The organism is Hymenobacter sp. 5317J-9 (assembly GCF_022921075.1).
GTDB lineage: Bacteria > Bacteroidota > Bacteroidia > Cytophagales > Hymenobacteraceae > Hymenobacter.
Window position 1 is genome coordinate 3,258,582 of record NZ_CP095050.1, and the last position, 115,343, is coordinate 3,373,924.

The following is a 115,343-nucleotide window of genomic DNA, read 5'->3' on the forward strand; positions in this document are numbered from 1 at the left end:
CGGTCATGCTGAGCGCAGTCCAAGCATGACGGGCTACCGCATATAGACAATATTCTCAACCTCACCTTCTTTCTGCAAACAAGCAACGCGGATGCAAAGGCATTGTTTATGATATATCATAAACAATGCCTTACCTTTGCTCCGATGCTGAACTCCATCCTCTTCTACTCACTCGACAAGGCCATCCGGAGCTACCGGCGCATGGCCCAGGCCAACATCGACCGGGCCGGCCTCGACATTACTGTGGACCAGTGGCTGGTGCTGCAAGTGGTACTGGAGCACGACGACTTGACGCAGCAGGAAATTGCCGAGCGGGTGTTTAAGGACCAGGCCTCGGTGGCGCGCATGCTGGCTTTGCTCCTCAAGCGCGGGCTGTTGCTGGGCATTCCGCTGCCGAACGATGGCCGCCGCACCCGGCTCCGCGTGAGCGAAACCGGCCACCGCATCTTGGATGCCGTGGAGCCCATCATCCTCGCCAACCGAACTGTGGCTCTGGCCGGCATCGATGAAGCAGAGCTCACGGCGCTGCGGCAGGTGCTGGAGCGCATAGCATTGAACTGCGTTCCATTACCCAACTAGGTTCTAACCCCAACGGTAGCTCTGCCTGGTGAAATATTTCCGTTTCCACGCAACCTTGATGATACATCATAATCTTTTGCTCGATTGAGCAAATCTGCATTCCACTGCCATACTCACCTTTTTTCTGCAAATCCTTTTCTGCTTTTCTGTATGAAATCCTCCCTCTTTCCTGCCGCCCCGCTTTTGCTGGCAACCAGTGTACTGTTCAGCGCTGCTCAGGCCCAGGCGCAGGGGCCCAGCAACGTGCGCGGCCAGGTGCAAAGTGCCGGCAACAGCCCCGTTGAGTTTGCGACCGTGACCCTGCACCGCGCCAAGGATTCTACGGTGGTGAAAACCGAGTTTAGCGACGCCAAAGGGCTTTTTCAGTTTGAGCGCGCGGCGGCGGGGCGCTACCTCGTGTCGGCGGCGCAGGTGGGCTTTGAGCGGCGGTGGTCGGCGCCGTTTGAGGCCAATGGGCAGCCGGTGGAGTTGCCCGCCATGACCCTGGCCACCAGCGCCGCCACCCAGCTCACGGAGGTGAAAGTGGTGGGCCAGAAGCCGCTGTACGAACGCGAGGCCGACCGCACCATCGTGAACGTGGAAGGCTCGACGCTGGCGGCCGGCAACACCTCGCTGGACGTGCTGCGCCGCTCGCCGGGCGTGACCGTGGACGGCAACGACAACCTGGCCCTGCGCGGCCGTCAGGGCGTGCTGGTCGTCATCGATGGCAAGCGCCAGCCCATGACGGGCACCGAATTGGCCGAGTACCTGCGCGCCCTGCCCGCCGAACAGCTCAAAAGCATCGAGCTGATAACCAACCCGCCGGCCAAGTACGACGCGCAGGGCGGGGCCGGCATCATCGCCATCAACCTCAAGAAAGACCAAAAGCTCGGCACCAATGGCAGCGTGAACCTGACTTATGGCCGCGGCGAATACAACCGCTACACCGGTGGCCTGAGCCTGAACCACCGCGAGAAGAACCTCAATTTGTTTGGCTCCTACAATTACTCCGACCGGTCGTTTTTGAACATCCTGACCATTCATCGGGACTTTTATGGGCCTGCTACTGCAACGGGTCGGGCGCTCATTAGCACTTCCGACCAGGACAACCGCCAGCCCGTCACGGCGCGGTCGCACAGCTGGCGCGGCGGGCTGGACTACAATCTGTCGGACAACACGACGATTGGGGCCGTGGTGAGCGGCCTCAACAACCGCAACACCCCCGCCGGCACCAACCAATCGGAGGTGTATGACTTGCTGCGCAACCAGGAGCTGCGCTACAACGCCACCAACACCGGCGAGAACCGCCTCGACAATGTTGCCGGCAACCTCAACTTCCGGCGCACCTTCGCCAACGCCTTTGGCCCGCAGGAGCTGACCGCCGATGCCGACTACGCCCGCTACCACAGCCAGCGCGACCAACTGCTGCAAACCTTTTTTGTGAGCGAGCCCGCCCTGGCCAACAGCCTGGACCAGGACGGCCGGCTGACCATTCAGTCGGTGAAGGCCGACTACACACAGGCGCTCAGCAAGGAACTGCGACTGGATTTGGGCGCCAAATCGAGCCTGGTGACGGCCGATAACGACCTCCAAAACTTCACCAACGGGCTATTGGATTTGACCCGCTCGAACCGCTTTCGCTACGACGAGAACATCAACGCGGGCTACGTGAACCTGAACTACAGCCAGCCCAAGCTGACGCTGCAGGTGGGCCTGCGCGGCGAGCAAACCAACGCCACCGGCCAGCAGGACCGCGAGGTGGAGTACAAAGACTTCCAGCGCAATTACTTCCAGCTGTTTCCGAGCGCGGCCATCAAGCGGCAGCTTACGGAAAACCACGAGCTGGCCGTGTCGCTGAGCCGGCGCATCGACCGGCCGGGCTACCAGCAACTCAACCCCTTCCGGCAGCTCATCGACCGCACCACTTCGGGCAGCGGCAACCCCAACCTGCTGCCCCAAACCAGCTACAACGTGGAGCTGACGCACACCTTTAAGCAGAAGTACAGCCTGGGCCTGAGCTACAGCCGCACCAGCGACCCCATCGTGAGTACGGTGGAACCCGAGGCCGGCAGCACGGTGGTTTCCACCTTCCGCAACCTCGACTTGCAGCATTACTACGCCATGACGCTAACCGCGCCGGTGGACATCACGAAGTGGTGGAAAAGCTACAACAACGCCGTGCTCTACTACAACCGCTTCGAGGGCGCCGTGGCCGGCACCAACCTCGACCGCGGCGGCGTCAGCCTGAACCTGACCTCGAACCACACCTTCACCTTCGGCAAAGGCTGGGGCGCTGAACTGAGCGCCAGCTACGAATCGCGGCAGGTAGACGGTTTCTTCGTGTCGCGCCCCAACGGGCAGGTAGACGCCGCCGTGCAAAAGACCTTGTGGGAGCGCAAAGCCACCCTGAAACTGGCCGTGAATGACATTTTCTTTTCCCGCGTGGGCCGCGTCACGTCTACCTATGACAACTACGTGGAACGCTTCGTCATGCGCCGCGACTCCCGCTTCGTCAACCTGACCTTTGGCTACCGCTTCGGCAACGACAAGCTGGCGCCCACGCGCCGCCGCAGCGGCGGGGCCGAGGACGAGAAGCGCCGCGCGGGGTAAAATAGAACGTCATGCTGAGCGCAGCCGAAGCATCTCTACCGCGCAACGCAATCCATATACTGCTGCGGTAGAGATGCTTCGGCTGCGCTCAGCATGACGACCTGACCTACTCGTTAAACAGCTAATTAGGCCGGACGTACCTTTGCCGTTCCTTATGCTGAAAAACGACCTTTTCCTCCGCGCTGCCCGTGGCGAAGCCACCGAGCGCACTCCCGTTTGGCTGATGCGCCAGGCCGGCCGCATCCTGCCCGAATACCGTGCCCTGCGCGGCCGCCTCTCCGGTTTCAAAGAGCTGGTGGAAACGCCCGCGCTGGCCGCCGAAGTCACCATTCAGCCCATCGACGCGCTGGACGTGGACGCTGCCATCATCTTCTCCGACATTCTGGTGGTGCCCGACGCCATGGGCCTGCCCTACGAAATGGTGGAAGCCCGCGGCCCCTTGTTTCCGGAAACCATCAAGACGGCCGCCGACGTCGACAAGCTCCGCATCCCCGACCCGGAGGAAGGCCTCGGCTACGTGCTCGAAGCCCTGCGCATCACCAAGAAAGCCCTCAACGGCCGCGTGCCCCTCATCGGCTTCGCCGGCGCCCCCTGGACGCTGCTGGCCTACATGGTGGAAGGCCACGGCTCCAAAACCTTCTCGAAAGCCCGGGGCATGCTCTACCGCGAGCCCGCCCTGGCCCACCAGCTGCTGGCCAAAATAACGGCCACCACCATTGCTTACCTTAAGGCCCAGGTGGCCGCCGGCGCTCAGGTGGTGCAGGTGTTTGATTCGTGGGCCGGCACCCTGCCCCCCGACCACTACACGGAGTTTTCGGCCCGCTACATTGCCGAAATCACGGAGGCCCTGGCGCCGCTGGTGCCCGTCACGGTGTTTGCCAAGGGCGCTTGGTGGGCCGTGCCTGAGTTTGCCGCCACCTCCTGCCGCACCATCGGTCTCGACTGGAACCAGGACCCCATGCAGGTACGCCGCGAAGCCGGTAACAAAACCTTGCAAGGCAACCTCGACCCCTGCGCCCTCTACGGCACCCGTGAGCAGGTGAAAGCCGCCACCGAAACCATGCTCCGCAAGTTTGCCGGCGGCCCCCACATCGCCAACCTCGGCCACGGCGTGTACCCGGATACCGACCCGGACAACGTGCGCGTTTTTGTGGACACGGTGAAGGCCTGGCGGGGGTAATTTGATTTATGATTTGGAACGGTCATGCTGAGCGCAGCCGAAGTATCTCTACCGCAGGCATACGTTCGTTGCGCGGCAGAGATGCTTCGGCTGCGCTCAGCATGACCGTTCTTTGGATTTTTTGTCAACTCGCACCCTTACCATGGCCACGACCTTCGGCACGCCCTTCTACATCACCCTGGCCCTGCTCTTGGGCCTGCTTTTCTTCATGTGGCGGTGGTACCTGCGCAAGTCCGAGCGCTCCGGCATCGAGACTTTCATGGTGGTGCTTATTTCGATTGGCAGCCTCTCGCCCGTGTTTTTCCTGCTCTACCTGCTGTTCTTCCGCCGCTAGATATATGGTACGCTCAGCGAAGTAGAGACGCATATTTGCGTCTTGTCGCTGAACGATAATTGTCCAACAACGCCCAAACGGCGCGGCCGACCAGACGCAAATATGCGTCTCTACAAACCCCAATCCCCTCCCCCAATGGACGTAAAAGACAGCAACGGCTCTCTGCTGGCCGAAGGCGACTCGGTCACCCTTATCAAAGACCTCAAAGTGAAGGGCTCCTCCCTCACCCTCAAGCGTGGCACGCTGGTTAAAAACATCCGTCTCACCAACAGCGCCGGCGAGATTGAAGGCCGCGCCGGCGGCAGCACCATGGTGCTGAAAACCGAGTTTTTAAAGAAAGCGTAAGGCAACCCGCATGGGCACGAATGGCCGCTCCAGGTTCTCCTCTCATCTGCTGCAGTGGTTGAGCGTGCTCCTGCTGGCGGTGCCCCTGCTCCTACTCGGCTTATTTGCCCCCGAGGGGCTTGACCTCTTTGGTACTGCCGCCGGCTCATCCAAACGGCGCAAGCCCTGGTCTGCCGAGGCAAAATTCGTCCTGGCCATCTTTGTGTTGCTGCTGGTTACCGGCACTGCCGGCTGGCTGCTTTGGCACTTTGCATTGAGCCGTTAGCAGTCGCTGCTACCGCAGCCCCGCCTCGGCCGCTTCTTCCAGCAGCCGCTGCTTTTCCACGGGCACCACGCCCACCTGCTCGCACACCAGCCCGCCGCCCAAGTTGGCCAGCGCGGCCGTGAACGCGGCTGGCTGGCCCAGTGCCACGCACAGCGCCGCGATGCTGATGACGGTATCGCCCGCGCCCGATACGTCAGAAATGGTGCGCAGATGCGCCGGCAGGTACGTTTTCTGCGCGTTTTGCTGGGCAAACACCCCGTATTCCGACAGCGTTACCAGCACGGTTTCGGGCGTGAGCACCTCTTGCAGCCGGGCCACGGCCGCCTCAAAGCCCGCCCGGTCGGTCACCGGGTCACCAAACTCCAGCTTCAACCCCTCGCGCAACTCTTTCAGATTGGGCTTGAAAAGCGTGCAGTGGCGGTAGGCCAGAAAGTTCTTCTTCTTCGGGTCGACGACCGTGGGGATGCCGCGCTGCCGGGCCCGCGCAATGCACTCCGTGATGATGGCCTCGTTGAGCACGCCTTTGTCGTAATCCTCAAACACCACCACATCGGTGCGGTCCAGCAGGTCGTCGTAGGCGGCCAGCAGCTGTGCGCTTTCGGCGGCATCAATGTCCGTTTCCACTTCCGAGTCGATGCGCAGCAGCTGCTGGCCGTGGGCCAGAATGCGCTGCTTCACGGTGGTGGGCCGGTTGGCGCTGCGGATGATGCCATCGGCGGGCAGGCCGCTTTCGTGCAGCAGCTGCAGGAGCTGGTCGCCGCCCGCGTCGGTGCCGATGACGGCGCACAGCAGCGGCGTAGCGCCCAGGGCCTGCACGTTGAGGGCCACGTTGGCAGCCCCGCCGAGGCGCTGCTCGGTGCGGGCCACGTGCACGATGGGCACCGGCGCTTCCGGCGACAGCCGCGTCGAGCGGCCCCACACGTAGGCATCCACCATTACGTCGCCGATGATGAGGACGCGGAGGTTGTTAAAGTCGTTGAAAAGGTCGGTTAACGAGGTTGTAGGCAAGGTTTCGCTTGATTTATGCCGCTCCAAAAAAACGTCATGCAGAGCGCAGCGAAGCATCTCGCGTGCTGAAGGAACCTCAATCGTGCAGGTGGGTTTCGAGCGAGATGCTTCGCTGCGCTCTGCATGACGTGCTTTATCGGGATAATTTAGGCCAGCTTCGCCAGGCTTGCCTTCACGCGCCGGAAAGCTTCCACCAGCTTGTCATCGGCGGCGGCGGTGCTGAAGCGCATGCACTCCGGCGCCCCAAATGCCTCGCCCGACACGGCCGAAACTAGCGCATCGTTCAGCAGGTACATGGCCAAATCCATGGAGGTGCTGATTGTGCTGCCATCGGGCGCGGTGCGGCCAAAATAAGCCGACACTTCCGGGAAGATGTAGAAGGCCCCGCTGGGCGTAGGGGTTTGGAAGCCGGGGATGTCCTTCACGATGTCCAGCACCAAGTCGCGCCGACGGCGGTACGCGGCCACCATTTCATCGGCCGAGCTACGGCCGCCGCGCAGGGCAGCCAGGCCGGCGCGCTGCGTGATGGAGCAGGTGCCCGAGGTAATCTGGCTCTGCATCTTCTCGCAGGCGTAGGCGATGTCGGGGCGGGCGGCCAAGTAGCCCAGGCGCCAGCCCGTCATGGCGTAGCCCTTCGAGAAACCGTTGACGGTGATGACCCGGTCGTGCACTTCCGGAAACTGGGCCAGGCTCACGTGCTCGCCCACAAAATTGATGTATTCGTAAATCTCATCGGCCAGGGCGTACACCTGCGGATGGCGGGCCAGCACTTCGGCAATGGCGCCGAGCTCCTCGCGGCTGAACACGGCGCCCGTGGGGTTGCAGGGCGACGAATACATCACCAGCTTGGTGCGGGGCGTGATGGCGGCTTCCAGCTGGGCGGCCGTCACCTTATACTCGTTTTCGAGCGTGCCGCGCAGCGCAATGGCGGTGCCGCCGGCCAGCTTCACCATCTCCTCGTAGCTCACCCAGTAAGGCGAAAACACGATGACCTCGTCGCCGGGATTTACCAGGCTCATCACCGCGTTGGCCAGGGCCTGCTTGGCGCCGGTGCCCACCACTATCTGGTTGGGCTGATAGTCGAGGTTGTTGTCGCGCTTGAATTTGTCGCAGATGGCCTGCCGCAGTTCCGGAATGCCGGGCACGGGCGTGTAAAAGGTATAGCCGTCATCGAGCGCCTGCTTGGCGGCGTCCTTTATGTACTGCGGGGTTTGAAAATCGGGCTCGCCAAAGCTGAGGTTGATGACGTCGAAGCCTTTGGCAATGAGCTCCCGGGACTTCTTGGCCATGGCAATGGTGGCCGACTCCTGCATGTTCTGCGCACGGGCAGACAGCGGCGAAACAAGGGCAAGCGTAGCGTTTTCAGACATAAGGGCAACCCATTGGCGGGCCCACAAAGCTACGGCAACCCTCGCAGAAGCGGGCCGAAGCCGGACGCGGCGGCTACTTGCCGCCCAGGTGGCGCCAGCAGCGCCACAGCACCCGCAGGTCGGTGCTGGTTTCGTAGTCTTTGGCGTAGAGCAGCTCCAGGCGGCGCTTGGTGGTGTCGTTGAGCGGGGCGGCCGCCACGGCCGCATCGGCCGGCGACACCACGGCGGGCACCGTGCGGGCCGGGCCGGCGGTGTAGCGCAGGCCCACCCAGGTGCGACGGCCCAGCAGCACGGCCACGCAGTTGCCCAGAAACCGGGACTTGTGCGGCTGTGCCCACACGTGCAGCGGCGACGTGGCCAGCAGACCCAGGCTCAGCAGCACGTCGAGCAGGCGCTTGGCGCGGGCCTGCCGGGGCTGGTACAGGTTGAGGGCAATGTCGAGGGTGTAGTAGTCGCCGGGCGAGTCTTTGCTACTGCTTCCGATGATGTATTGGCTGTCTTCGGGCAGGATTTTGTAGGCCACCGGCGGGTCGGCCGGCAGGCTGAGCATGAGCGTGATGATGCGGCTGGCGGGCAGGTCCTTGCCGCAGAAAATCAACTCGTTCAGCTCGTACAGGCGAATGATATCGGCCAGTTGGCGAAGTTCGCCCAGGGGCTCCTCCGGGGCTTCGGGCTGGGTGGCGTGGCTGGCGGAGTAATACGCGTCGGCCCCCACCGGCACCAAGTTTTCGACCGGCGCCAGGGCCACGTAGCCAATCACGCGGGCCTGCACGCTGGCCGCTTCGAGCAGCTTGCGCACCCGCCGGCTTTCGGGTCCCGAACCCACGATGGCGATGTTTTTCTGGCGCCGCTCGCTCATGCGCAGGTCGCGGTACTTGATGAAGTGCGTCAGCAGTTGCCGACCCACCAGCGCCGCCACGGCCCACACCCCGCCCAGAATAATCAGGGCTTTGGAAAAGCGCCAGGCATCCAGAAAATTCGACGCCGCCGAAATCAGCAGCGTGCCCACAAACACGCCGCGTGCCATGCGCGAGGTGCGCACCGGCGGGTCGTAGCCCCCGCTGAGGTAGGCCGACGTGAGCCACACCAGGATGTAGGCGGGCACGGCCACGGCCATGTACTGCGGCGGGTAGTCGCCGGGCACAAACTTGTGGTTTCGCTCCCAATAGGTCTTCAGGAAGTACATGCCCACCCATATCAGGCCCGCGTCGAGCAGCAGCGGGGCCAGGCGCACGGCCAGGCGCTCCAGCACCGCCGCGCCGGCCCGCAGCCAGATGGCCGCGTTTATCAGCAGCGAAAACAGGCCCGCCCGGCCCGGCGCGAAGTGCTTGCGGGCAAAAATGACCATGGCCCGGTAGAACACAAACACGTAGTTCACGCTGGTGCGCTTCGTGCTTTCGCCCTTATAATGAATGATGCGGGTGCCGGGGAAATAATAGTTCTTCCAGCCGCCCTGGGTGAGACGGTACGAAAGGTCGATGTCCTCGCCGTACATGAAGTAGTCTTCGTCGAGCAGCCCCACCTGGTCCAGGGCTTCCTTGCGCAGCAGCATGAAGGCCCCGCTGAGGACTTCAATCTCGTGGGTTTCCTCGGGACTGAGGAAGCCCAGGTGGTAGCGTCCGAACGTGCGCGACCGGGGCATGAGCTTGGCCAGGCCAAACATCTTGTAGAACGCCACGGCCGGCGTGGGCAGCGCGCGCTTGCTTTCGGGCAGAAAGTGGCCCTGGCCGTCGAGCATTTTCACGCCCAGGCCCCCGCATTCGGGGTGCGCGTCCATGAACTCGCAGCAGGCCCGGAAGGTGTTTTCCTCTACCACGGTGTCGGGATTCAGCAGGAGCTGGTACTGGCCGGCGGCCTGGCGCAGGGCCTGGTTGTTGCCCCTGGAAAAGCCGGGATTGTGGCGGTTGGCAATAATGTGCACTTCCGGAAACCGCTCGCGCACCATGGCCACCGAGCCATCCACCGAGTTGTTATCAACCACGAACACCTCCACGGGCTGGCCCAGCTTCTCCACGGCGCGGCGCACCGAGAGCAGGGCCTGCTCCAGGAAATAGCAGACGTTATAGTTGACAATGACGACCGAGAGCTTCACCACAAGGGCCGAAATTACGCATTTCCCGTGGGCTTGAAGATATAAAAGCGCATTTTGTCAAGTTCAGCTTCGGGCAGCAAAAAGCCCCGGTTCCGCACGGAACCGGGGCTGTAGAACTTGCAATGCTGGCCGCGGCGAGTCGCGACTACCGCGCCTGGCGCAGGCGCTCCACAATGCTGCGGCCGAGCGTGATTTCGTCGGCGTATTCCAGCTCACCGCCCACCGGAATGCCGCGGGCAATGGTGCTGATGTGCACGTTGGGCAGGTCGCGCAGGCGGCGCGAGAGGTAAAAGGCGGTGGTATCGCCCTCCATGGTGGGCGAAATGGCCAGGATGACTTCCCGGATTTCGGAGCCTTCGGTCGCGGCCCGCTCCACCAGCGAGTCGATGTGCAAATCGGAAGGCCCGATGCCTTCGATGGGCGAGATGACGCCGCCCAGCACGTGGTACACGCCCTTGTACTGGCCGGTATTTTCGATGGCGATGACGTCGCGCACGTCCGACACCACGCACACCAGGCTGTGGTCGCGCAGCTTGTTGGCACAGATGCCGCACTCCTCGCTGTCGGAAATGCTGTGGCAGGTCTTGCAGTAGGTAATTTCGAAACGCATCTTGGCCAACGCCTCGGCCAGTGTGGCGGTGGTGTCCATTTCGGCCTTGAGCAGGTGCAGCGCCAGGCGCAGGGCCGTTTTGCGACCAATACCGGGCAGGCGGGCCAGCTCCCCGACCGCGTTTTCAATCAGTTTAGAAGGAAATTCCATTCAGGCTAATGTCATGCTGAGCGCAGCCGAAGCATCTCGCTCGCATCGTTGAACGATTCATTTACTCTTGCACGCGAGATGCTTCGGCTACGCTCAGCATGACGTTCTAACAACAAGCAACTACACGACGTCGGCAGAAATGCCGCGGTCGTGAATGGCGGTGCACTGCGGCTCCAGTTCTTCGTAGGTGCCCACTTTCACGGTGCACTGACCTTTATAGTGGATGAGCAGGGTGCATTGCTCGGCCTGCTCGGGCTGGTGGCCGCACACGTCCATCAGGGTCTTGATGACGTGGTCGAACGTGTTCACGTCGTCGTTGTACACAACGAGGTTGCGCAACTCAACTTCTTCTTCGAGCAGCAGGACGTCCTCATCGTGCTCAATTTGCGGGCGGGTGTTCATAAGGGCAAATTTACGCAGGAAAGCCCGCGTGGGGCAGCTGGTAATAACTGAAAACGGCGCAGATTCGTTTCGTGAGAATGGCGTGATTTGCCTGCTGCGGCCGCTATTTTGCGCCGCCCTCCCCTCCTACTTCCATGCCCGTCCCTTCCGCCGATTTCAAAAAAGCCCTCAAGCGCCTCAGCGAGGCCGAAAAAGAAGCCCTGCTGCTGCGCGCCGTGCGCCGCGACGCCGAGCTTTACGAAACGTTTCGCTTCGAACTGCTGGCCGACGTGACCCTGGCCCAGGTGCAGGAAGAAACCGCCGACCGCATCCACGAGCTGTTCAACATGGCCGTAACCGGGCGCCTGCTCAACCGCAGCCTCGTGAAAGCCGTGCGCGCCAGCGTGCAGGAAGCCGCCCGCGCCCGCCGCATCACCAAAAACAAGCAGCTCGAAATTGACCTGCTCCTCTACATCCTGCGGCAGTGCATCGACAACTACTCCGGACAGTTCGACAGCGTGTACGACGGATTCTACAACGCCACGGCCCGCTTGGCCGCCCGCGTACCGGCCTTGGTGCTCAAGAGCCTGCACGAGGATTTGTGGGTGGAATACAAGTCCGACCTCGACGAGATACTGCGCGACCTCCACAGCCGCAAAAAGAGCCACCAACTCAAGTTCGAGCTGCCCCGAAAATTCGAGATTCCGGAGTAGCGCCCCAATCCCTCAGCACGCAAAAAGCCCCACCGATTCCTCGGTGGGGCTTTTTAGTTGAATGCCTAGAAGCAATTAAGCCTTCTTGGCAATGACGTTGAAGGTCAGGTCGAAGGTGTCGTAGATGGCTTTGTCGCCGATGCTCTCGAAGAAGGACTTCGAGCCGTATTTCAGGCCGAACTTGGTGCGGTCGATGGTCACTTTGCCGGTAGCCGAGGCCAGGTCGCCTTTCACGCCCACTTTGGCGGGGAAGCTGATGCGCTGCGTCACGCCCTTGATGGTCATGTCGCCGGTGATGGTGGCGTTGTCAGCGTCTTTGGCGGCGCCTTTGATGGGGGCCACGCTCACGATTTTGAAGGTGGAAGTGGGGTACGTGGCCACGCCGAAGAAGTCGTCGCTGCTCATGTGGCCCACAAATTTGCCGTGGCTTTCGGCGTCCTTGATGTCGGTGGCTTTCATCGACTTCATGTCGACGGTGACGGTGCCACCCACCACGGCGTTGCCTTTCACCAGCAGCTCGCCGCTGCTGAAGTTCATGGTGCCGTTGTGGCCGTGCGTTACGGCTTTGCCTTCCCAGCCCAGGGTGCTCAGCTGCGGCTGCAGAGCGTAGGCGGGGGCGTTGGTGGCCATTTTGGCGCTGTTATTCTTTTGGGCCGAAGCAACGGGGGCGGCGCCCAGTACGGCAACAGCAAACAGGGCGGGCAACAGGAATTTTTTCATTTTGAAGAAAAAAGTAAAAAAGGGTTGATTTCGAAATGGTGTGGCTGGTGGGCCACTAACTAAAAAATGTGCCAAAGGCTACTCGCAGGAAGGCACGGCGGGGGTTGCCCCGTCTTCGGTCCTGATTTTATCGAGCAGCGCGTTGAGCTGGCGGGCTTCGGCTTCGCTGAAACCCTTGGGAATAGCGTTATCGAGCAGGCCGGAATCTTCGATTTGCTGGAGCAAGTCGAGGCCGGCCGGGGTGATGCGGATGTCGACGGCGCGGCGGTTGGCCGGGCACACGGTGCGGGTCACAAGCTTTTTCTCTTCCAGCCGGTCCACGATGCGGGAGGCGTTGCTGGTCTTGTCCAGCATGCGGTCGATGAGCAGCGCTACCGTGGCGGGCAACGGGTGCTGGCCGCGCAAAATGCGCAGAATATTGAACTGCGGCAGCGTGAGGCCAAACGACTTGAACGCCGTGGCCTGGCGCAGCTGCAGCCAGCCGGTGGTGTACACCAGATTGATGATGGCCTTCTGGTACTCGTCGCGGAAAATGGGCTGCTTGATTTCGTCTTCGATGCGCATGGGAGGCAGTGGAATCGAGTGCAAATATAATGTACATACATTAAATGTCACAACATCGTTCAGGCAAATAGTAGAAAAATAATCGTCCTTGTATTGGTGTGCTACCCTTATGGCGCCAAATCCCGTATTCAGGGCCATTACCTACTTTCATACGCCATGAAACGCATCCTCACGCTTTTACTAGTTGCCAGCAGTCTGGCCGCGGCGCCCCGCTTTGCGGCTGCTCAGGACGGCGGCTTTCCCGTGCAAACCACGCCGCGCACCCAGTTTGTGTTCCTCAACGGCGAGGTAGTGCGACGCGAAGGCAGCCAAACCACGCCCCTCACCCAAAACGTAAAGCTGCGCAACGGCACCAAAATCAACTACAAAAGCGGCATCGTGGAAATGCCCGCCGACAAAGTAAACCCCAAGGGCAAAAAGCTGACCCTGCACGAGGGCGACTACGTGCGCGCCGACGGCGGGCTGGTGTTTGCCACGCCCAGCAGCGCGGCGGCGGCCCGCGGCGAGGCGCCCGCCGGCGGCCCCAACAAATTCGACACCTACACCCAGCGCGGCCCCGGCTATTCGGACCCGGCCACGCAGGTATCGTTGCTTCGCAAGAAAGTAGAGCTGCTGAACCAGAAGGTGCAGCTCCTCAGCCAGGGCCGCACCGATATGCCCGACACCAAGGCCATCGACGACCAGCTAACGCAGCTCGACACCCAGCTTGGCTCGCCGAAATAACCCGGCGCAGTGGTCAGTCGCGTAGCGACAGCCGCCCCCCGCTTTCGCTCACCAATCCAAACGGCTCGTCCTTTATAATGAGGATGCCGTCGAGGTCGTGCACGTCGGCCAGAGCACTGATTTGTAGGGCGGCCGCAATGGCCACGCTGGTTTCCACCATGCAGCCTATCATGGGCACCAAGCCGTGGGCGCGGGTTCGGCGTAGCAGCTCAATGCCCCGCCGGAAACCGCCGGCCTTCATCAGCTTCATGTTCACGCCGTGAAACTGGCGGGCGATGTCGGCAAAGTCGGCCGTGTCGGTTACCGACTCGTCGGCCAACAGGGGCACCGTGCTGCGGGGCTGCAGGTAGCGGTAGTCATCGGCCAGGGCCGCCGGCAGCGGCTGTTCCAGGTAGCGCATGTTCAGGCCGGGCAGTGCGGCGGCCTGCTCCAGAAAGGCGAGCACGGCGTCGGCGTCGGTCCAGGCCTCGTTGCCGTCCACCAGCAGCGGGTGGCCGGGTAGCACGCGGGCCACCTCACGCAGCAGGTCCAGCCCTCCATCCTGGTTTACCTTGATTTTCAGAAGCTCGAACCGGGCCGCCTGCTGCTCCTGCACAAATGCTGCTACCGCGCCCGGCTCCATAATGGGCAGCGTGAAGGCCGTGGGCACTGCCGCGGCGGGCGGTGGCACGCCCAACCACTGCCACACGGGCTGCCCGGCTTGGGCGGCCAGCCATTGCACCAGCGCCGCCTCGAGGGCAAAGCTGAGGGCGTGGGCCACGGGCTGCGACGCCAGGAGTTGGTCCAGCTCTTCTAAAGTACTCACCTCAGCAAGACCGGCGGACTGTAAGCTTTCAAACTGCTGGGCAAGCAGCTCCGGCGTTTCGCCGTAGCGCACGTTGGGGGCAGCCTCGCCTGTGCCGTGGTGGCCCTGCCCGGCCAGGCGCACCAGCAGGTTGGTTTTGGCAGCCGAGGCGTTGCGGGAAATTTTCCACACGAAGCGCAGGGGCAGCTCGTGGGCGGTGAGGGTCCAGGTGGGCATGGAAGAGAAAGCAGGGGCGCCGAAGCAGGCCCGAAGATGCGGCGAAAACACCACAGCTACGGACGCCGGGCAAAAAAGGTCATTTTGGCGAGTGTTTTAGGCAGCTGGCCTAAAATAGGCAAAAGGGCGCAATGCTACTGTTCAGCTTTGCACGCTGCCAAGCTTTGGCTGCACTTCAATACCCATTTTCTCATTTTTATATGAAAAACACCTTACTCCAACTGCGGACACTGATACTCGGCGGCCTGTTGCTGGCCAGTGGCGCCCACTGGGTGCAGGCCCAGAGCAGTTCTGAGTACGCCAGTGGCCAGTTGCCGTGGTTCGCGATGCACAACAACACCCTGGTGGTGCAAACGGGCAATAAAGCCAAACCGCTGACCAAGGACGTGACCTTGCCCAACGGCACCCGTGTGGAGTACGCGACCCAATCGGTGGTGCTCACCGACGGCAAGCGCGTGCCCATGCAGGAAGGCGACATGCTGAGCCTGAACGGAGAATTCATCCGCAACCAAACGGCCGCCCCGGTGGCCAAGGCCATTGCTAGCGCGCCCGCCACAGCCCCGGCCTCCATCCCTGCCCCGGCGCCTGCCGAAGCCCCCAAGCCGGCTCCGGCCGCGCCGCCCACGTTCGCATACCGCCCGGCGGCGCCCGTCAACGGCAAGCTGCGGGGCGTGGTGGAGCTGGGCGCCAGCGGCTTCAACCTCTTCATCATCCGGATGGATGAAAAGCGCAACTGGAAACTCGAAAAATCGGAGTTTGGCAACAGCCTGGTGCTGGAAAACATGGCCACCGAAGCCGATATCAGCAAGGGACTCAAGGCCTACATCGGCCAGATGCTGGACTACGGGGTGGCCGGCCGCGACATCCACTTTGTGGTGAGTTCGGGGGCGGCCATGGGCGAAGGCACCCAGAAAATCATCAAGGGCCTGCAGGCCATGAAGTACGTGGTGACGCCCGTGACGCCCAAACGCGAGGGCGAGCTGGGCCTGCTGGCCGCCATGCCCGCCGGCTACGCCGGCCGCGCCTTTGTGGTCGACATGGGCTCGGGCAACACCAAAATTGCCTGGCAGGACAAGGGCCAGCCCCGCGTGCTCGACAGCTACGGCGCCAAATACTACGAGATGAACGTGGACGCCGCCACTGCCGCCGCCGACGTGCAAGCCAAAGCCGCCCAGGTGCCGGCTCAGTTGCGCCAAACCTGCTTCATCATCGGCGGGGTGCCCTACGAGCTGGCCAAGGCCGGACGCCAGGGCAAGGAGCCCTACACCGTGCTGCGCGCCCCCGAGGCCTACCCCGAGCCCGCGGCCGCCAAAGCCAAAGCCGGCCTGAACATCTACCAGGCCGTGGCGGCCGCCACCGGCTGCCGGGAATTTGTGTTCGGCTACGACGCCAACTTCACCATCGGCTACCTGCTGGCGCTGCCGTAGCTGTCGCCATTTCGTTGGCCGCCAAAAGCCGCCGTGCCCAGTGGGCGCGGCGGCTTTTTTGGTCAGGGGCGGCCAGCCTTGGGCCCTGCTTCAGGCGCGCTGGCTGGATAATGCCGTTCTTTAGGGCCTCATTCCCAACCCCGGCCTTTTTTTATTGCATGCCAAAATCCCGTTTACTTCCTCTTGCCATGGTCTGCCTGCTGGTGGCGGGCCTGCTTACCGCCCTCAGCGCCAACCACCTGCTGGCCCTGCCCGAAGCCGCGCTGATGGCCATCCGCTGGGTGGCGCTGCTGGTGCTGGCCGTGGCCGTGGCCCCGCGTCGCTCCCTCACCCTCTGGATAGTGCTGGCCATGTTGGTGGGCGCCGAAGTTGGTGCCGATTTTCCGGAGCAGGCCCAGAACCTGAAAGTGCTCAGCGACGTCTTTCTACGCCTGGTTAAAACCATCATCGCGCCGCTCGTATTCGCCACGCTGGTGGTGGGCATTGCAGGCCACGCCGACCTGAAAAAGGTGGGCCGGATGGGCGTCAAGGCGCTGGTGTATTTTGAGGTAGTGACCACCTTCGCGCTGTTCATTGGTCTGGCCGCCATCAATCTCACCAAAGCTGGCCGCCTCGACCCGGCCGTGCTGGCCGCCGCCCAGCGCACCAACAACGTGAACGAAACCATTGCGGCCGCGCCCAAGCAGACGGCGGCTGACATCATCACGCACATCTTCCCCGAAAACATCGCCAAATCGATAGCCGAAGGCCAGGTGCTGCAGGTGGTGGTGTTCGCCATCATCTTCGCCATTGGCCTGGCCATGGTGTCGGAGAAACACCGCCGGTCCATGCTGGACTGGTCGGAAAGCCTGTCGGAGGTGATGTTCAAGTTCACCAACGTGGTGATGTTCTTCGCGCCGCTGGGCGTAGGTGGCGCCATTGCCTACACAGTCGGCAAAATGGGCTTCGGTCCGCTGGTCAACGCTGTGCAGCTGCTGCTGACGCTGTATGCGGCGCTCATTGCCTTTGTGCTCCTGGTTTTGCTGCCGGTGGCCCTCATCGCCCGCATTCCGCTGAAGCGCTTCATTAAGGCCGTAGCCGAACCCGTCAGCATCGCGTTTGCCACCACCAGCTCCGAAGCGGCCCTGCCCCGCGCCATGGAAGCCATGGAAAGCATTGGGGTGCCGCGGCGCGTGGTGGCCTTTGTCATGCCCACTGGCTACTCGTTTAACCTCGACGGCACCACCCTTTACCTGTCGCTGGCGGCCATCTTCGTGGCGCAGGCCGCTGGGGTCGACCTCACCTTTGGCCAGCAGCTGGTCATGGTGTTCACCCTCATGCTCACCAGCAAAGGCGTGGCCGGCGTGCCGCGCGCCTCGCTCGTGATTTTGCTGGCCACGGTGGCCTCGTTCAGCCTGCCGACCTGGCCCGTGTTCATCATCCTGGGCATTGATGCGCTGATGGACATGGCCCGCACGGCCGTGAACGTGCTCGGCAACTGCCTGGCGTCGGCGGTAGTTGCCCGTTGGGAGGGAGAATTCGTAGACGACTATCAGGGCCCCGACCTGACGGCGGCCGTGGAGGCCCCGCAGCCCTACTCCCATCACTAAAGAAATTGAACTAAAACTGACCGGAAGCTTTTCAACCAGTCACGGGCTTTTTTCTTTCATTCGCCGAGAAATGTCCGTTTGGCCTTCTGAATTACCTAATTTAGCTTTTGGAACCGGCCTTCGGCCTCTGCCCTGCTGCCGACCGGTACTTTAGGCTTTTTTCCTTTCCTTTTTTTGGCATTTTCTTATTTTACGTCTATGAAAGCTACTCGTCATCTCGCGCTGCTTGCCATGGTGCCGGCTATGCTGGCGGCCCCGGCCTGTGTTTCGGTCAAAAACCAAATGCGGAGCACGCCCTCGGCCGCCATCGCCAAGCGCTTGCCGGCCCTGGAAGTGCTGGCCGACCAAGGCCCGCTCGCGATGAATGACGGGGCGCTGCCCGAAGACCCGCTCAAGCTGTTCCAGCAGGAGTGCCATACCAACCTGACCGAGCCCACCGACTCGGCCACCTACGGCTACGCCAAGCTGGTGGTGAAAAAGGTGAAAACCCTGCGCACCGGCCGCGCCGTGCAGGGCCTGCAGGTGCTCACCTTCATGGTGCCCGCCGTGCTGGGCATTCCATTGGAATGGTACAAGACCACGCTGCAGGCCGAAGTGCAGGTGAGCGACGCTGCCGGCAACCTGCTGGGCTCCTACGTGGGCACCGGCTCTTCCGAAGTGAAGGTGGCCATGTACCACGGCTATTCGCAAACCACCGCCCCGCGCCTGGCCGATATTATTGCCCTGCGCGGCGCCATGGCCCAGATTCGGCCCCAGCTCGATACGGCCGTCGTGCGCCTGCGGCCCCTGCTGCTGGCCGGCGGCACCGTGGAGAACCCCACGCTGCCGTCTTCTTCGGTGGTCACGGGCAGCCGCTAGCCCCGGTTTTGGTAGCGCCCGCGGCGCTGCTGTTCGATGTATTTCTGGCCCGCAGCGCCTCGGCCCGCCCCTTCGGCGAGCCGAGGCGCTGCGGGCCTTATCTTTGGGCCCGTGATGGCCTTTTCGCTCCCGTTTCGATTTTCTATCCGCGTCACCCTGCCGCTGCTGAGCGTGGCCCTGCTGGCCGGCTGCTGTGCCAACGACGTGTGCCAGGCCGACGACCCGCTCGCCGATGCCGTGCGGCTAAGCTTTGCCCCGGCCTATGCCGCCGCCGACCTTGACACGATTATTGTGCTGCGTTACCCCAAAAAGTTCACAAACAGCACCCGCCCCGAAACCGCGACGCTGGTGCGCACCGCCGTGCAGGCCCGCGATGCGGTGCTGTTGAACAACGACGCCCCATTTTCGCGGGTGGGCAATACCAACCTTGGAGCCTACCGCTACGTGGTGCAGTACCTGGCCCATCCGAACGGCGAGAAAAGGCCAACTACTACCACGGCCTTTACCATTGACAGCATTGAAGTGAAAGGCAGCTACTACAAAAGCAGCGGCTGCTGCACCAACTACCGCAACACCAGCAAGACGGCCTTCGTGCAGGGCAGAACCTACGACCTGACCCAGCTTCCCTCCCTGGAAGTGCCGAAGTAGCCGGGCCGGGGGCGGCACACGTATAGGGCGCGCGGGCCTGCAACGATTGCGGGGCGCGCCGTGTTTATTTTCCCATGCCTGCTGACTCCTCCCTGACCCTCGCCCTCGCCGTTCCGGACTCGCGCACCAACGCGGCGCCCACGTCCTTCCCGTTCCGGTCCACGCTCAGCCTCGAGCCGCTCATTGCCTACTGGCAGCGCCGCGAGGAGTCGACCAACGCAGGCGTGCGGCTGCTGGCCGAGGCCATTGGCCAACAGGTAGCCGCTGCCGACTGGTGTCGGGGCCCGCTCACGGACCTGTCGGTGCTGGAATGCAACTGCGACCTCATCGAGACGCTGATGCTGGCCGTGTTTCCGCCGGCGTCGTTTGCCACCGACATCAGCGGCGTGGTGGGGCCGTTTCAGCGGTACTGCTTCTACTCCACCACCCACTTCGAGGAGGTGATGCTGAACAAGGACCGCACCATCAAGCAGCCCCTGAACATCGACATGACCACGATGGAGCGGCACATGGGCCTGATGGCGTACCACTTGGTGCTCAACCGCGTGTACGGGGCCGAGATACCGCCGCTGGGCACCATTGTGTTTACCGTGCCCGATTACAAAATCGGCCTCTACCGCCACTACGGCGTCGATTTCAATTCCGATTTTGTGACCGTGAAGGTGGTGGGCGAACCGCCTTTGCTCACGCCGGAACAGTTGGAAATGCTCATTCACAACCGCCACCGGCCCGAGCTGTGGCGCGAGTTGCTGCCGCCCGAGCATTTTGAGCTGGAAGGGTTCAACCTCATTCAGCTGCTGGATGTGACCGAACAGGAAATCCTGTCGGAGCTGAAATACGACCTCCTGGAACGCGATGTGCTGCAGAACGCGGCCCGCTTCGAGCAGATTCAGGAAAAGCTGCGGGTGCTATTTGCGCAGCCCTCGCTGCAGCTGGGCATTGCGGCCTACGACGAGAAGAAGCGCGCCTTTGTCGATTTCGGCAAAAAAATCAACCACAGCTTCCTCACCAAGCAGGTCCAGACCAACTCGGCCGCCGACGGCAGCTTCCGGCAGATTTACGACCGGTTGCTGCGCGAACGGGAGCCCCTGGTGCTGAAGGACCTGGCCACAGCCGACATTCCCGAGGATTTGCGCGAGCAAATCACGGGGCTGGGCATCAACTCGGCCATTCTGGCTTTGCTACCCTACGGCAACGACACGGTGGGCCTGCTGGAGCTCGGCACGCCCCAGGCGGGCGCCCTCGACGAGTTCGACATGGACAAGGTGTCGCAGTTTGTGCCGCTGTTTGCGGTGGCCGTGAAGCGCAACGCCGAAGACCTTCAAACCCGCGTGCAATCCATTATTCGTGAGAAGTTTACGGCCATTCACCCCACCATGGAATGGCGGTTTATGGACGCGGCCCGCAACCTGCTCAGCAAGCTCGACGCCGGCAACCGGACGGCGGAGATGGAGCCCATCGTGTTTGAGGACGTGTACCCGCTGCACGGCTCCTGCGACATTCGCAGCAGCAGCACGGTGCGCAACGAGGCCATTCAGGGCGACCTGATTGAGCACCTTACCCTGGCCAACAAGGTGTTGAAAAAGGCCTCCGAATGCCAGGAGTTGCCCATTCTCGACGAGCTGAAGTTCTACGTCACCAAAAACCTGAAGCGCCTGCGCGAAGGCATGCTCTCGGGCGACGAGGCCAACATCTACGACTCGCTGAAGCGCGAGGTGGAGCCGCTTTTTGAGTACCTGGCCACCCACACGCCGGAACTGCGGCCCGTTATCACGAAGTACTGGAGCAACATCGACCCCAAGCTGGGCATTCTGTACAAGCGCCGCCAGGACTTTGAGACGAGCGTGACCACGCTCAACGACGCCGTGAGCGACTACCTCGACGAGGAGGAGGAGAAAGCCCAGCAGATGTTTCCGCACTACTTCCAGCGCTACAAAACCGACGGCGTGGAGTTCAACATCTACGTGGGCAGCACCTTGGTTGAGAATAAGTCCTTCGACCTGGTGTTCCTGAAAAACCTGCGCCTGTGGCAGTTGCTGACCATGGTGGAAATCACGCGCCGCACCGCCGCCCTGAAAGCCACCCTGCCCGTGCCGCTCGATACGACCCAGCTCATTCTCATCCACGGGCAGCCGCTGAGCATCCGGTTCCGGCAAGACGAGCGCCAGTTCGACGTGGACGGCGCCTACAACATCCGCTACGAAATCATCAAAAAACGCATCGATAAGGCCACCGTGCTGGGCACCGGCGAACGCCTCACCCAGCCCGGCACCATTGCCCTGGTCTACGCCCAAAGCCGCGAAGCCGTGGAGTACTACGAATACATCGACTACCTGCAGGACCGCGGCCTGCTGGAGCCGGGCGTGGAAGAGCTGGAATTAGAAGAGCTGCAGGGCGTGAAAGGCCTGCTGGCGCTGCGCGTGCGGGTGCAACTCGTGTAAGCAAACATCATCCTGAGCATAGCAAAGGGCCCTCTCACGTAGGAAATCTAACGTGAAAGGGCCCTTTGCTATGCTCAGACGCTTCATTTCAGCACGGCCTGCTCCTCTTTCCAGAACAGCTTGAGTGCGGCGCGGCAGCCTACCAGCCAGGCCGCCCCGCCCGCAAAGCCCGCCAGCACATCGGTGGCGTAGTGGGCGTGCAGGCACACCCGCGTGAGGCCAATGAGGCCGGCCCACAGCAGCAGTGGCACCGCCCAGCCGCGCTGCCCAAAATGCCGGGCCAGCAGCCAAGCCAGGCAGCCGTAGAAGGTGAGCCCCATCATGGCGTGGCCGCTGGGAAAACTCAGGCCATAAGTGTGCAGCAGGGTATTGACGGGCCGGGGCCGGTTGAAATACAGCTTGAGCAGCTGGTTAAGCAGCACGCTGCCGGCCATGGCCAGCAGCCACTCCCAAGCATCGCGCCGGTGCCCCGCCCGGCGCATCAGCAGCGGGCCGATGATGCTGGCGGGCAGCAGAAAATAGAGCGAGGCAAAAAAGGTAACGAAGTGTATGGGCCCCACCAGCCAGGGATTGGCGTGCTGCCAGGCATCAACCACGGCAAATGCCCAGGTGTCGAGGGCCTGGGAATGGTGCACAAACACCACCCGCGCCAGGTAGAAAAACCCGGCAAAGGCCGCCACAAACAACCCCAGCCCCGCGGCCACTTCAACGGTGAGCAAACCGGCCAAGGCCAGTAATCGGGAAGTGAGGCGGTTCATGGACCTACGCGGCGGGAAAGGTGAGAAAAGGAGTACGACGCAACGAATACGACATTAAACGAAAAAAGCCAGCCCCGGGGGCTGGCTTTCTAAACGTGCGCTCGGAGAGACTCGAACTCTCACACCTTGCGGAACTGCCGCCTGAAGACAGCGCGTCTACCAATTTCGCCACAAGCGCAGTTGGGGCTAAAAAGCCGCGCTACCATGAGGGAGAGCGGCCTTTTGATGGCACAAAGATATAGCTCCAATTTGCCCCGGCGCAACTCTTGGCCCATTTTTTTCGGCAGTTGGCCGCTGTGAAACGTACCGCCGATTGTTTTTCAGTTACTTGCCGCATGATATTTTTTTCACTCACCCACGCATTTGCCCATGCCTGAGCCGCCGGCGCACGCTTTTCGGGCCGCCGCAGAGGCCGCCCCCGTCCGCGGATTCGACCGCGTGGCGTGGTGCTACGACGTGCTGGCGGGCGCGGTGTTTGGCCCGGCGCAGCGGCGGGCGCAGCTGGTAGCCTTGGCCGGGCTGCCCGCCACGGCGGGCCCGCACGTGCTCATTCTGGGCGGCGGCACGGGCTGGGTGCTTACCGAAGTGCTGCGCCGCCGGCCGCAGGCCACGGTGCTCTACCTCGAAGCCTCGCCCAACATGCTGGCCCGGGCGCGCCGACGGCTGGCCAGCCACTGCCCGGCTGCGGCGCCCCAGGTAGAGTTTCGGCACGGCACGCAGGCGGCGCTGCTTCCGCCGGAAAGCTTTGACGCAGTAATCACGTTTTTTGTGCTCGACTGCATTGCGGCGCCGGAACTGGACGCGGCCCTGAACCAGCTGCGCCAGGCCCAGCGGCCGGGCGCCCCCTGGCTGGTGGCCGACTTCCGGCCCGCGCGGCGGGGCTGGCGCCACTGGCTGCTGGTGGCCATGTACGCTTTTTTTCGGCTCACCACGGGGCTGCGCGCCCGCCAACTGCCCGACGTGCGGGCCGAGCTGACCCAGCGGGGCCTGCGGCCGGCGCAAGAGCAGCGCTTTTTCGGGCAAGCCATCGAGGCCGGGATTTACGTCGAGCAGGGGTGAGCTTGACCCTTGATTTTTAATAATTGCGAAGGATATAACAAAAACATAATTTTAGCATTATTAATCAGCTTGCGCGGGGTCAAACCACTTATTCTATTGTAAATTTTCCGCAACTTTGTGACGTGCTTTGGCACAGGCCGGCTGGCCCATACCTTGTTTACCTATTATTTCTACTATGAGAAACTTCGCCCCTATGCTATTGGCCCTGCTTGCGCTGGGCCTATCCGAAGCCGCTGCCCAGACGGGTGCCCCCGGGCCGGCCGTGCGCTACACGGTGTCGTTTCCGAACGCGGTGCACCACGAGGCCAAGGTGACGGCCACGTTTGCCGGGCTGCCCGCGGGCCCCTTGCGCGTGCGCATGGCGCGGAGTTCGCCGGGTCGCTACGCACTGCACGACTTCGCCAAAAACGTGTATTACGTGGTGGCCACCGACGGCGCCAACCACCCGCTGCCGCTCAATCGCCCCGACCCTTATAGCTGGGAGGTGACGCCGGCCGCCGACGGCAAGGTAATTTTCAGCTATACCCTCTACGGTGACCTCACCGACGGCACCTTTGCCGGCATCGACCAGCAGCACGCCCACCTCAACATGCCGGCCACGCTGTGCTACGCCTCGGGCCTAGAAGAGCGGGCAGCCGAAGTGAAGTTTGAGCTGCCGGCCAGTTGGAAAGTGGCCACTCAGTTGCGGGCGGGCGAGGACAAAACCGTGTTTACGGCCCCCAATCTGCAGTACCTCATGGACAGTCCTGTGTCGCTGGGCGCCCAGCAGGTGCGCAGCTGGCAGGAGGGTGACCAGACCATTGAGCTGGCGGCCCTGTATTTGGGCACGTCGGCCGAGCTGGATGCATACGCCCGGAAGGTGCAGAAGGTGGTGAAAGAGGAAAAAGCCATTTTCGGCGAGCTGCCGAAGTTCGACTTCGGGCGCTACACTTTTATTGCCGATTACCTGAGCCAGGCCACCTCTGACGGCATGGAGCACCGCAACTCCACCTCGCTCACCAGCCCGCGGGCCCTGCGCGAGGAAGACGGCACCCGCAACCTGGGCACGGTGGCCCACGAATTTTTTCACTCCTGGAACGTGGAGCGCCTGCGCCCCCGCGACCTGGAACCCTTCGACTTCCAGCGCGTGAACATGAGCGACATGCTGTGGCTGGCCGAAGGCTTCACGCAGTACTACGGCCGCCTGGCCCTGCGCCGCGCCAAGCTGATTGAGGACGAGGAGTTTTTCGACGACATCAGCGGCTGGGTGAACCAGCGCCAGAACAGCCCCGGCGCCCGCTACGCTTCGGCCATCGACATGAGCCGACAGGCGGCGTTCACCGACGGCTCGGGCAGCGCCACGCCCATGAATACGGTGAACACCACGCTGTCGTACTACACCCAGGGCGCCGGCATTGCCCTGGTGCTCGACATGCAGCTGCGGCAGTTCCACCGCACCTCGCTCGACAAGGTGATGCAGGCGCTGTGGCAGGAGTTTGGCTCGAAGCAAAGCAACTACGCCCCGGCCAAGCCCTACACCATCCGCGACGTGCAGCGCGTGGTGGGCGAGGTGAGCAAGGACACGGTGTTTGCCGGGCGCTTCTTCCGCCAGTACATCTACGGCCGCGAGATGCCCCGTTTCAGCGAAAACCTGCTGGTGGCCGGCCTGGCCGTGATTCCGACGCGGGTGCTGGGCGCGGCCCTGCCCCGGCAGGTAGACTTCGACGACGAAGGCCGCTGCATTGTGGCCTATAATACCCAGATTGGCTCGGGCCTCTACAAGGCCGGCATCGACCGCGGCGACCAGCTGGTGGTGCTGGACGGCAAGGAGCTGAAAAGCCCCGGCGACCTCGACGGCGTGCTGCGCAAGCACTCGCCCAGCGACGTGGTGTTTGTGAAAGTGAAAACCCGCGGCGGCGTGGAGCGCACCACGCAACTTATTCTCGGCGAAGACCCCAACGTGCAGGTAAAATCCGTAGACGCGGTGGAGAAAATGGTGTACTCACCCGCTCAAAAGGCCCTGCGCGAAGCCTGGCTGGCCAGCCAGGCCTCGAACTAAGCGTTGAAGTTTGGGACAACAAAGACCGTCATGCTGAGCTTGTCGAAGCATCTCTACCGCAATAGTAAACCCATTACTGCGGCGGTAGAGATGCTTCGACAAGCTCAGCATGACGGTCTGCTTTGTAATTAAGTCAGGGTAGTCGGGCAATTTTCGTACTTCCGCAACATGGCCAAGCGCATCTCCTTCCTTCGCAACGACGCCCTGCCCACCGTGCGGCCGGGCTATCCTGGCAATAAGCTGTTTGGCAACGAGTTTGCCAACGGTGAAGAGCTGTTTGAACCCAGCTTTGCCACGGTGCTGAAGTGGCAGCTTGAAGCCAATCCCCAAAAGGCGGAAAAGAAAGCCGACACCTGGGCGCCCGCCGTGGTGGACTGCACGGCCGCGTTTTCCTCCACCGACGACATGCTGGTGTGGCTGGGCCACTCCTGCTTTTTGCTGCGCGCGGCGGGCGTCACGCTGCTCTTCGACCCCGTGCTGTACAGCTCATTGGGCCTGCGGCACCGGCACGCCCTCCCCTGCCCGCCCGAAGCCATTCGCAGCATCGACTACCTGCTGCTCTCGCACGGCCACCGCGACCACCTGGACGAGAAATCCATCAAGCTGCTGGCGGCGCAAAACCCGCAGATGCAGGTGCTGTCGTCGCTGCGCATGGGGCCGCTGCTACGCGGCATGGCCCGCAGCCTCACGGTGCAGGAAGCCGGCTGGTGGCAACAGTACGACTTGGGGCCGAACTCCCCGCTGGAAATCACCTACCTGCCGGCCGCTCACTGGCACCGCCGCGGGCTGGCCGACCTGAACGAGGTGCTGTGGGGCAGCTTCCTGATTCGGGTGGCTGATAAGCTCATCTACTTTGCCGGCGACACGGCCTACGCCGACCATTTCGAGGCCATTGAGGTCCGCTTCGGCCCCGTCGACATTGCCCTGATGCCCATCGGTGCTTACAAGCCCGCCTACATGATGGCCAAAAGCCACGTGAACCCGCACGAGGCCGCCAAAGCCGTGAACGTGCTGCGGGCCGGCCACGTGGTGCCCATGCACCACGGCACCTTCGACCTGTCCGACGAGCCCGCCTCCGAGCCCTTGCGCCAGCTCACGGAAGTGGCGGCGGGCGGCATGTTGCGCGGCGAGCTACACGCGCCCGCAGTGGGCGAGGTGCTGCGCTGGCAGGACTGGGAATGATTTTAGGGCAGGAGGATGCGGGGGTAGGTGGGTAGGAGTTATTCTAACGACCTTTGTCGCTAATTCCCTTTACAAACTCTTTCCCTCCTACCACCATACCCTCCTGCCCTATTCCCACCACATGTCGCCAACTCTCGTCCTAAGCCTCGTAGCGGGCTACTTCGCGGTTCTCATCATCATTGCCATCCTCACGTCGCGGGGGGCTACCAGCGAAAGCTTCTTTGTGGCCAACCGCAACGCCCCGTGGTACATGGTGGCCTTTGCCATGATTGGCACCTCGCTTTCGGGCGTCACCTTTATTTCGGTGCCGGGCAACGTGTACGGCAAAAGCTGGAGCTATTTGGCCGTGGCCCTGGGTTTTGTGGCCGGCTACGTTGTGATTGGGCTGGTGCTGATGCCGCTGTACTACCGGCTGCGGCTGGTGAGCATCTATTCGTATCTGGATGAGCGGTTTGGCTACTGGAGCTACAAGACCGGGGCACTGTTTTTTCTGATTTCGCGCTCCCTAGGCTCGGCCCTGCGGCTGTACCTGGTGGCGGGCGTGCTGCAGCTGGCGGTGTTCGATGCCATGGGCGTGCCCTTCGCCGTGACGGTGGTGGTGAGCATTCTGTTCATCTATCTCTACACCTTTAAGGGCGGCCTCAAAACCATTCTCTGGACCGACACTTTTCAGACGCTGGCCATGCTGAGCTGCGTGGCGCTGAGCATCTATTTCATGGCCGATGCCCTGAATTATTCCTTCGCCAAACTCATCTCGGCGGTGAAGGCCAGCCCGATGTCACAGGTGTATTTCTCCGACGTGCGCGACGACAAGTTCTTCTGGAAGCAGTTCGCCTCGGGCATGTTCATCACCATCGTGATGACCGGCCTCGACCAGGACCTGATGCAGAAGAACCTGAGCTGCCGCAGCCTCGGCGAAGCCCAGAAGAACCTGTTCTGGTTCACGCCCGTCATTGTATGCGTCAACATTCTATTCCTGACCCTGGGCGTGCTGATGTACCAATACGCCACTGCCCGCGGCCTGAAACTGGAGCAGCTGCCCCAGCTGCTCAACCTCAACGGCTCGCTGAACACCGACAAGGTGTTCCCCTACCTGGCCACCACGCAGTTTTCCATCGTTGCGGGCATCATCTTCATTCTGGGCATCATCGCCGTCACCTACGCCTCGGCCGACTCGGCTCTTACTTCCCTCACCACTTCTTTCTGCGTCGATTTTCTCGACATCAAGAAGTACCCGGAAGCCCGCCAGACGCGCCTGCGCCAGCTCACCCACCTGGGCTGGTCGGTGGTCCTGATTATCATCATCCTCATCTTCCGGGCCTACAACAACCAGAGCCTCATTGATGCCGTGTACAAGGCCGCCGGCTTCACCTACGGCCCGCTGCTGGGGCTGTTTGCCTTTGGCATTCTCACCGGCCGCCGCCTGCGCGACCAGCTGGTGCTGCCCGTGTGCGTGGCGGGCGTGGGCCTGACTTGGCTCATCGTGTCGCACTCGGTGGAGTGGCTCAACGGCTACAAGTTCGGCTTTGAAATCCTGCTCCTCAACGGCGCGCTTATCTACCTGGGCCTGCTGGCCATTTCCCGGCCAGCGGCGGTGAACCCCGCCGCCCAAACCGCGGTTTAACTTCCCATGACGAAAACTATTCTTTTGACGATTTTGGCTGTGGGGTCGGCGGCCTCGGCGGCGCGGGCCCAAGCGCCCGCGGCCACGCCCGGCGCTGCGCAGCAGCCCATCATCCTCAAGGCCGACAACATGCAGGTGCAGGCCCATTCGGCCGCCAACCGCCCCGACCGCGCGCCCGTGTACCCCGGCGGCGAGCAGGCCCTGGGCCTGTTTTTTCTCGAAAACATAAAATATCCGGAAGCCGCGCGCGTCAAAGCCCTTAGCGGCATCGTGCTGGTGACGGCCACGGTGAACGCCGACGGCTCCGTGACCAACCCGGTGGTGGCTAAGTCGCTCTCGCCCGAGTGCGACGCCGAGGCTCTGCGCGTGGTGCCCCTGCTCACGGGCTGGCAGCCGGCCATGCGCAAGGGCCGGCCGGTGCCGGTGCTCATTCAGCTGCCGGTGCCCTTCGGCGGCGCGGGCAACATGAAAATTGAAATGAACAACCGGCCCTCGCCCGCCGGTGTGCGGCGCGTGAGATAAGGCGGAATTGCGGCGGTTCTGCAGCGCTTCATCGTGGCCTCACGCCAGGCTGCCGTATTTGCCGTGTTCGATAGTTAGTTAACATTACCCCCGCCTGATGGCCAGAAGTGGATTAAATACCAGTGGCAGCGACGTGACCGCCGACCTGCCCAAACCGAAAGTAAACAAGGAGTCGCTCAAGCGCAGCCTGCGGATTTTCCGCTACATGCTGCCCTACCGCGGCAAGTTTCTGGTCGGCATGCTGATGCTGGTACTCAGCAGCAGCACGTTCATGGTGTTCCCGTGGCTGGCCGGCAAGCTCATTGATGCAGCCAACCACAAGCCGGTGGTCATTCTTGACCGGCTTTCGCTGAGCATCAACGGCATTGCGCTGCTGCTGTTCGCCATCATCACCTGTCAGGGCTTCTTTTCGTTTGGGCGAATCTGGTTTTTCACCCAGGTGAGCGAGTTCACGGTGCGCGACATTCGGCAGGCGCTCTACGGCAAGTTTGTGCAGCTGCCCATCCCCTTTTTCGAGCAAAACCGCGTCGGGGCCATCACCTCGCGCATCACCACCGACGTGGGCCAGATTCAGGACACGTTTTCGCTCACCATTGCCGAGCTGTTTCGGCAGGTGTTCACGCTGATTATCGGCATCACGGCCATTCTCATCGTGTCGCCGAAGCTGTCGCTGTTTATGCTGCTCACGTTTCCGCCCATCATTCTGGCGGCCGGCGTTTTCGGGCGCAAAATCCGGGTGCTGGCCCGCAACACCCAGCAGGAGTTGGCCGCTACCAACACCATTGTGGAGGAAACCCTGCAGGCCATCAACTCGGTGAAAGCTTTCACCAACGAGCGGTTTGAGACGCAGCGCTACGGCACGGCCCTTAACCGCGCCGTGCGCGTGGCCCTGAAGAGCAATTTGTTCCGCGGCGGCTTTGTGTCGTTTGTCATTATCGGCCTTACCGGGGGCATCATCCTCATTCTGTGGCGCGCCGCCACGCTGGTATATTACCCTGGCCCCGACCACCTCGAAGTAAGCCAGCTGCTCACGTTCCTGCTGTTTACGGTCTTCATTGGCGCCTCCATTGCAGGGCTGGGTGAGATGTACGGCAAGATTCAGAGCACGTTGGGCGCGTCCGAGCGCATTCTCGAAATCTTGGACGAAACGCCCGAGCCCACGCACATCGACCCGCCCGTCGGCCTCGTGCCGACCCGCCTGCACGGCGACATTCGCTACGAGCACGTGGCGTTCCGCTACCCCACCCGGCCCGACGTGCCGGTGCTGAAAGACATTGATTTCCACATTGCGGCGGGCGAAAAAATTGCCCTAGTCGGCCCCAGCGGCGCGGGCAAAAGCACCATCGCCGGCCTGCTGATGCAGTTTTACCCGCTCAGCGGCGGCCGCATCATCGTCGATGGGCACGACGTGGCCGAGTACGACCTCACCGCCCTGCGCCGCCACATCGGCATTGTGCCGCAGGAAACGCTGCTGTTCGGCGGCACCATTCGCGAAAACATTGCCTACGGCAAGCCCGATGCTTCCGACGACGAAATCATCGAAGCCGCCGAGCGGGCCAACGCCTGGCAGTTCATCCAGGCTTTCCCCGAGGCGCTGGATACGGTGGTGGGCGACCGGGGCATCAAGCTCTCGGGCGGGCAGCGCCAGCGCGTGGCCATTGCCCGCGCCATCCTGAAAAACCCCGCCATTTTGATTTTGGACGAAGCCACCTCCTCGCTCGACAGCGAAAGCGAAAAATTAGTGCAAGGGGCCCTGGATGAGTTGATGCAGAGCCGCACGAGCCTTATCATCGCGCACCGCCTTTCCACTATTCGGAAGGTGGACAAGATTCTCGTGATTGACGGCGGCCGCATTGTGGAAGCCGGCTCGCACGAGGAATTGAGCGAACGGGAGGGCGGGCTATATGCCAATTTACTGCGGCTGCAGTTTGAGTTGACGTAGCGTCAGGTTAAGTAACACACGATTAAGACCCTTGCTTCGTTAACTTTAGCGAAGCAAGGGCTTTGTTATTTGAGAATATGGCAGCTATAAAATCAAGAGTGACCGCAGCTGACAAACGCGGTATTTCATTGCCCGACATAGCTCCGTTTTCGGGAATTATGCTCTTGACTGTTGGCTTCTTTTTGCTAGGCCGCTTTCAAAACCCAACAGATGAAGCCGTAGCGACGGAACAACTGCCGACCTCGTCTACCTGGTATTGTAAACTCCCCGATGACCCTCGGGCCATTATCAGCCTCAATGGCAAAAAACAGTTGGCATTCGCTGTTACGTCTCAGACCATTCAAACCGCAGCTATTAAAACCGTCGCCTTGCATCACCACGTTAGGCTTACGGCGGCTCAACTGACTGAGCTTGCAACCCTGCCTTACTTAGACACAAATGTGGAGAGCATAGATGCATATCTGGCAATGCCAGTTCGGCAGCGTAATAGAGCATACCAGTCAAACACCTTTACTCCTCTTAGTGAGGCAGAATTGATGGAGTGCATCAGTGCGGCGAAAGATGCTTCCGAAACATTGCTACACCGTCCTGTTTACATCGCGCTTAGGATTACCCCAGAGGTCAAAATGCCCGAAGTTTACCGTTTAACTGATTTGCTGCAAGCCCGTGGTATTAATCGATTCGATTTGGCAACTCAGTTCCAATCGTTGAAAACCGAATAACGTTGGTTCAGAATTCACGAAAACCCGCGCCCCAAGCGCGGGTTTCGTATTTTTGGCCCCACACTCACCCCCTCACGCTTTCCTTACCTGATGAGCAAGCACTTCGCAAGTTTCTCCGTCGCTGTAGTAGCCGCGGCCACCCTGTTGGCCACCCCGGCTGCTCAGGCCCAAATCCGTACGCCCGCCGCCAGCCCCCAGAGCACCATCACGCAGCGCGTGGGTCTCACCGACATCACCATCGTGTACTCGCGCCCCAGCGCCAAGGGCCGCAGCATTTTCGGCAGCGACAACTCGCTGGTACCCAACGGCAAGCGCTGGCGCACGGGTGCCAACGGTACCACCAGCATCAAGTTTTCGGACGATGTGATGATTGAGGGCAAGAAGGTGCCCGCCGGCGAGTACGGCATCTACACCGTGCCGCGCCCCAACGAGTGGACCGTGGTGCTGAACAAAAGCCTCAAGCAAGGCGCCGACGTGGACGGTTTCAAGGACGACCAGGACGTGGCCCGCTTCACCATCAAGCCCTACAAGCTGAGCAGCAAGGTCGAAACCTTCACCATTGAATTCACCGACCTGACGCCCGCCACCGCCAACGTGGCCATGGAGTGGGAAAGCACCGGCGCCAAATTCAAAGTGACCGCCGACGTGGACAGCAAGGTGATGGCCCAAATTGACGAGAAAATCACCAAAAACGCCAGCCCTGCTCCTGCCGACCTCGCCGCGGCCGCCGTGTATTACTACGACAACAACAAAGACCTGAAGCAGGCCTTGGCCTGGATGGAAAAGGCCAACGCCGCCGAGCCCACCAAGTACTGGAACCTGAACACGGAAGCCAAAATCCGCCTGAAAATGAAGGACTACGCCGGCGCCACCAAAGCCGCCGAAGCCTCCAAGAAAGCGGCCCTGGCTGCCACGCCGCCGAACGGCGAGTACGTAAAAATGAACGAGGACCTGATGGCCAAGGCCAAGAAGGGCGGCAAATAAGCCTCTCGACATTGTGAGCGCAGCAGGCGAGGGTCAGCGCAGCTAATCCTTCCGGCAAGACGCAAAACCCATTAGAAGTAGAAAGCCCCGGCTCTGCATTGAGTCGGGGCTTTTTGTTGGCTTCTGGCAGAAGCAGGAACTGCAAAGGAGTGGCCTGTGCTGACTGGCACTCAAGTAGTCAAGTAAAAGTAACCGTAGCAAAAAAGGCGGTCATGCTGAGCGGAGGCGCAGCCGCAGTCGAAGCATCTCTACCGCGCAACGTAATTCAATTGGGAAGAATGCCATTGCGGTAGAGATGCTTCGACTGCGCTCAGCATGACGTTCTGTTTTATTCTTTTACTTATGCATGACTGCTCAAGTAACGGCGAAGCGGGGCGTCCACCAGCACCAGAATCAGGTAGGCCAGTCCGACCAATGCCAGCGTGGCGCCGGGCACCAGCCAGGCCAACGTAGTCGTGGATGGTTTTTGCGTGCCGTCGTAGCTCAGAAATACCCACACAAAGGGGTAGTGCACCATGTACAGCGGATAGGAAAGCTCCCCGAGCCAGCGGCAGGGCCCGGCCAGCCGCGGGGCCAGGTGGGCGCCGGCGCCCAGTGCTACGAGTAGCGGAAAATAGATGAGCACCGTCAGCAAATCCGTGAGGCGGGTTAGCTCATTGTAGTACGGAAACAGAAGGCCCGCCACCAACAGGGCCCCCACGCCCACGAACCCGAGGCGCGTGGGCACAATCCAGCGGGACCGGTACAGCACCATGCCCATCAGGAACGAGTAGCTGACGCGCGCGCCCCCGCCCCAAAACGTATCGAGGCCCCAGCCGATGCTCAGGTTTGGGACCAGATACGCCTGGTAAACCAACGCGGCGGCGGCCAGCAGCGTGAGCAGACGCAAGCCTCCGGGGCGCAACCGCATCAGCAAGAGCGCATAAGCGACGTTGGCCAGGTATTCCCAGAACAGCGACCAGGTGGGCGCGTTGAGCGGAAAGAGGTTGAACGTGCGCTCGGACACCACGGGATAAGGAATCAGCAGGCACGAAGCCACGAACAGCTGCCAGGTCTGGCTGCCATAGGTGGCGTACAGGTTGATGAAGGGGTCGAAGAGAAAGGTCAGCAGGCCAAGTACCGACCCCACCAGCACCAACGGATGCAGGCGAATCAGCCGCCGCCGCAAAAAGCCCAGTACGCCCATGCTGCCCAGGCGGGCGTCGTAGGCGCAGGCAATGACGAAGCCGGAGAGGCAGAAAAAGAAGTCAACGGCCAGGTAGGCATGGGCGATGAACAGCTTTTCGTAATCGGGCACCACAATTTCCATGAAGTGGTATACAACCACCGCGAGCGCGGCGATGCCGCGCAGGCCGTCCAGAACGGCAAAATGCGGCGTGGGCGGGAACGGCGAAGGGGTGTGGCGGTTGGTTTCCTGCACAACAATGAATGGGGTGGGCTTTGCAGTCGCCCTACTTCCGCCGCCCCTGCAAAATGAGCAGCCGCTTGAGGTTGTCGACTTCGATTTCGTTGGGCTGGGTGGCCAGCACCCGCTTGATGTCTTTGGGCGAGCGGCCGCCGAACACCACCACGCCGAGGCCGGCGGCGCGGGCCTGGGCGGTTTGTTCCGGGGTCACGCGGTCGGCGTCGAGCACCACGGTGTGCAGCTTTTGGGTGCGCGCCAGTTTCAGGCCAAAGGCAAACTCATCGGAGGCGATTTCCAGGCCGATGGGGACCTTGGGCATGGCGGCGCGGACTAGCGGGATAGTGCCGCTTTCCTGGGTGATGAGCAGGACTTTTTGTGGCGCCACGCGGTAGCGGGCGAGGCTGCGGGCAATCTGGCGGATGAGCAGCGGCGTGCGGGCGTGCTGCTGGCCGGCGGGCAGGCACTGGTCGTCTTCGTGCAGGTCGAGGTGCAGGCGGGGGAAGGTGGGGCGCCGGTTGAGGCGGGCCAGCAGGGTGTCGAAGGTGATGGGCTTCTCCTTCTGGAACCAGTCGTAGGGCCAGCCGCCGCGGTAGCGCAGCTGCGTCAGCTCGGCGGCGGCGTGCTGGCTGATGCAGCCGGTGCCCATGCCGCTGTTGTCGAGCTTCTGGTCGTGGTAGAGCATCACCACGCTGTCTTTGCTGAGCTGCAGGTCAATTTCGACGCCGTCGGCGCCCCGCAGCAAGGCCCGCCGGATGCCCCGCCAGCTGCTGGGCGGCCGGAAATTGAAGGGGCTGATGGGCGTGAAAAAACCGGAGCCGGCGTGCCCCAGCACCACCAGCTTGGGGTCGGGCGTGATTTTCGTGGTGGCGCAACCAGCCAGCTGCAACGTGATGGCGAAGGCCAGCACGGCCTTGAGGAAGAAAGGGTTTCTCATGAAAAAGCGTAGACCGGCACGTGCCTTGGCCCCGTGAACGGGAAACGGCCCCGCTGGGATGTAGAGACACAATATTTTGCGTCTCCTCGTTGAACGGCTTGCGGCAGGGACGTTGAACGATTTCGTTCAATGAGGAGACGCAACGTGTTGCGTCTCTAGACCCTCACGCGGCTTATCCAAAAGCCCAAACAGGAACGTGCACGTCACCACCAGCCACAGCGAGGCCCATACGTCGCTCAGATAGTGGGCGCCCAGCACCAGGCGGCCCAGCCCGATGAGCCCCGGCAGCACCAGCAGTGGCACCCGCCAACGTGGAAACGCCACCGCCAGCGGCAAAAACAGACTGAAATACACCGCCGTGTGGTACGACGGAAACGAGTCGTTGTGCGGGCCGGGCGACCACAGGCCCGTGCCCACATACGCCTTGGCAAATTGCACCTCGGGCCGCAGGCGCTGCACCGAGCCCTTCAGCGCCCTGGCCAGCACCATGCTGAACTCGTGGGTGAGCAGCAGCACCAAAAACAGGGTGGCGCCCCGGCGCTTCAGCCCGTAGCGGCCCACGGCGAAGGCCAGCCCCAGCGCCAGAAAGATGATGGGCAGGCCGGCTACATGGCTCATCAGCGCCTCGTGCACAGCATCGGCCCCGGTGGTGAGGGCGGCAAAAAAAGGCACCGCTCCGGCAGAGGATGCGTGGATGAAGGCGGCCAGCGGGTGGTCGAAAAACAGGATGAGCAGGGCGCAGGCCGGCAGCGTGACGGCGGTGAAGACGAGGAACTGGCGGAGCGTCATAAATGCAATACGTAGCGCGGACTCTGCGAGTCCGCGCCTTCGTGAACGAAAGCCTGCCCATGCGCGGACTCGCAGAGTCCACGCTACGTGCTTACCCGACGGCTTGGTTCAGCGCCACGATGGCGGGCCGGTATTCCTCGCGGCCTACTATGAACTGGATGTTGACCTTGCGCAGGGCAAAGCCGGCACTGCGGATGTTGATGCCGGCCTCGGCCAGGGCGCCGGCGGCGCGGGCCAGCAGGCCGGGCTCGTCGATGTTGGAGCCGATGAGGCAAACCAGCGCAGCTTCTTCGATGGTGACTTGCTCGTATTTGGCTTGCAGCTCGGCCGTGAGCGCGGGCTTCAAATCCTTGGCCCACACCAGCACCGAGATGCTGTTGGCGCTGGTGGCTTTGAAGATGTAGCTCACGTCGAGGTCGTAGAACACCTGCATCAGGTGCAGGTCGAAGCCGGCGGTGCCCACCATCAGCGGGTCGTGGATGTCAATCATCACCACTTTGTCGGTGCCGGTGATGACTTCGATGTGCTTGTCGGGGCTCACGAAGTCGCGCGTGATGAGCGTGCCGGGGTGCGCGGGCTCGAAGGTGTTTTTGATGCGCAGGTCGATGGCGTTTATCTCCAGCGGCTTCGAGGCTTTGGGGTGAATGGCCTCCATGCCCACGTCGGCCAACTGGTCGGCCACGTCGTAGTTGGTGAAGCCCACGGGGCGGCAGTGGTCCACGCCCACGAGGTTGGGGTCGGCGGAGCAGAGGTGGTACTCCTTGTGAATAATGGCCTCCTGCGGCCGCACGGCCACGGCAATCTTGCTGAAAGTGACTTCCGAATAGCCGCGGTCGAACTCGCGCATGATGCCCTCCGTGCCCTTGGTGTAGCCAGTGGCGATGCAAATGGTGGTGGCGAAATCGATGTTGGCAAAGGCCTGCTTGATGCGCTCATCGATGGTGAGGGCCTGCGCGTCGTCGAAGCCGCTGAGGTCGACGAGGGTGGCGTTCACGCCGAGGTTTTGCAGGATGTTGACGGAGTTGAAGGCCGAGTGCGCCTCCCCTATTGAAGCCAAGATTTCGCGGGCCGCCTGCAGGATGTTGGCACTGTTGACGTAGCCGGAGGCCAGCACGTTCACTAGGCTGTCGAGGTAGGTTTGGGCCTGGTCGATGCGCTGCTGAATGAAGGCGTCGGCCACGGCCAGGTTGAGGCCCAGGGGCTCGTAGTTCTTATTCAGCTCCTGCAGCTTGGCGGCCACGTCCTGCAGCGCCGCCCGAAACTCCTGGTGCTGGCTGATGCGGTGATACACGCCGGGCGCGCCGGTTTTCTTGTTTTCGAGCAGCCAGTTGGTGACGTTGGCGTAGGCCGACACCACGAAAATGCGGTTGTACAGCGCCGCGCCCTGCCGGCCGTGGAAGATGATGTTGTCGAGGACGTCGGCGAAGGCGGTCATCGAGGTGCCGCCGATTTTTTCTACTGTAAGCATGTGCGGACGTTCGCCTCACCCCCCGGCCCCCTCTCCTCAGGGAGAGGGGGAGCCGAGGCGGAGGTAACGTTAAATTTAAAATGGAAAATCATCAGGCTCCCCCTCTCCCTGAGGAGAGGGGGCCGGGGGGTGAGGCGCCCGTAGGAACGAACCTTACTGCGCCACTTCCTTCCCGTAGGAAATCATGTTCGTAATCAGCCGGTAGGCGCCCGGCACGCCGGCCGGCAGTTCCCGGAACAGCGACAAGCCCGTGTAGATGTAGTGCCCTTTGCCGTAATCCGTCACCAGAATGGCGCTTTCCTTCGCCGCTTCGCCGGGGTCGCTGCTCGAAATGACGGTCTGGTATTTCGGGTCCCATTTCGATGGGTAATAGAGGCCCTGCTCCTGCACCCAGCCTTTAAAATCGTCGGCGGTGATTTTGTTGGGGGCGGCCAGCAGCTGGTGCTTCGTGAGGGTCACGGGGGCGTCTTCCACGGTCACGCGGTCGGAGGAAAGCGTCATCGGGTAGGGGCCGATTTCGGGCAGTACGGTGCCGCGGTTCACTACGTATTGTACGACTACGTTGCCGCCGGCTTCGATGTATTGGAGGATTTCGGGATGCTTGGTTTTCAGGGCATCGACGGTGTTGTAGGCGCGGATGCCCACGACCAGGGCATCGAATTCCTTGAGGCGGGCGGCGGTGATTTCCTCGGGCTTGAGCAGGGTGACGGTGTAGCCGATTTGGCGCAGGGCGTCGGGCACTTCGTCGCCGGCGCCCATGAGGTAGGCCACGTTCTGGCCGCGCCGCTTCAGGTCGAGCTTCACCAGTGGGGCCACGGCTTCGGGGAAGAGGAACTGCGTGGGGATGTGCGGGTACTCAATTTTCTGGATGCCGCGGGTGTACGTTTGACCGTCAACCGTTGCCACGGCGCGCAATTCTGCTTTGCCTTCAGTGGTCGTAGTCGGAGAAATTTTAAAGGATACTGTTCGCTCCTCGTCTTTATTCGTCAAACTGAAAGGAATCGTGGCGGGCGTGACCCGCCAACCGGCCGGCACTTGCAAGGCCACGCTCCCGCTTACCCCGGCTCGGCCGGCGCGCAATGTCACTGGCACTGTTTGTCCGAAGCCACCACTTACCTGGGCCTGTAGATTGGTGAAAATATAGGAACGGGCCGGCGGCAGATTCACCAACACGGGCGGCACCACGGCCAGCGGCTGGTATAATTCGCCCAGCACGGGGTCGGTGTGCTTGTATTGGACGGGGACGGTAATAGTTAGTGGTTCACCGTTGACTTGAAATTCGCAGTCCACTGCTACCGCTGGCGGATTCTCTGGCTGTCCAATAATCTGCTGGCGGGTTATTACAATTGGTCCTTTGCATCCGGGATAATAGCGCCTCGTGCTGATAGTGTCTGGCACTTGATACATGCCCACAGTGCCAAGTTTGCGTAGCCAATATGGCTGTGATACTGATACAGTAGTCGCTAGGGGAAGCTCAAGCTTTTCATTCACGGCAATACCCTTCTTGAGTTCCTTATTCAAAGCACCGTTTTTACCGCTATAGTCCTCCGATGAAATGGAACCCAACACAACTTTGGTCCCTGCTCCACGACAAACAATTTCAACATTGACAGGTAGAGTTTGCCCTGACGTGGCAGTAGCTTCAGATGCTGTCGCACCTACATAGATTCCTGACGCTGCCTGAATCAGTGTATTTACTTCTTCAAATTTCTCAGATACATAATCAGCCGACCAGCGTCGGGTATCATCACCTTGCTTGATGGGAACGCGCTGTATTGCCGCCCGCACCTTCAGCAGCCCCGCCACGCTGGCGCTGGGGTTGCTCGGGTCGTACTTGCGAATCACCTCCTCGATGAGCTTGCCCACGGCCGCGCCGCCGGGCACCCGGTTCCAGGTTTGGTCCACGCCTTCGAACAGGTCTTTGGTGGCTTTGTCGCCTTTCACGGGCTGGAAATACTCCAGCGCCTCGCCCCGCTGGGCGGCCGAGCCGAAGCCCTGGCTGCGGTGGTTGCTGCGGCTGCGGGCCGCGATTTCGCCGTAGCTCTGGCCCAGCAGGGGATTGTAGCCGCCGGCATCGAGCCGGAGGTAGCCGTCCATGTTTTCGCCGGGCTTCACAAAGAAGCTGCCGGTGTTCCAGAATAGCCGCTTGGGCTGCCAGGCTTGCACGTACTGGAGCTGTTCGGGGAAGCGCTTGGGGTCGCCGGCGGCGTCGAAGGCTTCGGCGGCGAGGATGGCGCTGGCCTGGTGGTGGCCGTGGCCGGCGCGGGCGTCGGGCGGGAAGCGGGTGATGAGCACGTCGGGCCGGCGCTGGCGGATGACCCACACCATGTCGGCGAGCACCTGCTCCTTGTCCCAGATGCGAAAGGTTTCGTCGGAAGTTTTGGAGAAGCCGAAGTCGTTGGCGCGGGTGAAGAACTGCCGGCCGCCGTCGAGCCGCCGGGCCGCGAGCAGCTCCTGCGTGCGAATCACGCCGAGGCCTTCGCGCAGCTCGGGGCCGATGAGGTTCTGGCCGCCGTCGCCGCGGGTGCAGCTCAGGTAGCTGGTTTCGAGCAGGCGCTCGTTGGCCAGGTAGGCGATGAGGCGGGTGTTTTCGTCGTCGGGGTGGGCGGCGATGTACATCACCGAGCCGAGGACGTTGAGCTTCTTGAGGCCCAGCAGGATTTCGGAGGAGGTGTAGGTTTTGGGCGTTTGGGCCTTCGTTTCAGTTAACAGTGAGCAGTTAACAGTGAGCAGTAGCAGGGCTGCGAGGCGCGGGCGGAAGTGTCGGAGCATGGGCGAGAAACCGGGATTGGGGACGTGAAGTTACCGGACGAGCCGCGTGCTCCGGTCCGACCGCCCTAGGCGGTCCGACCGGTTGAAGGGCGAACGAGATGAAAGGGGCGCTATATTTCGTTTCCTGACTACCCCTCTTCGACCGGTCGGACCGCCTAGGGCGGTCGGACCGGGGCAACGACAGCTTTTTACCGCGCCATGCACTACGAACCGGATTCGCTTTACCACGTCTACAACCGGGGCAATAATGGACAGCAGCTCTTCTTTGAGCCGGCGCATTACCACCATTTCCTGCGGCTGTTTCGGCAACACGTGGCTCCGACCGTTAGGGTAATTGCCTATTGCCTGATGCCCAATCATTTTCACTTCCTACTGCTGACCACTCCGGAAGGGACGCGCTGGGACGACTCGGCCAGCAGCGCCCGCCAACCGATGGTGCGCGGCTTGGCCAAGCTCCTGAGTGCGTATAGCCAGGGGCTGAACGAAGAGCTGGGGCGCAAGGGCGCGTTGTTCCAACCCAAGACCAAAGGCAAATTATTGGATGGGCCTTTCTGCGAAGTGGGCTATCCGCTTCTATGCTTTCAATATATTCATCAGAATCCGCTTCGGGCCGGGCTTTCGGCAGATTTGGCCGATTGGCCCTACTCCTCTTACCGTGACTATGCCGGCTTGCGCAGCGGTACGCTGTGCGACCATGCCAGCGGGCGAAAATTATTGGCCCTGCCCGCTGAGCCCCAGGAATTCATCACCGAGTCGACGCAGATGGTCGACCCAGCGCGGCTGCGCGGACGCTGGCTGTAGCGGCCCGGTCCGACCGCCCCAGGCGGTCCGACCGGTTGAAACCAGGACGGTGCTTACACGCACCCTCGACGCCTCCCGTCGACCGGTCGGACCGCCTGGGGCGGTCGGACCGGGGCAGCCGCTTTCAGCCGTGAAACACATACAGGTTGAAGGCGGCGTAGTTGGCTCCGAAATTCAGCAGGCCGGCTAGCAGCCCCACCAGCAGGGCCCGGCCCCACGCCGCAGACACGGGCAGTCCCAACCCGCGCCGCCCAATCAAAAACAAGTACAGCGCCGTGACGGTGCCTTGCAGCAGGGCCGTGCTCAGGCCCGGCTGGTGCACGCCCAGCAGGCGCACCGTGGGCAGCGCCAGCAGCAGCAACAGCTGGTAGGCGCAGCCCACCACCACCTGCACCAGCACGGCCTCGGCGTAGTTGAGGCCAGCGCGGCGGCGGTAGGCGGCCCACACCAGCAGGGCCTGCACCGGCAGCAGGGCCAGCCAGTACACGTTGAAAAAAGCCCCGATGGTGTGGAAGTATTGTTCGACGCGGTGCAGCTCGGCCGGGCTCAGGGTTTCGGTGCGCTGCATGGCAGCGGCCACGCTGGCGCCCACGCCTTCGTAGTAGTGCAGCTTCACGCCTAGCAGCGTGACAAAGCCGACGAGCAGCAGCAGAAATTGAAAGGGGTTGAAATGGCGCTTGCGGCGCCCGGCCAGGTAGTCGGCCACCAGCGGCCCCGGGCGTAGCAGCACCTGCGGGATGAAGGCGAAAATGCCCTTGTCGGCGTGGGTGAAGACGTGCAGCACCTCGTGGAGCACGTGCGCGGTGCTGAGGCGGTGGGCCGGCGCCTGCCCGCACTGCGGGCAGAAGCAACCGGGCGGCGCCAGGGCGTGGCCGCAGTTCAAACACGCGGGATGGTGGGCGGCGGCGTTTGTCATCATGGCCACAAATAAATGGGCCGGGCTGAGAAATACCGGGCGTGGCAACGCCCGCGGAGTTGGCGGCGGCGCAACATTGGGCCCGGCCGGCACGTCTTTGGCTCGGCTGAACTTCATTTGCCTTGATTTCGGTTTACTTCTCCACAGCGGCCGCCCGGATGCGCGGCCTTTTTCTTGAGTTATGACGTCAACCTTCCCCCGCGTTTCGCTGCCGCTGCTGCTGGCCGTCACGCTGTTTTCTTCCTGCGCCCGCCGGCCGGTGGCTACTACGCCCGCGGCCTCGGCGGCCGTGAGCGTGCCCGTGGCTGCCCCGGTGGCGCCCGAAACGCCCGCCCCGCAGGCGGCCCCCGCCCCCAAAGCCGACCAGAGCGCCGCCCAGTGGTACCTCAAAGACCCCGAGTTGGACAAAGTGCCCGGCGTGGGCGCCACCCGCACGTATTCGGAGCTGCTGAAGTCACTCACTCCTACCCCCGTGGTGGTGGCCGTGATTGACTCGGGCATCGACACGGCCCACGTCGACCTGAAGGCCGTGCTCTGGACCAACCCCAAGGAGATTCCCGGCAACGGCATCGACGACGACAAGAACGGCTACATCGACGACGTGCACGGCTGGAACTTCCTCGGCGGCCCCGACGGCCGCAACGTGAACGCCGAAACCCTGGAGATGACGCGCATTGTGGCCGCCGGCCGCACCCGCTTCAAGGGCAAGACGGCCGCCACCGTGAAGCCCACCGAAAAAGCTGACTTCGCCCTCTACCAGAAGGCCGAAAAAGCCTACAAGGCCCGCCTGACCGAAGAAACCGAGCGCAACCAGCAGGTGGAAAGCATGGCCGGCCCCCTCACCCAGATGGTGGCCGCCATGAAGCAGGCCCTTGGCACCGAGAAGCTGGACACCACCGCCCTCAAAAACGCCAACACCGACGACCCCAACCTGAAGCGCGCCACGGCCGGCATGCTGGAAATGATGCGCCAGACCGGCGCCTCCGACGCCGACGACCTAATCAAGCAGCTGAACGAAGGCGTGAAGCAGGAACGCAGCATGCTGGATAATTCGCTCAACCTGAAGTTCAACCCGCGGGCCGACATCGTGAAGGACAACCCCAACGACCTCACCCAGCGCTACTACGGCAACAACGACCTCCACGGCCCCGACCCCATGCACGGCACTCACGTGTCGGGCATCATCGCGGCCGTGCGCGACAATAATCTCGGCGTGCAGGGCCTGGCCCCCGCCCCGGTGCGCATTATGACGGTGCGCGCCGTGCCCGACGGCGACGAGCGCGACAAGGACATTGCCAATGCCATTCGCTACGCCGTGGACAACGGCGCCAGCATCATCAACATGAGCTTCGGCAAGGAATTCTCGCCCCAGCGCCCGGCCGTGGAAGCGGCCTTCAAGTACGCCGCCGCCAAGAACGTGCTGCTGGTGCACGCCGCCGGCAACGAAAACAACAACCTCGACGTGAGCGACAACTACCCGGCTTCGTTCTACATAAACAAGGCGCCGGTGCCCAACCTGCTCACCGTGGGTGCGTCGGGCCCGAAGGACAACGCCAACCTGGCCGCCGACTTCTCCAACTACAGCAAGAAGGCAGTGGACGTGTTTGCGCCCGGCGTGGGCATTTTCAGCACGCTGCCCGGCAGCTCCTACGGCAACGAAAGCGGCACCAGCATGGCCTCGCCCGTGACGGCCGGCGTGGCCGCCGTGCTCAAGTCCTACTTTCCCAAGCTCACGGCTACGGATTTGAAGCGCATCATCATGCAGTCGGCGCAGGTGCACCACACCCAGGTAGACGTGCCCGGCACCGAGAAAAAGGCCGATTTCAGCACGCTCTCCGTGACCGGCGGCGTGGTGGACATGTACGAGGCCGTGAAGCTGGCGCAGAAGGCCGCGCTGTAATCGTTCTGACGTGGCGCCTCACCCCCGGCCCCCTCTCCCTAGGGAGAGGGGGAGCCAGGCGATAGAAGTACTCGTCGTTTTCTGTGCAAAAAGCCCTGCCTCATGATTGAGGCAGGGCTTTTTGTTGAATTACATCGGGCTCCCCCTCTCCCTGAGGAGCGGGGTCCGGGGGGTGAGGCGTCCGTCAGCCCACGTCCACGCCCTTTTCCTCCTTCCGGAAGTGGTTCAGCACCAGCTTGTCGGTGAGGCCGGGGAAAAGCTTGTTGAGGAAAACCGTGAGCTTGCCCTGGCCGGTGAGCACCAGGGTGCGCTTGCGCTGCTGCACGGCTTTCAGGATTTCGTCGGCTACGGCTTCGCTGGTCATCATGGCGCCCTCGTCGCGCGGGCTCTCGCCCTGCGACGAGCCGTCGGCGGCCAGGGCCGTGTTGCGGATGTTGGAGGCCGTGAAGCCGGGCGCGGCCGTGAGCACGTTCACGCCCTGGTCGAGCAGTTCGGTGCGCAGGGCTTCGAGGAAGCCGTTCATGGCAAACTTGGAAGCCGAGTAGCCGGTGCGGCCCGGCAGCCCGCGGTAGCCCGCAATGCTACTGATGCCCACAATGGTGCCCTTGCTCTGCAGCAAGTGCGGCAGGGCAAACTTGGTGGTGAAAACGGTACCGAAGAAGTTGGTTTGCATGAGCCGCTTGATGACGTCGAGGTCGGCGTCCTGAAAGCGGGCGCGCATGCTGATGCCGGCGTTGTTGATGAGGACGTCCAGCCCTCCGAGGTATGCCACGGTTTCACGCACGGCGCGCTCGGCGGCGGCTTCGTCGCCCACATCGGCAATGAGCGTAAGGTTGGAAGAGACGCCGGCGGCCACCAAGGCCTGCGCCGTATCGGCCAGTTTTAAGGGGTCGCGGCCGGTGACGGCGACCCGGTAGCCGGCGCGGCCGAAAGCCAGGGCGCAGGCCCGGCCAATGCCGGAGGTGCCGCCCGTGATGAGAACCGTGGGAGTAGGCATAAATAGTCAGATTTCGGGGCCCGCGCCGGGGCCGGGACAGCGCAATGGCGCAAGCGCCGGGCAAACTTACGGCCGCGGTTTACGATTTTTCCCGGCCCCGGTTAAACCCGGTTTGCGGAAGGTAGTCAGCAGTGCTGGCGGCCGGGTTTCGGCGGCTGAAAGCACGCATTGGTGGGACCGAGCCGGCACATCGGCGACTTAAATAGAATAATAGCCGATTTTGGCCTTTCTATCCCGGTTTCTTGCTTACATTTATCCACTGAATTCTATTGTTTTCCCCCAAAATACCGTATGCACCCACTCTTACGTTCTTGGTCCCGCGTTGCCCCGGGCGTTGCTGCCGTTTTGTTATCCCTGGGCTTGTCAACGGCGGCGGAAGCCCAGTGCCCGGTGGCGGCGGCCTGCACCCCGGGCACGGCCAGCATCGCCAACCCGGCCCTCTACGGCATGGCCATTCTGGGCGTGACGGTGGGCAACACCGTGCTGGCCAACCGGACGATTTACACTGCGGGCTACCGCGACTTCAGCTGCACCGTGGCCGCCGTGCCGCTGGTGGTGGGCCAGAGCTACCCCATCAGCATCCGCACCACCACCACGGCCGTGCAGAACGTGCGGGTGTACATTGACTACAACAACGACGGGGCCTTTACCGGCAGCGACGAGCTGGTGTACCAGGACATTAACCCCGCCGGCAGCTCCCCGGCCAACCCGCACGTGGGCACGTTCTCGCCGCCCGCCACCGCCACCCTGGGCGCCCGCCTGCGCCTGCGCGTGGCCACCGACTACATCAACAGCCCGCTGCCCACTTCGTGCTCCACGCCGGTGTACTCGCAAGACGAGGACTACAGCGTGACGCTCTCGGCCAACGTGAGCCCGCCGCTGGCGGCCTTCACCACCAACGGCACCACCACCTGCTCGGGATGCGTGCAGTTCACCGACGCCAGCCAGAACATTCCCACCGCCTGGCTCTGGACCTTCGGCGACGGCACCACCAGCACCCTGCAGAACCCCAACCACTGCTACACCGCGGCCGGCACCTACGCCGTGACCCTGCGCGCTACCAACGCCGCCGGCAACAACACCAGCGCCGCCACCACCATCACCTACAACACCACGGTGCCGGTGGCGGCCAGCTGCACGCCCAGCACCACCAACTTCTTCGCCAACTACGGCATCGTGCGGTTCCGGCTGGGCACCATCGACAACGCCTCGGCCGACGGCAGCGCCGGCTACCAGGACTTCACCTGCCCGCAGCGCACCGACCTGCAGGTGGGCCTCAACAACACGATGATAATCACGACGGGCGGCAGCAACGCGCACGACATCCGGGTGTATCTGGACCTGAACAACGACGGCGTGCTGGCCACCAGCGAGCTGGTGTACCAGGGCCTGAACTCGCCCAGCCCCGGCCCCACCGCCACCCTGAACCTGCCCGCCAGCACCGTGCTCAACCAGCCCCTACGCCTGCGCGTGGTAGCCGATGCCGTGGGCAGCAACCCCGGCCCCTGCACCAACCAGGTGAGCGGCCAGGCCGAAGACTACACCGTGGTGGCCCGCCCCAACACCTCGCCGCCCATCGTCAACTTCAGCAGCAACTACGTGGCCGGCGGCTGCGTGAATCCGGTTCAGTTCAACGACCTGAGCACCAACGCCCCCACTGCCTGGCTCTGGACCTTCGGCGACGGCGCCACCAGCACCCTGCAGAACCCCTCGCACCAGTACCTGGCCTCGGGCACCTACACCGTGAGCCTGCAGGCCACCAACGCCAACGGCGCCGCCACCGTGACGCGCGCCAACTACCTCACCATTCAGGTGCCCTGCCTGGTGTACTGCGCCTCCAACGGCACGGGGGGCACCGGGCCCGGCGGCACCCAGCAGGCCAGCCCCTTCTACATCACCTCCGTGAGCGTGCCGGGGGCCGCGCCGGCCTTCACCAACACCTCGCTGAACTCGACGGGCGGCTACGGCAACTTCACCAGCTTGCCCATCACGCTCACCACCCGCTCGATGACCCTCACCGTGAGCACCAACCTGACGGCGGCGCACCGCACCTCGGTGTGGATGGACCTGAACGTGGACGGCGTGTTCGACAACAACACCGAGCTGGTGGCCAACGGGCTGTCGCCCGCCGGCAGTGCCTCCTACACGGCCACCTTTGCCATCAATAGCTCGGTGAGCAACCTCAACACCCGCATGCGCGTGCTGGTGGTGGCCAACACCAACGCGCCCAGCCCCTGCGGCGTGAACATCCTGAACGCCGAAGTGGAGGACTACCAGGTGCGGGTGCAGCCCTTGGCTGCGCGCGACGCCCAGGCCCTGCCAGGCCTGACCGTGTTCCCCAACCCCACCGCCGACGGCCTGCTGCGCCTCAACCTGGCCGAGGCCAGCGCCGCCGGCACCTACGCCGTGGCCGTGCAGAACCTGCTGGGCGCCACCGTGCTGAACACCTCCCTGCGCCTGAGCCCCACCGCCGACGCCCAGCTCGACCTGAGCCGCCTGGCGCCGGGCGTGTACGTGCTGCACCTGCGCGATGCCCAGGGCCAGACGGCCGTGCGCCGCGTGGTGCGCCAGTAGTTTTTGTCACCTTTCACTTTTCATTGACCCCGCTCATAACACCGGCGGCCGGCGGGCCGCCGGCCTGTTTTTCTGCATTCCCTTCTTCATCTTCTTGTATGTTTAAAACCTTACCACGGCGTTTTTTTGGGGCGATTCTGCTGCTGGCCCTGCTGGTGCTGGGGGCGCGGCCGGCACAGGCCACCCACTTGCTGGGCGGCGAAATGAGCTACCGCTACCTCGATGCCAACGGCACCACGGCCAGCCCTTTCCGGTACGAAATCACCGTCACCATCTACAGCAACGGCTACTGGACCAACACCAACCCCAACGGCGTGGCGGCCCCGCCCGTCTCGGCGCCGGTCGACATCTTCAACCGGACCACGGGGCAGCGCATTCTGTCGCTCAACTTTGCCCGTACCGCGCCCACGCCAACCAACGCCAACCTGCCGCCGCCCATCACGCCCCGCGTGCCGCAAGGCTGCTCGGTGCAGGGCCCCAGCCAGCCGTTCTACCTCTGCAAGTACGTGCAGGTGGTGAACCTGCCCGTATCGTTTGATGGCTATTACGCCGTGTATTCGGTGACGGCCCGCAACAACGACCTCACCAACATCGAGAACACGCTGGGCGGCCCCAACGGCGGCAACGTGCCCCTCACCCTCTACGTGAGCATGGCCCCGCCGCTGATTACCAACCGCTCGCCGGTGTTTTCGGACACGGCCGTGGCGGTGGTGTGTCAGAACGACACCACCATCACCCTCAACAACGCCGTGGACCCCGACGGCGACCGCCTGGTGTATTCCTTCGGCACGCCCTACGGCACGCTGAGCGGCACGGGCCTGTTTCCGCCCCTGCCCAACCCCGTGCCCTACAAAACCGGTTACAGCGGCCCCAACCCCTTTGGCACCGGCGCCGGCAACTTTGCCCTGATTAACGCCTCGACGGGCATTTCGAAGTACGGCGGCACCACTTTGGGCAAGTTTGTGGTGGCCGTCGACGTGTCGGAATACCGCACCATCAACGGGCGCGAAGTGCTGCTGGGCACCACGCGACGCGACCTGCAATTGCTGGTTTCGACCTGCCCCGCCACGCCACCGCCCGTGCTGCCCCCGTCCCTCCCCTTGCCCCGCACCTATACCATTGAGGAAGGCCAGAGCCTGAGCATCCCCATTTCGGCCACCCAGGCCAGCAACCACCCGCTGGTGCTCACCGTGAACAGCGCCCTGCTCGACGGCAGCGGTCCATTTAATACCACCTTCGCGGGCAGCACCGGCACCGTGCAGCCGGGCAACCTGACCGGCACGGCTTCGGCCAGCGGCACGGGCTCGGTGGCGGGCACTTTCGTGTTCAACTCCACCTGCGGCAATGCCCGCTCCACGCCCTACGACCTGGGCGTGACGGTGAAAGACAACGGCTGCGGCGGCAAGATTGCCTCCGACGTGTTCCGCATCACGGTGAACCGCGCCGCCGGCCCCACGGCCATCAACGGCCCCACCACGGTATGCGACCCGGCCACCGTACGCACCTACACGGCGGCCGGCCCGGTGCCGGCGTCGTACCGCTGGCGCGTGACGGGCGGCGTCATCACCAGCGGCCAGGGAACTAACTCCGTGAACGTGACTTGGAACAACGCCAACGCCACCGGCACGCTAGTGCTCAAAGGCATTTCCACGTATGGCTGCCCCACCGACTCGGTGACCCAGAACGTGGACATTCGCCCGCTGCCCGCCCTCACCGTGACGGCCAGTGCTTCCAGCATTTGCCTGGGCGGCAACGCCACCCTCACCGTGACCGGCCAGGCTGGCCTGACCTATACCTGGAGCGGCGGCGGCCAAAGCTCGACCACTACCTCCATCACGGTAGCCCCCACCACCACCACCGTCTATACCGTGGTGGGCTCCGATGGTACCTGTACTACTTCGACTTCCTTCACCGTGACCGTGACGGCACCGCCCACGGCTACCGCCGGCCCCAACCGTACCATATGCCCCAACGTGGCTTCGACGCCGCTCGGCGTGGCGCCGGTGACGGGCTATACGTACTTGTGGAGCCCGGCCCTGGGCCTGAGCAGCACCACGGCCGCCCAGCCCACCGTGACGCTGCCCAACACCACCGGCGCCCCCATCCGGCAGGGCTACAAGCTGACCGTGACCGCCGGCGCCGGCTGCACCAGCACCGACTCGGTGTACGTGACGGTGAGCCCCGCCGCCGCCGCCAATGCCGGCGTGGCCCGCGCCACCTGCTCGGGCATTGCCTCGGCCACGTTGGGCTCGGCGGCGCTGCCCGGCTACACCTATAGCTGGAGCCCGGCCACCGGTCTGAGCAGCACCACGGCCGCCCAACCCACCGTGACGCTGCCCAACACCACCGGCGCGGCCATCACCCAGACCTATACGCTGACTGCCACCAGCCCGCAGGGCTGCACGGCCACTTCCACCGTGGTGGTGACCATCAACCCGGCCGCCGTGTCCTCGCCCGGCCCGGCCATCAGCTTCTGCTCGGGCACCACGTCGGCGCCCCTGGGCGGCACGGCCACGCCGGTGGCCGGCACCACCTACAGCTGGAGCCCAACTACTGGCCTGAGCAACCCCAGCATTCTGAACCCGACCGTGACCGGCACCAACACCACCGGCGCGCCCATCGTCACGACCTACACCCTGACGGCCACTACGGCCAGCGGCTGCGTAAGCACCGCCACGGTGGCCGTGACCATCAACCCGGCGGCGGTGGCTAACGTTGGCCCGGCCCGCACCACCTGCTCGAACGTGCCGGTGAGCATCGGCGGCACGGCCGTGACGGGCTACACCTACAGCTGGAGCCCGGCCACGGGCCTGAGCAGCCCCACGGCGGCCAACCCCACCGTGACCCTGCCCAACCTGGGCACCGCCGACATCACCCAGACCTACACGCTGACGGCGACCACCGCCAACGGCTGCGTGGCCACGGCCACGGTGGTTGTCACCGTGAACCCGGCCTCGGTAGCCGACGCGGGCCCGGCCAAGCAAACCTGCTCGAACGTGCCGGTGGCCATTGGTGCTACCGCCGTAACGGGCTACACCTACAGCTGGAGCCCCGTCACGGGCCTGAGCAGCCCCACGGCGGCCAACCCCACCGTGACCCTGCCCAACCTGACCAACGCGCCCATTGTGACCACCTATACGCTCACGGCCACCACGGCCAATGGCTGTGTGGCCACCAACACGGTAGCCGTGACCGTGAACCCCGCCGCCGTAGCGGTGCCGGGTACCAACCAGGCCGTGTGCTCGGATGGCACCATCACGCTGGGGGCCGCTCCGGTGACCGGCTACACGTACTCGTGGAGCCCGGCCCTGGGCCTGAGCAGCACCACGGTGGCTAACCCTACCTTCACGCTGACCAACACCACCAATGCGCCCATCGTCACGACCTACACCCTGACGGCGACCACGGCCAACGGCTGCGTGAGCACCGGCACCGTGACCGTGACCGTGAACCCCGCCGCCGTGGCCAGCCCCGGCCCCGCCGTGGCGGTGTGCGACAAAAGCCGCGTGACGCTGGGCACGCCCGCCTTGCCGGGCTACACCTACCGCTGGACCCCCAGCGCCAACCTCAGCAGCCCCGGCGTGGCGCAGCCCGTGCTCACCGGCGTGAACACGACGGCCGCCCCCATTACCCTAACCTACACCCTGACGGCCACCACGGCCAACGGCTGCGTGAGCACCGGCACCGTGACCGTGACCGTGAACCCGCGCCCGGCCCCCGAGCCCATTGTGGGTCCGGCTTCGGTGTGCCCCACCGTGACGGGCATTGCCTACTCGGTGCCCACCCCGGCGGCCACGGCCTACACCTGGCTGATTCAGGGCGGTACCATTGCCAGCGGCCAGGGCACCCCGGCCGTGACGGTGAACTGGGGCGCCGCTCAAACCGGCGCCTACCTCAAGGTGTTCCGCCTGAACGCGCAGGGCTGCTCTTCCGACACCACCACCCTGCCCATCGTCATCAACCAGCGCCTGCAGACGGTGCGGCCCACTGGCCCCGGCGACATTGCCCAGCTGCCGCTCCCGGTGCGGGGCGTGTGCCAGGCCGACGGTCCCTACACCTACCGCAGCGGCTCGTTTGCGGCCGGCTCCAGCTACTCGTGGTTTATTGTGGGCGGCACGCAGGTGAGCACGTCGCAGAACACGGTGACGGTGAACTGGAACCCGGTGACGGTGCCCACCATCGGCAAGATTGTGGTGACCGAAACCAGCAACCCGGCTGGCGGCGTGTGCCGCGGCGAGTCGGACACGCTGAAAGTGCTCATCAACCCCTCGCCCCGCCCCTCGCTGGCCATCACGGGCCCGGTGCGGGTGTGCCAGGGCAGCGGCCCGGCCACCTTCTCGCTGCCGGGCGGCTTCACGGGCTCGACTTACGTGTTCCAGTTGAGCGGCACCACCCTGGCCGGCACCGGCAATAGCCGCACGCTGGCCACCCTGCCGGCCCCCGGCACCTACACCCTCACGGCACAGGAAACCTCCTCGGCCGGCTGCGTGGGCCCGCTCTACAGCGTGCCCTTCACGGTGAACCCCACGCCGACGGCCCCCACCATTTCGGGTTCGGGCTTTGTGTGCAACACCGCCGTGGCCCAGCAGTACACGGTGGCCAACGCCCCGGCTGGCGCCACTTACCAATGGACCGTGGTAGGCGGCACCATCACCTCCACGCCGGCCACGGCCAGCACCGTCACGGTGCGCTTCAACGCCACCGGTCCCTACTCGGTGAGCGCCGTGGAAGTGAGCGCCAGCCCGGCCTCCTGCCCCAGCGCGGCCACCACGCGCACCATCCTGTTCGATGCGCCGAGCGTGGCCCTCACGCTGGGCTCAGTGGACGTGGCCAGCAACAACCGCATTGTGCTGACGTTGACCGCGCCGGGCAGCGCCAACACCCCCAACCAGGTGCAAGTGCTGCGCCGCGTGGCCGGGGTGGGCAACTTCGCCGTGGTGGGCCAGGCGGCCGTATCGGCCACCACCTACACCGATGCCAGCGGCGTGGACGCCAGCGCCAACTCCTACGAGTACCGCCTCGACCTGACCAACGGCTGCGGCACCCTCGTGTCGAGCACCGTGGTGCAAACCGTGCGCCTCACCGCCGCGGCCACGCCGGGCGCCGGCCGCGACCAGGGCAGCGTGGCCTTCGCCTGGAATGCCTACCAAGGCTTCACGGTGAAGGAATACCGCATCTACCGCCGCTCCGATGCGGGTGCGGCCACGCTGGTGACCACCGTGCCCGCTGCCGTGCTGCAGGCCACCGTTTCGAACACCGACGCCAGCAACGTGGCCTCGGGCTTCGGCTTCCAGCAAAACTTCCGGGTGGTGGCCGTGAGCACCGACGCCACCGAGCGCCTGTCGAACTCGAACGAGGCCCGCGTCGACTTTGCCAACAACACCAAGGTCTACAACATCATCACGCCCAACCGCGACGGGCAGAACGATGTGCTCGTGATTGACAACATCCAGCTCTACCCTGGCAACACCTTCACCGTGTTCAACCGCTGGGGCCGCGAGGTGTACAAGACCACCAACTACCGCAACAACTGGGGCGGCGACGACAACACGCCCGCCGGCAACTACTTCTACCTGCTGACCCTGCCCAACGGCACCAGCATCAAGAACTGGTTTGAGATTGTGAAGTAGCCGCTGCTTACCCATAGCAAAAGGGCCTCCCGGTTTCGGGAGGCCCTTTTTGTTGCGCCCTTGCCCGGGCCTGCAACTCCGACAAATAAGCTTGCAAGTGCAGTACCCGCGTGTGCGAACCCGGCAAACGGGTGTGCGAGTTCGCCAAACGAGCATGCAAGTCGGTCAAACGGGTGTGCGAGTTTGCCAAACGGGTGTGCAAGCTCGATAAACAGGCATGCGAGTGTACAATACCTGCCTGCGACTTCGATGCACAAGCCGGTGGGCATGCTCCCGGCCCGCAAGCGCCCGTCCACAAAACCGTGAAATCCGATATATCCGTCGGAATCCGTGGTTCAGAGAGTAGTTTTGCACCCTTATGAGCCGAATGAAAAACATTCCCGCGGAGCTGCTCCGCAACGTCACCATCCAGGACATGGTGGCCGAGGGCAAATGCCTGGTCCGCATCGAGAAGCTGGTCATCTTCGTGTCGCAGGTCGCCCCCGGCGACGTGGTCGATTTGCGCGTCACCAAAGCCAAGAAGAACTTCCTGGAAGCCGTGCCCACGCACTTCCACGCCTACTCCGAGCTGCGCACCACGCCGTTTTGCCAGCACTTTGGCACCTGCGGCGGCTGCAAGTGGCAGCACCTGGGCTACGACTCGCAACTGCGCTTCAAGCAGCAGCAGGTGGAAGACACCCTGCAGCGAATTGGCAAAGTCGAACTGCCCGACATCCAGCAGATTCTGCCCTCGCCGCAGCGCACCTACTACCGCAACAAGCTTGAGTACACGTTCAGCTTTAATGGCTGGCTGACGCAAGAGCAAATCAACGACGACACCCAGGAGTACGACCGCCGGGTGCTGGGCTTCCACACCCCCGCCCGCTTCGATAAGATTATCGACGTGCAGCACTGCCACCTGCAGCCCGAACCGAGCAACGAAATCCGTCTCTTCATCCGCGACTACGCCCGCGAGCGCGACCTGCGCTTCGGCAACATCGTGAAGCAGACCGGCAACCTGCGCAACCTCATTATCCGCACGGCCCAGACCACTGGCGAAATCATGGTGATTTTGCAGTGCTACCTGCCCCACCACAGCATCGAGCCGCTGCTCGACGCCGTGTACGAAAAATTCCCGCAGATTACCTCGCTCAACTACGTGCTCAACAACAAGGGCAACGAAACCTTCCACGACTTGGAAGTGGTGAACTACCGGGGTAAGCCCTATATCGAGGAAGAAATGGAAGGCCTGCGTTTCCGCATCGGCCCGAAGTCTTTCTACCAAACCAATTCCGAGGGCGCCCACCAGCTCTACAAAGTAGCCCGCGAATTCGCCGACCTCCAAGGCGACGAGTTGGTGTACGACCTCTACACCGGCGCCGGAACCATCGCCAGCTTCGTGGCCAAACAGGCCCGCAAGGTCATCGGCGTTGAGTACGTGGAGCAGGCCGTGGCCGACGCCCACGTGAACGCCGAAATTAACAACATCACCAACATGGAGTTCTTCACCGGCGACATGAAGGACGTGCTCACGGCAGAGTTCACCGCCCACCACGGCCGCCCCGACGTCCTCATCACCGACCCGCCCCGCGCCGGCATGCACGAAGACGTGGTGAAGCGCCTGCTGGAGCTGCGCGCCCCCCGCATCGTGTACATCAGCTGCAACCCCGCCACCCAGGCCCGCGACCTGGAGCTGCTCGATGCCGCCTATAAAGTGACGCGCGTGCAGCCGGTGGATATGTTCCCGCACACCCACCACGTGGAGAATGTGGTGGCGCTGGAGTTGAAGTAAAGAATAGAATCGCCTGTCATGAAAAGCTATTCGTCGGCTTCACTTACTGCTTTATTTTACGGCTGGCTAATTGCGACGGCATTTTATCTATTTTTCTACTATGTAATTTTTAGATTTCAAGAATCGAGCATCTATTCGTCGTCTTACATAGTGATATTATGTGTGTTTTCGCTCATTTTTTCTGCCATTGCTAATGCGCTATTCGTGCTTCCATTCAGAAATTATGTAGATAGAATAGCAGCCCAAACCCCTAAAATAGCTTTTGCGCTGATACTTGCATTCTATAGTCTGCTAATCTTTATTCCCGCACTTAACTGGTTGACTGGCGCGACACTAAATCATCCGCAACACCGCTTGATATTTGCCGACGCAGCCATAAATGGATTTGTTTATGGTATGATATATTATTCGCTCCGCAAGCCTACTAGCCAAGTTGATTAAATAATGGACTACTTCAACGACCCTGAACTCAACGGTAAATACCTCGGCACCATCACCAAGGACTTCGCCACCGTGTCCGATACGCTGAGCGAAGCCTCGGCCCAGATTCGCAAGCGCGACATCAGCCAATACCCCATTTTCGTGTTTGCCAAGCAGGAAGTGCCCCTCGGCGGCCTGCTCGTGAACGCCGACGAATTGCAGCTGGAGTGGCACGTCTTCGCCAGCTACCTCGAGCTGTTCGTGCAGCAGGGCATCGTCAGCGCCGAGGGCGTCGAGGCGTTTCAGGCGACTTATAAGGATGCGAATGAGTTCTGCTGCCTCTTCGTGCTCGATGAGGAGTTCACCAACTTCGTGTTCGTGCCCTATCCGGAGGATTAAACTGGGAAAATAGAATAAAAAAGAACGTCATGCTGAGCGCAGTCGAAGCATCTCTACCGTGGTAGTAATTAGTTACTCTCGCGGTAGAGATGCTTCGACTGCGCTCAGCATGACGTTCTGATTCTCGGGTTATCCCAGTTCCTAATTCCGGCGCTGCACAGGCAAGTCTTCCAGCTGCGCGTAGCTCAGCTTCCAGGTATTGTCGGCGGCTTTTTTCCAGAGGAAAATGTAGTTGCCCTCGCCAAAGCCAGCGGCTTCGCCCGGGGCAGCGGGCGCTACGTCTACCGAGAAGGTACCGGCTTCGTAAGCCATGTTCGCGTCGGTGCCGGTGCTGCTCACGCTGGTCTTGAGGTTGCTGATGGTGGCAACGGTGGCGCTTACCCATTTCTGCGACACTTCGTCTTTGCCTTTCCAATGGGCATTGCCCTGCACAAAGGCTACATCATCGGCCATCATGCCGGTGATTTTGCCGGTATCGCGGCTGTTCCAGGCGCTGATAAAGTCCTGGTCAAGGGTTTGCACGTTCACGGCGTCGCCGGTTTTGGAGCACGAGCTCAGCGCAACGGCTACAAACAAGCTGCAAAGAAAGGATTTCATACATCCAAGGTGTTGGTGAAAGGGAAATGTGGTGGGCGGCATCACCCACGGGCTAAAAGTAGCAAACCCGAGCGTTGGCGCCCGGGGTTTGACATATTACGCAAAGCGCGGGCTTACCAGCTTTTCCGACGAATTTCTTCGGTCGAGTAGGGCTTGGAAGCGTCGCCGTAGTGTGGGTTGGGCAAGTAGGCGGCGCCCGATACGCCCGGCTGGCTCAGGGCGCCCGGCATGGCGGCAGAGGCGGTGAGGCTGTTCACAGGCATGGCCGTGGTTTGGGTGGTGGTGGCTACCAAGGCCGTCTTGCTCTCGTTGCGGGCGTTGGCGCGGCGCAGCTCGGCGCGGTAGGCGGCTTCACGAGCGGCCGCGGCACGGTTGGCGGCCGCAATGCGGGCCTTCTCTTTATTCTTGTTGTCGATGTGCTTGCCCACGCCGTAGCCGATGGCACCACCGGCCACGCCGCCCACTACGCCGCCCACGGCCCGGTTGCGCTTGTTGATGATGGCACCGGCAGCGGCACCGCCCAGGCCGCCAATTACGGCGCCTTTGGCTTGCGGGCTCCACTGGGCTTTAGCAGGCGCCGAGCCAAATACGGTGCTCAGCAGGACAATCAGGGCGAAGAAATACGGAAGCTTTTTCATGGCTGTAAAGCGAAAGTTGGGGTGAAATCCTGGCGGATATCAAACCGGAAAAACAATTAGCGTGCCACTCCAGAACGTGGCGCTTAGCCCCCTAACGATTGGATGCCCCGGAAGGTTGATTTCTCTCCGCCAAAACCGGGCTAAAAGCTGGTCCAGCCCTGGGCCTTAAGCGGCACCGGTTGACCGGCTTTGGTGATGAGATTTGCGCCGTCGGCCTTGTCGGTGAGGTGGCCGAGGATGGTGATGTCGGGGTGGTTTTTAATTTTCTCGTGGTCGGTCACGGGCACTGTAAACAGCAACTCGTAGTCCTCGCCGCCGTTGAGGGCGCAGGTGATGGGGTCGAGGTTGAACTCGGCCGCGGCTTCCAGCGTGGGATTGGCCAAGGGCAGAAATTCGCTGAACACCCGCGCGCCCGTGCCACTGCTGGCGCACAAGTGCAGCACCTCCGAAGCCAGCCCGTCGGAAATATCTATCATGCTGGTGGGCCGGATGCCCAGCTCGCGCAGCTCGTGCACAATGTCGAGCCGCGCTTCGGGCCGCAGTTGGCGCTGCACCACGTATTCGTAGTTGCCCAGTTCGGGCTGGGTTTCGGGGTCGGCGAGGAAGGCCTGCTTTTCGCGCTCTAGCACCTGCAGGCCCAGGAAAGCGCCGCCGAGGTCGCCGCTTACGCAGAGCAGGTCGGTGGGCTTGCCGCCGCTGCGGCGCACGGCCTGGCCGGCGGGAGCCTCGCCCAGCACGGTCACGGCCAGGGTGAGGCCGCCGCGGCTGGCAGTGGTGTCGCCGCCCACCAAGTCCACATTATAGGCCTCGCAGGCCAGTCGCATGCCGGCGTACAGCTCCTCCACGGCCTCCACCGTGAAGCGCGGGCCCACCGAGAGGGCTACCACCAGCTGGGTGGGCAGGGCATTCATGGCCGCCACGTCCGACACGTTCACGGCCACGGCCTTGTAGCCCAGGTGCCGCAGGGGGCAAAACGACAAGTCGAAGTGAATGCCTTCCACCAGCAGGTCGGTGGTCATCACCAGCTCGTGGCCGGCGGTGGGGGCAATGATGGCGGCGTCGTCGCCGATGCCGAGCACCGTGCCGGGCTGGCGCTGGCTGAAACCGGCCTGCAGGCGGTCAATGAGGGCAAATTCGCCAATGGCGTTGAGAGGCGTGAGGTTTTCGGGCATGAGAAAGTAGTTGTCGGTTGCTGGTCGCTAGTTGTCAGTTGTTGGTCACGCATCGTGTGGTTGCTGAACAGCAGACCACCGACAACTCAGCCGCAAAAGTACGCGCACAAAAAAAGGAGGGAATTGCTTCCCTCCTTTTCCTGCTTGCAAGCGGGGCACTTTACTGCACCACCAGCTCTTTGTAGATTTTGGTCTGGCCGTCGGCGCTCCAAATCTGCACGAAGTACAGGCCGGGCTTCAGGCTCGACACGTCCAGTTGCAGCTTCTCCTGGCCGGCGCCTTTGGCCTGGGCCGAGATGCTCTGGCCGAGGTTGTTGAGCACGGTTACGGTGCCCACTTTGGCGTCTTTAATTTCTACCGTGGCCAGGCCGTGGGCCGGGTTGGGGTACACGCTGATGTTGGCGTCGAACTTGGCCAGCGTGCCCGAAATGGTGGTCTGGTAGGCGCCAAACGGACCGGTGTAGCCGATGTGCTGGCCCAGCTGGTCGTAGAGCTGCGCGCCCACCGAGCCGCTGCCCGTGGTGCCGGGAGGGAAAGCGTAGCTATACACCGACCACTCGGTGGCGATGTTGTAGGCATTGGCGGCCGTGCTGCGCACGGGCGGGTTGGAACCGGGCACGTTCTGGGGGCCGGGGTTCACGCGCACGCCGGTCGAAACCGACGGACGGCGCACCAGGCTCTGGTTGGCCGACGAGGGGTACACGGCGTTGGCGCCGGTGCCATCCACGGGGTTGGTGCCGCTCCAGTTGCCGGTGCCGCTGCCGCCCGAAGCCAGCAGGGGCTGCTCGCCAATCACGCCAATCAGGTCCACAATAACGCCTTGGCCGGTGCCAGCCGTGCCGCTGGGGTAGCGCACCAGGGCCATGGCGTCGTCGCCATTGAAGTACGCCACACCGCCGCCGACGAGCACCGTGGGGCCGGTGGTGGGCGCGTGGCCCACGCTGAACTGGTTGGCCGCGGTGCGGATGACCGGCAGCGTCGCCTCGCCGCTCGCCATCACGAAGGTGCTGCGGGGGTTCATCGTGTTCGAACCCACGGCTACCTGGTTGGCATCGCTGCGCAACAGGCGCTCTTCCTCGGTGGGCGTGGTGCTGCCGTTGGAATAGCGGCGGATGGAGTACGGGTTGAGGTTGACCACGCTGGTGGTCGGGTTGTAGATTTCAATGGCCCGCTCGCTGCCCGTGGAGGGGGTGGCGCCGCCATAGTTCACGCCCGATTGGTGTGCTCCTTCGTCGTACTCGGAGAAAAATAGTTCGGTGCCTTGGGCATGGGCAGCCCCGGAGAGCAGCAAGCCAGCCGACAGCAGTAAGTAATGCTTGTTCATAAAAAAGTGAGGTTAGGAAAGTCAGTGCAACGGCAAAGATACGTGTTTCTAACAGTTTAGTTTGCGTGCGGAAACCGAGTTAACAATCAAATAAAAGCGGGCCCGTGGGCGCAACGGACCGTTTAGCGGCGGTAGATGGCTGCAGTGGACTTTTTTAGTCGCGCGGGTGCCCTAACGCCCGTTAGGCGACCTATCTTTACCCTTGCACTCCCATCCCACCCATGTCGACCGCCGCTCCCCTTCGCCCCCGTAAGGCTCAAATCGACCGCACCGCCACGGCCCTGTTCCGGTCGCGCGGCTTTGCGGCCACCAGCATGCGCGAGCTGGCCACGGCCCTTGGGCTGGAGGCCGGCAGCCTGTATTCGCACATTAAGTCGAAGGAAGAAATATTGCACCGGGTGTGCTTCGGGCTGGCCGAAAGCTTCTTTGCGGGCTTTGCCACCGCCACCTTCGACGACGAAAAGCCCGTGGCCACGCGGCTGCGGCAGGCCATCGAGGCCCACGTGCGCGTGCTGACGGACGACAGCGCCGCCTCGGCCGTGTTCCTGCACGAGTGGCGCCACCTCAGCGAGCCGGCCCGGGGCGAGTTTCTGGCCCTGCGCGACCGCTACGAAGCGGCTTTCCGCGAGCTGATTGCCAGGGGCGTGAGCACCGGCGAGCTGCACACGCCCGATGCGGCCTTTGCCGCCCTCACCCTGCTGGCCAGCCTCAACTGGCTGCCCTCCTGGTACCGGCCCGATGGCAAGCTCACGCCCGATGAAATTGCGCACCGCCTGGCCGAGCAGCTGCTCAGCGGCCTGCTCGCCAATCCCGGGCCCGCCGGCATCGCCGCGTAGCCGACCGCGCGACTTTAGTGGCGGCGCCTTGCAATAGTTATCAGGAAACTGCCGTTGGCCCCATGCGGTTGAGTAGACCGTTATGTTTTCAGGCAACCCGGGCCGGGCGTAGCTTTGGCCACTCTTGTTTTTATCGACTTACCCGTATGGCTTTTCCTTTCGTTTCGCGGCTGAAATCGTTTCTTTTTGCTTCGCTGGTGCTTGCCGCCTGCGCCGCCTCCTGCAAGCGCGACGGCGCCAAAACCGTGCTCAATCCGGCGTCAACGGCGGCCGTGAAAGCCCAGTTTGAAGTGCTGCAGGACTCCGTGGACCTGAAATGGCGCAACATGACCGAGAGCGACGACCAGAAAATCGGCGTGACGCGGCTGCTTCTGCGCGAGCTGCGGAACCAGCCCGGCACCACCCCCGCGCAGCTGCAGGGCCTGGAGCGCGCCAACAACCGCCTCAAGGCCATTCGCTACAACCAGGAAACCATGGCCAGCTCGGACCTGATTGACCGCTACGACAATGCCCAGGATTCACTCTTGACGGCCCTCTACCCCGTGGCCGCGCCCAACGGCCAGGCCCCCACCGAAAACGCCCGCAACTTCGTGGAAGGCATTCAGCAGCTCGATGCTGGCGTGGTGGCCTTCCGGGTGCAATACGACCATGCCGTGCACCAGTACAACGACTATTTGCGCTTGCACCTGGCCGAGTTGCAGTCGCTGGGCGGCAAGTACGCCACGCTCAAGCCCCTGCCCTTCTTCACCATCGGAGCAAAGTAGGGCCGCGCGGCCCCGCTACATTCAGAGCCCGTGCAACCCGGCGGCCCCCCGGCCGGTCATGCCCCCGAACCTGCATTATTTGCTCATGGCCCGCTACTTTTCGTTTGCCCGCCGCACCTGGAGTGTGGCCTTACTCGGCGTCGTTTTGCTCACCAGTTGCAAAAAGGCCGACACCGAGCCCGATGATAAAATAGTTATTTGCTACGGCTACCCGGGCGCTTGCGACACCCCCGCCACCGTGCGCGACCTCTCCGGCCTCGACGGCTGCGGCAAGGTGCTGGAGCTGGCCAACGGCAAGCGCCTGGAGCCCCACGGCACCGCCTGGAACTCCTTTCCCTCCGCCAACGGCCAGCACGTCGTTATCGGGTACGTGCCGGCTGGCAGTGTAAGCATCTGCATGGTGGGCCAGCCCGTCGAAATCACCTGCATTCGGGGCGCCGACTGACCAGCCTAGCAAACTCCCTGCTAAGGCCATGGCGTGAAAAAGTGTGATGCCAGGACTTTTTATCACATAGTTTTTCGACTATCTTTAAGTCCGTTTTATTCACCTGTTTCCCAACGCCATCGGTCATGCACAACACCTCTACGCTTCTGCGCCGGCTTTTGCCGGCCCTCCTGCTTGGCAGCCTTGCCCTGGCCGCCTGCGAGCATCGCAAAGACTGCGACCCGCGCCCCAAAAACAAGTGCGGCAGCACGCAGACATCGTCGGGCACCAAGCCCGGCGGCAACTCGTAGGTTTTTGCTCACGGCACGAAAAAAGGGCTGGCACAAGTGCCAGCCCTTTTTTCGTGCTGTTTGTTGCGCAGCTTGCACTTACAGCGCCGCCATTTCCTCGCGCACGAAGTCGGCCAGGGTGCGCAGGTACTCGGTGCTGAAATCGAAGCGAATGCCGGCGGCGGCGTAAATCTGGCCAATGGGCGCGGTGTAGCCCAGGGCCAGGGCCCGCTTATAGGCCGCCAGCCCCTCGGCCGGGTTCTGGCGGAAGTTGCGCCACACGGCAATGGCGCCGAGCTGGGCCATGGCGTACTCAATGTAGTAGAACGGCACTTCGTAGAGGTGCAGCTGTTTCTGCCATAGGTAGGGCTTGAAGGTTTCGAGGCCGGTCCAGTCCACGGTGCGCTGGTTGAACTCGTCGAAAATCTGCACCCAGCGGGCGTGACGCTCCTCTTCGGTGTGGGTGGGATTTTCGTAGGCCCAATGCTGAAACTTGTCGATGGTGGCCACCCACGGGAAGGTTTCGAGCACGCTTTCGAGGTGGGTTTTCTTCGCGCGGCGCAGGTCTTCGGCGTCGGGGAAGAACACGTGCCACTGGTCAATGCTCATCAGTTCCATGCTCATCGAGGCCAGCTCGGCCACTTCGGACGGCGGGTGCTTGTCGGCGCCCAGCGGCAGGCCGCGGGTGAGGAAGCTGTGCACGGCGTGGCCGCCCTCGTGCAGCATGGTCACCACGTCGCGCAGGGAGCTGGTGGCATTCATGAAAATAAAGGGCACGCCGGTTTCATCCAGCGGGTAGTTGTAGCCCCCCGGCGCTTTGCCTTTCCGGCTTTCCAGGTCGAGGTGGCCCATCTGGCGCATGGTGCGCAGGCAGTCGCCGAGGTAGGAATCGAGGTTCTGGAAAACGGTGATGGTTTTTTCCAGCAGCTCCTCGCCCGTGCCGAAGGGGCGCAGTGGCGGCTGGCCGCTGGGGTCCACGTCGAGGTCCCAGGGGCGCAGCGAGGGCAGGCTCAGGTCTTGCCGACGCTCCAGGTCGAAGTCGTCGATGAGCGGCACCACCGTCTCGCGAATGGCCTGGTGGAAGTTGAAGCAGTCCTGCGGCGTGTAATCGAACCGGCCCAGGGCGGCAAACATGTAGTCGCGAAAGTTGGCAAAGCCCGCGTTCAGGGCCACTTGGTTGCGCAGGCCGATGAGCTCGGTGAAAAGCTGGTCGAGCGGCTGGGCGTCCTGCAGGCGGCGGGCCTGAATGGCGCGCCAGGCGGTTTCGCGCACGGCCCGGTTGGGGTTCTTGAGGCGGTCGGCGGCCTGGGGCAGCGTCAGCTCCTGGCCGTCGAGGGTCACGTTCATGGCGCCCACCGTGGCGGCGTACTGCTGCTGCTTGGTGCTGATGTCGGTTTTCAGCGGGATGTTTTCGGCCCGGTAAATCTCCGACGCCCGGCGCACCGAGCGCAAAAACACCCCATAGCGGCGCTCGTCGAGCCCCGACAGGTGCTCCGAGGCCAGCATCTTCTCGTTGAGGGCATGGTCGTAGGGCGCCACCTGCGGCTCCACTTCGTTCACAAAATACTGGAAGGCTTCGGAGCGGGTGGGGTCCTGGGTGTCGCAGGTCATGCGGATGTAGCGCCAGGCCAGGTCTTCGCTCAGCACGGCTTCTAGCTCCGAACGGTCGAGGAGCCAGCGCTCCAACTCGGCGGCCGTGTAGATGGTCCGGTGCTGCAATTCCTGGAAGAACGGCTCAATGGCCGCCCAGTCCGTCACGGCGAAATCTTCGGGCAGGTAGCCCCGCGGGGGCCGGCTGGTATCGGTAGCCGACTCGGCAGTGGGTTCAGTAAGTAGCATCATAAGTAACAAGTATAGAAGAAATGGCGACAACATCACGCCCGAGCCGCAACCTACGCTTTACGCAACAAACACCGCGCCCGGCGATATTATTTGAATTAAAACGAGCTTAAAACCGACTCGGTGAGCTGCCCGGTTTGGCTTGCTACTTATCCGATTTCAATGACCACGCCGTCGGTCATGGGGTGGCCCACGCAGGTGAGGATGTAGCCCTGCTTCAGCTCGGAGTCGGACAGGCCTTCGCGCTCATCCAAATGCACCTTGCCGCTCAGGCACTTGCCACGGCAGGCGGTGCACACGCCCGCCTGGCAGGAGTACGGCAGGTCGATGTCCTGGTCGAGGGCCGTGTCGAGGATGGTCTGGCCGGCGGGCACTTCGATAACGTACTCGCTGCCTTCGTACTGCAGCGTCACGGTGCGGGTGCTCTTGGTATCGTCGGCGGGGTTGGTCGACACATCACCGTGGCCGTTGGGCTGGGCGGCCATTAGCTCGGCCGTGTCGGCACTGGCCTGGAAGCTCTCGCGGCGCACGCGGGCCTCGGGCACGTTCAGCAGGGCCAGGGCGGCTTGGGCTTCGGCCATCAGGCCCTCGGGGCCGCAGAGGAAGTACTCGGCCTGCTCGGCCGGAAACTGGTGCCGCTGCTCCAGAATGCGCAGCAGCATGGTCCGATTGAGGCGACCAGTGTGGCGGTGCGGGCCCATGGGCTGCAGGGGCTGGCTATACACGTGCTCTACCTGCAGGTGGCCGTTGGAGCGGGCTTCCAGGTCGGCCAATTGCTGCTGAAAAATCACCGATTCTTCGTTGCGGTTGCCGTAAATCAGCAGCACGTGGCTCTGAGGCTCGGCCTGCACCACGGCCTTGAGCATGGCCATGAGCGGTGTGATGCCCGAACCCGCCCCGATGAGCACCAGTGAGCGCGCGGCCTTGGGGCTGGGGCTCAGAGTGAAATTGCCGAGGGGCTCCATCACTTCCAGCTGCTGGCCCACGCGCACGGTATCGAGCAGGTAGTTGCTGACGAGGCCGCCCGGCACGCGCTTCACGGTCACGGAAAGGCGGGGGGCTTCCTGCGGGGTGCTGCTGAGGGAATAGGCCCGGCGCTCTTTTTTTCCGCCGGGGCCGCAGGGCACAATCAGGGTCAGGAACTGGCCGGGGCGGCTGGCAATGGGCTGGCGGTCGGGCCGCTCAAGGTGAATGGTGACGGAATCGGCAGTTTCTTGGGTGAGGGCAACAACGGTGAGGGTGTGGTACATTCTACTGGCAACTGAGTAAGGGGCTGACGCCGGAACAATCGGACCGGGCCGAGGTTCGCCGGGCGGCATGGGTACGTACGAAAAAAACCGTCTGCCCGGGGAAACTCCGGGCCGGCTTGCGCCGCAAAGGTAACTTGCCGCCGATGCCGGGCTTCATCCGGCCCGCCCTTCCCTGCCGCTTTCATGCTCACCGCGCTGCTCCAACGCCACCACGCCGATTTCGGCCCCGTCCTGCCCCTCGACCTTAACGGCCCCGCTGTCGCCCGCCTCGACTTCTCGGCCCACAACCCGCGCCTGGCCACCGCCGACCTGCGCGACACCGCCGCCTTCGGCCAGCTCGTCGACGCCGAACTAGCCCTGCACAACGCCACCATTGGCGTAGGCGGCTACCTCGAAAACCGCGTCATTTACCGCCGAAGCCCGCATTTTGGCCCCGGCGCCGTGGAAGAGCCCCGCTCCCTGCACCTGGGCGTGGACGTGTGGACGGCGGCCGGCGTGCCCGTGCTGACGCCCCTGCCCGCCACGGTACACAGCCTGGCCGACAACGACAATTTTGGCGACTACGGCCCCACCGTCATCCTGCAGCACGAGCTCGAAAGCACCGTTTTCTATAGCTTATATGGCCACCTCAGCCGCCAGGAATGGCGGGTATTGCGCGTGGGGCAAACAATTGAAAAAGGGGAAGCATTCGCCACCGTGGGCCCATTTCCCGAAAACGGTGACTGGCCGCCGCACCTGCACTTTCAACTGATAGCCGATATGGATGGCCGCATGGGTGACTTTCCGGGCGTTGCCCGTCCCAGTGAGCGCGCCATTTGGGCCGAATTGTGCCCCGACCCAAATCTGGTGCTGCAAAGCCGCTGGCTGGATTAGCCCACGGATTCTCCAATTGCGTAGCCTGGCTTAGTCGAACTTGATGGCCACCACCGGCTTGATGCGCGCAATCAGATACGTGGGGATGAGCACGGCCAGCAGCGAGGCCACGAATGTGGCCACGTTGAGCAGAATGAGCATGCGCGGGTCCCACGAAATCGGCACCCGGTCCATGTAGTAGTTCTCGGGGTCGAGCGGAATGATGTGGAAGAAATACTGCAATGCGCAGAATCCCACGGCAATGATGTTGCCGATGAGCATGCCGCGCACCGTGAGCGACAGCCCGCGGAAGAAAAACATCCGCCGAATCTGATTATCCGTCGCCCCCAGGGCTTTCAGAATGCCAATCATGTTGGTGCGCTCCAGAATCATGATGAAGATGGTGGCCACCATGTTGAACGTGGCCACGAAAATTATCAGAATCAGAAAGATGATGACGTTGCGGTTCAGCAGCTGCAGCCAGTCGAATAGCTGGGCGTACTGGTCCGTGATTTTGTCGATTTTGAGGTCGTAAGGCAGGCGCTCGTAGAACTTATCGGCCGTGTTGTCCAGGGTGTTGAAGTTCTTGAGCACCACTTCCATGCCGCCCACCAGCGAGTCGGGCCAGGCCGGGGAGTTCAGTTCCCGAATCTGGCGGATGTCGCCGATGACGTACACCTCGTCGAACTCGTCGAGGCCCGTGGAATAGATGCCACTGACGCGAAACTGCCGGATGCGCGGCGGATTCTGGATGAAGTAGAACAGGGCCTTGTCGCCCACGTTGAGGCGCAGCTTATCGGCCACCTTGCGCGAGAGCAGCACGTCCTCGCCGGCCGTGCTGTCAGGGAAGCCGATGAACTTGCCGCCCACCAGGTTCTGGCGCATGGGCGAGAGGCCGTCGGATTCGGAAATGCCTTTCAGCACTACCCCCAGCACTTCGTCCTTGGTTTTGATGATGGCCGTTTTCACGGCGTAGGGCTGCGTCGACTTCACCTCCGGAAACTGGTGCAGCTCCTGCACCAGGCGCGGGCCGGCAATGGGGGCCACTTCGAGGGAGTTGTTGGTGTCGTAGCGCGAAATCTGCAGGTGGGCGCCAAACGAGAATATCTTGTTCTGAATCTCGTTGCGGAAGCCCTGCAGAATGGCAAACGACACCACCATCACCGCCAAGCCCATGGCAATGCTGATGATGGCTATTTTTGTAACCGACGCGGTAAAAGAGCCGGAATCGGCTCCTCCGTCGATTTTGTGCGAAATGTAGCGGGCGACATTCATTATTCGACCGTAAAGCTACGTTTCCGGCGCGTTCCGGCCACGCTCCGGGCTCGCATTGTGTATGCCAGCGCGTTGGACGCTTTTTTTACCTTTCTTTCCCCAGTTTCATGCTCGGCTTTTCCGCAAAATTCCTCTTTACGACGCTGCTGGCTGTGCCCGCATGCGCCACTTCGGCCCCGGCCGGGCAGGCTGCGGCCCCCCAAACCACGCCTCCCGGCACGGCCCCGGCCGCCCCAGCGCCGGCCGTGACCGTGGGCGCGCAGCGGCTGGACAACTACCTGCCGCTGCTGAAAGGCAAGCGCGTCGGCCTCGTCATCAACCAAACTTCACGGGTGGGCAATGCTTTTCTGGTTGATACCCTCAAGGCCCGCGGCGTGAATGTGACGGCCATTTTCGCGCCCGAGCACGGCTTTCGGGGCGAAGAAGCCGATGGCGCCACCATCAAGGACGGGCGCGATGCCCGCAGCGGCGTGGCCGTGCGCTCGGTGTACGGCAAAACCAAGAAGCCCTCGCCCGAAATGCTGGCCGACGTCGACGTGCTGGTGTTTGACATTCAGGACGTGGGCGCCCGCTTCTACACCTTCATCAGCACGCTGCACTACGTGATGGAGGCCGCAGCGGAGCTGAAAAAGCCCGTCATCGTGCTCGACCGCCCCAACCCCAACGGCGACCTCGTGGACGGCCCCATGCGCGAGGCGGCCCACCAATCCTTCGTCGGCCTCGACCCGCTGCCCATTGCCCACGGCCTCACCGTGGGCGAGCTGGCCCAGATGATAAACGGTGAGAAATGGCTGGGCGGCGGCCTACGCTGCCAGCTCACCGTCGTTCCGCTGGCCAGCGGCTACACCCACGTCACGGCCTACCACCTGCCCGTGCGCCCCTCCCCCAACCTGCCCACCGACCACGCCGTGCGGCTCTACCCTAGCATCTGCCTGTTTGAGGGCACCAACGTGAGCGTGGGGCGCGGCACCAGCACGCCGTTTGAGGTCATTGGCAGCCCCTCGCAGCCGGCGTCGCGGCCTTACTCGTTCACGCCCACGCCCAACCCCGGTTCGCCCACGCCACCCATGAAGGGCCAGCTCTGCTACGGCCTTAACCTGGCCGGCGTCCCCACCCGAGAGAATGGCGGCCTGGTGCTGAAATACCTGCTCGACTTCTATCAACAAAGCACCGACAAGGCACATTTCTTCGGCAAGTATTTCGAAGAACTGTCGGGCACCACGGCGCTGCGCGAGCAGATAATAGCGGGCAAGAGCGAGGCCGAAATCCGCGCCTCCTGGAAGCCGGGCCTCGACCAGTTCAAAACATTGCGGAAGAAATACCTGCTCTACCCGGAGCGGTAGCAGCACGGGCTTTCGCGGGCGTGGCGTTTTCTTTGCCCCATGAATGCACCCCTGCGCCTGATTTTCATGGGCACCCCCGATTTTGCCGTGCCCACCCTGGAAAGTCTGCTGGCCTGGCCCGGCGGGCAGGTGGTGGCCGTCGTCACCGCGCCCGACCGGCCCGCCGGGCGCGGCCGGCAGTTGCAGGCTTCGGCGGTGAAGGTGGCCGCCGAAGCGCACGGCTTGCCCGTGTTGCAGCCCACCAACCTGAAGTCGCCGGAATTTCAAGCCGAGTTGAAGAGCTACGCCGCCGATTTGCAGGTGGTGGTGGCTTTTCGCATGCTGCCCGAGGCGGTGTGGAACATGCCCCGGCTGGGGTCCATCAACATCCACGGCTCGCTGCTGCCGCAGTACCGCGGCGCGGCGCCCATCAACTGGGCCCTGATGCACGGCGACCAGGAAACGGGCGTGACGTCCTTTTTCCTGCGCCACGAAATCGATACCGGCGACCTGATTTTGCAGGAGCGGGTGCCCATTGCGCCCGACGACGATTTTGGCAGCCTCTACGACAAAATGAAAACCGTGGGCGCCGCCCTGGCCCGCCGCTCGGTGGAGGCCATTGCGGCCGGCACAGCGCCCAGCACGCCCCAGGAGCAGCGCGACGACCTGCGCCCCGCCCCCAAGCTGCAAAAGGAAACGGGCCGCCTCGATTTTACGCATCCGGCCGCCGAGCTGGTGAACTGGGTGCGGGGCCTCTCCCCTATCCCCACTGCCTTCGCGGCCTTGCCCGACGGGCGCCTGCTGAAAATATTCCGTGCCCAGGCGGTGCCGGCCACCGAGGCCGAAACCGCGCTGCCCGCGCCCGGCACCTGGGCGTCCGACGGCCGCACGTTCCTGCGCGTGGCCGCCGCCGATGCCTGGCTGGACCTGCTCGACGTGCAGCTGGAAGGCAAGAAGCGGATGCCGGTAGCGGAGCTGCTGCGCGGCTTCAAGCTGCCGGCGTAGGTCACGGTTTATTGCCAAAGGCCATGCTGAGCGCAATCGAAGCATCTCGCGTGCAGCACTAATCTCATCGACTCAACGAAGCGGGAGAGATGCTTCGGCTGCGCTCAGCATGACAGTCGGCTTTTTTCATAATTCAACCAAACAACAATGATTTCTTTCGTAGTGGCCGTGGCTGAAAACGGCGTTATCGGCGCCAAAGGCGAATTGCCCTGGGGCCGGCTACCGGCCGATTTGCAGCATTTCAAGCGCCTCACCCTGGGCCACCCCGTGGTGATGGGCCGCCGCACCTACGACAGCCTGGGCCGGGCCCTGCCCAAGCGCCCCAACATCGTCATCACGCGCCAGGCCGGCTGGAGCGCGCCCGGCTGCGAAACCGCGGCCTCCGTGCTGGCCGCGCTGGACCGTGCCCGCGAGCTCGACGAGGAAGTGTGCGTCATCGGCGGCGGCGAAATCTACAAGGAAGCCCTGCCCGCCGCCGACGTCATTTACCTCACCGAAGTACACCATAGCTTCGAGGGCGATGCCTTTTTTCCAAGGCTGAGCCCCACCGAATGGCGCGAAGAAACCCGCGAGCGCCACGAAGCCGACGAGCAGCACGCCTACGCCTTCAGCTTCGTGACGATGCGGCGGCGCTAAACCACGCGGAGGTATCACAACAAAAAAGGCAGCCCGATGGGGCTGCCTTTTTTGCTTGCCGGCGCAGGTGCTACCGCATGAGCACCAGCTTGCCCCAGTCGTTTTTAAAGGCCTGGTCGCCGGCGGTGGCGCGGTGCTTGAAGTCGCCGTTGGGGTCGTCCAGCGCCACGCGGTAGAGGTAGGTGCCGTTGGCGAGGCGGTCGCCGTAGGTATCGGTGCCGTCCCAGGCGTATTCCGAGATGTTGTTGCCGATGTGCAGCGGGCCCAGCTCGCTCATGAAAATCTCACGCACCACGCGGCCGGTGAGGCTCATAATCTGGATTTTCATGTTGGTGGGCAGCTGCTGGCCGGTCAGCGTGAACACGAAGCGGGCCTTGCTCACCACCGGGTTGGGGTACGGGTACACGTTGGAAATCTGCGAGGTACTCACTACCTCAAATTTCACTTGGAACTCCTGGGTGCCGGCAGCCGAGTTGCTGGGGTCGCGGCCCTGCACTTTCAGCGTGTACATACCGTCGGCGAGCGCGGCGCTCTGGCCGGGCTCGTAGGTGAGCGTGGCCAAGCTGCCGTTGCTGGTGTCGACGGTGAAGCGCACGTTGCTGCCCGCCAAGTTCACCGGCGTGCCGCCGGCCTGGCCCGGGCCCAGCAGCGTGACGGTGAAGGCCGACGCGCTGGTGATGTGGCGCAGCTTGTCCTCATCCTTCAGCTGAATGGTGATGACCGGCCGTGCCGATACCAGCTCGCCGTTGAGGATGTGGCGGCCGTCGACGGCCACGTCGAGCACCGGCGGCAGGTTGGGGTCGGCCACGCAGAATTGCGAGAGGTTCAGCTCGTTGTTGAACAGGTTTTGCTCGGGCTGCGCGTTCGGCGTGGGGTTCACCGTCACCTTGGTGGTGTAGCAGCCAAACACGCCCAGCATGGGCACTTTGGCAAACACGGTGACGGTGGAGTCGCCCTTCAGCTGCCTCGGGAAGGTCACGTACACCGGCGGACGTGTCACGTTGCCCTGGGTCAGCTCGACCTTGGCCCGCAGCGGCGTACCGAAGCTAAACGGCGTCACGTTCTCAAACACAACCGGAATGGTGAGCGTGCCGTTGCCCAGCACCTGGGCCGTGAGGGTGGCGGGGTCGTAAGCATTGGCGGGCTGGGCCAGGTCGCGGCGCACCACCCCTTCGGGCACGCCCTGATAGGTAATGAACCATTCTTTCAGCTGGGGCGCCTGGCGACGGGCGGTGTCCTGCATGGTCAATTCCAGCTGCAGGTTGGGGTACTGCTTGGCCGAAATGGTGCTCAGCGAGTAGCCGCCGCGGCTGGGCGAGCCGGCCGGCACGCTGGCCACCAGCACCCGGCTGTTGCCCAGCGTGTCGATGCCAATCACCTTGAGGGTGTAGCTGCTCGTGGCGTTGGGCTCGCGCTGAATCCAGTGGTAAAGGCTTTCCCAGCTCTTGGCCGGGCCGATGCGCACCGACGTCACGGTGCCGCGCGTGGTGGGCGTGCGCAGCGTATCCGAGAAGCTGATGATTTGGCTGTAGCGCGGGCCGGCCGCCGGGGCGGCGCTCGGGCCCTGCTCGCGTATCGCACGGCCGCCCGTGGCGCGCTTCTGCGCCAGCAGCGTGAAGGGGTCGCCGTTCTGCAGCTGGTTCACCAGCTGCGAGCCCAGCAGCGAGCTGAAGACGGCACGCACGCTGGTCAGGCTGGGCCAGCGCAGGCGGTTCATGCTCACCACGGCCACGTAAGCGCCATCGGGCACCGCCGCTAGGAAGGTGTTCAGTTGCGCCTGCCGCGCGGCGCTGTTGTTAAGGGTATTGAGGGTATCGGCGGCGTTGGCGGGGTCGGTGCCGAAGATGTAGAATTGCTGCGTGCCCTGGCCGCATGTGCCTGGGGCGGGCAGGCCGCCTACCGGACGCAGCGTGCGCTCATCGTACACGGCAATCAGCAGGTTGGGCGTGTTGCGGGCGCACAGCCCCAGCGTGGGCGGCGCCAACGCGTTAGCAATGATGCCCAGGCCCGAGGTAACGGGGAATGTAGCCGCCGCTCCCGGCAGCCCACCGCCCGCCGTGCGCAGCAATAGGGGCGCATTCTCGGTGCTGAAAGACCAACGGCCGGAAGGCGACACTTCGACGCCCGTGCGCTGGTCGCGCCGGAACTGGGCAACGTGACTTTGCGACCACCCGCCCGCCGTGCGGCCCTGAATGATGCGGAACGAGCTCACGGCCCAGTTGGGGTCTTCGTCGGCCGTAGGCGTCTGGAAGCGCACGCGCCAGTACCACACCACGCTGTCGCGCCCGGCCACGGAGGGCAGCACGGGCCGCCAGCTGGGCGTGAGCGTAGCCGTCACGGGGCCCGAAGCCCGCTTCAGGGAGCTGCCAAACGCCGCGCTGGTGTCGGCTTCAAACTCGTAGACCCGGGAGGTGCCCAGCGGGTCGTTGGTCTGGGCCACCAAGCGGGGCTGGTTATTGCCCACAATGGCAAACTCTGCCGGGTGCAGCGTGGTAACGCCGCCCCGCAGGAAGGTGTAGTTGATGAGCGCAATGTTGTTGGTTTCGTCGCTCTCGGCCACGTCGTTATTATAGTCGAGCTCTACCTTAAAAGTATTGACTCCAAACACGTTGACACCCGCCGGGTTCGGCAGGCGGAAATCGTAGGTGGCGCTGCCCTGGGGTCCCTGCGCGAAAGTTTTGGTGTACACCAGCGGCGCGTTGGCCCCTACCGTGCGCGTCACCCGAATCCGCACCGAATCGGTGGTGACGCGGCGCGGGTTGCTCACGCCTATCAGCAGCGAAAAGGTGCTGGAGTTGGCCGTCACGGTCATCTCCGGCGCCACGGGCCGAATGGCCAGCGTGGCGTTGCTCACCTGGAAATCAGGCAGCGCCGGCGCGTACAGCGTAATGGCGGGGTCGCCGTGCCACACGGTGCCCAGCAGCTGCTCGGTGGCAATGTCATCGGGGTTCGAGGCGGGGTTGAACGTGCCGCTGGGCGTGCGCTGCAACTGCCGCACGGTTTCGTTGTACACGGCCGTGAAGGGTTTGCCGAACCAGGTTGGGTCGTTGTAGAGCAGCTTGGTGTAGAGGTCCTTGGAAATGTCCAGGTACGCATCAAAACCAAAGCCCGTGGTGCCCATGCAGCCAATGGCGCCTTTGTTGGCCGAAAACAGCCAGTCCTCGAAAAAGGTGGGCGAGGTGCCGTACAAGTTGCCCGCAAAACACCCGTCGAACATCATCACCGGGTACTTGCCGGGGTTGTTGTAGGTCGGGTTTTTCGTTGGCGTGCCGATGTCGAGGGCAAACGACGTATTCGAGCCGTGCCCAAAATATTGAATCACACCCAGGCCAGTGTTGAGGTACTGGGTGATGTCGGCGTCTACCAGTAGCGAGCTGCCCACGGGGTTTACCACCTGCCGTTCAATGGTGGTCACCACCCGGCCCCCAAACAGCGGGCGCTCCGCGTGCAGTTTGTACTTGTCTACAAAGCCCTTGAAGCGGACAAACTGGAATGTATCGTTGCCGCCCGTGAGGTGCAGCACGTTTTTGCGCCAGGGCTGGTCGCCGGCCCGCTCGTATTCGCGGAGCTTGCTGAGGTAAATCATGACCTGGGCCGGCGTGGTCACGGTGAGGCGTCCGGTATTCAGCTTGGCCGCAAAGTCGTTGTTGGCAAAGTCCGCCGACAACAGGTTGTCCGACACCGAGCGCGTGCTGGTGGGCACCAGGTCTATGCCCCGCTCCCCGAGCGTGCGCGGCGCGTTTTGGATGAGCGTAAAAAACCGGTTTCCGCCGTCCGAGGGCTCAATGCCTTTGCCCAGCAGCAGCAGGTAGCGCTGGCTGCCGGCCGGGCTGGCCGCGGCCATCCAGCGGGCAAAGTGCCGCATGGCCAGCCACGACCGGTCGCCGTAGCCAAACTGGTCGTAGAGCTGGAAGGTGGTCACCATGAGGGTATCGTAGCGCACCAGGCCGGGGCCGGGGTTGGCGCGGTACTTTGCGTACTCGAGGGCGGCATTGGCGACGCCGGCCGCGGGCCTCATCAACTGCGGGTGCGTGATGATGATGAAGTTGGCCAGCGCCGGGTTGATGGTGCGGAACGTGACCCGTCGGGCCGGCAGCGGCGGGCGCGGGGCCACGGCTTCGTCGGCCAGCAGCAGGGTGTGCGTGGCCGCGGCGTTGGCGTCCGGAAACACAAACCGGCGGCGGGTGCCGCTGGCAGTGCTCACCACGCGCTGCACGTTGTAGAGGTCCTGCACGTCGAAGCCGGCCACGGTCGCCGGAATTGAGTCGTTGTCGAACTCGTAGGTGGCCGGCCCAGCCAGGGTCGAGTCGTTCTGAAATAACACGCCGGGCTCGTTGCGGAACCAGCGGTTGGCCTGCGGCACCACGAACCGCACGTAGACGGCATAAAAGGCGTCGCCCGCGGCCCCCCGCGTGGTGATGCGAATGCGCCCGTCGCGGTCCACGTCGGAGCGCAGCAAGGCAAAGGTTTGCCGGTATTTCACCCGCCCGCTCCAGCGCATCACGCCCAGGCTGCGCAGGCGCCCGGCCCGGCCCACCAGCACTTCCGCGGCGTGGGCCGCACTGGGCGTGTTGTCGTCGTTGGCCCCGTACATCATCACTTCCACTTTCGGCGCGGGCCCCGTTGGGGCCACGCCGCGAATGATGTCATTCGAGGGAATTGAGTCCAGGCCGCCGCCGTTGAAATAGCCTTCGGCCGGTTCCACCCACGGCAGGTACACGTCGGGCGTCTTGGGCAGCTCGATGTAAAACCCGATGCGCAGGTTGAGCTGGTTGTGCAGGCGGTGCGGGTGCACCGCCCCGCCGGCGGCCGTGGGTTGGGCCATGTGGCGTCCCTGCACCCCGGCCTTCCAGGTGATGAAGTAGCTGGCCGTGTCGGTGTAGTAGTTGTAGTACTGGTGGGGTTGGTCCTGCGGGCGCTTGTAAAGCTCCACGTCGAGCTTGCCGTCGTTGTGCACAGCGTAGAACTCGATGAAGGACGTGGGGTCGAGCACGGTTTGGTTGCCGCCCACATAGGTGGCCACTTCCCGGCCCCGCCGCCAGATTTGCAGCTGGCCAGGTGCCACGCCCGTGATGCCGGACTGAGTCAAATACTGGTAGTCAAGCTTATATAAGCCGTCATTCAGGATTTTGATTTTGTAATAGGTCTGGCCCGGCACTATCCACTCGTTGCCGACCTGGGCCGGCGTCTGGGCTTGCGCCGGGCCCAGGCCCAGCCACAGCACCATTGCCACCAGCCACACCCCGCACCGTTGCACCGTTTGCCTGTAGTTGTTGTACATACTTCCTAATTGGTAGATTATCATTCTTTTGAACAGCGGACAATGCTCTTACCGAAAGGGCTGCCAGGGCTGTCTTATTTAAAGCCGTAGCCGAGCGATACGATGAGCGAATTGGTTTGCGAGGTACTGCCCAGCTTCTCTACAGCGAGGCGCGACAGGGCCAAGTCGACGCGCAGGCCGCTGACGGCCACGCCAGCGCCGAGGCTGTATTGCCCTTTCCAGTTGCTCTCGTACTCGTTGTTGGCGTTTTTGGTGAAGCTCTGAATCTTCTGAAAATTGCCGGCGCCGCCACGCAGAAACACCAGGTTCTTGTAGCCGATTTCGAGGCCCACGCGCGGGTCCACGCTCACGGCGCTGCTCGATACCAGCGTGTTGCGCTTGCCGTCGGTGGTGGCTTCCAAGTCCACGGCCAGTAGAGCCGAGAACTGCTTGGGCAGCTCCACGCGTCGGCCGATGCCCAGCACGAGGCGCGGCAGCGTGATTTCGGCGCTGTTGGTGGGGATGGTGTCCGTTTTGGCCAGGGTGCTGGTGAGGCCCTTGCGGTATTCGTCGGCGTTGATGGTCCACTGCGTGAACGTGGTGGTGATGTCGCGCGCCATCAGGCCCATGTTCCAGCCCTTATGGTTGTATTGCAGGCCCGCGTCGATGCCGAAGCCGTAGCCTTTGCCGAAGTTGCCGACGTTGCGGTAGATGATTTTGGCGTTGGCGCCCACGCTCAAGCCTTCCACCTGGGCCACCTTGCGGGCGTACGACACCAGCAGGGCGTAGTCGGCCACCGAGAAGTAGGTGATGCGGTCGTAGTGCACGCCGCCGTACTCATCAAGCAGGGAGCGGGTGTCGGCAATGTTGTCGACGCCCAGGCGCATCACGCTCACGCCAATGGTGCTTTTGTCGTCGAGCGGGGTCGAGAAGGCCGCAAAATCGTTTTTCACGATGCCCGAAAACAGCTCGGAGTGCATCAGCACCGCGTCGTATTTGCGGGTTTGGTTGGCCAAGCCGGCCGGGTTCCAGTAGCCGGAGGTGGCGTCGCTGGCCAGGCTCACCTGCACCTTGCCCATGCCCAGGGCACGGGCCCCCACGCCAAGGTTGAGGAATTCGTTGCTGTATTTGGGCGCTTTGGTTTGGGCCGCAGCCGGCAAGGCCAGCGCAGCCGTGGCACCCAGCACAAGCAGCCCGCGGGCAGCCGAGGAAAGTTGGGACATAGAAAGGTAGTGAAGAGGTTTTGCGCCGTCGCAACGCAAGTTACTCCAAGTTAGTGCGTCCGGCCCGCGAATTTCGGGCCAACTGCGCCCGGCCGCCGGCCCCGGCTATGTACGGCAGCACCGGCCCGCCCGGTTGGCCCCGCTCCTGCCTTAGCTGGTTGGCGTAGCGGTTGGCGCCGGTGGGCGCGCGCCAGCCGCCTTTGCCACTCACAAGCGGAGAATCAACAAAACGCAATAAAAATTTTCTTCCTGATTATCAATGTGTAAAATATTTTTTTACCCATTCTGCTTGAATTATTTATCCAGTACCTTGCGTTACAAAGTACCTACCATACATTTGTACTGTTTCTCACCCACTAGTAATTCGCAACGCCCATGAAACTCGAGAACACCCAGGTTCAGATGCGCAAGGGAATCCTTGAGTTCTGCATTCTGGAAATCATCGCCCGCGGCGAAGCCTACGCCTCCGACATGCTGGAGGAGCTGACTTCGGCCCGCATGATAGTGGTGGAGGGCACCCTCTACCCGCTCCTGACGCGCCTGAAAAACGCCTCGCTCCTGGACTATGTCTGGAAGGAGAGCACCAGCGGCCCGCCCCGCAAATACTACACCCTGACCGACACCGGTCGCCAGTTCCTGAACGAGCTGCGCGACACCTGGGAGGAAATGGCCACGTCGGTGGGCATCATCCGGCACAGCGCGCCACCCAAGCCCGCCGCCTGAGTTCACCGTCTTTTTCCTTCCCCACTCACCAGCATTAAACGGCCGTTTTTCAGCCATTTACCATGAAAAAGAACATCAGCATCAACCTGCAAGGGATTATCTTTCACATCGAGGAAGACGGTTTTGAGGTGCTCAGCCGCTACCTGGCCGAAGTGAAGGCGCACTTTGCCAACTACCGCGGCCACGAGGACATTGTGGCCGACATCGAGGGCCGCATTGCCGAGCTCTTCTCGGTGCGCCTCTCCCCCATGCAGCAGGTCATCAGCCTGGACGACGTGAACGCCATGATGGCCAAGATGGGCCGCGTGAGCGACTTCGCCCCCGACGCCGACGAGGATGACGAAGCACCCGAAACGGCTTACGCCGCGGGCACCTCGGCCAATGCTTCGGCTGGCTTTGGCGGTGCCGCCACCGCCGTGCCACCCACGGCCACGGCCGAAACCGGCGAGGCCAAGCGCCTGTACCGCGACATGGCCAACCGCAAAATAGCGGGCGTGGCCGCCGGCATCGCCCAATACTTCGCCGTGAACCCGCTCTGGATTCGCCTGGCCTTGGTGTTTGGCACCATCTCCCTGCCGGCCGTCAACATCTGGTCGCGGCACAACAGCCGGATTGACTTTGGTGGCTGGGTGGTGCTGGGCTACATCATTCTCTGGATTTTGCTGCCCAAGCGCTACGACGCCCCCGCCCACCCCGAGGCGCTGCTGAACTCGGGCCCGCTGGCCGGCCGCCGCTTGTTCCGCGACACCGGCACCGGCAAAGTAGCGGGCGTGGCCGCCGGCCTGGCCGCCTATTTCAACATCGACGTGACCCTGGTGCGCGTGATTATGCTGGCCGGCTTGTTTGCGGGCGGCTTCACCTTCCTGCTCTACATCATTCTTTGGATAGTCTTGCCCGAGGCCAAAACGGTCTCGGACAAGCTCCGTATGCGCGGCGACAACATCACGCTGGAGAGCTTCGACAGCAGCGCCCGCAACAACGCCTTCGCCGACGGCCCCATCACCACCAACCGGCCCCTGGGTGCCTTTGTGGAGGACACCGCCCGTACTCTGCAGCCGGCCGTCAACTTCGTGGGCTCGGCTATTCGGGTAGTAGCTGGCATTTTGCTCACCATCGTGGGCTTTGGTTGCCTGGTCGCGCTGGCCATTGGCTTGGGCGCCGGCATCGGCCTGCTGCCTCACTCGCAAAACATCGTGCTGGGCGACGCCCCGGCCCACGTGATGCTGAACGGCGTGCCCCGGTGGGGCCTGCTGGCCGGCTTCCTGGCCTTCGGCATTCCGGCCTTGTCGCTGCTGCTCGGTGGCCTGAACATGCTCTTCCGTCACTCCTTCATGAACCGTACGGTGAGCCTGTCGCTGCTGGGCCTGTGGCTGCTGAGCGTGGTGGGCGTGGTGACGGCCGTGGCCCAGCAAAGCCGCGAGTACCAGTACGACGCCCAGGTGGAGCAGCTAGAGCGCTACCCCAAGCTGAGCACGCCGGTTCTGCTGCTGGACCGCCGCCACGTTGACCGCCAGTGGGAGCAGCACGTGGAACTGCGCCTGGCCGCCGCCGACAGCGGCAGCGTGGTGGAAGTGCTGCGCACCATGAGCTCGAAAGGCTCGAGCGAGGCCGTAGCCCGGCGCAACGCCCTCACCAGCATCGACTACACCATCCGGTCCAGCGGCGACTCTTCGCTGGTGCTCGACGACCATTTTTCCTTCCTGCCCGACGCCCGGTACCGCAACCAGGAACTGACCGTGACCCTGCGCCTGCCCCTGGACCGCACCTTCCGCCTCAGCCGTGACTTTGCTTACGACCTGCTCGGTGACGACAACTTCGTGAACAACCACCGCCCCGAAGACCCCGAAACCCGCCGCTACCGGCTGAGCGGCAACAAGCTGGAGTGCATTGGCTGCACCGACGAGCAGCTGGGCAAGGACGAAGACGAGGACAACTCGTCGAGCTACGACAGCAGCGACGACGATAACAGCAGCGACGAAGACAACGACGGCGACAGCAACGGCAAAGGCGGCATCACGCTCAACTACGGCGGCGCCCCATCCTTCGACACCGACCTGAACAGCTACGGCGGCGGCCGCCGCAACTTCGACGAGTCCGGCTTCAACCGGGTGAGCGTGGTGGGCGGCTACCGCGTGGTGGTGCGCAAGGGCAACGCCTTCAAGATTGAGGCCGCCGGCAACGAAGGCGTGCTCAGCGACATCCGGGTGGAGCGCGACGGCGACGAACTGCAAATCAAGTCCCGCGACAACACGTCCCTCTTTGGCCGCCGCTGGAGCAACGACGACAAGAAAGTGCTCATCGTCATCGACATGCCCCGCATCGAGCGCATCGAGCTGGCCGGCGCCGTGCAGGCCGACCTCGGCGGCTTCGACCGCCAGGACGAGCTGCGCGTGGAGCAGGCCGGCGCCAGCCACCTGCGCCTCAATGGCAACTACGGCACCCTGCGGCTGAACCAGGCCGGCGCTTGCCGCACCACCGCCACCGGCCAGGCCGACGTGCTGGACCTCGACGCCGCCGGCGCCTGCGAGCTGGCCGCCGCCAACCTAAAAACCCGCACCGCTACCGTGGAAGTGGCCGGCGTGTGCAAAGCCCGCGTCAACGTGACCGAAAGCATCAAGGGCGAAGCCGTGGGTGCCAGCGAGATAGCCTACAGCGGCCAGCCCAAAAACGTAGACATGGACTCCACCGGCCCGTCGAGCGTCAAGCGCTTATAACCTGGACGTTGTCTTAAAAAAACATTAAAAAATGTATTTGAGGCAACTTCCTTCGTATCTCTGCATCTATGTCCCCGAATACAAGAAGTCAGGCCTAGTTTGGTGAGTGAACGACGCCTCCTTCCGGAGCCAGTCCCATGGCCGCCCCCTGCTGCAACAGGAAGGCCAGGGCTGGCTCCATTTCGTTTTTGATGGTGCCTTCCAGAATGGCTTCCATCACGGCTTCCTTGAGCTCGCCCACCTGCCGCGAGGGTTTCAGCCCAAAAGTTTGCATGATGATTTCACCGGTGATGACGGGCCGGAAGCTGCGCAGGTGGTCTTTCTCTTCCACCTCTTTCAGCTTCTCCTCCACCTGCGTGAAATTGCGCAGGTAGCGCTCCTTCTTCGTGTGGTCTTTGCTGGTGATGTCGGCCCGGCACAGCAGCATCAGCCGGTCAATGTCGTCGCCGGCCTCGAAGAGCAGGCGGCGGATGGCCGAGTCCGTCACGGTTTCCTTCACCAGGGCAATGGGGCGTAGGTGCAGGCGCACCAGCTTCTGCACCATGCGCATTTCCTCGCCCAGGGGCAGCTTCAGGTCCGTGAAGATGCCCGGCACCCAGCGCGCGCCTTTGTCCTCGTGCCCGTGGAAGGTCCAGCCCACTTTGGGGAAGTAGCGCTTGGTGGCGGGCTTGGCGATGTCGTGCAGCACGGCGGCCCAGCGCAGCCACAGGTCGCCGCCGGCGGCAGCCACATTATCCAGCACCTGCAGGGTGTGGTAAAAATTGTCTTTGTGAGCGTGGTTGCCCACTTTTTCCACGCCGTGCAGTTGCGCCATCTTCGGGAAGATGAGGTGCAGCAGCCCGGTCTGAAACAGCAGCTTGAAGCCGTAGCTCGGCGTGGGCGACTCGATAATCTTGTTCAGCTCGACGGTGATGCGCTCCTGCGACACAATCTTTATCCGGTCTTTATTCCGAATAATGGCGTCGAAGGTATCGGGCTCAATGTCGAAGTTGAGTTGCGAGGCGAAGCGCACGGCGCGCATCATGCGCAGCGGGTCGTCGGAGAAGGTCACGTCGGGCCCCAGCGGCGTGCGAATGGTCTTGCTGGCCAGGTCTTTCATGCCCTCGTAGCGGTCCACCAGCTCCCCAAAATTCTCGGGGTTCAGGCTCAGGCCGAGGGCATTGATGGTGAAGTCGCGGCGGGCCAGGTCTTCTTCCAGCGTGCCGGCTTCCACTTCGGGCTTGCGGCTGTCGGCGCGGTAGCTCTCCTTGCGGGCGCCCACAAACTCGATGTCGCCGGCTTCTTTGGTGGGCAGCATGGCCGTGCCGAAGTTCTTGAACACCTGCACCCGGCCGCGGCCTTTCAGCTTATTGCCCACAGCCTGCGCCAGGGCAATACCGTCGCCCACGGTCACCACGTCGATGTCCTTGCTATCACGCCCCAGCGCCAGGTCCCGCACGTAGCCGCCAATGACGTAGGCGGGCTGTTTCAACTCGGCGGCGGCTTCGGCGATGGTGCGAAAAATGGGCAGTTCGGGCAGTTGGGGCGTGTTCATGCCCGCAAAGGTCGGCACGGGTTTTATTCCCGCACCACTTCCAGCTTGCCACCTTCGCTCAGGCGCACCACTCGCGAAGGCGCGGTGCGGGTGTCGTCGTCCTGCCGCCAGTTCACCACGTGGTCGACGCCGCGCACGATGGCCGGGTCCACTTCGGCGTACACGGCGGGCGTGGGCTCGCCGGCTTTGTTGGCCGAAGTCGAAACGAGGCCATGCCCCAACCGACGCACCACTTTAAAGCAAAACTCATCCTTCACCACGCGCAGGCCCACCGTGCCATCGGGGGCCACCAACTCGGGCGCCACGGCGCGGCCGGCGGGCAAGATGTAGGTGGTGGGACGGGTATCCGTCGCCAGCGTGGCTTCCAGCTCGGCCGGCACGTCGGGGGCGTAGCGCTTCATCATGGCAAAGTCGGCAACCAGCACGATGCTGGGCTTGCCGGCCTCGCGGCCCTTGAGCTTGTAGAGCTGCTTCACGGCCGGGGGCGCCTCGGCGTCGCAGCCCAGGCCCCACACGGTATCGGTGGGGTACAAAATGACTTGCTGCAGCAGCAGGGCATCGACGGCAGCTTCTACTTCTTGCTGGAAACGGTTCATGCGACGGTAAGCTTGTAGCGCGGACTCTGCGAGTCCGCGCATGGCGGGAATTGTTGACGTTCTTTCAGGCACGGACTCGCAGAGCCCGCGCTACTTGATGCTCTGGCACAGCTCTACCAATACGCCAGCCGCACTCTTGGGGTGCACAAAACAGACGAGTTTATTATCGGCGCCGCGCTTGGGTTCCTCGTTCAGCAGCACAAAACCCTCCCCTTGCAGCCGCGCCATTTCGGCGTGAATGTCGTCTACTTCAAACGCGACGTGGTGAATGCCCTCGGGCTTTTTAGCTAAAAACTTCGTGATGGCGCTATCGGGCGAGGTGCCGGCCAGCAGCTCAATCTTGGAGCCGCCCACTTGGAAGAAAACGGTATCGACGGCCTCGCTGGCCACGTGCTCCTGCTTATAGGGCGCCACGCCCAGCAGCGTGGTGTAGAGGGCCGTTGCGGCTTCGAGGTCGTGCACGGCCAGGCCGAGGTGTTCGAGGTTGGTGAGCATGGGCAAATGAAAAAGGCTGCGCAGGGACCGTTGGGGCAGAAAAGGCCCGACTTCGCCGGGCATTTCTTGCCAATGCCGGAAGCCGGCGCATTTCCTTATTTAGATTGTATCTACTTTTGTGAGACCAAAGAAAACTGATTGGCCGGCAACCGTGTTCTACGAGCAGCCAACTCTTCGCTGGTTTCCCATTTGTCACTACTGCTGCGCGCAATGCTTAAGCTCCCTATTTACCTCGACAACAACGCCACCACGCCCCTCGACCCGCGGGTACTGGAGGCCATGATGCCTTACCTGACCGAAGTATTCGGCAACGCCGCTTCGCGCAACCACCCCTTTGGCTGGGCGGCCGAAGAAGCCGTGGACTACTCCCGCGAGCAGATTGCCAAGCTCATCAACTGCGACCCCAAGGAAATCATCTTCACCTCGGGCGCTACCGAGTCCGATAACCTCGGCATCAAGGGCGTGTTTGAGATGTACAGCCAGAAGGGCAACCACGTCATCACCGCCACCACCGAGCACAAAGCCGTACTCGATACCTGCAAGCATATCGAGAAGCTGGGCGGCAAGGTGACCTACCTGCCCGTGAACGAGCAGGGCCTCATCAGCCTCGAAGAGCTCGAAGCCGCCATGACGCCCCAGACCATTCTGGTCACCATCATGTACGGCAACAACGAGACGGGCACCATCCAGCCCATCCGCGAAATCGCCAAAATTGCCCACAGCCACGGCGCCCTGTTCATGACGGACGGCACCCAGGCCGTTGGCAAAGTTCCGGTTGACGTCATCGCCGATGGCATCGACATCATGGCCTTCACGGCCCACAAAATGTACGGCCCCAAAGGCGTGGGCGCCCTCTACGTGCGTCGCAAGAACCCCCGGGTGAAGGTGACCGCTCAGATGGATGGCGGCGGCCACGAGCGCGGCATGCGCTCCGGCACCCTCAACGTGCCCGGCATCGTGGGCCTGGGCAAGGCCTGCGAACTGGCTATGCAGGAAATGGCCGCCGACACGGCCCGCCTGAGTGCCATGCGCGACCGCCTCGAGCGCGAGCTGCTGACCCTGGAAGAAAGCTATGTGAACGGCTCGCGCGAACACCGCCTGCCCCACGTCACGAACATCAGCTTCAAGTACGTGGAAGGCGAAGGCCTGATGATGGGCGTGAAGGACCTGGCCGTTTCCTCCGGCTCGGCCTGCACCTCGGCCTCTTTGGAGCCCAGCTACGTGCTGAAGGCCCTGGGCCTGAGCGACGACCTGGCGCACTCCTCGCTGCGCTTCGGCCTGAGCCGCTTCACCACCGACGAGCAAATCGATTACGCCATCAACCACGTAAAAGAAGCCGTGACCAAGCTCCGCGAAATGTCGCCCCTGTGGGAGATGTTCAAGGAGGGCGTCGACCTCAGCAAAATTGAGTGGGCAGAGCACTAGGCTTCACCTTAATTAAAAATTGAGAATTAATAACTAAAAATGGCTTGACCCATTTGCGTTAGAACTCAATTTTTAATTCCTAATTTTTAATTCTTAATTCAAAAAAGCAATGGCTTACTCCGATAAGGTAATTGACCACTACAGCAACCCCCGCAACGTGGGCACGCTGGACAAAAGCAAAAAGAACGTAGGCACGGGCCTCGTGGGCGCACCTGAGTGCGGCGACGTAATGCGCCTGCAAATCGAGGTAGACGAAGCCACCAACACCATCACCGACGCCAAATTCAAAACCTTTGGCTGTGGCTCGGCCATTGCGTCATCGTCGCTGGCCACGGAGTGGCTGAAAGGCAAAACCGTGGACGAGGCCCTGGCCATCGACAACATGGAGATTGTGGAAGAGCTGGCCCTGCCGCCCGTGAAAATCCACTGCTCGGTGCTGGCTGAAGACGCCATCAAGTCGGCCATTTCGGACTACCGCGTGAAAAACGGCCTGCCCGCTCTGGAGCTGTCGCACCACTAATCCCTGCGAACTATTACTGTCATCCTGAGCGAAGCGAAGGACCTTATCGCGCCAGAACTTCAATCGTTCGACGGTGATAAGGTCCTTCGCTTCGCTCAGGATGACAGTTTTTTTTATCCTATTACCCCCCGGCATTACATGACCGACGAATTTGAAGCAGCGCGCTTGCAGCGCGAGATTCAGCAGTACCTGGGACTCACGCCCGAGCAGCTGCGGTTCGATTTCCGGGAAGTGGAAGGCCAGACACGCCTCGACCTCGTGACGGTGAACCCGCGACACCAGCAGAGCTTCCTGTTTCGCTACGAAACCGGCCGCGACGAAACCGAAACCTTGGAAAAGATGCTGGACTACGTGAAGCGCTACCGCGACACTGAAAGCTCCTACACGCTGCAATGGCGCACCCGCGGCGACCGGGAGCTGCAAACGTCCTACTTCCGCGCCCATAATGTTTATGAGGCCCTGGACAAGCTCTATTTCGGCCGCGACCTGAACGCCATTACCGTGTTCAGCGTGGTGCTAAACCCCAGTTCGTAAACCGAATACCGCATTGGCGCGACGCGAGTGAACAAAGGATTTACATTCCTTGTTTATAATTTGTCTAAATTGCGCTTCCATTCCCGTTAGCTAAGCGAGGCCCTGCCCTCTCCTCTTGCCATGATTACCGTTTCTGATAAAGCCAAAGAGAAAGTGACGCGCCTGATGCACGACGCGCACCTCGACGATACCTACCGCCTGCGCGCTTCGGTGGCCGGTGGCGGCTGCTCGGGCCTGAGCTACAAGCTGGACTTTGATAACGAAGTGCGCCCCATGGACCAGGAGTTTGAGGACAAGGGCGTGCGCGTGGTGGTCGACATGAAGAGCTTCCTCTACCTGGCCGGCACCGAGCTCGACTTCTCGGACGGCCTCAACGGCAAAGGCTTCCAGTTCAACAACCCCAACGCCTCGCGTGAGTGCGGCTGCGGCGAAAGCTTCTCGGTGTAACATTCTGCGAGTAGCTTGCTGCTGCATACAGTAACAACAAAAAAGCCCCGTGCAGACTGCACGGGGCTTTTTTGTTGACCTGTTTCGATTACTATTGCTTCTCGAATTTCTGGACGCTGCGGCCGGCCGGGGTTTGCAGTTCCAGCAGGTACAGGCCGCTGGGCAGCTTGTCGACGGCCACTTTGGCCGTGCCGGCTTCGGTGGTGCCTTGCAGCAGCACCTGGCCCAGCTGGTTGAGCACGCGGTAGGGCGTGGCGGCCTCGGCAAGGAAGCTAATGGCGGTGCTGGCGGGGTTGGGGTAGAGCAGCAGCTTGGTAGTTTCGCCGCTGCCGGCCACGGTTACCACCGGCGAGAAGGCTGCGGTGCCGTCGTTGTCGACCTGTCGCAGGCGGTAGTAGAGGAGGCCGGCCGGGGCCGACTTGTCGAGCAGGGCGTAGGCCGTGGCTTTGCTGCTGGTGCCCTGGGCCTTGGCAGTGGCCACGGTCTCGAAATCGCGGGCATTGCGGCTGCGCTGCACCTCAAACCGCTCGGCGTTTTTCTCGGTGGCGGTGGTCCAGGTCACGGCCACGGCGTTGTCGGCTTGGCGCTGGGCACCGAAGCGACTGAGTTCTACAGGGAGCGGGTTGATGCTTTGGAAGAAGTTGACTTGCGAGTTATCGTCGGTGGCACCAAAGGTGAAATCGGAGAAGCCGCTGAACTCGCCCGAGGTGAGCGTGCCCGCTGACGGCGCGCCGCCGGGCCCATTGTCGGGGCCGGTGCTGGCGTTGGTAGCGGCGCGGCCAATATTGGTCCAGGCGCCGGAGGTACCGCCATCGCGCTTGGCAATGACCAGGGCGGCATTGCCCGGGTTGTTCACGTAGTCGTCGCTGCCAAACGTGAGGGTAATGTTGCCGGTGAAGCCCGACCCGGGGTTAGAGGTGGTGACGGTGTAAAAGCGCTTGGTGGAAACGCGCGTGAGGTCGGGCAGCGCTCCGCCGGTGGCGAGCACCCGGCCGGTGTTGAGTTCGGTTTGAGACGCGGTATAAGTGGCAATGCCGGTCTGGGTGCTGGCCGTGAGCGTAAGCGGCCGGTAGATGGTGCCGCTGCCGATGGGGAAGAGCGTGGCGCGGGCACCGGCAGCCGTGGCGCGGGCCATCGGCCCGTTTACGAAGCTGCTGGCGCTGCCGCCGCTCAGGGAGGCGGCGCTGCCCAGCGACAGCAGGTTGGTAGCGGTGGTGGTAATGATGCCGTTAGTTAGCGCGAATGCACCGTTGACGGTCAGCGGTGAGCCCAACACTGCCGAGCCGTTGGTGGTACGGTTCAAGGTCAGGTTGTTCAGAGTTTGCGCGCCCGGTGCGAAGCTGAGCGTGCCCAGGGCGCCGGTGCCCAGCACCGTGAGGCGGCTGGTAGCCGAGCCCGCCAGGAAGCCATTGCCCGACACGGAGCCGGCCAGCGTGAGCAACTGGCCGTTCAGGTCCAGTTTGCCATCGGTCAATGCCAACTGGTTTTCAACCGTAACGGCTCCCGACTGCGTGGCTTGGCTGCCGCTGTTCACGGTAACGTTGTAGTAGCTACCGGCATTGACGGTGGCAGCGGCGGCCGCATACGCCGGATTTCCGACCACTACCCCCCAGCCCGTACCCATGCGGAAATTATCCAGCGTAAAGTTGGGGTTGTTGGTATCGCTCTGGCGGATGCTGAAGCTATTGATGACGCTAAAGGTATTGCCCAAAGTCACCGTTATCATTGGCGTGCCTGGTTCCTGGCTCAGGTTGCTTCCTGCGGGCAGCACGTATAGGCTGAACTTATCCGCGTTGCCGGTAGCGGCGCTGTTTTCCACCTTCAGCACCATCAGTTGGTCGGTGTTGAGGCTGAATTCGGTGGGGGTGGTTTCTGAAATGGGGGTTTCGTTGCCTGCCGCCAGCTTGTAGGTATACCGCGCCGGCGTAGAGCTGGGCACCCGCGCAATAACGACGTGGCCACGGAAGCTCGTTGTGCCGCTGGTCCGGAACGAGAAAATGTAGTCGCTGCCGGTAATGTTCTGCACGGAGCTCACGTTTATCAGGGCAGCGGCGTAGAGGGCCGTGGCACCGATTGGCACCGTAACGGCCCGGTAAATGGCGTTGCCGCTGCTTCCAAGCACCTGCGCTTTGTACGACGTGCCGCCCAGCGCGAGAATGCCTTTCGGGTACATTGCATCCGTAATGTTGCCGGTTATGGTCGCACTGGTGGCTGTACCGGTCCAGCCGTTGGCATTCAGGTTGCCGGTGTAGTCAAAATCGTCTTCGGCCAGTAGCAGGCCGGGGGCCACAAGCACACTGCCGCTCACGGCAACGCTCGCGCTGGTGCTACCCACTACGTTGGTCACGTTGCCGCTCACAGTACCTTGGCTGGTACCCGTGAGGCGGACGTAGACAGTTTGGCCGGCACCGCCCGATACAGCGGCGGCAGTTGCCACCACCGAAGCGCTGTAAGTAAGGCCGTCGAGCGAAACTTCGTAGCCGGCGGGGGCCGTCACGGTGGTGGGCGAGACCAAGCCCGTACCGGTTAGGGCATACGTCTGCGCCAGGGAGGCGCTGCCGAGGGTGGTGGAGAAACCAGCCAGCGAAGTGGGCGTGGCCGTTAGCGTGGGGGTTGTCACGTCAATCTGCACCTCGTTGCTGGTGAGCGTACCGCAGGAGCTATACACCGATTGTACGACTACATAATACGTGTTCGGCGTCGTGAAATTGGGCACGTAGGTGAGGCCGGTAGCCCCGGCAATGGCCGTGTAGCCACTGCCCGACGTGGTGCTCACGAACCACTGGCGCGAGAGAGCCGCGGGCGTTTCGGTGGCCGTCAGGGTGGCCCCGTTCACACCAGTGTTCAGGTTTTGCGTGGCGATGGGGGCAATGCTTACGCTGGCATTCTGTACGGCAAAGGCCGACGAAACCGTCCCGATGCTGCCATCGGAATTAACCACCCGCACCCGGTAGCCCGTGCCGCTGGCCGTGGCACCGGCAATGGTGGCCGTGATGGAAGTAGCCGTGCTGCTCGCCGTGGCGAGGGCCACGGGCGTAGCAAAGCTGCCGGTGGCGTCCGACAACTGCACCGAGAAGGTGCCCGTGGCGGCCGGGCCGGCGGTGGTGTAATTCACGGTAATGTTGCTGCCGGCGCAAGCCGGCGTGGGGCTCACCGCGCCGGTGTAGAGGGTGGGCGTGGTCACCGCCGCCACCGTGCCGTAGACCACCACGCCATCGGTTGCGCCGCTTTGGGCCAGGTACATATTGCCGTTGGAGCTGACGTAGCCATATAGACGGAAATACAGCTGACTGACGGTGCTAAGCGTACTGCTGGGAGTGAAGGTGAGCAGCGTGGGAGTGGTTGAATTGGTGGTGATGCCTTGGGTGCCCAGGCTCGTGTAGCCGGTGGCAAACGAGGCATCGGTGCTCACCAGCAGCTCAAGGGTTTGCGGGCCGGCGGTAGTGCGGTAGGCATTAATGGTCACACTGCTCACCGTGGCTTGGTAGCCTGTATTGGGGCTGATGCTGAAGGTAATATAATCATCATTGTTCTGCGCAGCAGTCAAGTTTGCCGAGCTCCAGCCATTGTTACCAAACAGCCCCGTGCCGGTGCCCACGGTGCCCACGCCCGCGCCGCGCGTAATGGCAGTGGCGGTGGCATTGGTAGCGACGGAAGTAGCAGGTGCCGAACCGGCGTTAGCAGTAACCGTAGTCAGGTTGTAGTTGGCCACCGACGGAGGAGCGGGCGTCGTGACCGTGCCGGTCACGGCCACGTTCTGGCTGGCGCTGCCGCTTACGTTGGTCACGTTGCCGCTGGGGCTGCCGGCCGCGCCACCGGTCAAACGCACATAGATGGTGGTAATGGCCACCGTACCGCCTGCCTGCGCCAGGGTCAGGCTGGGGCCGAAGCCACTGGCCGAAGCCAGCGATACCTCGTAGCCGGCAGGGGCTGTCACCAAAATGTCCGCCGTCAGGTTGGCGCCGCCCACTGTGTAGGTACTTGGGGCCGAAGGAGTGCCCGTGGTGGTGGCGAAGGCGGCCAACGAGTTGGTGCTCACCGAAACGGTGGGCACGGGCGCGGTCACGGTACCGGTCACGGCCTTGTTGACGGTGGTGGCGTTGGTGCTGGTGTGTGCGATGTCGCCGGTGTAGGGGCTGCCGCCGGTGGTGGCAGTAGCAGCCAGGCGCACGCTGATGGTGGTGTTGGCCACTGTGCCAGCACTGGTTTGGGCCACGACGATGGCCGACGACGAATATGTGGGCGTAGCGCCCTGGCCAATTTCATAGCCGGCCGGCGGCGTCACTGTGATGCCGTCGGTGCCATTGAGGTTGGCGCCGCTCACCGTATAGGTCTGGGCACCCGACGCTGTTCCTTCGGTAGTGGTGAAGGCGGTTAGCGCCGCGGTCGACACGGTGATGGTGGGCGTTGGGGCCGCCGTTACGCTGCCACTCACCGTGACGTTGGTGGGCGCGGAAGTACCGCCGCCCGTTACGGCAACGGTTTCGCTGTTGTAATTCCCCACGGCCAGGCCAGCCTTGAGGCGTACGTAAATATTGGTGTTGCCCAGTGTGCCGCCGGCGGTATTGGCGATGGTGGCGGTGGCGCCAAAGTCCGTCGAAAGCGTAGTCAGCGACACTTCATAGTCAGTGGGCGCGGTAATGGTAATCGCACTGGCGGCCGTTAGGTTGCTGCCGCTCAGGTTAAACGACTGGTTGGCCGAAGGACCATTGCCTACTATATAGGTAAAGCCCGTGAGCGAAGTGGGGGCAGCCGTGAGGCTTGGGGTAACAGTCGCAAGGGTGCCCTTCACTGTGATATCATCCACTACCCACCGTTCAGCAGCGTTATCGTTAAGCAGTGAAATGCGAAAACGCATATTTGCGGTCGGGGTAATTCCCGTAACCGAGAGGGTGCTGGAGCTAGTCGATGAACCACCAGCTGCCGAAATAACAGCCGTTGGCGCATTATTCCCATCATATGAAGTCGATGAGGCACCCGTTGCAGAAAAAGGCCACGTCGCATTTGAATTACCAGCTAAGGTCAGTTCAGAAGACCAGTTGGCCCCGCCATCAGTACTGATTTCAATTTTAACATTATCACCATTGTCAGCCCCTTGTGCTAGGGTGCCGAATGAAAAGGATGCTACCCGCACGCTCAGCGAGACGCTGGTGTAAGAACTAGTGTTAATGTCAGCATTTGAGGTAATAACTGCTGCGGTAACACTACCCGTCCCTGTTCTGGCGTAGCCGGTATTAGTTGAAGAGAAAAACGGGCTATTAGCAGGCTTATCAGCCGTTGCTGATGAGTTTCCCGTGACGAAAGCCCCTCCTGTACCCGAAAGTGCTACGGTTGCAGTTGGAGTAGCGGGCACGGTTTCAAAATCCTGAATGGCAATTGTCGTCTGCCCCCACCCTACCAGCGGTAACAGTAGCGTCATCAGCAGCGCCACGCCGCGGCTGAAAAAGGCGGTAAAATGAGTACGGGTTGGGTGCATAAGTAACGGGGTTTTAGGTAACTAAAAAAACACTTTTGGCTAGGCGCACTGCCTGTAAAATTAGGGGGACTTCATAGGACTCCACCCATGCCAGGCGTTACCAAAAGGTTACAATCCCGGGCAGTGCAAACCGGAGTGCCGGGATAGTGCCGACAGCGGAAGCCTATAAAGGCATAATCCATTTTAAAATGAATTAAAAATGAAGACCACAAAAAAAGCCTCCGCGACGGCGGAGGCTTTTTGGGGAAACGCGTGGCCGGCGGCAACGCCCACCTGGCGCTTCAAACGTTTGTGCCTGCCATTCCGGCTCCGGCGGGTGGGCGGGACGCTGCTGCCAGCGGCGGCAAACCGCTGGGTGGGTGGCCGCGGCCCGCGGCCCCATCCGGTTGAGAATGGCAGGACTTATCTCGGTGTATAGTTCAGGAGTGGGCCAATGCCGGCGCAAATGCAGCGGTGAGGGCCGCGCCGCGCGCCGCTTTGGCTGGGGCCGGTGCGGCGGCCCGGTGCAGGGCAGCCAGCACGTCTTCGGTGAGGGCGCACTGGCGCTGGTGCGAGTAGCGCCAGCGCTCCATGCGGGCGCGCTCCACCCGCTCGCGGGTGGCGGGCACGTCGTCGAGGCTGCGGCGAATGGAGCGGGCACAGGCGGCCACGTCGCGGTGCAGATAGAGCAGGCCGGTGTGGCCGTGCTGCACCAGCTCCACGGTGCCGCCGGTGGCGGCCGCCACCACGGGCACGCCGGCGGCCATGGCCTCCAGGGTCACCATGCCGTAGGTTTCGTTTTCGGAAGCCAGCACAAACACGTCAATGGCCTGGTAAAACACCGCCGGGTTAGCCCGAAAACCCCGGAAATGCACCTGGCCTTCCAGCCCCAGGCGCTGCACCTGGGCCTGCAGCTGGCGCAGGTAGCCGTCGCCCTCGTTGCGGGTGGGCTCGCCCATGATGAGCAGGCTGGCGTGGCGGCCCAGTTGGGTGCACAGGTGGTGCAGCGCCTCAATTACGAAATCCTGCCCTTTGCCGGCATCAAACCGGCCCAGGATGCCTAATAGCGTCCCCTGCACGGGCAGGCCCAGCTCCTGCCGGGCCTCGGCGGCGGTGCGGCGGTGCGGGGCAAACTGCTCCAGCGGCAGGCCCAGCGGCACCACGTGCAGCTTGCCGGCGTCGAAACGGGTGCGGCGGGCCACCTCGCGGGCCAGGCCGGGCAGGGGCGTCAGCCAGGCATCGAGCTGGCGAAAACGCAGGGTGTGCACCGGGCCGCGCTTGGGGCGCCCCAGCTGCATGTGCTGCTGGTAGATGACGCGCAGGCGCCCGCCCATCAGGCCCTTCACGAAGGTGGCCAGGGCCAAGTCCTTGTTCTGCGTCACCACCAGCGTGTCGACCTGCAGGCGCTCCAGCAGGATTTTGAGCTCCCAGGCGGCCAGAGGCATGGCCAGCCCGCGGCGCACCCGCAGGGTTTCGAAGGGCACAAACCATTCTTCGGCCCAGTGGGCCAGCGGCGTGGCGGGCGGCGCAATAAAGGTGATGCGCCAGCCGCGCTCCTGCATCCAGCCGCTGAATTTCAGGCTGTTCAGCTCCAGCCCGCCCAGGCTGCCGGAGAGGCAAAGCACCGCCAGCTGCGGCCGGGATTCCGGGGCATGAGCGTCCCGGCCGAGAACGGAGTTCCCGGTGACAAAGTGTGGCAACATAGCTCAGAAAGACAAAAAGAGTGTGAGGGCAGCGCGGTAGAAAGCGGAAGAGCGAGGGGACGAAGGCGAGGGGCGGGCAGCGTTAGTAGAACGTCATGCAGAGCGCAGCGAAGCATCTCGCTCGCCGTCACTTTTATGTAAATGCGTTGCGCTGGCGAGATGCTTCGCTGCGCTCTGCATGACGTTCTTTTTACACAAGGTGCCGTTCCCTCCGCCTTAGGTCCAGCGGCTGAGAAACTGCAGGAAGGTGTCCTTGTACTGGTCGCCCACCGGGATGGTGATGGCGCCAATCTGGACGGTGAGGCGGCGCACGGCCTCAATCTTGTCGAGCGCCACAATGAACGAGCGGTGGATGCGCATGAAGCGCCGGGTGGGCAGCTTTTCCTCCATGGCCTTGAGGCTCATGAGGCTCAGCAGGGCGCGGGGCGTGCTTTTGAGGTGCACTTTCACGTAATCCTTCAGGCCTTCCACGTAGAGAATGTCGCTCAGGGCCACGCGCACCAGCTGGTATTCGGCTTTCAGAAACAGGTACTCTTCCTCCTCGGGGCCGGTGGCGGCGGGGGCGCTGGCGTGCTGGGAAGTGAGCTCGGCGTAGGCGCGGGCCTTGCCGGCGGCGCGCAAAAACTCTTCGTAGTTGAAGGGCTTGACGAGGTAGTCGAGGGCGTCGACGCGGTAGCCGTCCAGCGCATACTGGCTGAAGGCCGTGGTGAAGATGACGCGCGGGCCGGTGGGGCCCAGCACCCGGGCCAGTTCCAGGCCGTTCAGCTCCTGCATCTGAATGTCGAGGAAGGCCAGGTCGACCGCCCCGGGGTGCTCGTGCAGGTACTTCAGGGCCTCCACCGCGCTGCCAAACTTGCCCACCAGCTCCAGAAACGGCGTTTTCTGAATAAACGACACCACCAGGCCCAGGGCCAGGGGTTCGTCATCGACGGCGATGGTGCGCAGGGGCGGCAGAGCGGGTTGGTTCATATAAGAAAACGTCAGTTAAGTAAACGTTGTCATCCTGAGCGCCGCGAAGGACCTTCTCACGGCTGAACAAGTCGTTCCTCGGCGAATAGGTCCTTCGCGGCGCTTAGGACGACACGAGGGCCGGCTCAGGCAGGCTTACGGCACTTCCCTCCCCCACCGTCAGGGTGAGGTGCACCAGGAATTCGTTGGCCGGCGTGTGGTCGTCGACCACCAGCTCGAAGCGTCCGGGGTAGAGCAAATCGAGGCGGCGGCGGGTGTTGGCCAAACCGATGCCGTTGCTGCCGGCCAAGTCGGTGGAGGGCAGCGAGAGGCGGCTGTTGCGCACTTCCAGCTCCACCACGTCGGGCCAGGGCTGGCGAATGGCCACGTAGATGCGGCTGGGCTCGGTGGCCGCCACGCCGTGCTTGAAAGCATTTTCGAGGAAGGGCAGCAGCAGCATGGGGGCCACGGGCACGTCGCGCACGGGGTCGGGCCGCTCGAAAGTGACGGTGACCCGGTCGTCGAGGCGCAGCTGCATGAGGGTGATGTAGTCCTGCACGAAGGCAATTTCCTGGCTGAGCAGGGTCATGCCGCCGGCGGTGTCATACAGCACGTAACGCATCATCCGCGAGAGGCGGTGAATGGCCGTGCGGGCCTGCTCGCCGTCGAGCAGCGTGAGGGCGTAGATGTTGTTGAGGGTGTTGAAGAAGAAGTGCGGGTTGATTTGGGCCTTGAGCATGGACAGCTCGGAGCTCACGCGCTGCTGCTCCAGCGTCTGGCGCAGCTGGGCGTCTTTCTGCCACTTCTGCACCACCGTGATGCAGGTGCTGATGCCCAGCACAAACATGGTGGTGAGCAGGCCCATGGAATCGAAGCGGTAGCCGCGGGGGTTGAGCCGCGGACGGCCCGCCACGGCCTCAAACGCTTTGTTCATGAGCGCGGGCAGGTTGAGGGCCGACTCCAGGAACTTGCTGAACACCAGCACGCCCAGCGCGATGCCCACCAGCGACAAAATGAACCAGCCCGTACGCCCGGTGAACAGCAGGCGCGGCACCAGCACCTTGGCCGTGAGGTAGAACGTGGCCACCCACACGCAGAACATGAGCCCCTGCTTCAGCCAGAACTGCGGCGGCATGGTGAGCCGGCCCGTGAGCGGCTGAAACAACAAAAACGTGAGTCCGAACAAGCCCCACACCAGCACATGAATGAGCGGAGCGAGGTAGCGCCGGGGGGTGAGGACGGCCATAGCACAGGAGGAAAGCGAAACAAACATACCCGGTCCGATTTCCAAAACCCGGCCAAACCGACCGTAACCGGAATTGTATCGACGGCGGGGGCCGTTTTATCGGCCGGCGCGGGGGCGGGTTGAGAAGGCCCCGGCGCCGTCCCGCAACAGGAATAGCCTGTCATGCAGAGCGCAGCGAAGCATCCTCCCCGCTTCAACTAATCCAATCGTTGGAATGAAGGGCGCTGGCGAGATGCTTCGCTACGCTCTGCATGACTGCATTTATCAATAACCACAGCTGGTCAGCACTCTTCATTGAGTACAATTCCCGAACTTTGCCGTCATGATTCGCTCCCTCCTGTTGTTTGTGCTGCTATCTACTACCAAAACCCCGGCGGCGCCGCTGCCCGACTTCGGCAGCTACCCCGTGTACCGCGGCCCCGACCTCGGCCTGACCTGGCGCGGCCCCCAGGCCAGCCTGCGCGTGTGGGCCCCCACCGCCGAGGCCCTGCACCTGAAGCTGTACGCGGCCGGCACCGGCGGCGCGCCCACCGCCGACTACGCCATGGCCAAGGCCGAGGACGGCACCTGGACCTACGCCCTGCCCGCCGGCACCACCGGTTTCTACACCGTGCAGGCCACCATCGCGGGCAAGAAAATGGCCGAAGTGGCCGACCCCTACGTGCACGCCGTGGGCCTCAACGGCCAGCGCGGGGCCGTGCTCAACCCCGCCACCGTGAGCCCGCCCGGCTGGGCCGATGACCTGCGCCCCGCCCTGAAACAGCCCACCGATGTCGTCATCGGCGAAGCGCACGTGCGCGACCTGAGCATGCACCCGCAGTCGGGCATCACCCGCAAGGGCAAGTACCTGGGCGTGGCCCAGCTCGGCACCCGCGGCCCCGAAAACGTGACCACCGGCTTGGAGCACCTCGTGGAGCTGGGCCTGACCCACGTGCACCTGCTGCCCACCAACGACTTCGCCAGCATCGACGAAGCCGCGCCCGCCAGCGCCAACCGCTACAACTGGGGCTATGACCCGCTGCACTACTCCGTGCCCGAAGGCAGCTACGCCACCAACGCCGCCAACCCCAGCACGCGCATCAGCGAGTTCAAGCAGATGGTGCAAAACCTGCACAGCCAGGGCCTGCGCCTGGTGCTGGACGTGGTGTACAACCACACCGCCGACGCCCGGCGCAGCTCTTTCGAGCAGCTGGTGCCCGGCTACTACTACCGCCACAACCCCGACGGCACCCTGAGCAACGCCACCGCCTGCGGCAACGAAGTGGCCTCGGAGCGGCCCATGGTGCGCAAGCTCATCGTGGAGTCGGTGGTGTACTGGGCGCAGGAATACCACGCCGACGGCTTCCGCTTCGACCTGATGGGCGTGCTCGACGTGGAAACCATGCGCGCCATCCGCGTGGCGCTGGACCTGCAGGACCACAGCATCCTGCTGTATGGCGAGGGCTGGACCGCCGGCCCTTCGCCCCTGCCCGAAGCCAAGCGCGCCGTGAAAGCCAACATGGGCAAGCTCGACCGCATTGCCGCCTTCGGCGACGAGCTGCGCGACGGCGTGAAGGGCCACTACGCCCGGCAGACCGAGCCCGGCTTTGCCAGCGGCCAGGCTGGCCTGGAGGAGAGCGTAAAATTTGGCATTGTGGCCGCCACGGCCCACCCGCAGCTCGATTTTACCAAGGTGAACTATTCGAAGGCGGCGTGGGCCAACTCGCCGGCACAGGCCATCAACTACGTGGCCTGCCACGACGACATGGTGCTCTGGGACAAGCTCAAGGCCTCGAACAAAGGCGCTTCGGAAGCCGACTTCATCAAGATGGACGTACTGAGCAACACCATCGTATTTACCTCGCAGGGCATCCCATTTTTGCCGGTGGGCGACGAGTTTTTGCGCACCAAGGGCGGCGCGCACAACTCCTACAATCTGCCCGACAGCGTGAACCAGCTGGACTGGGCCCGCAAGGCCAAGTACGCGGGCGTGTATGAGTTCTACCGCAAGCTCATTGCCCTGCGCCGGGCCCACCCCGCCTTCCGCCTGCCCACCGCCGAGCTGGTGCAGCAGCACTTGGAGTTTATGCCCAGCCCGGCCGGCACCATTGCCTACCACCTGAAAAACCACGCCGGCGGCGACCCCTGGCAGGACATCACCGTTATTTTCAACGGCAACCGCTCGGGCATGGGCATCTCGCTGCCGCACGGCACCTACACGGTGGTGCTGCGCGGCAACGAAATCAACCAAGAAGGCTTCGACGTGCTGGAGGTGATGAGCGGCGTGCAGGTGCCCGGCAGCTCGGCCATGATTCTAATTCGGCAATAGCCGCTGCTTAGGCACCGCCCGCCGAGGTAGAGACGCATACTTGCGTCTCGTTGTTCGCGCCGTTAGGCAATCATTTTAAGCAGTCGTGCATGAGTAATCGACTATCCTGGTCCGACCGCCCTAGGCGGTCCGACCGGCGGTGCCTTTTCCATAAGGTTTCTTCTGGACGACTACTCAACCATCGTTCAACGACGAGCCGCAAATAGGCGTCTCTACCCCAGTCAATCAATCGCCACTTGCGCACCGGTCAGGGCCAGACTGGTTTTCTGCACGCGGCCGGCGGCCACAGCGGGCGCCAGGGGCTGGCTGCCGCCCACAAACACCTGCACGGTGCCGGGCATTTCCACCCGCTTGGCCTGGGCATTGAGGCGCGAAAGCTGGCGCGGCGTGAGCGTGAAGGCCACCGTTTGCTTAGCCCCGGGGGCCAGGTTGATGCGGCGGAAGCCTTCCAGCGCGTGGCGCGCCATCCGGCCTTGGGCGGCCCCGGCGTGCCGTACGTAGAGCTGCACCACCTCGTCGCCGGCCCGGGTGCCGGTGTTCTGCACGTCCACACTCACCCGAATAGGCTGGCCGGTCACGGGCTTGCTCAGCACTTTCGGGTTGCTGTATTTGAATGTGGTGTAGCTCAGACCGTGGCCGAACGGAAAGAGGGGCTCGCCGGTGAAGTAGCGGTAGGTGCGGCCCGCCATGCTGTAGTTGTCGAAGGCAGGCAGCTGGGTTTCCGACTTGTAGAACGTCACCGGCAAGCGGCCAGCGGGGTTATAGTCGCCGAAAAGCACGTCGGCCAAGGCGGTGCCGGCGGCCTGCCCGCCGTACCAGGTGTTGAGAATGGCCGGCAGGTTCTGGGCTTCCCAGGGCGTGGCTAGCGCGCTGCCCGTCATCAGGACCAGCACCACGGGGCGGCCCGAGCCGTGCAGCACCTTCAGCAGGTCGGTTTGCACCTGGGGCAGGCCGATGGTGGTGCGGTCGCCGCCGCTAAACCCGGGCACCTTCACGTTCATCTCCTCCCCTTCCAGCTTGGGCGAGATGCCGCCCACAAACACAATGGCGTCGGCGTCGCCCACCTTGGCCAGGATGTTGGCCGCGTTCATGGGCACCACTTTCGCGCCGGTGAACTTGAGAATGGTGCGGCGGTCCACCTGGTAGTATTCCAGGCGAAGGTTCAGCTGCTGGCCGGCCGTCACGTTCAGCACGTGCTGGTTAGTGCTGAAGCCGCGGCCCTTCCAGGCGTCAATCACCAGCTTGTCGTCCACGAACAGCCGGTAGGCGTCGTCGCCGCTGATTTGCAGGGCCAGTTCCTCGGTAGCGGCCGGGGTGAAAGTGGCCTGGTAGCGGGCCGAGAAGTTCTCGGCGGGCAGGCCCGGCGCCACTTCCATCTTCACATTGGCCAGGTAGCGGTCGAGGCCGGCTTCCTGGCGGGTGACCACGGCCGGGCCTTCCAGGTTGGTGCCCTTGAAGTATTCGGCCTTGAAGCCCGGCTGCCCGTTGTAGGCCAGGTTTTTGTTGATATCGAGCGGCTCGTACACCGTGTTGCTGGCGTAGTCCACGCCTTGCACGTACACCACTTCGGTGCCCTTGCCCACCTTGGCCCGGATGCCTTCCAGCGGCGTCACAATGTTGGTGGCGAAGCCGTTGTAGTTGCCCAGCTGCACGTCCTCGCGGTCGGCGTTGGGGCCGAGCACGGCAATTTTCTTCAGGTTTTTGCGCAGCGGCAGGGTGCTTTTCTCATTCTTGAGCAGCACCACCGACTCGCGGGCCATGCGCAGGGCGTGGGCCTGGTGCGGGGCGCTTTCCACCACGCTCAGCGGGATTTGGGCGTACTTCACGCGCTCCACCGGGTCGAACATGCCCAGCTGGAAGCGGATTTTGAAAAGGCGCTTCACCGAGGTGGTAAGCTGCTGCTCGGTGATGAGGTTTTTCTGCACCGATTCCAGCAGGGATTTGTAGGTGAACAGTTTGCCAGTGGCGCACTCCAGGTCGGTGCCGTGCAGCACGGCGTTGGCGGCCGCGGTGGCGGCGTCGGGGTCGGTTTTGTGGTGCTGCCAGAAGTCGTTCAGGCCGTCGCAGTCCGACGTCACGTAGCCTTTGAACTTCCACTGACCGTAGAGAATGTCGTTCATCAGCTTGTCGGAGCCGCAGCAGGGCTGGCCGGCGTAGGCGTTGTAGGCGCACATCACGCCGGCCACTTTGGCGTCCACTATCAGGTCGCGGAAGGCCGGCAGGTAGGTGTCCCACAGGTCGTAGTCGCTGATTTGGGCGTTGAACTCGTGGCGCGACGACTCCGGGCCGCTGTGCACGGCAAAGTGCTTGGCGCAGGCCGTGATTTTCAGATACTTCGGGTCGTCGCCCTGAAAGCCTTTCACCAGCGCGGAGCCCAGCTGGCCGGTCAGGTAGGGGTCTTCGCCGTAGGTTTCCTGGCCGCGGCCCCAGCGCGGGTCGCGGAAAATGTTGATGTTGGGCGTCCAGAACGTGAGGCCCTGGTAGATGCCCCGCTCGCCGCGCCGCACGTACTCCTGGTGCACGGCCCGGGCCTCGTCGGAGGTCATGGTGGCCATTTGCAGCATGGCGTCCTTGTCAAACGTGGCCGCCATGCCGATGGCCTGCGGAAACACCGTCGTTTTCATGCTGGTGCGGGCCACGCCGTGCAGGGCCTCATTCCACCAGTTGTAGGCCGGGATGCCCAGCCGGTCGATTGCCGGCGAGGCGTTCAGCATCTGCGAAACCTTTTCGGGCAGGGTCAGGCGGCCCACCAGGTCGTCCACGCGCTGGTCGATGGGCAGGTCGGGGTTCTGAAACGGGAATTCGACGGCCGGCTTGGGATTGGGATTAGCAGCCGGCTGGGCCCCGCTGGTGAGCAGGAACAGGCCGAGTAAAGCAGTAGCGAGTTTCATTCTGGAGAGAAGAGAGGCGGATAAAAATCGAAAGAGCAGCATGTGCCTGTGGCTGATAATTTGCATGAGTCAGCTAAAAAAACCGACTGAACGATGTAGAGACGCAATATTTTGCGTCTCGTCGTTGAGGGGTGAAGTGTGAACGATGCTCGAACGGCGCGGCCGATGAGACGCAAAAAATTGCGTCTCTACATCGTTCTAATTCACTCAAAGCGCACCCAATCCACATCCACTGTCGCCCCAGACTTGGGCGCCACATAAAGCGTGTGGGTGCCGGGCCGGATGGTCCCGACCGGCGCTTTCACTTCCTGCCAGGCGCTGCCCTTGGGCACGGTCACTTCGGCCACCACGGGCCCCGCCGGGTTATCCAGCCTGATTTGCAGGGTGGCGCCGGCGGCCGATACGCCCCGGAGCACAACGGCTTTCACCTTTTGCGGGCCAAACGCGACGCCGTTGTACTGTACCCAGCCGCCCCCTTCGGAAAAGACTGTTTTCCAGCCCCGGAAGGTGTTGGCCGTGTCCAGAAAGGCAATGGCAGCGCCCTGCGGGCTCAGGCGGCTGTAGCGGTCGAGCTGGATTTTCTGGCGGGCATCCGTCAGGCCCACGCCGCGCAGGGTGGGCGTCACCTTCCGAATCGAGCCATCGGCGGCGAAGGACAGGCTGTCGATTCTGACGGAGCGATTCTTGTCGAATTTCGGCGACAAATCGTTGTGGTGGTAGAACAGATACCACTGGTTGTTGAATTGCGTGATGGAGTGGTGGTTGGTCCAGCAGCCGGTCGGCGACTCGTCCATTATCACGCCCTTCACCGTGAACGGCCCCAGCGGGCTGGCGCTGGTGGCATATTCGAGGCGCTCAGTCTTGTTCGCTACGTGCGGGTAGGTGAGATAATAAATGCCTTTGCGCTCAAACACGTACGGTCCCTCCTTCAGGCCTTTGGTGGGCAGCTCGCCCAGGGTTTTGGGGTCTTCGGCCAGTTCCAACATGTTCTCCTTCAACCTGGCCCCGAAGATGTTGCCCTGCGACCAGTAGAGGTAGGCCTGGCCGTCCTTATCAATAAACACGTTGGGGTCAATGCCGCGCACGCCCTTGATGGGCAGCGGCTGCGGCACGAAGGGGCCGGTGGGTTTGTCGGCCACGGCGACGCCGATGGTGAAGCCCTTGCTGATGGTCGTGTCGCGGGGCGCGGAGGGGAAGTAGAAGTAGTACTTACCGTTGCGCTGGATGCAGTCGGGGGCCCACATGCTGTAGCTGTCAGGCTTTACCCAGGGCACTTTGTTTTGGGTGACGATGACACCGTGGTCGGTCCAGTCGGTGAGATTGGCGGAGGAGAAAACGTGGTAGTCCTCCATCACAAACCAGCCGGCCCGCCCGTGCCCGGGTGTGGCTCGGATGTCGTGCGAAGGGTACACGTACACCCGATTGCCGAACACACGGGCCGTAGGGTCAGCGGTGAACTGGTTGGTGATAAACGGGTTCTGGGCGTGGGCAGAGTGCAGGCCACTAATTAGTAGGGCCGCCAGCAGCCTGTTTTTCGCGTTCTGTATCATAAGTTCGGGTTGGATGCTTGTTCTGGCGGGGCGCCTCCCCCCCCGGCCCCCTCTCCGAGAGGAGAGGGGGAGCCTGACGATTGAACCGTTGAACGCACCCCTCTCCTTCCGGAGAGGGGCTGGGGGGGAGGCGCCCCGGTAGCGCAGTTATTGAATGCGGAAGTAGTCGAAGTCGGCGTAGCCGCCTGCAGCCTGGGTAGCATAGTTGAAGAGGCCGAACCGGTAGCCCATAAAGTGCGGCAGCGTGTAGGCCATTTTGAGGAGTTTGCCCACCGGCTGCCAGGCCTTACCATCGAGGCTGTAGAAGAAGGTGGCGACATCGCGGCGGTCCTGGAAGTCGCAGGCTATTTTGAAATACACCTTGTCCTGCGTCAGCGGCAGGCGCTGCAACTCGACGGGCCTTTCCGACTCGGCACTGACCATCACAATGGCCTTGCCGCCCGGCCCCGCCTGCACGCCCACCAGGCCGTAGCGCTTCTGCAGCACCCCGAGGCCGGCAAAGTCGCCTGCTTTCAGGTGCGACACGTCGAGGGCCGTAGTGCCCGTGCACGCCGGGCCGATGGTGCGCTGCGTGAGGGTGTTGCGGGCCATCACGAAGGACGTATCGACGCGCCCGGTTTGCAGGCGGAGGTAGCCGGGGCGCTTGGCCACGGACCATAGCGCATTGTCGGGGTTGTGGTTCCACTGCCACACCAGCGGCAGGGGCGGCTCGCCCTTGCGCCTGCTGAATTCATCGGAAGCCACCAGACCGGGTATCAGGGCCCGGTTGGCGGGCAGGGGCAGTGTTTCGGGCACTTTGCCGGCGGGGCTACCCAGCACCGGCCAGCCCCCCTCCCACTGCACCGGCACCAGGTACGGAATGCGGCCCACGGCGCCATAGTCGCGGAATAAATAGGCGTACCACTTGCCCTCGGGCGTGTCGATGAGGCCGCCCTGGGCCACGCCTAGGTCTTGCAGTGCCACCCGGCCTTCGTAGGGGCCCGTAAGCTTGTCGGCCCGGTGCACCACCACGGTGCGCATTCCGCCCTTCGGCCAGGTGATGTTGAAGAGGTAGTACTTGCCGTTGATTTTGAACAGCTGCGAGCCTTCGGCCGGCAGGTTGATGGCGCTGGGCGGGCCGGCCGGGGCGCTGGCATTCTCGATGATGACCTGCGGGCTGGTGCCCGGTTTCAGGCCCGATGCGTCCGCGGTAAGCTCGGCCAATTGGATTTTACCCGCGCCGAACACCATGTACACGCGCCCATAGTCGTCGAAAAACAACGAATGGTCGTGCAGGCTGGGCCGGAAAGAAACCGCTTTCCAAGGCCCCTTCTCGATGTTTTTTGTGGAATAGACGTGGGTTTTGCCCGTGGTCTGGGCAAATGTGCTCACGTAGTACGTGCCTTGGTGGTAGCGCAGGCTGCTGGCCCAGGAGCCGCGCCCGTAGGTGCTCCGGCCGTTGGCTAGCGTCATGGCGTCGTTGCCGGAGAGGGTGTCGTAGGCGTAGCTCACCAGCTTCCAGTTCACCAGGTCCGTCGATTTCATGAGGGGCACCCCGGGGCTCATGTGCATGGTGGTGCTGCTCATGTAGTAGGTTTTGCCCACCCGAATGATGGACAAGTCCGGCACATCGGCATACACAATGGGGTTGTGGGCCTGCGCCCACGCTTGCGGCCGTAGCCCCAACATCCCCAGCCAGGCCAGCAGTAGCAACAGGTAATTCTTCATAGGTTGCTGGCCGATTAGTGCGTTTGGGGCTTAATCACCTGGTATTTGCCGCTCAGGTGCATCAAGCTGAAGAGGTAGAGCAGGCCGTCGTAGTAGGGGTCGAAGTAGCCGTCTTCATAGGGCGCCAGCCTGGCATTCCAGAGGGCGTGCACGAAGTCCAGCTGCGGCGGGGCGGGCTGCATGAGCGAGGCCGCGGCCGAGGTAGCTACCAGGCCCAGCGAGTGGCGCAGCTTCTTCACCTTGCCCGCCGGCAGAATGAAGTCCGGCCGCGAGCCATCCACGTTGAACTGGTCTTCGAAGGTGCTGACCCCTTTGCTGCGCAAAAAGCCCTGGAAGCGCTGCGCGTACTGCTGCTGCCAGCGCCGGTCCTGGCCAAACCACACGTAGTCCATGGCAATGTTCATGGGCACGCGCCAGGAGTCGTAGCGAAACGCGGGCGGCGCCCACTTGGTGGGGTGAGGTTGGCCGCTGAATTCGGTGTAGTCATAGTTAAGGCCCGTGGCCGCAGCGCAGGCGCGGTGCAGAAACGCGCGCGAGGTATCGGCGCAGGCGCGGTAAAACCGCTCGTGTCCGTCCCGGGCGTATTCGGCCCACACTTCCAGAAAGGCGGGCACGTGGTAAGAAGGGTCGGTCCAGGTGTACATCTCCCCCACCGGCACGAAGCTTATCTGCCTGGCCTTGGTGTTGAAGAGGTTGTACACGCCGCCGGTGCCGTCCTTTTTCCAGGAGGCGTCCAGGATGCGGCGGGCCTCCTGGTAGTAGTTGATGCCCGTGGCGTTGCCCCAGCGGTTGGCGGCAAACAGAAGGCTGGTCACGAAATACAGCTCGCCGTCGGAGGCCGGTCCTTCCGAGTTGCGCTTCATGGTGGCCGGGTTGAAGCTCCAGGCAAAGTAGCCTTCCAACGGGCCGCTCTGGTGTTGCAGGTACTTCTTCGACCAGCGCCAGAGCCGGTCAAACACCTCTTTTTTGTTGAGCTGCACGGCCACCATCATGCCGTAGGACAGGCCCTCGGTGCGGGCGTCCTCGTTCTTCACATCCGATACGTAGCCCATGGAGTCGCCCACGGCGAAGTACACCTTATTGGGCCCCTCAAATACGTCGTGGTAGGCCTTGGCCACCTTCCGGTCGATTTCGGCCTGGGTATAGCCCGCCTCCCGCAGCAGGCTGGGGTACTTGTTGGTGTAGAAAGCTCCTTTGCTGGCCGCGGGGCGTGGTTTTCCCTGGGCTTTGGCCCGGCCAGCCGATAAGTACACGAGGCACAGCACCAGCAGGCAAACCTGCCTGCCAGGGCTAGAAAGACGAAAGGAATGTTTCAGCATGAGGAAGGCGGCGGGCGGCGGAAAGAATGATTGGGCGGACGTTATTTGACCGGCGCCACGCCACTGGTGGTCTGCACGATGGGCTGAATGGTGCCGTCGGGGTTGTAGCGCAATTCATCCACACAAATGGAGCGCCGGTAATTGCCGCCGGTGGGCAGGGCGCCGTTGTGGTAGAAGAAGTAGCTCTTGCCCTTGTAGTCGATGATGCCCGGGTGCGTGGTAAAACTATTGGGCACGTTTTCCTGTATGATGCCGCGGTAGGTCCATGGTCCAGTGGCGCTGGGGCCCGTGCAATACTCAATCATTTCGGGCTTGGTGCCGGCGCCGGCGTACACGAGGTAGTACAGCTTTTTGCGCTTGTACACCCAGGGGCCTTCGATGTAGTTCTTGATGTTCAGCACCGTAATGGGGCCCGCCAGCTCCGTCAGGTTGTCCTTTAGCTTCACCCAGCGGCAGCTTAAGTTGCCCCAGTACAGGTAGGCCTGCTGGTCGTCATCAATGAAAACGGTGGGGTCGATATCGTCCCAGGCGTGCGGCTTGTCCTTGGTCATCTCGTTCACAATAAGCGCCTTGCCGATGGCGTCCCGGAACGGGCCGGTGGGCCGGTCCGACACGGCCACGCCAATGGCCGCGCCGCCCTGGCTGTGGTCGTCTTTCTTGTGGAAGGTGGCCACAAACCAGTAGAACTTGCCCTTGTGATACACGCACTGCGAAGCGTAGGCATCGCCGGTAGCCCAGGCAAAAGTTTTAGGGGACAAGCGCTTGCCGTAGTCTTTCCAGTGCACCATGTCGGTGGTGGAATAGATGCGCCAGTCCGGCATCTTGTAGTTGGTCTCGCTAACCGAAGCCGTGTCGTGCCCGGTGTACAGAAACAGCGTGTCGTGGTACACGAGCGGCGCCGGGTCGGCCGTGAACACGTCGCGGATAATCGGGTTTTGCGCCCAAAGCGAGGCGGTGGCTACGCAGGCCAGCAGGCAGGTAAGCAGGATGCTTTTCATGGTAAAGACAGCAGGAATGAAGGAGTTGACCGGCTTAATAAGGCCGGCCAGGGTGCATAAATCGCCTAAAACAGCTTCTGGGCAAACAGGTACAAATCGTGGCGCCACACGGGCCAGGTGTGGCCGCCAGGGTACTCGCTGTAGGCGTACTTGATGCCGAGCTCGTCCATTTTGGCGCGCATCACCTTGTTGTTGGCGTAGGCAATGTCTTCGGGCCCGCCCATCGAGAGCCACAGCTGCTTGAGGTTGGTGTTGATGGTGCCGGCATTGGCCTTCATAAAAGCATACTGCGGGTCGGACAAGGCCGTGTTATTGGCAAAAAATCCCGAGCTGAACACCCCCAGGTACTGGAACAGGTCGGTGTTCTTAATGCCAGCGTAAAGCGTTTGCAGGCCGCCCATCGACAGGCCAGCCAGGGCCCGGTTCTCGGCCCCGGCGGCTACGCGGTAGTTGGTTTCCACCACCGGCAGCACGGTTTGCTTCAGCTCGTCTTCAAAGCGTTTCAACGTGGGCTCGCCGAAGCCGGCCAGGCCGCCGGGGCCGCCCATGTTGCCGTCGAGCATCACCACGAGCATGGGTTTGGCCTTTTTATCAGCAATGAGGTTGTCCAGAATCAGGTCGGTTTTGCCTTGCTTGGCCCAGCCGGTTTCGTCCTCGCCGCCGCCGTGCAGCAGGTACAGCACCGGGTACTTGGCGGCCGCGTTGGCGTCGTAGCCCGGCGGCGTGTACACGAAAAACCGGCGCCACGAATTGGTCACTTTGGAGTAGAACCGCCGCTCGCGCACCTCGCCGTGGGGCACGTCGCGCAGGGCGTAGAAGCCGGTGCCGCGTCCGGGAATCTCGATGCCGCTGGCCATGCGCCCCATGCCGTAGAAGGTGTCGCTGGCGGGGTCGGCCACGGGCAGGCCGTCGAGCAGCAACGAATAGTAGTGCAGGCCGCGGCTCAGCGTGTCGGTGGTCACGGTCCAGGTACCGGTGCTGTCCTTCACCATGTCGTATTTGCGGACCAGGTCCAGCTGCGCCTTCTGCACGCCGGGGGCTTTCAGGCGGAACACGGCCCGGTTGTCGGGCAAAATCTGCGGGTACTTGGCGTTGCGCACGTTGGTGGCAGCCGGCGCGCCCAGCACGGTGTAAGTGGGCAGCGCCGCCACGTCCACGGGCTTGAAAAGCTGCTGCGAAAACATGTACAGCCCGTTTTTCCAGACCTTGAAGTCGTGCCCGCCCGCTTCGAGGTAGTACACGTGCGGCACGTTGTTTTGGTAGAAGTAGTCGTGGGTGCGCTGGCTCACGGGCAGCAGGCCGTCCTGGTCGCCGCACGAAATCCAGAGCAGCTTCAGCAGCTTTTTGGCTTTGGCCGGGTCGGGTACCAGCTGCTCGGGCTGCCGGGTGTTGGGGGCCGACGAAAAGCCGCCCACCCAGGCGAACTTGTCCAGGTTGCCCAACCCGAAGTTCAACGACTGCCCCCCGCCCATCGACAGCCCGGCCAGGGCCCGGTTTTCGCGGTTGGTGAGGGCCGGGTAGTGCTTTTCGACGTAGGGAATGAGGTCGGTGAGCAGGTCTTTCTCGAAGTTGGCAAACGCGGCCACCTTGTCCGGGCCGTAGATGTTGCCCACGGCGCGGTCGTCCTTCATGGCCCGGCCGTTGGGCATCACCACCAGCATGGGCTTCAGCTTGCCGGCCGCGTACAGATTATCCAGAATCACCTGCGGCCGCCCGCCTCGCAGCCACTCCTTCTCATCACCGCCGATGCCGTGCAGCAGGTACAGCACCGGGTACTTCTTCTTTTTCGAGTAGCCCGGCGGCGTGTACACCAGCGCCTTGCGCACCGTGCCCACCGTTTTCGACGGGTAGCTGATGCTATCAATCCGGCTGGCCGCAATGCCCGCCGTGGGCTGGTCGAAGCCCTTGGGAGCTTCCATCACCATTCTTTGGGCGAAGGCGTTGCTTGCCAGGGTGAAACTCAGCAAAAGCGTGGAAGCATTTCGGAAGGTGGTTGATAATTTCATCGGCTGAGTAGCAGAAGGTGATTGCCGGAATCATGCGCGGCAACGAATGGGAGATGCTGGGCGGCGAAAGCCTCTAAATCCTAGGGCTGCACCACGAAACCGCCGCGGGCCGGCAGCGTCAGACCAATTTTGTAATGCGGAAATGGCAACTGGTAGGTGCTGAACTCACGGTTGGTATTACCGTCGGTTATGACTGTGCCAGGTCCGAGTCCTAATTTGATGGGGTCCAGTGTAATTTCTTTTGGAGCGTCGGTGGCATTAATGCCGGCCACGTACCACTTACCATCGGGGGCCTGGCGGGCCAGCACGACGTATTCGCCGGGGAAGCCGTCAATGAATTTTACATCAACCCAGCGCGGCGGCAGCTTTTTCACGAACTCCTGCACGTAGGCGGGCTGCGCGGCCATGCCCTCGGGCACCTCGGCGTAGTGCTGAATGCCCGACTGGAACAGAACCGCTAGCGCCAACTCAAACGCGTTGGAAGTGCGGCGCTCTTTGCCGCGAATCTCCGAAAAAGCCATGGGCGTGAAGTCCATGGGCCCCACGGCGTTGCGGGTGAAAGGCAACGTGGCGCAGTGCGTGGCTTCTTGGTCGGTGTTGCGCTGGTCGAAGGTCAGGAACTCGAAGCCCTTCACCGCTTCCATGGTCATCAGGTTGGGGTAGGTGCGGTTCCAGCCGCGCGGCAAGGTGGCGCCGTGGAAATTCACCAGCAGCCCGGCCTGGGCAGCATCGGTCATGAGGTCCTGGTAGTAGTTCATGAACGACTGCCCGTCGCCGCCGAAAAAGTCGATTTTCACGCCCGCCACGCCCATCTGCTTGATGCGGGCGAACTCCTTGCGCCGGCTCTCGGCGTCGAACAGCACCTTGGTGGGCGTTTGCGGAGCCTGGTTCCAGCTGCCGTTGGAGTTGTACCACACCAGTAGGCCCACGTTTTTGGAACGGGCGTACTGCGCCAGCTCGGCCGTCTTCTCGTAGCCGATTTGCGTGTCCCACAGCGCATCCACCAGGCAATAGCGCCAGCCCATGGCGGCCGAGTAGTCAATGAAGCGGCGCTGCACGTCGTAGGTGGTGTTCTTGTCCCCCATCAGCACCCACGACCACGACGACTTGCCGGGCGCGTCCATATTCACGGGCGCACTAGCAGGCGCGCTCAGGTCAGTGGTCAGCGTTGATTCCACGATGGGCGCCAGCGAGTTGCCCAGCACCACCACGCGCCAGGGCGAGCGCCAGGGCAGGCGGCTTTCGGGCAGCAGCGGCGCATCAGGTGTGGTCCGTTCGGGCGCCTGCGGAAAGGCCATTGTGTAGTTGGCATCCGGCGATTCGTGGGCCAGGTGGCTGCCGCAGTAGCTGCGGCCCATGCCGGCCTCGGTGAGCAGCACCCAACGCCCCCCGGCCTCAAACAAAGCTGGAAACGACCACCCCTGCCCGATGGTGGACGGCGTGCCCGCCGCGATGCCGCGCTGGTAGTTTTCCTCGTACGAGGGCTGGGTGTTGGCAAAACCAGTCTGGGCCTTAGCGTGCGGGTGCAGCCAGCCCTTAGCATCAGCCGGCAGGTGGAAGCTGGTTTGCTCCGCCGTAATGCGCTGCACTTCGGCGCTTTTGCCTTCGATGAGGTATTGAAACGCTACCCCATCGTTCGACACCTGAAACACGACGCTCAGCGTGGGCGCCCCGGCCGGGCCGGCGAAGTGCACCACGCGGCGATTGGCCCGGTAGCGGCAATTCGCGCGCTTGTCAGTGGCCAGTTGATAGTCGTCGGCCACGGCCGTCACCTTGTCGGCGCTGGCCAGCCTGAGGCCCTGCGACAGGTCGGCGCTGGCCAGCTGCAGGCCCAGGCGCGAGGGGCGCAGCAGCTCGGCGGCGCGGTAGCGCACGGCGTAGGTGGGCCGGCCCTGGCCGTCCACATCCACGCTCACCTGCACGGCCCCGTCGGGGCTGCCGACCACAACGGGCCCGGCGGCGTGGGAAAGGGAAGCGGCCAGCATCAACGAGCAGAAAAGAAAAGAGAACCGCATGATAATCAGAGGATAGATCAGAAGAGTGATTCGGAAGTCGTATGGCCCGGTCCGCCCGCCCTAGGCGGGCCGACCGGTTGCCGTTTTGCGCCGCTGCGCCGCTCTTGATGGGCCGGGCTACTAACAACCGGTCGGCCCGCCTAGGGCGGGCGGACCGGAACTACAGCTTCTAAAACAGATGCCGCTTTATTTCTTGTACATGGGGTCGTTGCCCTCGTACTTCAGCCACTTGAAGGAAGCCGTGTTGGTGGTGGGCTGGCCCGAGGAGGTGGCATACATCCCGAACGTGCAGCCGATGAAGCCGCCCGCCACCTGCGTGCTCAGGAACTTGCCGTCCACCTGGTCCTTGAGCGTGGTCCAGGCCTTGCCATTCTCCGAAAACTGGAAGCTGTACTTATCGGCCTGGGCCTGAATGCGCAGCTGCACGCTGCCCGTGGCCGACTTGAGCGGGGCCTGGGCCAACAGCTCCGGCTGCTTCACATCGGCGGTGCTTTTGAAGAGCTGGAGCATGGATTTGCCCGCATCCACCGACTTGCAGAGGTAGTAGAAGTGCTTCTCGTCCTGGAAGATGGCCAGGCCGGCCTTTTCATTCGCCGCTTTCGGCGCGAAGGTCAGCTCGGTTTCGGCGGTGCAGTAGAGGTGCTGCTGGCGCTTGCCGATGAAGGATGGGTTGCCGGTTTCGGCGCAGGTTTCGGGCTTGAGTTTCAGGGTGAGGCCCTTGGCCTTGCTCAGCGAGAAGCTGGCGCTGTCCACGGTGCGCAGAAACAGCAGCGCGGGGTCCAGCTGCTTCTCGAAGGTGAGGGTGTAGCCAAAGTTGCCGCTCTGGGGCCGCGCGCCGGGCTGTTTCACCTCCGGGAAATTGGCTTTGTAGGAGTATTGCACCCCGTTGGGGCCGGGCACCATCACCGGCCACTCGTCCTTCCATTCCACGGGCACGATGAACGTCTCGCGGCCGGTGTTGTAGAAATTGTCCTCGTAGGGCCGCACGGCCAGGAAAATGGCGTAGGTCTTGCCATCGGGCCCTTCCACAAACTGAGCGTGGCCGGCCGAGGTGATGGGGTCTTTGCGGTCTTTCGGCAGCTCGCGCTGCGAGAGGATGGGGTTCTTCTCGTAGGGCACGAACGGGCCCAGCGGCTCCTTGCTGCGGAACACTACCTCCGTGTGGTTCACCGAGGTGCCGCCCTCGGCCGCGTAGAGGTAGTGCCAGTTGCCCAGCTTCATCAGGTGCGGTCCCTCTATCCAGACCGGCTTTTTGCTCAGGTCCACGCCCCCGTTCACCACGATTTTCGCCTCGCCCACGGTTTGCAGGGTTTGCGGGTTCAGCTCGATGATTTTGATGGAGCGGTGGCCGTCGTAGAGCGGCTTGTTGTCGGGCGGGTCGCTGTTGTAGATGACGTAGGCCTTGTCGCCCTCGAAATATAGCGAGGGGTCGATGCCGCGCACCTGGGGCAGGAAGGTGGGGTCGCTCCACGGCCCGGCCGGGTTTTTGGCCGTCACCACGAAGTTGCCCTTGTGGTCAATCTGCGTGCAGGTGACGTAGTACGTGCCGTTGTGGTACTCAATGGCCGGCGCAAACAGGCCCCGCGTCATGCGGTCGCCCAGGAAACTCATCTGCGACGGCCGGCTGATGACGTTGCCCACCTGCTTCCAGTTTTTCAGGTCGCGGCTATGCATCACGGGGATACCCGGGTAGTAGGAAAACGTGGAATTGACCAGGTAATAATCGGCGCCCACCTTCACGATGCTGGGGTCGGGATAAAAGCCACTGAGGATGGGATTCACCAACTCAATCGATTGTGCAAACGCGCCCGAAAAAGGCAGCAACGCAAGTGCAGTAGGCAGAAGTTCTCGGAGTAGTTTGTATTTCATGCTGATGCGAAAAATGCTTTTCGTAAGTGTTTTTTAGGTTTTTAAATCAGTACGAACTCGCCGAAGCGGGCAAGGACGGCGCTATTTTAGCAGGCGCACATCGTACACGCCGCCCGCTGTAGATTCTGCGCCTGCCTGGAATTTCACGGTGAGCGCCGTCGGTGCGTTGGGCTGCCTAAGTGATTCCGGCAGGGCGTATTCCACGTCGTAAAAGTCGCCGCTCTCATTGCCGGCCAGCTGCACCTGCGCCAGGGGCTTGCCATTCACCAGAATGCTGAACTGCCGGTTCTTGTCGCCGCCCGCGTAGGTCACGCGGAGGGTGCGGGCATTGCGTTGCGGGTTGTGGAGGATGTAGCTGAACCAGCCTTTGGCGTGCCGCCAGTGGCGGTCGCGGTGCGTGCCGGTTTCGGTTTGCTCGCCCTGGAAGCCGTGGTCGGACTCGGGCTGCTGCTCGCCGGGGGTTACCTGGTCCACGGTGCGGGCTTCGAGGGCCCGCTTTTCCGCGTCTTTGCGCCGCAGCTCCTCCTTGCGGGCCAGCAGGCCGGCGGGCGTCGTCACGGGCCAATACACCATGTAGCGCGCGTCGTGAATCTGGTAGAACGGCACCAGCTGCACGTTGCGGTATTTCTCCGAGTCAATCAGCCCGGCGGCCGTGAAGGTAAGCGGCTGCCCCGCCACAGGCTTGAGGCCCTCGGCCACGTTGGGGCCGGCCGAAACCAGCACCGGCGCCTCCTCAATAGGATAAAGCTTGCCGCTGGGCACGTGCGACATGCGCGCGCCGTCGGCCCGCAGGCCCTTCAAATCGGTGGTATCCGTGACGGCCGCCAGCACCACCGGGCCATGCACAAACGACACCCAGGAGGACTTATCCGGCATATACTCGGCCGTGGTGGCCATGGGCAGGGCCACAGTCACCACGTCGCCCGAGCGCCACTTGCGGCTCAGCGTGACATAGCCCGGCGCGGCCGCGCTGGTGGCCACTGGCTGGCCATTCACTTGCACCTGCAATTGCCCCGCCGGTACCCACTTAGGCTGCCGGATGCTGAGCGCGAAGGTGCGCGGCTTTTTCAGGCTGAGCTTCAGCTGCGTGCGTTCCTCGTTGGGAAAAGTCGTTTCCTGCGTCAGGGTCATCCCCTGCTCAGCCCAGGTGAGGCGGGACGGGATGAACAGGTTCACCAGCAGCTCCTGCGGCCCGCGGTGCGCGTACACCAGCTCGCCGTATTTGCCGTGGTTTTCCAGGCCCGAGCCCACGCAGCACCAGAAGCCTTCCTGCGGCTGCGAATACACCCGGTAGTGCCGGGGGCGCATGGGCGTGAAGTACACAAAGCCCCCCTGCCCCGGGTGCTGCGACGACAAAATGTGGTTATAAGTCGCCCGCTCGTAGTAATCCAAGTACTTCGTCTCGCCGCCGGTCAGGTACAGCTCCTTGCTGAGCTTGAGCATATTGTAGGTGTTGCACGTTTCCGGCCCCTCGGTGCTTTCCAGCATGGAAGCAAAGCTGGTGGCCGGGTTGAAGTGCTCGCTCACGCTGTTGCCGCCAATGGAAACCGTCCGGTTTTCCACCACCGTCTTCCAGAAAAAGGCCGCGGCCACGCCCCAGGCCGGGTCGCCGCCCACTTCCGCCACCCGCTCGAAGCCGATGACTTTCGGAATCTGCGTGTTAGCGTGCATGCCGTTGAGCACATCTTTGCCAGCCAGCAGGGGCTGGAGCACGGCTTGGTGCGAAAAGCGCTGAGCCAGCGCCAGGTACTTGCGGTTGTGCGTCAGGTCGGCCACGTCGGCAAAAATCTCGTTCAGGCCGCCGTGCTCGCTGCGCATCATCTCCTGCAGCTGCGCGTCGCTCAGGTTGGCCGTCAGGTCCAGAAACCAGTCCGTCAGCTTAATGAGCATGCCGCGGGCTTTGGCGTTGCCACCCACCGCGTAGGCGTCGCGCAGGCCGGCGAAGGTTTTGTGCAGGTTGTAGAGCGGCACCCATTTGTTGTTCAGCCCGAAGCTGTTGGCCTTGATGTTGCCGGCCTTCACCTCCGCCCACATGGCCGGGCCGCCGGGCACGCCGCCCAGGTAACCGTTGCCGCTTTTCTGCTGGCAAGCGTCCAGTTGGTCAACGAAGTAGTTTAGCCGCTGCTGCACCTGCACATCGCCGGTAGCGGCGTACATGTAGGCCAGGGCCGAGAGGTAGTGCCCACCCATGTGGCCGTCCAGGCCGGTGTTTTCCCAGTTGCCGTAGCGCTCGGCCTTGGACGGCAGGCCCGCCGAGGCCAGGTAGGGCGCCAGCAGCCGGTCGGGGTTCAGGGTCAGCAGGTAGGCCAAGTCCGTCTGCTGAGCCTCCCGGAACGGGCTGTTTAGCAGACGCACATCGGCCACGGGGAAGCTTTGCAGCTTCACTGCCTGTCCCGAGGCCAGCGTGGGCAGCGCTGAGAGCGTCAAAAGCAGAAATTTCCCTTTGTTCGTCAACATCGTTTGCATGAAATACTGGCCCGAAACCTAGCGTTGGCCCAGACTGCCTTTCCCGTTTTTGGGCTCGGTGGCGCTGGTGGCAGTGGCCGGCGGGCCCAGGTAGGTGGCGGGCAGCTCGCCCGCACTCACCACCAGCTTTTCGAGCACCACGCCGGGGTCCACGCGCCAGAACTTGAGCGTGTGTGCGCCGGCCGTGGTCACGTTGTGTTGCGAGGTTTTCAGGTTGATGCTATTGGCCACGATGCGCTCCCAGGGCCGGTTGCTTTCGCCGGGCTTCATGCCCGTATGCAGGTTGATGATTTGCGGCGCCTCATCGTCGAGCGACACGGCGTAACGCAGGCCGGTGGTATTGGTAAAGTCGAGGGTCGGGGCCAAGTAGGCGCTCACCGTCACGGGGCCGGCCTGGGCGAGGTTGATGCGGTACTCCAGGTGTGGGCTGTTGCCACCCGGCGTCTCAGTAGGCGCGACGGTAGTGGGGTACGTGCTCACGGCTCCCAGCGTGCGGCCCAGGTCGGGCAGGCGCTGCCAGCTTACGGGCCCGGCGTTCACGGCCTTGGTGTACTGCTCCGCCTCCACCGCCACGTAAGCGCCGGCAGCGGGCGCCGCCGGGTCCGCAATGGCCGTCGGCACAGCACCGGCGGGCAACGTCACCACCTGCGGCATGATATCCGCTTTCTCGTCGTGCCAGGAGGTGTAGCCGATGTGCATCTGGTCCATCATGTGGTTCCATTTGCCGCCGGCCACGGCGTGGTAGCGGTTCTTGATTTCGGCGTCTTTGGCAAACAGCGCCTGGGCTTTTTCGGCCAGCGCGTTGGTGTTGGGTTGGTTGGTTTTGGCGGCCTCGCGGTTTAGGGCCACAGTGTAGTACAGCTCGTTGAGGTTGGCGCAGGCCTGCACGGGATGCAGCACCAGCTCGTAAAAGGCGTCGTGGTCGGCGGCGGGCAGCTTTTGATTTATATCCTCCGCGCGGGTCCGCAGCTGATTGTACTCCGCTACCACTGTGGCCCACTCGCCGGTGACCAGGCTGTAGGTATTGGCGTCAATCAGCTCGGGCTTGCGGCGGCCGTTGTACTTAGCGTACTTGGCCAGAATGTCGGCGATGTCGGCTGCGTATTTCGGGCCAAACTGCTGGCTGGCCCAGCGCTGCGTGTAAGCCGCCACCTGGTCAGCCTTGATGTTGTCGGGGTTCCAAGCGTAGTCGAGGAAGAAGCTGATGGGCAATTCCATGGGCTTGAGGTCGCCCACGTTCACAATCCAAATCTGCTTCACGCCGTGCTCGTAGGCCAGGTGCATTTGCTCCCGCACGCGCGGCAAGGGGTTGGTGTTCAGCCAGCGGTAGCTGCGCGGGCCACCCACGTAGTCGAAGTGGTAGTAGATGCCGTAGCCACCCCGGCGGGGCGCGTCGCCGGGCTTGGGCAGCTTGCGCAGGTTGCCCCAGTTGTCGTCGCAGAGCAGCAGGGTCATGTCGTCGGGCACGCGCATGCCCTTGTCGTAGTAGTCCTGCACCTCCTTGTAGAGGGCCCAGAGCTGCGGGGTTTGGTCAGCGGGCTTGTGGGTTTCTTCGGCCAGAATTTTCCGCTGGTCGGCCACGATTTTTTCGAGCAGGGCAATGTTACTTTCCTGGCTCATGGGCTCGTCGCCGTCGCCGCGCATGGCCATGGTCACGATGCTTTCGTGGCTGCCCATGTTGCGGATGCCCTGCCGCCAGAAGCGGCGCAGGGTGGTGTCGTTGGTCTGGTAGTTCCAAGGGCCGTGGCCGTAGCGCTTCCACTCCTGCTGGGCGCGCTGCATGGGCTCGTGGTGCGAGGTGCCCATCACGATGCCGTACTCGTCGGCCAGCACCGGGCTCAGCTTGTCGTCGTCGTTGAAGGCATTGCCCCACATGGCCGGCCACAGGTAGTTGCCCTTGAGCCGCAGAATCAACTCAAACACATGCACGTACATCTTCGAGTTGATGCCGCC

The 115,343-nt window shown here is 62.9% G+C and carries 85 protein-coding genes and 1 tRNA gene (1 of these 86 only partly in view); 43 read left to right on the forward strand and 43 right to left on the reverse strand.

The window, feature by feature from the left end:
• Window positions 1-144 precede the first annotated feature (144 nt).
• The 6 genes from MUN81_RS13840 (at window position 145) to MUN81_RS13865 (ending at window position 5,292) form a co-directional block, all read left to right on the forward strand.
• Window positions 145-579, forward strand: coding sequence for a MarR family transcriptional regulator (locus MUN81_RS13840; protein WP_245111278.1), 435 nt, complete (start codon window positions 145-147; stop codon window positions 577-579).
• A 150-nt stretch (window positions 580-729) separates the two neighbouring features.
• The gene (locus MUN81_RS13845; RefSeq protein WP_245111279.1) at window positions 730-3,168 is read left to right on the forward strand and encodes a TonB-dependent receptor; all 2,439 of its coding nucleotides are present in this window, start codon (window positions 730-732) and stop codon (window positions 3,166-3,168) included.
• Between the two features lie 154 nt (window positions 3,169-3,322).
• Window positions 3,323-4,348: a uroporphyrinogen decarboxylase gene (gene hemE / locus MUN81_RS13850; protein WP_245111281.1), complete on the forward strand. Its 1,026-nt coding sequence runs from the start codon at window positions 3,323-3,325 to the stop codon at window positions 4,346-4,348.
• A gap of 142 nt (window positions 4,349-4,490) precedes the next feature.
• Window positions 4,491-4,682: a hypothetical protein gene (locus MUN81_RS13855; RefSeq protein ID WP_245111283.1), complete on the forward strand. Its 192-nt coding sequence runs from the start codon at window positions 4,491-4,493 to the stop codon at window positions 4,680-4,682.
• Between the two features lie 135 nt (window positions 4,683-4,817).
• On the forward strand, window positions 4,818-5,027 hold the full coding sequence (locus MUN81_RS13860) for a zinc ribbon domain-containing protein YjdM (RefSeq protein WP_245111285.1): 210 nt from the start codon (window positions 4,818-4,820) through the stop codon (window positions 5,025-5,027).
• A gap of 10 nt (window positions 5,028-5,037) precedes the next feature.
• Window positions 5,038-5,292, forward strand: coding sequence for a hypothetical protein (locus MUN81_RS13865; protein WP_245111287.1), 255 nt, complete (start codon window positions 5,038-5,040; stop codon window positions 5,290-5,292).
• A 9-nt stretch (window positions 5,293-5,301) separates the two neighbouring features.
• Here the strand turns inward: MUN81_RS13865 and MUN81_RS13870 are convergent, their stop codons facing one another.
• From MUN81_RS13870 to MUN81_RS13890, 5 genes are all read right to left on the reverse strand, one after another.
• The gene (locus MUN81_RS13870) at window positions 5,302-6,300 is read right to left on the reverse strand and encodes a bifunctional ADP-heptose synthase (protein ID WP_245111289.1); all 999 of its coding nucleotides are present in this window, start codon (window positions 6,298-6,300) and stop codon (window positions 5,302-5,304) included.
• A 146-nt stretch (window positions 6,301-6,446) separates the two neighbouring features.
• Window positions 6,447-7,670 (reverse strand): pyridoxal phosphate-dependent aminotransferase, encoded by a 1,224-nt coding sequence (locus tag MUN81_RS13875; protein ID WP_245111291.1) that lies wholly within the window; start codon window positions 7,668-7,670, stop codon window positions 6,447-6,449.
• A gap of 73 nt (window positions 7,671-7,743) precedes the next feature.
• The gene (locus tag MUN81_RS13880) at window positions 7,744-9,765 is read right to left on the reverse strand and encodes a glycosyltransferase (RefSeq protein WP_245111293.1); all 2,022 of its coding nucleotides are present in this window, start codon (window positions 9,763-9,765) and stop codon (window positions 7,744-7,746) included.
• 142 nt (window positions 9,766-9,907) lie between these two features.
• Window positions 9,908-10,522: a recombination mediator RecR gene (gene recR / locus MUN81_RS13885; RefSeq protein ID WP_245111295.1), complete on the reverse strand. Its 615-nt coding sequence runs from the start codon at window positions 10,520-10,522 to the stop codon at window positions 9,908-9,910.
• Between the two features lie 120 nt (window positions 10,523-10,642).
• The gene (locus tag MUN81_RS13890) at window positions 10,643-10,924 is read right to left on the reverse strand and encodes an ATP-dependent Clp protease adaptor ClpS (protein ID WP_190924098.1); all 282 of its coding nucleotides are present in this window, start codon (window positions 10,922-10,924) and stop codon (window positions 10,643-10,645) included.
• A gap of 134 nt (window positions 10,925-11,058) precedes the next feature.
• Here MUN81_RS13890 and MUN81_RS13895 point away from each other — a divergent pair, with 134 nt between their 5' ends.
• A complete protein-coding gene (locus MUN81_RS13895; RefSeq protein ID WP_245111296.1) occupies window positions 11,059-11,616 on the forward strand; it encodes a hypothetical protein in 558 nt (185 codons plus the stop codon).
• Window positions 11,617-11,691: 75 nt separating this feature from the next.
• Here MUN81_RS13895 and MUN81_RS13900 read toward each other — a convergent pair whose 3' ends face one another.
• Entirely contained in the window at window positions 11,692-12,336 is a 645-nt protein-coding gene (locus tag MUN81_RS13900) for a YceI family protein (protein ID WP_245111298.1), read from the reverse strand.
• A gap of 78 nt (window positions 12,337-12,414) precedes the next feature.
• Window positions 12,415-12,900: a MarR family transcriptional regulator gene (locus tag MUN81_RS13905; RefSeq protein WP_245111299.1), complete on the reverse strand. Its 486-nt coding sequence runs from the start codon at window positions 12,898-12,900 to the stop codon at window positions 12,415-12,417.
• Between the two features lie 156 nt (window positions 12,901-13,056).
• Here MUN81_RS13905 and MUN81_RS13910 point away from each other — a divergent pair, with 156 nt between their 5' ends.
• Window positions 13,057-13,623 (forward strand): DUF6799 domain-containing protein, encoded by a 567-nt coding sequence (locus MUN81_RS13910; RefSeq protein WP_245111301.1) that lies wholly within the window; start codon window positions 13,057-13,059, stop codon window positions 13,621-13,623.
• 13 nt (window positions 13,624-13,636) lie between these two features.
• On the opposite strand, the gene MUN81_RS13915 is transcribed toward MUN81_RS13910, so the two are convergent.
• Complete coding sequence (locus tag MUN81_RS13915) at window positions 13,637-14,644, reverse strand: dipeptide epimerase (RefSeq protein ID WP_245111302.1); 1,008 nt, start codon at window positions 14,642-14,644, stop codon at window positions 13,637-13,639.
• A gap of 200 nt (window positions 14,645-14,844) precedes the next feature.
• Here MUN81_RS13915 and MUN81_RS13920 point away from each other — a divergent pair, with 200 nt between their 5' ends.
• The 5 genes from MUN81_RS13920 (at window position 14,845) to MUN81_RS13940 (ending at window position 21,607) form a co-directional block, all read left to right on the forward strand.
• On the forward strand, window positions 14,845-16,071 hold the full coding sequence (locus MUN81_RS13920; RefSeq protein WP_245111304.1) for a DUF6799 domain-containing protein: 1,227 nt from the start codon (window positions 14,845-14,847) through the stop codon (window positions 16,069-16,071).
• A 188-nt stretch (window positions 16,072-16,259) separates the two neighbouring features.
• Window positions 16,260-17,660 carry a cation:dicarboxylase symporter family transporter gene (locus tag MUN81_RS13925; protein WP_245111305.1) on the forward strand — a complete coding sequence of 467 codons (1,401 nt, stop codon included), beginning with the start codon at window positions 16,260-16,262 and terminating at the stop codon, window positions 17,658-17,660.
• 198 nt (window positions 17,661-17,858) lie between these two features.
• On the forward strand, window positions 17,859-18,518 hold the full coding sequence (locus tag MUN81_RS13930; protein ID WP_190924082.1) for a hypothetical protein: 660 nt from the start codon (window positions 17,859-17,861) through the stop codon (window positions 18,516-18,518).
• 114 nt (window positions 18,519-18,632) lie between these two features.
• Window positions 18,633-19,166: a hypothetical protein gene (locus tag MUN81_RS13935; protein WP_245111307.1), complete on the forward strand. Its 534-nt coding sequence runs from the start codon at window positions 18,633-18,635 to the stop codon at window positions 19,164-19,166.
• Between the two features lie 74 nt (window positions 19,167-19,240).
• Complete coding sequence (locus tag MUN81_RS13940; RefSeq protein WP_245111309.1) at window positions 19,241-21,607, forward strand: GAF domain-containing protein; 2,367 nt, start codon at window positions 19,241-19,243, stop codon at window positions 21,605-21,607.
• A gap of 83 nt (window positions 21,608-21,690) precedes the next feature.
• Here MUN81_RS13940 and MUN81_RS13945 read toward each other — a convergent pair whose 3' ends face one another.
• A complete protein-coding gene (locus MUN81_RS13945) occupies window positions 21,691-22,365 on the reverse strand; it encodes a phosphatase PAP2 family protein (RefSeq protein ID WP_245111310.1) in 675 nt (224 codons plus the stop codon).
• A 96-nt stretch (window positions 22,366-22,461) separates the two neighbouring features.
• A tRNA-Leu gene (locus MUN81_RS13950) sits at window positions 22,462-22,543 on the reverse strand.
• A gap of 191 nt (window positions 22,544-22,734) precedes the next feature.
• Here MUN81_RS13950 and MUN81_RS13955 point away from each other — a divergent pair.
• From MUN81_RS13955 to MUN81_RS13990, 8 genes are all read left to right on the forward strand, one after another.
• On the forward strand, window positions 22,735-23,424 hold the full coding sequence (locus MUN81_RS13955) for a class I SAM-dependent methyltransferase (RefSeq protein WP_245111312.1): 690 nt from the start codon (window positions 22,735-22,737) through the stop codon (window positions 23,422-23,424).
• 175 nt (window positions 23,425-23,599) lie between these two features.
• A complete protein-coding gene (locus MUN81_RS13960) occupies window positions 23,600-25,462 on the forward strand; it encodes a M61 family peptidase (RefSeq protein ID WP_245111314.1) in 1,863 nt (620 codons plus the stop codon).
• A gap of 168 nt (window positions 25,463-25,630) precedes the next feature.
• Complete coding sequence (locus MUN81_RS13965; protein ID WP_245111316.1) at window positions 25,631-26,644, forward strand: MBL fold metallo-hydrolase; 1,014 nt, start codon at window positions 25,631-25,633, stop codon at window positions 26,642-26,644.
• 121 nt (window positions 26,645-26,765) lie between these two features.
• On the forward strand, window positions 26,766-28,268 hold the full coding sequence (locus tag MUN81_RS13970) for a sodium:solute symporter (RefSeq protein WP_245111317.1): 1,503 nt from the start codon (window positions 26,766-26,768) through the stop codon (window positions 28,266-28,268).
• Window positions 28,269-28,274: 6 nt separating this feature from the next.
• Complete coding sequence (locus tag MUN81_RS13975) at window positions 28,275-28,790, forward strand: energy transducer TonB (protein ID WP_245111319.1); 516 nt, start codon at window positions 28,275-28,277, stop codon at window positions 28,788-28,790.
• Window positions 28,791-28,887: 97 nt separating this feature from the next.
• Window positions 28,888-30,732, forward strand: a complete 1,845-nt coding sequence (locus MUN81_RS13980; RefSeq protein WP_245111320.1) for an ABC transporter ATP-binding protein — start codon at window positions 28,888-28,890, stop codon at window positions 30,730-30,732.
• A gap of 77 nt (window positions 30,733-30,809) precedes the next feature.
• The gene (locus MUN81_RS13985; protein ID WP_245111322.1) at window positions 30,810-31,454 is read left to right on the forward strand and encodes a biopolymer transporter ExbD; all 645 of its coding nucleotides are present in this window, start codon (window positions 30,810-30,812) and stop codon (window positions 31,452-31,454) included.
• 90 nt (window positions 31,455-31,544) lie between these two features.
• Window positions 31,545-32,438 (forward strand): DUF2911 domain-containing protein, encoded by an 894-nt coding sequence (locus tag MUN81_RS13990; RefSeq protein WP_245111323.1) that lies wholly within the window; start codon window positions 31,545-31,547, stop codon window positions 32,436-32,438.
• A 340-nt stretch (window positions 32,439-32,778) separates the two neighbouring features.
• Here the strand turns inward: MUN81_RS13990 and MUN81_RS13995 are convergent, their stop codons facing one another.
• The 5 genes from MUN81_RS13995 to MUN81_RS14015 all read right to left on the reverse strand — a co-directional run bounded on the left by MUN81_RS13995 (window position 32,779) and on the right by MUN81_RS14015 (window position 39,806).
• Window positions 32,779-33,858, reverse strand: a complete 1,080-nt coding sequence (locus MUN81_RS13995) for an acyltransferase (protein WP_245111325.1) — start codon at window positions 33,856-33,858, stop codon at window positions 32,779-32,781.
• 31 nt (window positions 33,859-33,889) lie between these two features.
• Entirely contained in the window at window positions 33,890-34,777 is an 888-nt protein-coding gene (locus tag MUN81_RS14000) for a glycerophosphodiester phosphodiesterase family protein (protein ID WP_245111327.1), read from the reverse strand.
• A gap of 126 nt (window positions 34,778-34,903) precedes the next feature.
• On the reverse strand, window positions 34,904-35,566 hold the full coding sequence (locus tag MUN81_RS14005) for a phosphatase PAP2 family protein (protein ID WP_245111329.1): 663 nt from the start codon (window positions 35,564-35,566) through the stop codon (window positions 34,904-34,906).
• Window positions 35,567-35,657: 91 nt separating this feature from the next.
• Window positions 35,658-37,034 (reverse strand): aspartate kinase, encoded by a 1,377-nt coding sequence (locus MUN81_RS14010; protein WP_245111331.1) that lies wholly within the window; start codon window positions 37,032-37,034, stop codon window positions 35,658-35,660.
• Window positions 37,035-37,187: 153 nt separating this feature from the next.
• Window positions 37,188-39,806 (reverse strand): PIG-L family deacetylase, encoded by a 2,619-nt coding sequence (locus MUN81_RS14015; protein ID WP_245111332.1) that lies wholly within the window; start codon window positions 39,804-39,806, stop codon window positions 37,188-37,190.
• Between the two features lie 198 nt (window positions 39,807-40,004).
• Between MUN81_RS14015 and MUN81_RS14020 the strand changes: the two genes are divergently transcribed.
• A complete protein-coding gene (locus tag MUN81_RS14020) occupies window positions 40,005-40,607 on the forward strand; it encodes a transposase (RefSeq protein WP_245111334.1) in 603 nt (200 codons plus the stop codon).
• A 124-nt stretch (window positions 40,608-40,731) separates the two neighbouring features.
• Here MUN81_RS14020 and MUN81_RS14025 read toward each other — a convergent pair whose 3' ends face one another.
• Entirely contained in the window at window positions 40,732-41,526 is a 795-nt protein-coding gene (locus MUN81_RS14025) for a DUF3667 domain-containing protein (RefSeq protein ID WP_245111335.1), read from the reverse strand.
• Window positions 41,527-41,704: 178 nt separating this feature from the next.
• Between MUN81_RS14025 and MUN81_RS14030 the strand changes: the two genes are divergently transcribed.
• Entirely contained in the window at window positions 41,705-43,423 is a 1,719-nt protein-coding gene (locus MUN81_RS14030) for a S8 family peptidase (protein ID WP_245111337.1), read from the forward strand.
• 184 nt (window positions 43,424-43,607) lie between these two features.
• Here MUN81_RS14030 and MUN81_RS14035 read toward each other — a convergent pair whose 3' ends face one another.
• Complete coding sequence (locus MUN81_RS14035; protein WP_245111338.1) at window positions 43,608-44,420, reverse strand: SDR family oxidoreductase; 813 nt, start codon at window positions 44,418-44,420, stop codon at window positions 43,608-43,610.
• Between the two features lie 360 nt (window positions 44,421-44,780).
• On the opposite strand from MUN81_RS14035, the gene MUN81_RS22725 reads away from it, so the two are divergent.
• The 4 genes from MUN81_RS22725 to MUN81_RS14070 all read left to right on the forward strand — a co-directional run bounded on the left by MUN81_RS22725 (window position 44,781) and on the right by MUN81_RS14070 (window position 55,214).
• On the forward strand, window positions 44,781-46,994 hold the full coding sequence (locus MUN81_RS22725; protein WP_280638197.1) for a GEVED domain-containing protein: 2,214 nt from the start codon (window positions 44,781-44,783) through the stop codon (window positions 46,992-46,994).
• A 98-nt stretch (window positions 46,995-47,092) separates the two neighbouring features.
• Window positions 47,093-52,624 carry a gliding motility-associated C-terminal domain-containing protein gene (locus MUN81_RS14060; protein WP_245111340.1) on the forward strand — a complete coding sequence of 1,844 codons (5,532 nt, stop codon included), beginning with the start codon at window positions 47,093-47,095 and terminating at the stop codon, window positions 52,622-52,624.
• Window positions 52,625-52,982: 358 nt separating this feature from the next.
• Entirely contained in the window at window positions 52,983-54,395 is a 1,413-nt protein-coding gene (gene rlmD / locus MUN81_RS14065) for a 23S rRNA (uracil(1939)-C(5))-methyltransferase RlmD (RefSeq protein ID WP_245111342.1), read from the forward strand.
• A 444-nt stretch (window positions 54,396-54,839) separates the two neighbouring features.
• Entirely contained in the window at window positions 54,840-55,214 is a 375-nt protein-coding gene (locus MUN81_RS14070; RefSeq protein ID WP_245111344.1) for a hypothetical protein, read from the forward strand.
• Window positions 55,215-55,355: 141 nt separating this feature from the next.
• Here MUN81_RS14070 and MUN81_RS14075 read toward each other — a convergent pair whose 3' ends face one another.
• The 4 genes from MUN81_RS14075 to MUN81_RS14090 form a co-directional block, all read right to left on the reverse strand.
• Entirely contained in the window at window positions 55,356-55,811 is a 456-nt protein-coding gene (locus tag MUN81_RS14075; RefSeq protein WP_245111345.1) for a nuclear transport factor 2 family protein, read from the reverse strand.
• 113 nt (window positions 55,812-55,924) lie between these two features.
• Window positions 55,925-56,449, reverse strand: a complete 525-nt coding sequence (locus MUN81_RS14080; RefSeq protein WP_245111346.1) for a hypothetical protein — start codon at window positions 56,447-56,449, stop codon at window positions 55,925-55,927.
• 140 nt (window positions 56,450-56,589) lie between these two features.
• A complete protein-coding gene (gene thiL, locus MUN81_RS14085) occupies window positions 56,590-57,621 on the reverse strand; it encodes a thiamine-phosphate kinase (RefSeq protein WP_245111348.1) in 1,032 nt (343 codons plus the stop codon).
• A gap of 160 nt (window positions 57,622-57,781) precedes the next feature.
• The gene (locus MUN81_RS14090) at window positions 57,782-58,945 is read right to left on the reverse strand and encodes a T9SS type A sorting domain-containing protein (RefSeq protein ID WP_245111350.1); all 1,164 of its coding nucleotides are present in this window, start codon (window positions 58,943-58,945) and stop codon (window positions 57,782-57,784) included.
• A gap of 221 nt (window positions 58,946-59,166) precedes the next feature.
• Between MUN81_RS14090 and MUN81_RS14095 the strand changes: the two genes are divergently transcribed.
• The 4 genes from MUN81_RS14095 (at window position 59,167) to MUN81_RS14110 (ending at window position 61,280) form a co-directional block, all read left to right on the forward strand.
• On the forward strand, window positions 59,167-59,781 hold the full coding sequence (locus MUN81_RS14095; RefSeq protein ID WP_245111351.1) for a TetR/AcrR family transcriptional regulator: 615 nt from the start codon (window positions 59,167-59,169) through the stop codon (window positions 59,779-59,781).
• 146 nt (window positions 59,782-59,927) lie between these two features.
• Window positions 59,928-60,545, forward strand: coding sequence for a hypothetical protein (locus tag MUN81_RS14100; protein ID WP_245111353.1), 618 nt, complete (start codon window positions 59,928-59,930; stop codon window positions 60,543-60,545).
• A gap of 85 nt (window positions 60,546-60,630) precedes the next feature.
• Complete coding sequence (locus MUN81_RS14105) at window positions 60,631-60,990, forward strand: hypothetical protein (protein ID WP_245111354.1); 360 nt, start codon at window positions 60,631-60,633, stop codon at window positions 60,988-60,990.
• A 125-nt stretch (window positions 60,991-61,115) separates the two neighbouring features.
• The gene (locus MUN81_RS14110; RefSeq protein WP_245111356.1) at window positions 61,116-61,280 is read left to right on the forward strand and encodes a hypothetical protein; all 165 of its coding nucleotides are present in this window, start codon (window positions 61,116-61,118) and stop codon (window positions 61,278-61,280) included.
• A gap of 78 nt (window positions 61,281-61,358) precedes the next feature.
• Here MUN81_RS14110 and MUN81_RS14115 read toward each other — a convergent pair whose 3' ends face one another.
• Both MUN81_RS14115 and MUN81_RS14120 read right to left on the reverse strand, forming a co-directional pair.
• Window positions 61,359-63,098 (reverse strand): M3 family oligoendopeptidase, encoded by a 1,740-nt coding sequence (locus MUN81_RS14115; RefSeq protein ID WP_245117397.1) that lies wholly within the window; start codon window positions 63,096-63,098, stop codon window positions 61,359-61,361.
• 149 nt (window positions 63,099-63,247) lie between these two features.
• A complete protein-coding gene (locus tag MUN81_RS14120; protein ID WP_245111358.1) occupies window positions 63,248-64,348 on the reverse strand; it encodes a ferredoxin--NADP reductase in 1,101 nt (366 codons plus the stop codon).
• A 183-nt stretch (window positions 64,349-64,531) separates the two neighbouring features.
• Between MUN81_RS14120 and MUN81_RS14125 the strand changes: the two genes are divergently transcribed.
• The gene (locus tag MUN81_RS14125) at window positions 64,532-65,221 is read left to right on the forward strand and encodes a peptidoglycan DD-metalloendopeptidase family protein (protein WP_245111360.1); all 690 of its coding nucleotides are present in this window, start codon (window positions 64,532-64,534) and stop codon (window positions 65,219-65,221) included.
• Between the two features lie 30 nt (window positions 65,222-65,251).
• Here MUN81_RS14125 and MUN81_RS14130 read toward each other — a convergent pair whose 3' ends face one another.
• A complete protein-coding gene (locus MUN81_RS14130) occupies window positions 65,252-66,475 on the reverse strand; it encodes an FtsX-like permease family protein (protein ID WP_245111361.1) in 1,224 nt (407 codons plus the stop codon).
• Window positions 66,476-66,582: 107 nt separating this feature from the next.
• Between MUN81_RS14130 and MUN81_RS14135 the strand changes: the two genes are divergently transcribed.
• From MUN81_RS14135 to MUN81_RS14145, 3 genes are all read left to right on the forward strand, one after another.
• Window positions 66,583-67,818 carry a DUF1343 domain-containing protein gene (locus tag MUN81_RS14135; RefSeq protein WP_245111363.1) on the forward strand — a complete coding sequence of 412 codons (1,236 nt, stop codon included), beginning with the start codon at window positions 66,583-66,585 and terminating at the stop codon, window positions 67,816-67,818.
• Between the two features lie 39 nt (window positions 67,819-67,857).
• A complete protein-coding gene (fmt, locus tag MUN81_RS14140) occupies window positions 67,858-68,802 on the forward strand; it encodes a methionyl-tRNA formyltransferase (RefSeq protein WP_245111365.1) in 945 nt (314 codons plus the stop codon).
• A gap of 147 nt (window positions 68,803-68,949) precedes the next feature.
• Window positions 68,950-69,438: a dihydrofolate reductase gene (locus MUN81_RS14145; protein ID WP_245111366.1), complete on the forward strand. Its 489-nt coding sequence runs from the start codon at window positions 68,950-68,952 to the stop codon at window positions 69,436-69,438.
• Window positions 69,439-69,508: 70 nt separating this feature from the next.
• On the opposite strand, the gene MUN81_RS14150 is transcribed toward MUN81_RS14145, so the two are convergent.
• Window positions 69,509-74,719, reverse strand: coding sequence for a C25 family cysteine peptidase (locus MUN81_RS14150; protein ID WP_245111368.1), 5,211 nt, complete (start codon window positions 74,717-74,719; stop codon window positions 69,509-69,511).
• Between the two features lie 74 nt (window positions 74,720-74,793).
• Window positions 74,794-75,921: a PorV/PorQ family protein gene (locus MUN81_RS14155; protein ID WP_245111369.1), complete on the reverse strand. Its 1,128-nt coding sequence runs from the start codon at window positions 75,919-75,921 to the stop codon at window positions 74,794-74,796.
• Between the two features lie 375 nt (window positions 75,922-76,296).
• Between MUN81_RS14155 and MUN81_RS14160 the strand changes: the two genes are divergently transcribed.
• Complete coding sequence (locus tag MUN81_RS14160) at window positions 76,297-76,644, forward strand: PadR family transcriptional regulator (RefSeq protein ID WP_245111371.1); 348 nt, start codon at window positions 76,297-76,299, stop codon at window positions 76,642-76,644.
• A 62-nt stretch (window positions 76,645-76,706) separates the two neighbouring features.
• A complete protein-coding gene (locus MUN81_RS14165; protein WP_245111373.1) occupies window positions 76,707-79,358 on the forward strand; it encodes a PspC domain-containing protein in 2,652 nt (883 codons plus the stop codon).
• A 94-nt stretch (window positions 79,359-79,452) separates the two neighbouring features.
• On the opposite strand, the gene MUN81_RS14170 is transcribed toward MUN81_RS14165, so the two are convergent.
• The 3 genes from MUN81_RS14170 to mce form a co-directional block, all read right to left on the reverse strand.
• Entirely contained in the window at window positions 79,453-80,892 is a 1,440-nt protein-coding gene (locus tag MUN81_RS14170; RefSeq protein WP_245111375.1) for an HD domain-containing protein, read from the reverse strand.
• A 23-nt stretch (window positions 80,893-80,915) separates the two neighbouring features.
• A complete protein-coding gene (locus MUN81_RS14175) occupies window positions 80,916-81,488 on the reverse strand; it encodes an L-threonylcarbamoyladenylate synthase (protein ID WP_245111376.1) in 573 nt (190 codons plus the stop codon).
• A 90-nt stretch (window positions 81,489-81,578) separates the two neighbouring features.
• Window positions 81,579-81,983, reverse strand: coding sequence for a methylmalonyl-CoA epimerase (mce, locus tag MUN81_RS14180; protein ID WP_245111378.1), 405 nt, complete (start codon window positions 81,981-81,983; stop codon window positions 81,579-81,581).
• A 210-nt stretch (window positions 81,984-82,193) separates the two neighbouring features.
• On the opposite strand from mce, the gene MUN81_RS14185 reads away from it, so the two are divergent.
• The 4 genes from MUN81_RS14185 (at window position 82,194) to MUN81_RS14200 (ending at window position 84,909) form a co-directional block, all read left to right on the forward strand.
• A complete protein-coding gene (locus tag MUN81_RS14185) occupies window positions 82,194-83,408 on the forward strand; it encodes an IscS subfamily cysteine desulfurase (RefSeq protein WP_245111379.1) in 1,215 nt (404 codons plus the stop codon).
• A 109-nt stretch (window positions 83,409-83,517) separates the two neighbouring features.
• Window positions 83,518-83,928, forward strand: coding sequence for a Fe-S cluster assembly scaffold IscU (gene iscU / locus MUN81_RS14190; protein WP_190923982.1), 411 nt, complete (start codon window positions 83,518-83,520; stop codon window positions 83,926-83,928).
• Window positions 83,929-84,066: 138 nt separating this feature from the next.
• A complete protein-coding gene (locus MUN81_RS14195) occupies window positions 84,067-84,462 on the forward strand; it encodes a hypothetical protein (protein ID WP_245111381.1) in 396 nt (131 codons plus the stop codon).
• A 120-nt stretch (window positions 84,463-84,582) separates the two neighbouring features.
• Entirely contained in the window at window positions 84,583-84,909 is a 327-nt protein-coding gene (locus MUN81_RS14200; RefSeq protein WP_046244758.1) for an iron-sulfur cluster assembly accessory protein, read from the forward strand.
• A 91-nt stretch (window positions 84,910-85,000) separates the two neighbouring features.
• Here the strand turns inward: MUN81_RS14200 and MUN81_RS14205 are convergent, their stop codons facing one another.
• Window positions 85,001-89,701: a T9SS type A sorting domain-containing protein gene (locus MUN81_RS14205; protein WP_245111383.1), complete on the reverse strand. Its 4,701-nt coding sequence runs from the start codon at window positions 89,699-89,701 to the stop codon at window positions 85,001-85,003.
• Between the two features lie 52 nt (window positions 89,702-89,753).
• Between MUN81_RS14205 and MUN81_RS14210 the strand changes: the two genes are divergently transcribed.
• Window positions 89,754-90,065 carry a hypothetical protein gene (locus MUN81_RS14210; RefSeq protein WP_245111384.1) on the forward strand — a complete coding sequence of 104 codons (312 nt, stop codon included), beginning with the start codon at window positions 89,754-89,756 and terminating at the stop codon, window positions 90,063-90,065.
• Between the two features lie 739 nt (window positions 90,066-90,804).
• On the opposite strand, the gene MUN81_RS14215 is transcribed toward MUN81_RS14210, so the two are convergent.
• The 3 genes from MUN81_RS14215 to MUN81_RS14225 all read right to left on the reverse strand — a co-directional run bounded on the left by MUN81_RS14215 (window position 90,805) and on the right by MUN81_RS14225 (window position 94,261).
• A complete protein-coding gene (locus tag MUN81_RS14215) occupies window positions 90,805-91,989 on the reverse strand; it encodes a glycosyltransferase family 4 protein (protein WP_245111386.1) in 1,185 nt (394 codons plus the stop codon).
• A gap of 294 nt (window positions 91,990-92,283) precedes the next feature.
• Entirely contained in the window at window positions 92,284-93,036 is a 753-nt protein-coding gene (locus MUN81_RS14220) for a LytTR family DNA-binding domain-containing protein (protein ID WP_245111388.1), read from the reverse strand.
• Window positions 93,037-93,139: 103 nt separating this feature from the next.
• Entirely contained in the window at window positions 93,140-94,261 is a 1,122-nt protein-coding gene (locus tag MUN81_RS14225) for a sensor histidine kinase (RefSeq protein WP_245111389.1), read from the reverse strand.
• A 322-nt stretch (window positions 94,262-94,583) separates the two neighbouring features.
• Between MUN81_RS14225 and pulA the strand changes: the two genes are divergently transcribed.
• Complete coding sequence (pulA, locus tag MUN81_RS14230) at window positions 94,584-96,569, forward strand: type I pullulanase (RefSeq protein WP_245111391.1); 1,986 nt, start codon at window positions 94,584-94,586, stop codon at window positions 96,567-96,569.
• Between the two features lie 221 nt (window positions 96,570-96,790).
• Here the strand turns inward: pulA and MUN81_RS14235 are convergent, their stop codons facing one another.
• The 10 genes from MUN81_RS14235 to MUN81_RS14280 all read right to left on the reverse strand — a co-directional run.
• A complete protein-coding gene (locus tag MUN81_RS14235) occupies window positions 96,791-99,460 on the reverse strand; it encodes a glycoside hydrolase family 3 C-terminal domain-containing protein (RefSeq protein ID WP_245111393.1) in 2,670 nt (889 codons plus the stop codon).
• A gap of 203 nt (window positions 99,461-99,663) precedes the next feature.
• On the reverse strand, window positions 99,664-101,010 hold the full coding sequence (locus MUN81_RS14240) for a family 43 glycosylhydrolase (protein ID WP_245111395.1): 1,347 nt from the start codon (window positions 101,008-101,010) through the stop codon (window positions 99,664-99,666).
• Between the two features lie 147 nt (window positions 101,011-101,157).
• Window positions 101,158-102,717 carry a glycoside hydrolase 43 family protein gene (locus MUN81_RS14245; protein WP_245111397.1) on the reverse strand — a complete coding sequence of 520 codons (1,560 nt, stop codon included), beginning with the start codon at window positions 102,715-102,717 and terminating at the stop codon, window positions 101,158-101,160.
• A 14-nt stretch (window positions 102,718-102,731) separates the two neighbouring features.
• Window positions 102,732-104,036 (reverse strand): glycosyl hydrolase family 8, encoded by a 1,305-nt coding sequence (locus MUN81_RS14250; RefSeq protein WP_245111399.1) that lies wholly within the window; start codon window positions 104,034-104,036, stop codon window positions 102,732-102,734.
• Between the two features lie 41 nt (window positions 104,037-104,077).
• The gene (locus tag MUN81_RS14255) at window positions 104,078-105,034 is read right to left on the reverse strand and encodes a glycoside hydrolase family 43 protein (protein WP_245111400.1); all 957 of its coding nucleotides are present in this window, start codon (window positions 105,032-105,034) and stop codon (window positions 104,078-104,080) included.
• Between the two features lie 65 nt (window positions 105,035-105,099).
• Window positions 105,100-106,959 carry an alpha/beta hydrolase-fold protein gene (locus MUN81_RS14260; protein WP_245117398.1) on the reverse strand — a complete coding sequence of 620 codons (1,860 nt, stop codon included), beginning with the start codon at window positions 106,957-106,959 and terminating at the stop codon, window positions 105,100-105,102.
• Window positions 106,960-107,120: 161 nt separating this feature from the next.
• Complete coding sequence (locus MUN81_RS14265) at window positions 107,121-109,055, reverse strand: glycoside hydrolase family 97 protein (protein WP_245111402.1); 1,935 nt, start codon at window positions 109,053-109,055, stop codon at window positions 107,121-107,123.
• A gap of 186 nt (window positions 109,056-109,241) precedes the next feature.
• Window positions 109,242-110,924 carry a glycoside hydrolase family 43 protein gene (locus tag MUN81_RS14270; protein ID WP_245111403.1) on the reverse strand — a complete coding sequence of 561 codons (1,683 nt, stop codon included), beginning with the start codon at window positions 110,922-110,924 and terminating at the stop codon, window positions 109,242-109,244.
• Window positions 110,925-111,005: 81 nt separating this feature from the next.
• A complete protein-coding gene (locus MUN81_RS14275; RefSeq protein WP_245111405.1) occupies window positions 111,006-113,351 on the reverse strand; it encodes a glycoside hydrolase family 127 protein in 2,346 nt (781 codons plus the stop codon).
• Between the two features lie 57 nt (window positions 113,352-113,408).
• On the reverse strand, window positions 113,409-115,343 hold the 3' portion of the coding sequence (locus tag MUN81_RS14280) for a glycosyl hydrolase 115 family protein (RefSeq protein ID WP_245111406.1). It continues 687 nt past the right edge of the window; only the last 1,935 of its 2,622 coding nucleotides appear in the window; its start codon lies beyond the right edge, outside the window; it ends in the stop codon at window positions 113,409-113,411.

Excerpts from the sequence above, each read along its gene's own strand:
- MUN81_RS14015 (WP_245111332.1), bottom strand. The coding sequence starts at position 39,806 with ATGCTCCGACACTTCCGCCCGCGCCTCGCAGCCCTGCTACTGCTCACT.
- MUN81_RS13930 (WP_190924082.1), top strand. The coding sequence starts at position 17,859 with ATGAAAGCTACTCGTCATCTCGCGCTGCTTGCCATGGTGCCGGCTATG.
- MUN81_RS14010 (WP_245111331.1), bottom strand. The coding sequence starts at position 37,034 with ATGCTTACAGTAGAAAAAATCGGCGGCACCTCGATGACCGCCTTCGCC.
- MUN81_RS14080 (WP_245111346.1), bottom strand. The coding sequence starts at position 56,449 with ATGAAAAAGCTTCCGTATTTCTTCGCCCTGATTGTCCTGCTGAGCACC.
- MUN81_RS13860 (WP_245111285.1), top strand. The coding sequence starts at position 4,818 with ATGGACGTAAAAGACAGCAACGGCTCTCTGCTGGCCGAAGGCGACTCG.
- MUN81_RS14115 (WP_245117397.1), bottom strand. The coding sequence starts at position 63,098 with ATGCTACTTACTGAACCCACTGCCGAGTCGGCTACCGATACCAGCCGG.
- MUN81_RS14025 (WP_245111335.1), bottom strand. The coding sequence starts at position 41,526 with ATGATGACAAACGCCGCCGCCCACCATCCCGCGTGTTTGAACTGCGGC.
- MUN81_RS13990 (WP_245111323.1), top strand. The coding sequence starts at position 31,545 with ATGAGCAAGCACTTCGCAAGTTTCTCCGTCGCTGTAGTAGCCGCGGCC.
- MUN81_RS14265 (WP_245111402.1), bottom strand. The coding sequence starts at position 109,055 with ATGCGGTTCTCTTTTCTTTTCTGCTCGTTGATGCTGGCCGCTTCCCTT.
- MUN81_RS14160 (WP_245111371.1), top strand. The coding sequence starts at position 76,297 with ATGAAACTCGAGAACACCCAGGTTCAGATGCGCAAGGGAATCCTTGAG.
- MUN81_RS13875 (WP_245111291.1), bottom strand. The coding sequence starts at position 7,670 with ATGTCTGAAAACGCTACGCTTGCCCTTGTTTCGCCGCTGTCTGCCCGT.
- MUN81_RS14100 (WP_245111353.1), top strand. The coding sequence starts at position 59,928 with ATGGCTTTTCCTTTCGTTTCGCGGCTGAAATCGTTTCTTTTTGCTTCG.
- MUN81_RS14195 (WP_245111381.1), top strand. The coding sequence starts at position 84,067 with ATGACCGACGAATTTGAAGCAGCGCGCTTGCAGCGCGAGATTCAGCAG.
- MUN81_RS14225 (WP_245111389.1), bottom strand. The coding sequence starts at position 94,261 with ATGGCCGTCCTCACCCCCCGGCGCTACCTCGCTCCGCTCATTCATGTG.
- MUN81_RS14035 (WP_245111338.1), bottom strand. The coding sequence starts at position 44,420 with ATGCCTACTCCCACGGTTCTCATCACGGGCGGCACCTCCGGCATTGGC.
- mce (WP_245111378.1), bottom strand. The coding sequence starts at position 81,983 with ATGCTCACCAACCTCGAACACCTCGGCCTGGCCGTGCACGACCTCGAA.
- MUN81_RS14005 (WP_245111329.1), bottom strand. The coding sequence starts at position 35,566 with ATGACGCTCCGCCAGTTCCTCGTCTTCACCGCCGTCACGCTGCCGGCC.
- MUN81_RS14020 (WP_245111334.1), top strand. The coding sequence starts at position 40,005 with ATGCACTACGAACCGGATTCGCTTTACCACGTCTACAACCGGGGCAAT.
- MUN81_RS14165 (WP_245111373.1), top strand. The coding sequence starts at position 76,707 with ATGAAAAAGAACATCAGCATCAACCTGCAAGGGATTATCTTTCACATC.
- rlmD (WP_245111342.1), top strand. The coding sequence starts at position 52,983 with ATGAGCCGAATGAAAAACATTCCCGCGGAGCTGCTCCGCAACGTCACC.
- hemE (WP_245111281.1), top strand. The coding sequence starts at position 3,323 with ATGCTGAAAAACGACCTTTTCCTCCGCGCTGCCCGTGGCGAAGCCACC.
- MUN81_RS14175 (WP_245111376.1), bottom strand. The coding sequence starts at position 81,488 with ATGAACCGTTTCCAGCAAGAAGTAGAAGCTGCCGTCGATGCCCTGCTG.
- MUN81_RS13985 (WP_245111322.1), top strand. The coding sequence starts at position 30,810 with ATGGCAGCTATAAAATCAAGAGTGACCGCAGCTGACAAACGCGGTATT.
- MUN81_RS13855 (WP_245111283.1), top strand. The coding sequence starts at position 4,491 with ATGGCCACGACCTTCGGCACGCCCTTCTACATCACCCTGGCCCTGCTC.
- MUN81_RS13945 (WP_245111310.1), bottom strand. The coding sequence starts at position 22,365 with ATGAACCGCCTCACTTCCCGATTACTGGCCTTGGCCGGTTTGCTCACC.
- MUN81_RS13940 (WP_245111309.1), top strand. The coding sequence starts at position 19,241 with ATGCCTGCTGACTCCTCCCTGACCCTCGCCCTCGCCGTTCCGGACTCG.
- MUN81_RS14095 (WP_245111351.1), top strand. The coding sequence starts at position 59,167 with ATGTCGACCGCCGCTCCCCTTCGCCCCCGTAAGGCTCAAATCGACCGC.
- MUN81_RS13965 (WP_245111316.1), top strand. The coding sequence starts at position 25,631 with ATGGCCAAGCGCATCTCCTTCCTTCGCAACGACGCCCTGCCCACCGTG.
- MUN81_RS14155 (WP_245111369.1), bottom strand. The coding sequence starts at position 75,921 with ATGTCCCAACTTTCCTCGGCTGCCCGCGGGCTGCTTGTGCTGGGTGCC.
- thiL (WP_245111348.1), bottom strand. The coding sequence starts at position 57,621 with ATGCCCGAAAACCTCACGCCTCTCAACGCCATTGGCGAATTTGCCCTC.
- fmt (WP_245111365.1), top strand. The coding sequence starts at position 67,858 with ATGAATGCACCCCTGCGCCTGATTTTCATGGGCACCCCCGATTTTGCC.
- iscU (WP_190923982.1), top strand. The coding sequence starts at position 83,518 with ATGGCTTACTCCGATAAGGTAATTGACCACTACAGCAACCCCCGCAAC.
- MUN81_RS14240 (WP_245111395.1), bottom strand. The coding sequence starts at position 101,010 with ATGATACAGAACGCGAAAAACAGGCTGCTGGCGGCCCTACTAATTAGT.
- MUN81_RS14200 (WP_046244758.1), top strand. The coding sequence starts at position 84,583 with ATGATTACCGTTTCTGATAAAGCCAAAGAGAAAGTGACGCGCCTGATG.
- MUN81_RS14185 (WP_245111379.1), top strand. The coding sequence starts at position 82,194 with ATGCTTAAGCTCCCTATTTACCTCGACAACAACGCCACCACGCCCCTC.
- MUN81_RS14245 (WP_245111397.1), bottom strand. The coding sequence starts at position 102,717 with ATGAAGAATTACCTGTTGCTACTGCTGGCCTGGCTGGGGATGTTGGGG.
- MUN81_RS13840 (WP_245111278.1), top strand. The coding sequence starts at position 145 with ATGCTGAACTCCATCCTCTTCTACTCACTCGACAAGGCCATCCGGAGC.
- MUN81_RS14105 (WP_245111354.1), top strand. The coding sequence starts at position 60,631 with ATGGCCCGCTACTTTTCGTTTGCCCGCCGCACCTGGAGTGTGGCCTTA.
- pulA (WP_245111391.1), top strand. The coding sequence starts at position 94,584 with ATGATTCGCTCCCTCCTGTTGTTTGTGCTGCTATCTACTACCAAAACC.
- MUN81_RS14235 (WP_245111393.1), bottom strand. The coding sequence starts at position 99,460 with ATGAAACTCGCTACTGCTTTACTCGGCCTGTTCCTGCTCACCAGCGGG.
- MUN81_RS13845 (WP_245111279.1), top strand. The coding sequence starts at position 730 with ATGAAATCCTCCCTCTTTCCTGCCGCCCCGCTTTTGCTGGCAACCAGT.
- MUN81_RS13980 (WP_245111320.1), top strand. The coding sequence starts at position 28,888 with ATGGCCAGAAGTGGATTAAATACCAGTGGCAGCGACGTGACCGCCGAC.
- MUN81_RS14110 (WP_245111356.1), top strand. The coding sequence starts at position 61,116 with ATGCACAACACCTCTACGCTTCTGCGCCGGCTTTTGCCGGCCCTCCTG.
- MUN81_RS14125 (WP_245111360.1), top strand. The coding sequence starts at position 64,532 with ATGCTCACCGCGCTGCTCCAACGCCACCACGCCGATTTCGGCCCCGTC.
- MUN81_RS13915 (WP_245111302.1), bottom strand. The coding sequence starts at position 14,644 with ATGCCCACCTGGACCCTCACCGCCCACGAGCTGCCCCTGCGCTTCGTG.
- recR (WP_245111295.1), bottom strand. The coding sequence starts at position 10,522 with ATGGAATTTCCTTCTAAACTGATTGAAAACGCGGTCGGGGAGCTGGCC.
- MUN81_RS13900 (WP_245111298.1), bottom strand. The coding sequence starts at position 12,336 with ATGAAAAAATTCCTGTTGCCCGCCCTGTTTGCTGTTGCCGTACTGGGC.
- MUN81_RS14060 (WP_245111340.1), top strand. The coding sequence starts at position 47,093 with ATGTTTAAAACCTTACCACGGCGTTTTTTTGGGGCGATTCTGCTGCTG.
- MUN81_RS14075 (WP_245111345.1), bottom strand. The coding sequence starts at position 55,811 with ATGAAATCCTTTCTTTGCAGCTTGTTTGTAGCCGTTGCGCTGAGCTCG.
- MUN81_RS13935 (WP_245111307.1), top strand. The coding sequence starts at position 18,633 with ATGGCCTTTTCGCTCCCGTTTCGATTTTCTATCCGCGTCACCCTGCCG.
- MUN81_RS14130 (WP_245111361.1), bottom strand. The coding sequence starts at position 66,475 with ATGAATGTCGCCCGCTACATTTCGCACAAAATCGACGGAGGAGCCGAT.
- MUN81_RS13955 (WP_245111312.1), top strand. The coding sequence starts at position 22,735 with ATGCCTGAGCCGCCGGCGCACGCTTTTCGGGCCGCCGCAGAGGCCGCC.
- MUN81_RS13910 (WP_245111301.1), top strand. The coding sequence starts at position 13,057 with ATGAAACGCATCCTCACGCTTTTACTAGTTGCCAGCAGTCTGGCCGCG.
- MUN81_RS13960 (WP_245111314.1), top strand. The coding sequence starts at position 23,600 with ATGAGAAACTTCGCCCCTATGCTATTGGCCCTGCTTGCGCTGGGCCTA.
- MUN81_RS14255 (WP_245111400.1), bottom strand. The coding sequence starts at position 105,034 with ATGAAAAGCATCCTGCTTACCTGCCTGCTGGCCTGCGTAGCCACCGCC.
- MUN81_RS14250 (WP_245111399.1), bottom strand. The coding sequence starts at position 104,036 with ATGCTGAAACATTCCTTTCGTCTTTCTAGCCCTGGCAGGCAGGTTTGC.
- MUN81_RS14120 (WP_245111358.1), bottom strand. The coding sequence starts at position 64,348 with ATGTACCACACCCTCACCGTTGTTGCCCTCACCCAAGAAACTGCCGAT.
- MUN81_RS14000 (WP_245111327.1), bottom strand. The coding sequence starts at position 34,777 with ATGAGAAACCCTTTCTTCCTCAAGGCCGTGCTGGCCTTCGCCATCACG.
- MUN81_RS14170 (WP_245111375.1), bottom strand. The coding sequence starts at position 80,892 with ATGAACACGCCCCAACTGCCCGAACTGCCCATTTTTCGCACCATCGCC.
- MUN81_RS13895 (WP_245111296.1), top strand. The coding sequence starts at position 11,059 with ATGCCCGTCCCTTCCGCCGATTTCAAAAAAGCCCTCAAGCGCCTCAGC.
- MUN81_RS14070 (WP_245111344.1), top strand. The coding sequence starts at position 54,840 with ATGGACTACTTCAACGACCCTGAACTCAACGGTAAATACCTCGGCACC.
- MUN81_RS13925 (WP_245111305.1), top strand. The coding sequence starts at position 16,260 with ATGGTCTGCCTGCTGGTGGCGGGCCTGCTTACCGCCCTCAGCGCCAAC.
- MUN81_RS13920 (WP_245111304.1), top strand. The coding sequence starts at position 14,845 with ATGAAAAACACCTTACTCCAACTGCGGACACTGATACTCGGCGGCCTG.
- MUN81_RS13865 (WP_245111287.1), top strand. The coding sequence starts at position 5,038 with ATGGGCACGAATGGCCGCTCCAGGTTCTCCTCTCATCTGCTGCAGTGG.
- MUN81_RS13975 (WP_245111319.1), top strand. The coding sequence starts at position 28,275 with ATGACGAAAACTATTCTTTTGACGATTTTGGCTGTGGGGTCGGCGGCC.
- MUN81_RS14135 (WP_245111363.1), top strand. The coding sequence starts at position 66,583 with ATGCTCGGCTTTTCCGCAAAATTCCTCTTTACGACGCTGCTGGCTGTG.
- MUN81_RS14090 (WP_245111350.1), bottom strand. The coding sequence starts at position 58,945 with ATGAACAAGCATTACTTACTGCTGTCGGCTGGCTTGCTGCTCTCCGGG.
- MUN81_RS13890 (WP_190924098.1), bottom strand. The coding sequence starts at position 10,924 with ATGAACACCCGCCCGCAAATTGAGCACGATGAGGACGTCCTGCTGCTC.
- MUN81_RS14030 (WP_245111337.1), top strand. The coding sequence starts at position 41,705 with ATGACGTCAACCTTCCCCCGCGTTTCGCTGCCGCTGCTGCTGGCCGTC.
- MUN81_RS13905 (WP_245111299.1), bottom strand. The coding sequence starts at position 12,900 with ATGCGCATCGAAGACGAAATCAAGCAGCCCATTTTCCGCGACGAGTAC.
- MUN81_RS14150 (WP_245111368.1), bottom strand. The coding sequence starts at position 74,719 with ATGTACAACAACTACAGGCAAACGGTGCAACGGTGCGGGGTGTGGCTG.
- MUN81_RS14260 (WP_245117398.1), bottom strand. The coding sequence starts at position 106,959 with ATGGTGATGGAAGCTCCCAAGGGCTTCGACCAGCCCACGGCGGGCATT.
- MUN81_RS14145 (WP_245111366.1), top strand. The coding sequence starts at position 68,950 with ATGATTTCTTTCGTAGTGGCCGTGGCTGAAAACGGCGTTATCGGCGCC.
- MUN81_RS14210 (WP_245111384.1), top strand. The coding sequence starts at position 89,754 with ATGCGAAAACGCATATTTGCGGTCGGGGTAATTCCCGTAACCGAGAGG.
- MUN81_RS14270 (WP_245111403.1), bottom strand. The coding sequence starts at position 110,924 with ATGAAATACAAACTACTCCGAGAACTTCTGCCTACTGCACTTGCGTTG.
- MUN81_RS13970 (WP_245111317.1), top strand. The coding sequence starts at position 26,766 with ATGTCGCCAACTCTCGTCCTAAGCCTCGTAGCGGGCTACTTCGCGGTT.
- MUN81_RS14220 (WP_245111388.1), bottom strand. The coding sequence starts at position 93,036 with ATGAACCAACCCGCTCTGCCGCCCCTGCGCACCATCGCCGTCGATGAC.